105 protein-coding genes, 3 pseudogenes and 1 other annotated feature (2 of these 109 running past the window's edge) are annotated in these 115,343 nt (G+C 51.2%); of the genes and pseudogenes, 44 read left to right on the top strand and 64 right to left on the bottom strand.

The window, feature by feature from the left end; genetic code table 11:
- From IM303_RS05110 to IM303_RS05080, 7 genes and pseudogenes are all read right to left on the bottom strand, one after another.
- Positions 1-350 carry the start of an efflux RND transporter periplasmic adaptor subunit gene (locus IM303_RS05110; protein ID WP_193359664.1) on the bottom strand. It extends 784 nt beyond the left edge of the window, so only the first 350 of its 1,134 coding nucleotides appear in the window; its start codon is at positions 348-350; the stop codon falls past the left edge of the window.
- A complete protein-coding gene (locus IM303_RS05105; protein WP_227014130.1) occupies positions 347-805 on the bottom strand; it encodes a TolC family protein in 459 nt (152 codons plus the stop codon). Before IM303_RS05105 ends, IM303_RS05110 begins: the two co-directional genes overlap by 4 nt.
- A gap of 62 nt (positions 806-867) precedes the next feature.
- Positions 868-1,458, bottom strand: a complete 591-nt coding sequence (locus tag IM303_RS05100) for a TetR/AcrR family transcriptional regulator (protein WP_193359663.1) — start codon at positions 1,456-1,458, stop codon at positions 868-870.
- Between the two features lie 839 nt (positions 1,459-2,297).
- Complete coding sequence (locus tag IM303_RS05095; RefSeq protein ID WP_193359662.1) at positions 2,298-2,888, bottom strand: TetR/AcrR family transcriptional regulator; 591 nt, start codon at positions 2,886-2,888, stop codon at positions 2,298-2,300.
- A gap of 524 nt (positions 2,889-3,412) precedes the next feature.
- Positions 3,413-3,829, bottom strand: coding sequence for a hypothetical protein (locus tag IM303_RS05090; protein WP_193359661.1), 417 nt, complete (start codon positions 3,827-3,829; stop codon positions 3,413-3,415).
- A 107-nt stretch (positions 3,830-3,936) separates the two neighbouring features.
- Positions 3,937-4,345 (bottom strand): annotated as a pseudogene (locus IM303_RS05085) (hypothetical protein); the annotation flags it as partial.
- 375 nt (positions 4,346-4,720) lie between these two features.
- Positions 4,721-5,251, bottom strand: coding sequence for a reverse transcriptase domain-containing protein (locus IM303_RS05080; protein WP_193359660.1), 531 nt, complete (start codon positions 5,249-5,251; stop codon positions 4,721-4,723).
- Positions 5,252-5,464: 213 nt separating this feature from the next.
- Between IM303_RS05080 and IM303_RS05075 the strand changes: the two genes are divergently transcribed.
- From IM303_RS05075 to IM303_RS04940, 28 genes are all read left to right on the top strand, one after another.
- Complete coding sequence (locus tag IM303_RS05075) at positions 5,465-6,472, top strand: TauD/TfdA family dioxygenase (RefSeq protein ID WP_193359659.1); 1,008 nt, start codon at positions 5,465-5,467, stop codon at positions 6,470-6,472.
- A gap of 26 nt (positions 6,473-6,498) precedes the next feature.
- The gene (locus IM303_RS05070) at positions 6,499-8,082 is read left to right on the top strand and encodes a phenylalanine aminomutase (D-beta-phenylalanine forming) (protein WP_193359658.1); all 1,584 of its coding nucleotides are present in this window, start codon (positions 6,499-6,501) and stop codon (positions 8,080-8,082) included.
- Positions 8,079-9,131 carry a histidinol-phosphate transaminase gene (locus tag IM303_RS05065; protein ID WP_193359657.1) on the top strand — a complete coding sequence of 351 codons (1,053 nt, stop codon included), beginning with the start codon at positions 8,079-8,081 and terminating at the stop codon, positions 9,129-9,131. The genes IM303_RS05070 and IM303_RS05065 overlap by 4 nt, the downstream gene beginning before the upstream one ends.
- Positions 9,132-9,202: 71 nt before the next feature.
- Positions 9,203-9,925, top strand: a complete 723-nt coding sequence (locus IM303_RS05060; RefSeq protein ID WP_193359656.1) for an alanyl-tRNA editing protein — start codon at positions 9,203-9,205, stop codon at positions 9,923-9,925.
- An 8-nt stretch (positions 9,926-9,933) separates the two neighbouring features.
- A complete protein-coding gene (locus tag IM303_RS05055; protein WP_193359655.1) occupies positions 9,934-10,986 on the top strand; it encodes a hypothetical protein in 1,053 nt (350 codons plus the stop codon).
- 45 nt (positions 10,987-11,031) lie between these two features.
- A complete protein-coding gene (locus IM303_RS05050; RefSeq protein WP_193359654.1) occupies positions 11,032-12,387 on the top strand; it encodes an FAD-binding oxidoreductase in 1,356 nt (451 codons plus the stop codon).
- 49 nt (positions 12,388-12,436) lie between these two features.
- The gene (locus tag IM303_RS05045) at positions 12,437-13,672 is read left to right on the top strand and encodes an ATP-grasp domain-containing protein (RefSeq protein ID WP_193359653.1); all 1,236 of its coding nucleotides are present in this window, start codon (positions 12,437-12,439) and stop codon (positions 13,670-13,672) included.
- Positions 13,669-14,853 (top strand): MFS transporter, encoded by a 1,185-nt coding sequence (locus IM303_RS05040; protein ID WP_193359652.1) that lies wholly within the window; start codon positions 13,669-13,671, stop codon positions 14,851-14,853. Before IM303_RS05045 ends, IM303_RS05040 begins: the two co-directional genes overlap by 4 nt.
- Before the next feature lie 259 nt (positions 14,854-15,112).
- Positions 15,113-16,030 (top strand): hypothetical protein, encoded by a 918-nt coding sequence (locus IM303_RS05035; RefSeq protein WP_193359651.1) that lies wholly within the window; start codon positions 15,113-15,115, stop codon positions 16,028-16,030.
- A 351-nt stretch (positions 16,031-16,381) separates the two neighbouring features.
- Positions 16,382-16,576 carry an AlpA family transcriptional regulator gene (locus tag IM303_RS05030; RefSeq protein WP_193359650.1) on the top strand — a complete coding sequence of 65 codons (195 nt, stop codon included), beginning with the start codon at positions 16,382-16,384 and terminating at the stop codon, positions 16,574-16,576.
- A 53-nt stretch (positions 16,577-16,629) separates the two neighbouring features.
- Positions 16,630-17,217, top strand: coding sequence for a DUF2857 domain-containing protein (locus IM303_RS05025; protein ID WP_193359649.1), 588 nt, complete (start codon positions 16,630-16,632; stop codon positions 17,215-17,217).
- The gene (locus tag IM303_RS05020; protein WP_193359648.1) at positions 17,207-17,416 is read left to right on the top strand and encodes a TraR/DksA family transcriptional regulator; all 210 of its coding nucleotides are present in this window, start codon (positions 17,207-17,209) and stop codon (positions 17,414-17,416) included. The genes IM303_RS05025 and IM303_RS05020 overlap by 11 nt, the downstream gene beginning before the upstream one ends.
- 396 nt (positions 17,417-17,812) lie before the next feature.
- Entirely contained in the window at positions 17,813-18,031 is a 219-nt protein-coding gene (locus IM303_RS05015; RefSeq protein ID WP_193359647.1) for a hypothetical protein, read from the top strand.
- 72 nt (positions 18,032-18,103) lie between these two features.
- Positions 18,104-18,748 carry a lytic transglycosylase domain-containing protein gene (locus IM303_RS05010; RefSeq protein ID WP_193359646.1) on the top strand — a complete coding sequence of 215 codons (645 nt, stop codon included), beginning with the start codon at positions 18,104-18,106 and terminating at the stop codon, positions 18,746-18,748.
- Positions 18,745-19,023: a TrbC/VirB2 family protein gene (locus IM303_RS05005; RefSeq protein ID WP_044173380.1), complete on the top strand. Its 279-nt coding sequence runs from the start codon at positions 18,745-18,747 to the stop codon at positions 19,021-19,023. Before IM303_RS05010 ends, IM303_RS05005 begins: the two co-directional genes overlap by 4 nt.
- A gap of 11 nt (positions 19,024-19,034) precedes the next feature.
- Positions 19,035-21,782, top strand: coding sequence for a VirB3 family type IV secretion system protein (locus tag IM303_RS05000; RefSeq protein ID WP_193359645.1), 2,748 nt, complete (start codon positions 19,035-19,037; stop codon positions 21,780-21,782).
- Positions 21,783-21,804: 22 nt separating this feature from the next.
- Positions 21,805-22,533, top strand: a complete 729-nt coding sequence (locus IM303_RS04995; protein ID WP_193359644.1) for a type IV secretion system protein — start codon at positions 21,805-21,807, stop codon at positions 22,531-22,533.
- 11 nt (positions 22,534-22,544) lie between these two features.
- Positions 22,545-22,820 carry an EexN family lipoprotein gene (locus IM303_RS04990; protein WP_090049480.1) on the top strand — a complete coding sequence of 92 codons (276 nt, stop codon included), beginning with the start codon at positions 22,545-22,547 and terminating at the stop codon, positions 22,818-22,820.
- A 71-nt stretch (positions 22,821-22,891) separates the two neighbouring features.
- Positions 22,892-23,923, top strand: a complete 1,032-nt coding sequence (locus tag IM303_RS04985; protein ID WP_193359643.1) for a type IV secretion system protein — start codon at positions 22,892-22,894, stop codon at positions 23,921-23,923.
- Between the two features lie 89 nt (positions 23,924-24,012).
- Positions 24,013-24,153: a hypothetical protein gene (locus IM303_RS04980; protein WP_032936799.1), complete on the top strand. Its 141-nt coding sequence runs from the start codon at positions 24,013-24,015 to the stop codon at positions 24,151-24,153.
- Positions 24,146-24,829: a virB8 family protein gene (locus IM303_RS04975; protein WP_064170457.1), complete on the top strand. Its 684-nt coding sequence runs from the start codon at positions 24,146-24,148 to the stop codon at positions 24,827-24,829. Before IM303_RS04980 ends, IM303_RS04975 begins: the two co-directional genes overlap by 8 nt.
- Positions 24,826-25,716: a P-type conjugative transfer protein VirB9 gene (gene virB9 / locus IM303_RS04970; RefSeq protein WP_193359642.1), complete on the top strand. Its 891-nt coding sequence runs from the start codon at positions 24,826-24,828 to the stop codon at positions 25,714-25,716. The genes IM303_RS04975 and virB9 overlap by 4 nt, the downstream gene beginning before the upstream one ends.
- Positions 25,713-27,020 (top strand): TrbI/VirB10 family protein, encoded by a 1,308-nt coding sequence (locus IM303_RS04965; RefSeq protein WP_193359641.1) that lies wholly within the window; start codon positions 25,713-25,715, stop codon positions 27,018-27,020. The genes virB9 and IM303_RS04965 overlap by 4 nt, the downstream gene beginning before the upstream one ends.
- Positions 27,010-28,029: a P-type DNA transfer ATPase VirB11 gene (virB11, locus tag IM303_RS04960; protein ID WP_047727022.1), complete on the top strand. Its 1,020-nt coding sequence runs from the start codon at positions 27,010-27,012 to the stop codon at positions 28,027-28,029. The genes IM303_RS04965 and virB11 overlap by 11 nt, the downstream gene beginning before the upstream one ends.
- 60 nt (positions 28,030-28,089) lie before the next feature.
- Positions 28,090-28,392 (top strand): TrbM/KikA/MpfK family conjugal transfer protein, encoded by a 303-nt coding sequence (locus tag IM303_RS04955; RefSeq protein WP_193359640.1) that lies wholly within the window; start codon positions 28,090-28,092, stop codon positions 28,390-28,392.
- A gap of 698 nt (positions 28,393-29,090) precedes the next feature.
- Complete coding sequence (locus IM303_RS04950; RefSeq protein ID WP_193359706.1) at positions 29,091-30,938, top strand: type IV secretion system DNA-binding domain-containing protein; 1,848 nt, start codon at positions 29,091-29,093, stop codon at positions 30,936-30,938.
- A 36-nt stretch (positions 30,939-30,974) separates the two neighbouring features.
- Entirely contained in the window at positions 30,975-31,721 is a 747-nt protein-coding gene (gene mobC / locus IM303_RS04945; protein WP_151605683.1) for a MobC family replication-relaxation protein, read from the top strand.
- A 107-nt stretch (positions 31,722-31,828) separates the two neighbouring features.
- Positions 31,829-32,116, top strand: coding sequence for a hypothetical protein (locus tag IM303_RS04940; RefSeq protein WP_085802827.1), 288 nt, complete (start codon positions 31,829-31,831; stop codon positions 32,114-32,116).
- Between the two features lie 162 nt (positions 32,117-32,278).
- Here IM303_RS04940 and IM303_RS04935 read toward each other — a convergent pair whose 3' ends face one another.
- The 6 genes from IM303_RS04935 to IM303_RS04910 form a co-directional block, all read right to left on the bottom strand.
- Positions 32,279-33,223 (bottom strand): ArdC family protein, encoded by a 945-nt coding sequence (locus IM303_RS04935; RefSeq protein WP_085802842.1) that lies wholly within the window; start codon positions 33,221-33,223, stop codon positions 32,279-32,281.
- A 582-nt stretch (positions 33,224-33,805) separates the two neighbouring features.
- Positions 33,806-33,994, bottom strand: a complete 189-nt coding sequence (locus IM303_RS22365) for a transposase (RefSeq protein ID WP_354532089.1) — start codon at positions 33,992-33,994, stop codon at positions 33,806-33,808.
- 491 nt (positions 33,995-34,485) lie between these two features.
- The gene (locus IM303_RS04925) at positions 34,486-36,303 is read right to left on the bottom strand and encodes a hypothetical protein (protein ID WP_227014122.1); all 1,818 of its coding nucleotides are present in this window, start codon (positions 36,301-36,303) and stop codon (positions 34,486-34,488) included.
- 532 nt (positions 36,304-36,835) lie between these two features.
- Positions 36,836-38,779, bottom strand: coding sequence for a DUF3732 domain-containing protein (locus IM303_RS04920; RefSeq protein WP_157738361.1), 1,944 nt, complete (start codon positions 38,777-38,779; stop codon positions 36,836-36,838).
- A complete protein-coding gene (locus tag IM303_RS04915) occupies positions 38,776-39,279 on the bottom strand; it encodes a three component ABC system middle component (protein WP_085802825.1) in 504 nt (167 codons plus the stop codon). Before IM303_RS04915 ends, IM303_RS04920 begins: the two co-directional genes overlap by 4 nt.
- A complete protein-coding gene (locus IM303_RS04910; RefSeq protein WP_064793689.1) occupies positions 39,279-40,466 on the bottom strand; it encodes an ABC-three component system protein in 1,188 nt (395 codons plus the stop codon). The genes IM303_RS04915 and IM303_RS04910 overlap by 1 nt, the downstream gene beginning before the upstream one ends.
- Before the next feature lie 610 nt (positions 40,467-41,076).
- Between IM303_RS04910 and IM303_RS04905 the strand changes: the two genes are divergently transcribed.
- Both IM303_RS04905 and IM303_RS04900 read left to right on the top strand, forming a co-directional pair.
- The gene (locus IM303_RS04905) at positions 41,077-41,850 is read left to right on the top strand and encodes a Hachiman antiphage defense system protein HamA (protein ID WP_085802824.1); all 774 of its coding nucleotides are present in this window, start codon (positions 41,077-41,079) and stop codon (positions 41,848-41,850) included.
- Positions 41,837-45,238, top strand: coding sequence for a DEAD/DEAH box helicase (locus IM303_RS04900; protein ID WP_193359639.1), 3,402 nt, complete (start codon positions 41,837-41,839; stop codon positions 45,236-45,238). Before IM303_RS04905 ends, IM303_RS04900 begins: the two co-directional genes overlap by 14 nt.
- Here the strand turns inward: IM303_RS04900 and IM303_RS04895 are convergent.
- Positions 45,167-45,526, bottom strand: a pseudogene (locus IM303_RS04895) (JAB domain-containing protein); the annotation flags it as partial. The gene IM303_RS04900 and the pseudogene IM303_RS04895 overlap by 72 nt on opposite strands.
- A gap of 394 nt (positions 45,527-45,920) precedes the next feature.
- On the opposite strand from IM303_RS04895, the gene IM303_RS04890 reads away from it, so the two are divergent.
- Positions 45,921-46,802 (top strand): hypothetical protein, encoded by an 882-nt coding sequence (locus IM303_RS04890; protein WP_085802821.1) that lies wholly within the window; start codon positions 45,921-45,923, stop codon positions 46,800-46,802.
- A 158-nt stretch (positions 46,803-46,960) separates the two neighbouring features.
- Here the strand turns inward: IM303_RS04890 and IM303_RS04885 are convergent.
- The 5 genes and pseudogenes from IM303_RS04885 to dacD all read right to left on the bottom strand — a co-directional run.
- Positions 46,961-47,080 (bottom strand): annotated as a pseudogene (locus tag IM303_RS04885) (patatin); the annotation flags it as partial.
- A gap of 448 nt (positions 47,081-47,528) precedes the next feature.
- Complete coding sequence (locus IM303_RS04880) at positions 47,529-47,864, bottom strand: DUF496 family protein (RefSeq protein ID WP_028013754.1); 336 nt, start codon at positions 47,862-47,864, stop codon at positions 47,529-47,531.
- Positions 47,865-48,022: 158 nt separating this feature from the next.
- Entirely contained in the window at positions 48,023-49,081 is a 1,059-nt protein-coding gene (locus IM303_RS04875; RefSeq protein WP_028013755.1) for an FUSC family protein, read from the bottom strand.
- Between the two features lie 92 nt (positions 49,082-49,173).
- Positions 49,174-49,647, bottom strand: coding sequence for a DNA gyrase inhibitor SbmC (sbmC, locus tag IM303_RS04870; RefSeq protein ID WP_028013756.1), 474 nt, complete (start codon positions 49,645-49,647; stop codon positions 49,174-49,176).
- A 119-nt stretch (positions 49,648-49,766) separates the two neighbouring features.
- Positions 49,767-50,933 (bottom strand): serine-type D-Ala-D-Ala carboxypeptidase DacD, encoded by a 1,167-nt coding sequence (gene dacD / locus IM303_RS04865; protein WP_192971370.1) that lies wholly within the window; start codon positions 50,931-50,933, stop codon positions 49,767-49,769.
- Positions 50,934-51,131: 198 nt separating this feature from the next.
- Here dacD and sbcB point away from each other — a divergent pair, with 198 nt between their 5' ends.
- A complete protein-coding gene (gene sbcB, locus IM303_RS04860; RefSeq protein WP_153656654.1) occupies positions 51,132-52,568 on the top strand; it encodes an exodeoxyribonuclease I in 1,437 nt (478 codons plus the stop codon).
- A gap of 58 nt (positions 52,569-52,626) precedes the next feature.
- Here the strand turns inward: sbcB and plaP are convergent, their stop codons facing one another.
- The 4 genes from plaP to IM303_RS04840 all read right to left on the bottom strand — a co-directional run bounded on the left by plaP (position 52,627) and on the right by IM303_RS04840 (position 56,052).
- Positions 52,627-53,985, bottom strand: coding sequence for a putrescine/proton symporter PlaP (gene plaP, locus IM303_RS04855; RefSeq protein WP_028013759.1), 1,359 nt, complete (start codon positions 53,983-53,985; stop codon positions 52,627-52,629).
- Positions 53,975-54,037 carry a membrane protein YoeI gene (gene yoeI / locus IM303_RS04850; protein WP_099458931.1) on the bottom strand — a complete coding sequence of 21 codons (63 nt, stop codon included), beginning with the start codon at positions 54,035-54,037 and terminating at the stop codon, positions 53,975-53,977. Before yoeI ends, plaP begins: the two co-directional genes overlap by 11 nt.
- Positions 54,038-54,256: 219 nt before the next feature.
- Entirely contained in the window at positions 54,257-55,186 is a 930-nt protein-coding gene (locus IM303_RS04845) for a LysR substrate-binding domain-containing protein (protein WP_049137393.1), read from the bottom strand.
- A 41-nt stretch (positions 55,187-55,227) separates the two neighbouring features.
- Positions 55,228-56,052, bottom strand: a complete 825-nt coding sequence (locus IM303_RS04840; protein WP_028013761.1) for an SDR family oxidoreductase — start codon at positions 56,050-56,052, stop codon at positions 55,228-55,230.
- Between the two features lie 175 nt (positions 56,053-56,227).
- On the opposite strand from IM303_RS04840, the gene hisL reads away from it, so the two are divergent.
- From hisL to hisIE, 9 genes are all read left to right on the top strand, one after another.
- Positions 56,228-56,278 carry a his operon leader peptide gene (hisL, locus tag IM303_RS04835; protein ID WP_001364200.1) on the top strand — a complete coding sequence of 17 codons (51 nt, stop codon included), beginning with the start codon at positions 56,228-56,230 and terminating at the stop codon, positions 56,276-56,278.
- Positions 56,254-56,377: a sequence feature (His leader region), on the top strand. It overlaps the preceding gene by 25 nt.
- A gap of 45 nt (positions 56,378-56,422) precedes the next feature.
- Positions 56,423-57,322: an ATP phosphoribosyltransferase gene (gene hisG, locus IM303_RS04830; protein WP_000886595.1), complete on the top strand. Its 900-nt coding sequence runs from the start codon at positions 56,423-56,425 to the stop codon at positions 57,320-57,322.
- A 5-nt stretch (positions 57,323-57,327) separates the two neighbouring features.
- On the top strand, positions 57,328-58,632 hold the full coding sequence (hisD, locus tag IM303_RS04825) for a histidinol dehydrogenase (protein ID WP_193359638.1): 1,305 nt from the start codon (positions 57,328-57,330) through the stop codon (positions 58,630-58,632).
- Positions 58,629-59,690, top strand: a complete 1,062-nt coding sequence (gene hisC, locus IM303_RS04820; RefSeq protein WP_028013763.1) for a histidinol-phosphate transaminase — start codon at positions 58,629-58,631, stop codon at positions 59,688-59,690. The genes hisD and hisC overlap by 4 nt, the downstream gene beginning before the upstream one ends.
- Positions 59,687-60,754 (top strand): bifunctional histidinol-phosphatase/imidazoleglycerol-phosphate dehydratase HisB, encoded by a 1,068-nt coding sequence (gene hisB, locus IM303_RS04815; protein WP_028013764.1) that lies wholly within the window; start codon positions 59,687-59,689, stop codon positions 60,752-60,754. The genes hisC and hisB overlap by 4 nt, the downstream gene beginning before the upstream one ends.
- On the top strand, positions 60,754-61,344 hold the full coding sequence (gene hisH / locus IM303_RS04810) for an imidazole glycerol phosphate synthase subunit HisH (RefSeq protein WP_192987625.1): 591 nt from the start codon (positions 60,754-60,756) through the stop codon (positions 61,342-61,344). Before hisB ends, hisH begins: the two co-directional genes overlap by 1 nt.
- Positions 61,344-62,081 carry a 1-(5-phosphoribosyl)-5-[(5-phosphoribosylamino)methylideneamino]imidazole-4-carboxamide isomerase gene (gene hisA / locus IM303_RS04805; protein ID WP_041909171.1) on the top strand — a complete coding sequence of 246 codons (738 nt, stop codon included), beginning with the start codon at positions 61,344-61,346 and terminating at the stop codon, positions 62,079-62,081. Before hisH ends, hisA begins: the two co-directional genes overlap by 1 nt.
- Complete coding sequence (hisF, locus tag IM303_RS04800) at positions 62,063-62,839, top strand: imidazole glycerol phosphate synthase subunit HisF (protein ID WP_045260395.1); 777 nt, start codon at positions 62,063-62,065, stop codon at positions 62,837-62,839. The genes hisA and hisF overlap by 19 nt, the downstream gene beginning before the upstream one ends.
- Positions 62,833-63,444, top strand: coding sequence for a bifunctional phosphoribosyl-AMP cyclohydrolase/phosphoribosyl-ATP diphosphatase HisIE (gene hisIE, locus IM303_RS04795; RefSeq protein ID WP_045403080.1), 612 nt, complete (start codon positions 62,833-62,835; stop codon positions 63,442-63,444). The genes hisF and hisIE overlap by 7 nt, the downstream gene beginning before the upstream one ends.
- Before the next feature lie 40 nt (positions 63,445-63,484).
- Here the strand turns inward: hisIE and wzzB are convergent, their stop codons facing one another.
- Positions 63,485-64,465 (bottom strand): LPS O-antigen chain length determinant protein WzzB, encoded by a 981-nt coding sequence (gene wzzB / locus IM303_RS04790; protein WP_045629815.1) that lies wholly within the window; start codon positions 64,463-64,465, stop codon positions 63,485-63,487.
- A gap of 192 nt (positions 64,466-64,657) precedes the next feature.
- Between wzzB and IM303_RS04785 the strand changes: the two genes are divergently transcribed.
- Positions 64,658-65,662 carry an NAD-dependent epimerase gene (locus tag IM303_RS04785; protein ID WP_193359637.1) on the top strand — a complete coding sequence of 335 codons (1,005 nt, stop codon included), beginning with the start codon at positions 64,658-64,660 and terminating at the stop codon, positions 65,660-65,662.
- Positions 65,663-65,713: 51 nt separating this feature from the next.
- On the opposite strand, the gene ugd is transcribed toward IM303_RS04785, so the two are convergent.
- The 36 genes from ugd to IM303_RS04605 form a co-directional block, all read right to left on the bottom strand.
- Positions 65,714-66,880 carry a UDP-glucose 6-dehydrogenase gene (ugd, locus tag IM303_RS04780; RefSeq protein ID WP_193359636.1) on the bottom strand — a complete coding sequence of 389 codons (1,167 nt, stop codon included), beginning with the start codon at positions 66,878-66,880 and terminating at the stop codon, positions 65,714-65,716.
- Positions 66,881-67,105: 225 nt separating this feature from the next.
- The gene (gene gndA, locus IM303_RS04775; protein ID WP_028013772.1) at positions 67,106-68,512 is read right to left on the bottom strand and encodes an NADP-dependent phosphogluconate dehydrogenase; all 1,407 of its coding nucleotides are present in this window, start codon (positions 68,510-68,512) and stop codon (positions 67,106-67,108) included.
- Between the two features lie 208 nt (positions 68,513-68,720).
- Positions 68,721-69,833: a glycosyltransferase family 4 protein gene (locus IM303_RS04770; RefSeq protein WP_045629816.1), complete on the bottom strand. Its 1,113-nt coding sequence runs from the start codon at positions 69,831-69,833 to the stop codon at positions 68,721-68,723.
- Positions 69,834-69,907: 74 nt separating this feature from the next.
- Positions 69,908-70,777, bottom strand: coding sequence for a rhamnosyltransferase (locus IM303_RS04765; RefSeq protein WP_048999132.1), 870 nt, complete (start codon positions 70,775-70,777; stop codon positions 69,908-69,910).
- 40 nt (positions 70,778-70,817) lie between these two features.
- Positions 70,818-71,714 carry a glycosyltransferase family 2 protein gene (locus IM303_RS04760; protein WP_048999130.1) on the bottom strand — a complete coding sequence of 299 codons (897 nt, stop codon included), beginning with the start codon at positions 71,712-71,714 and terminating at the stop codon, positions 70,818-70,820.
- Positions 71,680-72,828: an O-antigen polymerase gene (locus IM303_RS04755; protein WP_048999128.1), complete on the bottom strand. Its 1,149-nt coding sequence runs from the start codon at positions 72,826-72,828 to the stop codon at positions 71,680-71,682. Before IM303_RS04755 ends, IM303_RS04760 begins: the two co-directional genes overlap by 35 nt.
- A 1-nt stretch (position 72,829) precedes the next feature.
- On the bottom strand, positions 72,830-74,086 hold the full coding sequence (locus IM303_RS04750) for a flippase (RefSeq protein ID WP_048999125.1): 1,257 nt from the start codon (positions 74,084-74,086) through the stop codon (positions 72,830-72,832).
- Positions 74,083-74,637: a dTDP-4-dehydrorhamnose 3,5-epimerase gene (rfbC, locus tag IM303_RS04745; RefSeq protein WP_048999124.1), complete on the bottom strand. Its 555-nt coding sequence runs from the start codon at positions 74,635-74,637 to the stop codon at positions 74,083-74,085. Before rfbC ends, IM303_RS04750 begins: the two co-directional genes overlap by 4 nt.
- A gap of 3 nt (positions 74,638-74,640) precedes the next feature.
- Complete coding sequence (gene rfbA / locus IM303_RS04740; RefSeq protein WP_047174557.1) at positions 74,641-75,519, bottom strand: glucose-1-phosphate thymidylyltransferase RfbA; 879 nt, start codon at positions 75,517-75,519, stop codon at positions 74,641-74,643.
- 52 nt (positions 75,520-75,571) lie between these two features.
- Positions 75,572-76,471 (bottom strand): dTDP-4-dehydrorhamnose reductase, encoded by a 900-nt coding sequence (rfbD, locus tag IM303_RS04735; protein WP_048999119.1) that lies wholly within the window; start codon positions 76,469-76,471, stop codon positions 75,572-75,574.
- Positions 76,471-77,556 carry a dTDP-glucose 4,6-dehydratase gene (rfbB, locus tag IM303_RS04730; protein WP_045355505.1) on the bottom strand — a complete coding sequence of 362 codons (1,086 nt, stop codon included), beginning with the start codon at positions 77,554-77,556 and terminating at the stop codon, positions 76,471-76,473. Before rfbB ends, rfbD begins: the two co-directional genes overlap by 1 nt.
- A gap of 102 nt (positions 77,557-77,658) precedes the next feature.
- Entirely contained in the window at positions 77,659-79,545 is a 1,887-nt protein-coding gene (locus tag IM303_RS04725) for a nucleoside-diphosphate sugar epimerase/dehydratase (protein ID WP_193359635.1), read from the bottom strand.
- 38 nt (positions 79,546-79,583) lie between these two features.
- Positions 79,584-80,144 carry a sugar O-acyltransferase gene (locus IM303_RS04720; protein WP_193359634.1) on the bottom strand — a complete coding sequence of 187 codons (561 nt, stop codon included), beginning with the start codon at positions 80,142-80,144 and terminating at the stop codon, positions 79,584-79,586.
- Positions 80,137-81,180 carry a glycosyltransferase family 4 protein gene (locus IM303_RS04715; protein WP_193359633.1) on the bottom strand — a complete coding sequence of 348 codons (1,044 nt, stop codon included), beginning with the start codon at positions 81,178-81,180 and terminating at the stop codon, positions 80,137-80,139. The genes IM303_RS04720 and IM303_RS04715 overlap by 8 nt, the downstream gene beginning before the upstream one ends.
- Positions 81,180-82,124 carry an NAD-dependent epimerase/dehydratase family protein gene (locus tag IM303_RS04710; RefSeq protein WP_045260409.1) on the bottom strand — a complete coding sequence of 315 codons (945 nt, stop codon included), beginning with the start codon at positions 82,122-82,124 and terminating at the stop codon, positions 81,180-81,182. The genes IM303_RS04715 and IM303_RS04710 overlap by 1 nt, the downstream gene beginning before the upstream one ends.
- Before the next feature lie 381 nt (positions 82,125-82,505).
- A complete protein-coding gene (gene galF, locus IM303_RS04705; protein WP_041909139.1) occupies positions 82,506-83,402 on the bottom strand; it encodes a GalU regulator GalF in 897 nt (298 codons plus the stop codon).
- A 176-nt stretch (positions 83,403-83,578) separates the two neighbouring features.
- Positions 83,579-84,970, bottom strand: a complete 1,392-nt coding sequence (gene wcaM, locus IM303_RS04700; RefSeq protein ID WP_192986627.1) for a colanic acid biosynthesis protein WcaM — start codon at positions 84,968-84,970, stop codon at positions 83,579-83,581.
- 12 nt (positions 84,971-84,982) lie between these two features.
- Complete coding sequence (wcaL, locus tag IM303_RS04695; protein ID WP_193359632.1) at positions 84,983-86,203, bottom strand: colanic acid biosynthesis glycosyltransferase WcaL; 1,221 nt, start codon at positions 86,201-86,203, stop codon at positions 84,983-84,985.
- Positions 86,200-87,480, bottom strand: coding sequence for a colanic acid biosynthesis pyruvyl transferase WcaK (wcaK, locus tag IM303_RS04690; protein ID WP_063942178.1), 1,281 nt, complete (start codon positions 87,478-87,480; stop codon positions 86,200-86,202). The genes wcaL and wcaK overlap by 4 nt, the downstream gene beginning before the upstream one ends.
- Positions 87,481-87,497: 17 nt before the next feature.
- Entirely contained in the window at positions 87,498-88,976 is a 1,479-nt protein-coding gene (gene wzxC, locus IM303_RS04685; RefSeq protein ID WP_088204822.1) for a colanic acid undecaprenyl disphosphate flippase WzxC, read from the bottom strand.
- A gap of 1 nt (position 88,977) precedes the next feature.
- Entirely contained in the window at positions 88,978-90,372 is a 1,395-nt protein-coding gene (wcaJ, locus tag IM303_RS04680) for an undecaprenyl-phosphate glucose phosphotransferase (protein WP_041909129.1), read from the bottom strand.
- A 46-nt stretch (positions 90,373-90,418) separates the two neighbouring features.
- Positions 90,419-91,789 (bottom strand): colanic acid biosynthesis phosphomannomutase CpsG, encoded by a 1,371-nt coding sequence (cpsG, locus tag IM303_RS04675; protein WP_041909126.1) that lies wholly within the window; start codon positions 91,787-91,789, stop codon positions 90,419-90,421.
- 109 nt (positions 91,790-91,898) lie between these two features.
- Positions 91,899-93,335 carry a mannose-1-phosphate guanyltransferase gene (gene cpsB, locus IM303_RS04670; RefSeq protein ID WP_193359631.1) on the bottom strand — a complete coding sequence of 479 codons (1,437 nt, stop codon included), beginning with the start codon at positions 93,333-93,335 and terminating at the stop codon, positions 91,899-91,901.
- Between the two features lie 3 nt (positions 93,336-93,338).
- A complete protein-coding gene (gene wcaI / locus IM303_RS04665; RefSeq protein ID WP_045260413.1) occupies positions 93,339-94,562 on the bottom strand; it encodes a colanic acid biosynthesis fucosyltransferase WcaI in 1,224 nt (407 codons plus the stop codon).
- Positions 94,559-95,038 (bottom strand): GDP-mannose mannosyl hydrolase, encoded by a 480-nt coding sequence (locus IM303_RS04660; RefSeq protein ID WP_048999739.1) that lies wholly within the window; start codon positions 95,036-95,038, stop codon positions 94,559-94,561. The genes wcaI and IM303_RS04660 overlap by 4 nt, the downstream gene beginning before the upstream one ends.
- Positions 95,039-95,040: 2 nt before the next feature.
- Entirely contained in the window at positions 95,041-96,006 is a 966-nt protein-coding gene (locus tag IM303_RS04655) for a GDP-L-fucose synthase (protein ID WP_024908102.1), read from the bottom strand.
- A 2-nt stretch (positions 96,007-96,008) separates the two neighbouring features.
- The gene (gene gmd / locus IM303_RS04650; RefSeq protein ID WP_003863514.1) at positions 96,009-97,130 is read right to left on the bottom strand and encodes a GDP-mannose 4,6-dehydratase; all 1,122 of its coding nucleotides are present in this window, start codon (positions 97,128-97,130) and stop codon (positions 96,009-96,011) included.
- 24 nt (positions 97,131-97,154) lie between these two features.
- Entirely contained in the window at positions 97,155-97,703 is a 549-nt protein-coding gene (gene wcaF, locus IM303_RS04645) for a colanic acid biosynthesis acetyltransferase WcaF (protein WP_045260414.1), read from the bottom strand.
- Positions 97,704-97,718: 15 nt separating this feature from the next.
- On the bottom strand, positions 97,719-98,465 hold the full coding sequence (gene wcaE, locus IM303_RS04640; protein ID WP_041909116.1) for a colanic acid biosynthesis glycosyltransferase WcaE: 747 nt from the start codon (positions 98,463-98,465) through the stop codon (positions 97,719-97,721).
- Between the two features lie 16 nt (positions 98,466-98,481).
- A complete protein-coding gene (gene wcaD / locus IM303_RS04635; protein ID WP_014884505.1) occupies positions 98,482-99,702 on the bottom strand; it encodes a colanic acid polymerase WcaD in 1,221 nt (406 codons plus the stop codon).
- Positions 99,677-100,894: a colanic acid biosynthesis glycosyltransferase WcaC gene (wcaC, locus tag IM303_RS04630; RefSeq protein ID WP_045629829.1), complete on the bottom strand. Its 1,218-nt coding sequence runs from the start codon at positions 100,892-100,894 to the stop codon at positions 99,677-99,679. The genes wcaD and wcaC overlap by 26 nt, the downstream gene beginning before the upstream one ends.
- Positions 100,891-101,382 carry a colanic acid biosynthesis acetyltransferase WcaB gene (wcaB, locus tag IM303_RS04625; RefSeq protein WP_045260418.1) on the bottom strand — a complete coding sequence of 164 codons (492 nt, stop codon included), beginning with the start codon at positions 101,380-101,382 and terminating at the stop codon, positions 100,891-100,893. The genes wcaC and wcaB overlap by 4 nt, the downstream gene beginning before the upstream one ends.
- Positions 101,382-102,224 carry a colanic acid biosynthesis glycosyltransferase WcaA gene (gene wcaA / locus IM303_RS04620; RefSeq protein WP_028013800.1) on the bottom strand — a complete coding sequence of 281 codons (843 nt, stop codon included), beginning with the start codon at positions 102,222-102,224 and terminating at the stop codon, positions 101,382-101,384. Before wcaA ends, wcaB begins: the two co-directional genes overlap by 1 nt.
- Positions 102,225-102,340: 116 nt before the next feature.
- Positions 102,341-104,503, bottom strand: a complete 2,163-nt coding sequence (gene wzc / locus IM303_RS04615; protein ID WP_041909110.1) for a tyrosine-protein kinase Wzc — start codon at positions 104,501-104,503, stop codon at positions 102,341-102,343.
- Between the two features lie 2 nt (positions 104,504-104,505).
- Positions 104,506-104,949, bottom strand: coding sequence for a low molecular weight protein-tyrosine-phosphatase Wzb (wzb, locus tag IM303_RS04610; RefSeq protein WP_045629833.1), 444 nt, complete (start codon positions 104,947-104,949; stop codon positions 104,506-104,508).
- A 6-nt stretch (positions 104,950-104,955) separates the two neighbouring features.
- Positions 104,956-106,095, bottom strand: coding sequence for a polysaccharide export protein (locus tag IM303_RS04605; RefSeq protein ID WP_014170829.1), 1,140 nt, complete (start codon positions 106,093-106,095; stop codon positions 104,956-104,958).
- 692 nt (positions 106,096-106,787) lie between these two features.
- On the opposite strand from IM303_RS04605, the gene IM303_RS04600 reads away from it, so the two are divergent.
- Positions 106,788-108,371: a TerC family protein gene (locus IM303_RS04600; RefSeq protein ID WP_047363153.1), complete on the top strand. Its 1,584-nt coding sequence runs from the start codon at positions 106,788-106,790 to the stop codon at positions 108,369-108,371.
- Between the two features lie 92 nt (positions 108,372-108,463).
- Here the strand turns inward: IM303_RS04600 and asmA are convergent, their stop codons facing one another.
- The 3 genes from asmA to udk all read right to left on the bottom strand — a co-directional run bounded on the left by asmA (position 108,464) and on the right by udk (position 111,651).
- On the bottom strand, positions 108,464-110,314 hold the full coding sequence (gene asmA, locus IM303_RS04595; protein WP_049000309.1) for an outer membrane assembly protein AsmA: 1,851 nt from the start codon (positions 110,312-110,314) through the stop codon (positions 108,464-108,466).
- Positions 110,315-110,336: 22 nt separating this feature from the next.
- Positions 110,337-110,918: a dCTP deaminase gene (gene dcd, locus IM303_RS04590; RefSeq protein ID WP_028013805.1), complete on the bottom strand. Its 582-nt coding sequence runs from the start codon at positions 110,916-110,918 to the stop codon at positions 110,337-110,339.
- Between the two features lie 91 nt (positions 110,919-111,009).
- Entirely contained in the window at positions 111,010-111,651 is a 642-nt protein-coding gene (gene udk, locus IM303_RS04585) for a uridine kinase (protein ID WP_008500855.1), read from the bottom strand.
- 343 nt (positions 111,652-111,994) lie between these two features.
- Here udk and IM303_RS04580 point away from each other — a divergent pair, with 343 nt between their 5' ends.
- A complete protein-coding gene (locus tag IM303_RS04580; RefSeq protein WP_193359630.1) occupies positions 111,995-115,324 on the top strand; it encodes a diguanylate cyclase in 3,330 nt (1,109 codons plus the stop codon).
- On the opposite strand, the gene alkA is transcribed toward IM303_RS04580, so the two are convergent.
- On the bottom strand, positions 115,289-115,343 hold the end of the coding sequence (gene alkA / locus IM303_RS04575) for a DNA-3-methyladenine glycosylase 2 (protein WP_041909100.1). 818 nt of this gene lie beyond the right edge of the window; 55 of the gene's 873 nt are visible here — the last part of the coding sequence; the start codon falls outside the window, past its right edge — the gene reads right to left on this strand; its stop codon occupies positions 115,289-115,291. The two genes, IM303_RS04580 and alkA, sit on opposite strands and share 36 nt — an antisense overlap.

The following is a 115,343-nucleotide window of genomic DNA, read 5'->3' as shown; positions in this document are numbered from 1 at the left end:
AAACGGGCGATCACCTGGCCCTTTTTCACAACGTCCCCGACGTTGACGCTAACGTCGATGAGTTGGTAGCCGCCGATCTGCGAGCCGATGCTGGCTTCTTCCCATGCGGCGATCGCGCCGGTGGCTTTGATTTGCAGCGGCCAAGACACCTCGCGTGGCGCGGCGCTCGTCACGGTGAGCGCTGGCGTGGCGGCGGGAGTAACTTCGGCCGGGCTCCGATCGCGCTGCACGAAGACGAGCGCCATCGCCGCCGCAACGACGGCGATGGTCCCGATGGCATACGCGACCCGGTTCCTGCGCAGGTGACCAGGAGTGGGCGAATTGCGGGGGTGCACTTGTTCTGAGCTCATCTGCGATTACTTTCGTTGCGGGCGATAGGGGTGTCGGCCATGTTTTGTGTCGCCGGCGGCTCCGGTGCCGCCGCAGACAGCGGCGGATTCCCTGCGGCACGCACGAGGGAACCCCAGGATCGAGCGCGATCAGAAGCAGCCGAAATGGCGCTATCCTGCACACTGTTTAACTGCAGACACGAGCACTCCAGCTCGAACAGGCTGATGGCACCGGCGCGATACCGAGCTTCATTGGCTTGCAAGGCGATGCGAGCTACATCGGTATCCTGTAGGGGCATGTCCACACGCTGCTGCGCCGACGACAAAGCAGTCAGAGCGTCCTCGACGTCACGGGTCACGTCTTCCGTCGCACGAGCACGGCCCCAAAGATCAAGCTTCCAGGCGGGGCTGGCACCTAGGGAACACTTGGTAGCGTTGATTGTCTCAGTGCTACCGACGCAAAGTACTGCGGCCATCACACACGCCTCAAGCTGCGGTCCGCGGCCCCCGAGACGCGTCAGATCGTGCATCGTTGCCATCACAGCTCGTGCACCAGTGAGAACGCTTTTGCCATGATCGGGCACATGTTTGCCTGCCCACCGCCGGCGTACCATTCATCCAAGGCTGCCGTCCATGATGACGTCGCCGCACCAACGATGATGCGCGCCTCCAACAGGCTCAGGCCACGCTCACTGCATCGCTCAGCTAGTACAGTAGCAAGCGCCACCTCCCGCTTTATTCGTTTCTCGCACTCCTTGGCGAGTAAGGACGGATCTTCCTTAAGGAGTCGCACTTGAGCGAAAGCCATGTCAGGTTTGGCGTCATAGAGTTTGAGCACCGTCCCAAGCGTTTCGCAGACCGTATTCAAGGGGCTCTCCTCGGCTGGCCTGCCCCTCAACTCGTCGGCTAACTGAACGTTCTTTTCTTCATGCCCGGCAAAGACCAGATTCTCTTTAGTTTTGAAGTAGCGAAAGAAGGTGCGCCGCGCAATGCTTAGGGGCTCCACGATCTGCTCGATGGTGGTGTGGGTGAAGCCTTGCTTCAGAAAAATCACGAGCCCGAGCTTGGACAACTCCCTGCGGGTGCTCTCCTTGTGTTTTTCGCGTAGGCCTGAGTTTTCCTGTGTCATGGATGAATCCCGCCCAATATGGCACCGAGTGACAATAATGCATTATGAGACAATTGTCACTCAGTGTCAAAATAAAAGGAGTTTTGGCTGAATCGGCCCTGTTGCCGTTTCATTGGCTTCAGAGGAGAGAAGCTCTATGGAAGACGTATCCTAAGCCACGGTTGAGCCGTGCGAACCTATTCGCGTGCCTCATGCGAAATGGTGCGAGTCAGCCAAAGCGTAAGGCCGTACTGTGGAGATTTTTGGTATCTGATCCAGGTCAGACGATGAGGCCCCTGTTGCCCTCGGGAACGAAAACAGGGATGGCCTCGTACCCGTAATGCCAGCATGATCTGACTGAATATGCTAAGTTTCGACCGATACCGCAACTCACACGTGCCGTCTTCACTGCAGCTCCGTACTGCGGCACATCCCGAACAGCATTAGCAACCTGACCGATCGTGACCCATTCGTGCATGCGGCTGCGCAATTGCAGATCAGCACGAGGGCAAGCTACCATTCGATCATGAGCAACGAACACCCTAAAAATGTACTGGCGCAGTCCAAAGACGGCGTGGTGCCTTATGCCAGTGCACACCTCGAAGGCGCGTTGTTCGGGAGGGTCTTTAAGTCATGGCACAAGCGTGCAGGGAACATCTGAGGCGATATTGAATGTACGACGCATCCTGTTGGATGCTTCTCTTGTCGGCCACAAGCCATCTCTGCTGCGAGGGCTGTTGATAGGAAATGCAAGGCCTTCTGTACGATGCGAAACAGCCGGCATGGAAAGCCCCCGGAACATGCTCCAGGGCAATGGTACACCGGTCAAAGGCAATGCTGCGCGCCAGCTATGGTGGTGATCACAGCTCATGTACCAAGGCGAACGCACTTGTCATGATGGGCCTGAGGTTTGCCTGCCCACCATCTGCATACCACTCATCCAGCGCTGCCATCCATGCTGACATTACCGAGCCAACGATAATGCGCGCTTTGAGGGGACTCAACCCCTGCTTACTTTCTCGCTCCACCAATGCAGCAGTAAGCGCCAACTCCCGCTCCATCCGCTTTTCGCATTCTTTGGCGAGCAAGGCCGGAGTTTCTTTCAGGAGGCGTACCAACGCAAAGGCGAGGTCTGGATTCGCGTCGTAGCGTATGAGGGTTGTCGCTATGGTTTCGCTGACCGCGTCCAAGGGGCTCTCCTTCGCGGGTCTGCCCTTCAATACCTCGATCAACTCAATCGTCTTCTCTGCGTGCCACGTAAAAACCAATTCCTCCTTCGTCTTGAAGTAGCGAAAGAAGGTGCGACGCGCGATGCCCAGCGGCTCGACGATCTGCTCGATCGTGGTGTTTTCAAACCCTTGTTTCAGAAACAATTCCAGTCCGATGTTGGACAAGTCCGTTCGGGTACTTTGTTTTCGCCTTTCACGAAGGTTGGGGGTCTTCGCTTTCATTCAAATTGCCCTGCCTTCATGGTATTGAGAAGCACTTATGCACAATGAAAAATGGACCTCTGCGCCAGAATAAAGTGAAAATGGACTGAACACCGCGTCTTCGACGTGCGATACACTTCTTGGTAAACCATAACACAAAAGAAAGGACCTCTGGAAAAACACTGGAAGTTGAGGCTGAGCGGTGTAAGCATCGGCCGGGCAAATTTATGCCAGTTATAGCTCGAAACCGCTGCGAGGGAAAGGCCGACTGCATCAGCGCCTGTTCAAAAGAAGTGTTCGTGCTTGAAATCCTCCCTAAATCCGAATGGGGAGACCCACCTGAATTGGCATGGTGAGGGGATATCCTATGGCAAGAAAACCTCCATGCCAAATATACCGCTTAGCAAAGCCGTCGCCTGAGTGTCATCGGTAACACCGACCGAGGTGCTACACCGAGCGCAAAATGCCCTGGATGAAGCCGCAGATGAGCGGAACATGGATGAAGTGCCCCCTTCGGCAGCCTATTCAACATCGCGGAGTCAAATTTAAGCCATACTGCAGTAAGACAGCCAGTATGTTTCTGGCATATATCGCAAGAGCAGGAATGAGGGGCTGAAGGATTCACCGCTGTGAATCTGATAAATCCACATAAACACCCACCAGATAATTTCATATCCATCGGGCCCTGTTAAAACGTTCAGAGAGACAAAGATAGCATCGACCTCCCCTCGCTCAAAGCAGTCTGTCAACGAGATTAAGCTCCTCACCGCGGCTCCGGGATATACGGATCTCTGGATGATAAGCAGATACCATTGCTCCTGCATCACTGAAGCGAAGCCGGTTTTCAAGTGCGATAACGCAGCAGTTGATGGAGTCTTTAAATACTTTGAACCGGTGGTGATACCGGGCCGTCTGACTGAACAACTTAACAAAAGCTTTTTCGTGGTAATCAAGCCAGACATACTTTTCTCCATAAAAAAAGAAGATACGCAACCTGACCAGGTGAAGTGTCCCATGAGGGTAAAAAGCCACGGCAGTGCCGTGGTTGGGTAAACGGAGGTGCAGGCTTTTAATCCCGGACTTCACGATATGATGCAGCGTCCTGAGCCGGTGAATCGAGCTCATCGCTGACCAGATAAAACCAGGCCGGGCTGAAGCGCGACGGGCGCACCTTTGTGCCCGTCGACATGTTCACCGCCGTCATAGCAGTCGTAACCACTGAGACCGCTTACGGGCTCGCCATAGCTGTGACGCACCTCGCAGTCAAACACCGCTGGGATTTCCCCGACCACTTCACCTGACGGCGGGAGCCAGAGCGTATCCATCTGCTGCTTAAGACTGTTTGGCGTATGCCGCTGCCAGTTGACATTGTGCCCAGCCGGCCACTCCATGCCGTACTGTCGGCAGTACAGGCTGGTTGTGGTCGACACACAGGACTTCAGTCCGCCGGCGCCATTCAACTCTGCCGCCAGCAACGTGGAACCGAGGAAGCTCGTACCGTCTGTCGCCTTACTGATTTTGCACTTTTCTGGTGACACCTCAAGATGGCGGTTTTCGGAAAGAAACACTGTGACTTCACACATTATGTCTCTGGCTTCATCTTTGGAACCAACGACGCCAAACAGAAAATCACCAGCATAACCACAGAACCCTAAACGTTTATAATTGGGATCCATTCATCTTTTGACGGTATAGAAACCCGCATTCTCTCCATTTCCCGGACTTTTTTTAATACTGCCTTCGCGGTCGTGTTGTTGCCTTCACTCCGCAACTTTTTGGCCCGGACTCTCTGTCGGTACATTCTTCTGGTCAGCTTTCCATACTGTGGATTTTCATCCCGATATTTACCGTTGTTAAACTGTGCCTTTTTCTGCTCCAGAAACTGGTCCATTTCTTGCAGGTAAATATTGGCAAGAATTTGAGAAACAACACCGCCTTGTGGTGTTCCACTGTAAATGACATTGAACTTCCAGTCTTCCATATAAACCGCTTTCAGCATATTTCCAATCAGCCGGAGAAAACGTTTGTCCTCGTTCTTCCTGCCCAGCAGTTTCAATAAACACGGTAATCAATGTTGTCAAAAAAAAGACCACATCGATATCTATTAACCACTTAACACCGATCCAGTGGTGCTTAATATCAAGAAGTGCTTCATGGCACGAACATCCCCGCCTGAAACCATATGATTTCGGCGAAAATACATGCTCATAAATGCGCTCCTGAATAAGTTTCATTACCGAATGCACCTGTTTGTCACTCGCCGTTGGTATACCTAAAGGGCGGGTCTTACCATCAGCTTTGGGAATTAGTATCCGTCTGACAGGGGAGAACTTGTAGGTGCTGTTACTGAACTGACCGATAATTTTGGTTAACCATGCAAACAACTACTGAATAAACAAACTAATGAAAAATATTTCCAATAGTTTTGTGTGTTTATATGTTATTGATTTTAAATCAATTAAATATTAATAAATGATGTTTGAGCACTATTTATTTCTTTTAAAAGAAAAAATAATCTTTTTGTTGACTTTGATGACCCGTAACGATTAATTAGTAGACAGACATATCAACCTTTCTTAAGACTCAAGGAGACTAAGATGGTGATGTTGAAAAAATGTAATGAGAGTGGACTGTATGGATTCACCATTGATGGGTTATCGGTCACTGATACGCAAAACTTCTTTATTCAAGCTGCTCCAGATATTCGGTTAGCACTGCTCAACAACGGAGCGCTGCTCCTACAAGGCGTTGCGCAAAGTGCAGAACCCGCTGTGTTTGAAGTGATAATGAATGCGCTAGGTTTTCGCACCAGAGATTACATTGGTGGTTCATCTCCCCGTTCAACCATAAAAGGTAAAGTGATGGAGGCAACCCGAACGCCTCCGGCATGGTCAATCATCCTTCATCAGGAAATGACCTATGTAAAACACCCACCGGAAATCATTGCCTTCTCTTGCGTCAAACCCGCCACAGAGGGTGGAGAATCTACCATTGGCGATATGCGCCGAATAACAAAACTGGTCGAGCCTTCAACATTACAACTTCTGACAGAACGCGGCCTCAGACTGCGCAGAACACTGCCGGATGAAAACCGAGTTCATCTGAAACCCGGAATAAAAAAAAGCTGGCAGGAAGCGCTTTCTGCAAAAACAAAAGAAGAGGCAGAGTTTGCCTGCCGCTCCAGGGGTTGGGAATTTGAATGGTGGAACGATGATTTAATCCTTTGGCAGGACTGTATTTCGCCGGTGCGTCAGCATCCTCGTAAAAATGAGGTGATCTGGTGCAATCAGGCACATTTCTGGGGTGCTGCTGCGATGATTGAATGGGCGCGGTTCGATTCCAGAAACGAAGACGAAGAAGAGTTAAAAGAAGCTGCTCAGAATTGTCCTGAACTTCTCGAATCCATGTGTTTCGGCGATGGAGAACCGCTGCCGGAAGAACTGACACTTGACTTATTTCATCTGGTCAAGGGGTTAGAACAGGATGTGAATCTGAACACCGGCGATATTTTGCTGCTCGATAACCTGCAGTTTGCTCATGGCAGGCATGCATTTTCAGGAAACAGAGAGATTAACGTCATTATTGCCGACTGGACTGAACATTAATTCAAACAAACAGAAGGAAAATGGTCATGAATATTACACAGCATAATATCTCATCCACAGGCGATACCTTCATTCTCGGCCCAGGCCGTAACGTCAGTCTGAAAGACTTTATTGAATTCTCTCAGTTTAGTAAAAAAATAGTTGCTTCAGAAGAAACCAGAGAAAGAATTGCCGCATCAAGACGAGCCCTTGAAAAATTAGTTAAAGAAGGCTCGGTTATATACGGGGTCAACACTGGGATGGGTGGGTTTGTCGATCATCTCGTTCCGCTCGAAAGGGCTGAAGAATTACAAAAAAACCTTATCCGTGGTGTTGCGACAAATGTTGGTGAAAGATTTTCAGATATAATTTGCCGGGCAACTATGTTCGCCCGAATTATCTCACTTTCTCGCGGCAACTCAGCATTATCTCTGGAAAATTTCGATCGATTTATCGCAATCTACAACGCTGGTCTGATTCCTGAGATACCACGTAAAGGGTCATTGGGCACCAGCGGAGATCTGGGGCCACTGGCAGCCATGGCCCGTATGCTCACTGGCGAGGGCAATGCCTGGTTCAATGGTGAACGCTTGGCTGCAGAAGATATTCTGCACCAGCTGGGGCTCGCACCGCTTGAGCTAAGTTATAAGGAAGGGCTGGCACTCATCAACGGCACCTCTTGCATGGTTGCGCTTGCCGCCCTTAATGTCATCGAAACCAGGTCACTTCTTGAACAATATGCGTCAATCTCCGCCTTTGCCTCAGAAACGCTTCTTGCCAGGATTCGGCCATTTCATCCCGACGTTCATCAACTAAAACCGCATACAGGCCAGCAAAAAATTGCAGAGATGATATGGAATAACCTCCAGGGAACAAGGCTGGCGATTGATGATATACAGCTTTCATCAGAACTCGGAAGCAGGCTTACGAATAGCATCAAACAAGAAGATATGCCGATTGAAGATGCCTATTCAATTCGCTGCACACCGCAGATACTTGGCCCGGTTTTGGAGACAATAGAATTTGTGGAACGAATAGTGAGTAATGAATTAAATTCGTCAAATGATAACCCCCTTATCACACCCGAAAACGGTCAGGTTTTTCATAACGGTCATTTTCACGGACAGTATATATCCGCCGCGATGGACTATTTGACGATAGCAATCATTACCATGTGTAATTTATCTGACCGGCGAATAGACAGATTACTGACCAGTGCGAACAGCAACGGGCTCCCCTCTTTTCTATGTGCAGAAAATGGCGGGCTGCGGTTTGGTTTAATGGGGGGACAGTTTATGTCATCTTCAGTCACAGCGGAAAATCGTTCTCTGGCTACACCGGTTTCAATACAGACACTAACAACAACAGGTGATTTTCAGGACGTAGTCTCTTTCGGTCTGGTTGCTGCTCGCAGAACGGCGGAGGTACTCCAGAATACCCGCTATGTTATTGCTTTTGAGTTGATCTGCGCCGCTCAGGCAGCTGATATCAGGGATGCCACAAAATTAGGAAATTCAGGTCGCCTGTGGTACGCAAAAGTAAGGGAGTCAGTCCCTTATCTGGACCATGACGAGTCAATAACACCTTATCTGGAAGAACTCGTATCCCGGATACTTGGAGGCCACTCATGATGTTCTCTAAAAAAATCCGGGAATGTGTTGAGGGAGCAAATAATAATGCTTCCATCCGCCTGCACGCCAATGAAAATCCGTTGGGTTCACCAGACCTAATACAAACGGGACGATATGATCTGTCTTTGCTGAGCCAGTATCCCGATCCCACCTACAATGCACTGAGAACAGCAATTGGAGAACGCTGGAATATTAATCCGGAACAGATCATCACGGGTAATGGCTCTGACGAACTGATTGATATCACGCTGCGTAGTCTGCTGAAACCGGGTGCACGGCTTACCGCTCCTCGTCACAGTTTTATGATGTACAAAAAGAGAACTGATATTCTCGGAGCCTTATACAGTGAGATCCCAGTGAATAGTGGGCGCATCCTTCCTGAGGATTTAAAAGAGGCGGTCAGTCATAAACCTGACATTCTGGTCCTGGTGAATCCTTCTAATCCTTTGGGTCACTATATTGCACCTTCAGAAATGATATCTTTAGTTGAAACCATACCGCCAGAAACGACCATTATCATTGATGAAGCCTACGCAGAATTTACACCTGATATCGAAAATACGGCAGGCATTCAAATCGTTCATAGACGCGTTAACTCAATATGCTTACGAACATTTTCAAAAGCGTATGGACTTGCCGGATTGCGTCTAGGCTGGGCTTACGTCAGCACAGATCTGTATCCACAACTGGAAGCTCGCCGGGCGCCTTACAATGTCAGTGCTTTATCTGCTCTTGCTGGTGAACATGCACTACAGGATCGTGAGCATCTTTTCAAAACAACAGAATATTGTCTTAGCTGGGGAAAAAAACTGGTAGATTTATTTGAAGATTACGGAGTCAAAGCCAGTGCCCAATATGTCAATTTCGTTTTTGTTGAATTTGACAGTGAAGAACGCAGCCGGGAGATCCAAAACAGTCTTAACAGTGAAGGTTTCCTTATAGCCAGGCTGACCGATTATTCTTTGGATCATTGCCTGAGAATTTCATTCGGACCCCGGGAACAAATGGAAAAGTTATTCTCTGTTTTAGAGAAAGAACTAAAAGCATAGATTCTGCCAAGGTTATTTACATTCATTTAAATAAATAATTAAAAGTATCTATTCAATCGAGGTTTAAGAATATGAATAAAGTACCTGGGCTATACCATACAGCCCCCTATCTAAGTCAAACCCAAACGCGACTCCTTCATGTTAACCTTGATGAGTCAAATTCTCCCTATTGTGTCCTCAGTCCGACCATTTTTTACCCACAGGGTGGTGGGCAATTAGGTGACAGAGGTTATCTTGTTTTACCGGATATGCTGACATCACAACAAAAAATCGGTGTTCTCACAACAAAACGAAAAGATGAAGAGATCAGACACTATCTTGATATTAATGAGATCGGTTTTGACTTGCTGAAAAAGCAGGCAGGTCAGCAAGTGACTGCTATTCTTGATTGGGATCTGCGATATCACCAGATGCGTATACACTCGGCGGTACATCTGATCCATTGTATACTCGAGCAGGTAACAGGCCATTCAATCCCTTACCCTGTTCGTTCACCACTCAATGATGAAAGCGGAGAAAATCATTATCAACTTCTTGACTATATTGATAAAGATATTCTTGAAAAGGCAACAACAGAACTAAATGAATTTTGTTTATCGGGACATGAGATACAAACTGTAAATGTTCCCGAACAGGGAAATAACTTTCGGATATGGAAATGTGGACGATGGTCAATTCCTTGTGGAGGTACACATGTAAAAGACACAAAAGAGATCGGGATGATATTTTCCACGTTGAAAATCAAAAAAAACATGACGCGTATAGCACTCAGGCTCTCTGATAATTCAGGTTAACCTGGTAGATGTTTATAGAGTCAATATCTAATCAACAAATAATGATGGTAGCCTCTGGTATGAGAACAGATAAAAACAAAACAAAACACGCAGATAGTCTCCCTAGTAAATCGTCTAACAAGACAGATGAAAAACATGCTCTTGGTTCATTCCTGACACAACTTCGTGTTGAAAGGGGACATCTTAAAGTTTCGACGTTTCTGGAAGGGATAGATATTCCTTTTTCTGCTAATTATTATCGTGATATCGAAGCAGGCAGGAAGTATCTCAGTATAGACTCGGCTGTAGAACTCCACAACTCTCTTGGCATAGAAACATCAAGCAAATCAAGCTTTGATTATTTCTGGCATTATTTTAAAGATTTATTACCTTCTGATATGCATGAAATGTTATTTGGGAAAGGAATAGAAACAAGAGATCTGTCTTCAAGACTGGAATTGAGAGACCATGATTCCAAAATATTACGCCGCGCACTCAGCCTAAGTCGATATGAACGCGAATTTATTATTTCTGATGAAATAATTAGAGGATTTAAGAACAATTTTGATTTATGGCCTCTTATGACATATTTATATATGGTTGACACTGCATCCGTGGCTGAAATTAAACAAGTTTGCCATCAACTTGACATTGCATTCGATTCTCGTGTGGTCGAATTTTTGAGTCTTGTAGCAAAAGAACGAAACCATGAGGAAGCCCCTTTCATTCGCCTTGCACCAACGCTCAGAATGCCCAGAAACCCAGAATCTATTAATCTTAAAGACAAATTTATGTGTTATGAAACTGAGAAATCCCTGTCCAAACCCGAAAAAAGTGAATATTTTGACATAGATGGGACATTTAAATTTAGTGCGATGGTTACGCTTAAATCGCCGGAAATTGAACAAATACAGGACAGACTTGTTGATCTCTTTTCCGCTATTGAGGTACACACTAAATCCGGACGACAGCTTGAAGATGAAAATGCACATCCTTATTTTTTGGAATTGATCATTTCAGGCAGACCAGAATATGACGGTCGAACTGCCAGAAAACCTTCAGGGTTTAAAAAGCCAGAATAGTTCCACCATAAAGCCCTGATTTTATATTTACAATGGAGGCAATGAATGAACATGTCAGTTATCGAAAAATTACAGGAAAAATTTGGCGATCATTTTCATACGGAGCCGACATTCAGAGAACAGTTCTGCCAAGCTCCGACGGGAATTACTCTTAGTCCTCCCGATGGGGTTGTGATCGTCCGAAATGAGCAGGATATCGTGGATATCGTGACGTTCTGTTCTGTTGAAGGACTGCCCATGATACCAAGTGGTGCCCGGACCTCGATCGAGGGACAGATCAATGCCCCGCAAGGAGGTATATGCATTGATTGCTCTGAAATGAATGCTATTACGGACATCAGCATTGAAGATATGACCGCGACAATCCAGCCCGGTGTCACGCGCGAACAATTGAATGAAGCTCTCCGGGGAACAGGGTTGTTTTTTTCAGTTGACCCAGGTGCAAATGCCTCAATTGGCGGTATGGCCGCAACCCGTGCCTCAGGAACAAACTCAGTGCGTTATGGCACGATGGCAACGAATGTCCGGGCTGCCCGTCTTGTCATGGTTGACGGGTCTATAGCAAACATCGGATCCAGAGCGGTGAAATCAGCTATGGGGCTTGACCTGCTTTCACTTGCCGTTGGTTCGGAAGGCACACTTGGCATTTTCAGTGAGTTAACCGTTAAGCTTCATCCACTCCCTGAAGTTATTCTTTCCGGTGTTTGTGCGTTTGACTCAGTAGAGAATGCCGTCAGGGCTGTAACAGACACCCTGAAATCTGCACTACCTATTGCACGTATTGAACTCCTTAATGTTTCCGCAGTTCGGGCATGTAATGCTTATTCAAAACTGGGATTATCAGAAAAACCGCATTTGTTTGTGGAGTTACACGTTAATAGCCTGTCAATGCCAGGTAATATTGCGTTATTTGAAGAACATGTGCACAGGTACGGGGGGGAAGTAAAGCTTTCTTCTCATCCAGAAGAAAGAGAAGCACTGTGGGTAGCACGTCATGATGCGTGGTGGGCATTCCATGCCTTTTATGAAGGTTGCCAGGGGATCCCTACGGATATCTGTGTCCCTCTGTCATGCCTGAGCGCTTGTATTTCTGCAACAGAAACGGATATCGCGAATACAGGGCTCAAGGCTCCCTTAATAGGGCATGTTGGAGACGGTAATTTCCATCTTTTACTTATGCTCCGTGAAGGAGAAGAAGAAACTCCTGTTATACAGGGATTTCTGAGTCGTCTGGCTGAACGAGCTTTGTCATATGGTGGAACCATCAGTGGCGAGCACGGTGTCGGACAGGGAAAAATAAAATGGATGTCAGTGCAGCATGGTGCAGCCCTGCATTTGATGAAAGCCATTAAGTCTGCTTTGGATCCGCATAATATCATGAATCCAGCAAAAATGTATTGAGCGGATTCAGCAGAACTATTCTGGTTACACTAAAACGGGAATATTTAGTATGCAATACATTTTAATCGTAGGAATAAACAAGATATCGGTGAAATATATTAGTGACGCTATTCGCAATGCAGGTCACGACCTTATTCTTTCTATTGATAAATCTGCACTTTGTGGCGATGCCCTACAAGCAATTAGTGATGTTCAATGTATTCCTCTTTTTTCTGACCATAATGTTCTGTCTGACTTTTTGAATGCCCACCCGGATGTCACTCAGAATATCCACAGCATTACGACTTTTTTTGATGAATTATTCCCGATGGTCAACAAAATCGCGGAGGAGTTTAACTTTAGAGGACCACCTTCCGTCTTTGCTGAGCTGGCGTCAAAATATGCGGTCGGTAAGATAGTCCCTGAGCATGTTCCGGAAGAGGTACAAATCTCATTTTCCGAAGATAAATTCGTTCTACCTTGGCTTAAGGTACGTGAAAACAATACGATCATATTGAAACCAGCGATCGGTTCCGGCGCGCTTGCTACATCCACACTGCTTATTGAAGCAGACCGGGACCCGACGCATACGATCAAGTCAGCGATAATAGCAAGCGGTGCTAAATCCTGTGAAACCCTTCCCTGGATTATCCAAGAATATTGTTCAGGAACGCTAGTGAGCATGGAAGGATTTGTGCAGGGAGGTAAAACTATTTACCTGGGGTTGTCCAGACGTGAAAGAGTTCGGTTTACTGAGGTGGCAAACCATTTTCCAAACGACTGCGGTATTGAGCCCATCGTACATGCAAAAATTCAGGCGGCTATTCACGATCTTGTCTTACGTTCAGGATTTGATAACGGATTCTTCCACTGTGAATTTATCGCCACAGATACGACAGCATATCTTATTGATGCCAATATGGGACGTCTAGGTGGGGCAACTATCGTAGAACAGGTTGCTCTGGCCTATGGATATTCTCCTTCATCTGTTTTGCAGCATGCAGCATTACTCCCTTTAGGTCTGGCAGAATCCGTCCCCGCATATGACCAAGCAGTGCAGATCAATAATACCTTGAGCTACTGGTATGGTCTGGCAGAAGAATCGGTTATCCGTGGATGGGACTTTCCGGCGATTTCATCCATTCATACCCCGATAGCCAGTCCAGGCAGCCGCATCCAGCCTGTGGGGGTATCGGATTATTCATGGGTCGGGATGCTTACCGGGTACACCGACATTGTTCAGCAGGAAATCAACCTGATACGCGTAAAAACTGACCATGGGGACAGGGTACCTGTATTCAAATGATATACATTATTCGCTTTTTCTCAGCAGCGGCCTGGAGCTTTTTTTATCCCTTCATGGCTGTCTGGCTTAATAGCGTTGTGGGACTCAGCACTAGCGCTGCCGGTATCGTCGTCGGGTTTGCTATTGTGGCGAACCGTACAGGCGCGCTCGCTTTCCATCGCCTGCTGGACAAAACAGAACGAAAGGCAGAGATCGCACTGACGCTGTTGGGTGTTGCCATATCAGCATTCGTGATGCTCGTCGCAGCAGCAATGGGCGTTTCTGATATCTTTGTCTGGATTGTTCTTGCAACGTTATTTGGCCTGACTAACTCTGTATCAGTCATATCGCAAATTTCATACATCGTGCATGTTTTCCATGACGGCGAGCATGAGCGTGTGCTTTCATATGAAAACGTTGCAGCCAATGCTGGCGCTGGTATATCACCATTTCTGGCGTCCTTCATGCTTTCAGGGACAGGTTACTGGTTTGTTGCCTTTCCCTTGTTACTTGGGACACTGGGCGCAATAGCCACCCGTCCTCTACCCTCTGCAACCCATCCTGAGGTGGCTGACACAAAAAGTGAAACAGCGAATTCATCAGAGGATACTGGTAATCACCAAATTATCGCTTTTATGGTGATTAATTTCCTGACGATGATTGGCTATGCCCAGTTTTATTATGTATTGCCGACCTATGCGGTAGAAAAGTTTTCCAGTGAACTGGTGGGCACTCTATTTCTTCTATCAAGTATTATCATCATTATCGGACAGGTTTATATCACTTCATTCTCACAGAGGATAAGCCGACTATGGAGGGTTGTCATCTCAAACTTATGTATCGGTTCAGGATGTGCATTATTAATATTCTCATCTGAGCAGCAAGCCGTTCTGTATATTGTTGTCGTCCTGATCGTAACCGGAGAAATGATTTGTGGTCCGTTGTATCAGGCGCAGGCAGTTAGAATCTGGCGAGGACGTAGATCTGTTGTAATGGCAATACAGACCTGTGTCTGGGGCGCTGCTGAAGCCACTGCTACAGTAGCAGGGCTGTTACTTATTGCAGGAAAGCTGAGTGTCATTTCCTTCCTGTTGGGAGTTTTGACCTGTTTTATTGCAGCAGTTGGAGCATGGTTATCAATACTCCAGAAACGACCTTTAATCGGTATTGAGACGGATAAAAATTTTGCAGACTCGTCATAATCAGACGAGGCCAACACTATAACATAATGATTGTGGTAACAGTTGTTACCGCAACGTATGTGAATGCTGCGAAAAACAACATCATTAGCTTTACGAACATTATGCATGACAATTTTAAAACTTTCTGAGTATATAATCTGATTTATCCGTAGGCGGTGGCACACGATTTTTTAAGATATATCAAAGATTATAAGAATAAAATTATTAAGCATAGCAATTAATATCATGTTTACTCTGTGACATTCAAGGAGTTTAGCTTATGCAAAATGATGTTAGTAAAGCCAATACCTTTTTTCCTAAGCCAGCCTGGGTTACCATCCGTGAAGCAGTAAAAATAACCAATAAACTTAGGGATATAAAAATAGCAGAATATGATATTTATCGACATGCCTTATATGGTAACATTTCACTTTCGATATACTTTCAGTCACCTGTTATACTGAGAAAAATTCGTTCCTCAGTGAACAAAATAAAACTACGCCCAGTAGGCGATTCTCTACCATATCGGCTTTGCATGCTTGAACGAAATGTATTTTTAAATGGTAAAGGTTTAATTCTCAGTACAGAGGGGGAATATATATCTCCTGCTCAATTAGTCATGAACATAGGTATGCTGGGACATGAATTCGTTCTCATTCAGCGACTACTTGCACATTCTCTAAATATGCCGTTACCTATTACAGGTGCAAATAATGCCAATTATGGTATTACAATTACTTTGGCAGGCCAATCATATCAGATTTTTGAAAAAAAGACATGGCAGGACAGAATTAATCAGCAAATCACGCGATTACCGGCGCATATCATTGCAGATATTTACGAGGATGAATCAGTAAACAGATTCATGAACTTTTCCGGTAAAGGATATTTTCCTGTTTATGAACTCCCGGAAGATGCCTGCTTTGTGATACGACAAGAGGAACTTGATAAATTACTCGGTACACATGCAGATCGCTTTACCCACACTTCATCCAGTAGGCTTTCTACACCTCTCTCACGCTTATTCTGGTTAGCATGCAAACATAATGATTCGATCAGCCCACTGCTCAGGCATCCCTATAAACTTCTTCCCATTTTTGAAGAATGGGCATCAGTCGATGGTATTACCGATCATCTGAGCGCGGACACGCTGAAAAGAGCGCTTGAACGCGGTTCCCCGAATCAGCGTTCAAAATAATATGGCATACCCGAATTAAGATCCGTATCAATAGTAAAACCATTCATAATACGGACTAACACTCTCACTAACTTTTTTCCTTCCCTGTCGAATCCCATTCTTTTTCATATCAAACCTGCCTTATCTCTCTCCTAATAGAATAGCCAAAACATCAAATAGATTGTCTACCAAAAAGAAAAGACCACTACTCTGGCAATTCAACACAAAAGTTAAGACATTTTCATTCACCCTAAAAACCTTTATTAAGGATATTGCAACCCTTAATAAGGGTTCAGAAACTTTTCCTCCGCTCTTCCCTGTGTTTTTTATGATTGCCGGACACCTCGGTTAATTGTGATGCAGGAGCAGACGATGACAACACATCAGTTATTACGTTTAAAACAGGTCGAAGAAAAAACTGGCCTGAAACGCTCGCAGATCTATCTGTATATGAAAAATGGCGACTTTCCTCGTTCCATTAAAATAGGCCCTGCCAGTGTGGCATGGCTCGAATCGGAACTTGATGAATGGATCAACCAAAAATTATCCAGACGTGAGAGCAGTTAAAACATCCGTTTATGTACTCAACTTTCCCTCCAACAAATTGAGGAGATAACAGAATGATCCCATCAATTAATTACGCCATCATGACCGATGCATTGCATGCACTTAAACAAGGCAATATTCGCCACTGTGAAGCTCTGGGTTTTACTTTCGACGAAATAAATGCTCTCGATCAGTTATCTCTTGATGAACTGTTTACTGTCAGCCGGGCGGTGGCACCCTTCATTTCGATTACTGTCAGCCATGATGTTCTGTCTCATTTACTGACACAGGCACGCCGGGAATACCGGCGGCAACAGCAGATTAAACGCGCTATCCGCCTGGGTGGTTCTATCGCTTTGCTCAACCGCTATTTCGGCCTGACATCAAATGAGGTCTGCCTTCGCCGACGGTTACTGGGTATCAGCGTTCCATATGGGCGTACACCTGAGCCGGATGAAGAGACGGATACGGAGATCTGGCGGCAATGGCAACGATGCCGGGTGGATAACCTGGAATCGCCCGACGCGCTGATAGCAATGATGAAGGTGACTGAATCCCTGCTGCCAAGAACCGAAGGACTGTCACTCACCACGGTCTGGAAGCGTATTGCGTTGTGTGAACAGGAGGTCGTCGCTAACAGGAGGGAGCCCCATGCCCGATGAGATCGATCGCGATCAGGAATTTAATGAGCAGCGCCTGGAGGAAATGATTGAACAGAGTCGTTTTAAGCCGGGGTCAGCACCATCATTATTTCACTGTCGTGTATGTGGTAAACCCATTCCTGAAAAGCGACGACAGACATTGCCGGGTATAACTACCTGTACAGAATGTCAGGGAAAACTTGAACGCCACAGCCGCTGACAGGATAATTAAGACGTGGAGAGATGTTATATCTCTGCACGTCTTTATTATTCGCGGTGAATATTGATACCGCTCTGGCGTGTTTTTTCTGCCCCCATTTTTCTCGCTACATCTTAAATACTTCGTTTATTTTTCTCTCTTCTTGTTGTTTTGAGTTTCTCATTTATATCCCGCGCCAGATATCCGAATCTGAAAGCGCCATTACCGCATGGTTGCCCTGATGGACGTTAATTCGTCCGGGCCGGGTATTGCTCTTTAAAAAAAATGGTTCGGGCTGTCACGTAACCACAATTCAGGGTGCCGCTGAATGTTCTCGCTGACCCGTTAAAACCGGAATGCAGAACCGGAATGTGATTCATTTATTTCATCCATTGCTGTTTTATTAAAGGAAATTCCATGAGAAAACCCGTTTATCACGTCTTTGTTACCCAGGAAAGCCAGCCCGATGTGCAGGGCGAAAAAAACACGTACTGGACAAAAGTTGGCGTGGCCTTCGCACATAACGGCAAGCCCGGTCTGAATATCGTTTTGATACCCGGTATTGCCGTCTCCGGCAGACTGGTGCTACTTGAACCCAGGGAAGATAGTGACATTTCACAGAATGCGGCCGCTTAATCCATTTTCGCTTCTTCTCCCCCGGCGGCGTACTTTTCTGTAAGCCGCCGGTCTCTCTGTTACGAGGCCAGCATGCTTTCCACCACTGCCTTTCTGGCACTGGCGGTGCAGTGCGCCGCCAGTATTCACCCGTCCACGTCACTTGATGTCGCACGGGTCGAATCCGGTTTCCACCCTTACGCCATTGCTGAAATTCTGCCAGACAGCCGGGGCGTGATTTCACATTTCCCCATGAGCCTGCCGGAGGCGATCCGCCTCACCGGACGGCTGGCAGCACAGGGCCGACGCTATTCGGTCGGCCTGATGCAAATCACCAGCACCAATTTCCGCCATTACGGCGTCACGGCCAGCGACCTGCTTAACCCTTGCATCAATCTGTCGGTATTTGAGCGCATTCTCGCCGACTGTTACCGGCGCGGCAGAACGCTGAAACGGGCGCTCAGTTGTTACTACTCCGGCAACTTTGAAACCGGCCAGCGACCGGAATCCGCCTTTAACCAGACCAGCTACGTACAGCGCATTGGCTATGTCGTCCCGTCCACCCGGGAAGACCGGCAGCGTGCCCCTGACCCGAGCACACAACCGTCTGTCCGTTATCCCGCCGTTGTGCTGCGTGGCGAGCCTGCCGGTGCCACTGAGCCGGTCCTGACTTCCCTGCATTATCCCGGTGCCGTCATTCGCGGCGCTATCCCTGTTATCCCTGATGAGGAGAAATGATCATGCGTAAACGCCGTTACTCTGGTGTCGCTCCCGTCCTGCTGTCTGCCCCGGTGCTGGCCGCGGACAGCGGATTTAACAAGGCCAATGAAACACTGAGCAATACCTCGACCGGCCTGCTGGGACTGGCCGCCGTCACCATCACGCTTGCGACTATGTGGGTGGGCTACAAGGTGCTCTTCGATGGCAAGAGCCTGCATGACATGCGTAACGTCATCATCGGCGCGATCCTGATTGTCGGCGCGTCCGGCTTCGGTGCCTACTGGGCGTCATAAGGGAGGCAACGATGGCTACGCTGAATAAAGCGCTTACGCGGCCTGCTGCCATTATGGGTATTCCTCTGGTGCCGTTCGTTCTCGTCAGCGGGGCCATCGTCCTGCTGGCGGTCTATGTCAGCTATTACCTGGCACTGTTGCTGATCCCGGCCTGGGCGGAAATGAAAAATAAAGCCCGAAAGGACATTCATTATTTCAGTCTGCTCTGGCTGGCGTTTAAAACCCGTGGACGACTTTTCACCAATACCCATTTTGGCGCGAATGCCCTTCTGGCGAATCAGTACGATAATGTTGATGTCTCGGAGTTTATTCAGAAAATGAAATTAAACGAGCGTATTACGCTGGATAAATATATTCCGTATTCCTCCCATATTCACCCTCACATCATCAGAAACCGTCACCGTGATTTTGTTGCCACCTGGGAGCTGAGTGGCACAGTCTTTGAATGTGAAGACGAACATCACCTGACACTGATGGCTACGCACCTGAATAACGTTATTCGTTCGTATGAGGGGCTGCCGGTAACATTCTATATTCACCGGCTCCGTGAAAAATACCATGATGCTTTTGAAGCCTGTTCGGGTATTCCCTTTTCCGATGACGTGACCCGGCGGTATTACCAGCCGGTAAAAGAAAAACCGTTCTGGCGGCACCGGCTGTTTTTCACCGTCTGCTACGCACCGTTCTCTCAGATTGAGAAGAAAACAATGAAAGCGCAGTCGCACGGTAAACGCCAGCCAGCTCTGGATGACGCGCTCAAAATCATGCAGGAATATCGTGAAGCACTGGAATCTTCATTATCCCGCTATATGGCAACGCCGCTGGGGATATATGGAGAAAACGGGCGGGTATATTCCTCGCAACTGGCGTTCTTCCACCGCCTGATCACCGGCCAGTGGCAGAAAGTGGCCGTAACGCGCTCGCCGTTTTATGAAACGTTAAGCACGCCAGACGTCTTTTTCACCACCGACACCGGTGAATGCCAGACGGTCAGCGGTTCCCGCTTCTTTCGCAGTCTGGAGATTAAGGATTATTCCCCGGAAACCCATACCGGTATGCTGGATGCGCTGCTGTACTCCGAAAGCGAGTATGTTCTGACGCAGTCCTTTACCTGCATGGCGCGGGATGAAGCGCAGCATCATATCCGGCTGGCGGAAAAACGGCTGAACTCAGCGGACGACGACGCGATTTCCCAGCGCGAAGAGCTGATTGTCCTGCGCGACCTGCTCCAGTCCGGGCATGTGTCATACGGTAAATTCCACTTTTCCCTGCTGATCTCCTCAGACAGTGCCGGACAGGTGGTGAAGGACACTAATGTTCTGGCACAGCCCTTCGCCGATCTTGGTATTATGACGACGCTTTCCACCCTGTCACTGCCCGCCGCATATCTGGCGCAACTGCCGGGCGTCTATACGCTGCGCCCCCGACAAGTGGCCGTCAGCAGCCAGAATTTCGCCGATATGGCCTGCCTGCATAACTTCCATCCCCACAAACGCAGCGGTAATCCGTGGGGGGAAGCCATCGCTCTCCTCACATCTCCCGGCGGTGGCGGGTATTACCTCAACCTGCATGACAGCCAGGCCGGGCGGGATGACACTGGTGAGAAAACGCCGGGGAATACGGCGATTATCGGGAAAACCGGCTCCGGCAAAACCCTGCTGATGACCGTCATGCAACAACTGATGCAGAAATACCGTAACCCGGCGTCGTTTGCGCCTTCTGCCACCCTCAAACGGCTGACCACGGTGTATTTCGATAAGGACCGGGCGGCGGAGATGGCGATCCGCCAGGCGGGCGGGCGTTATTTCCGTATCCGTACCGGCGAGCCCACCGGCTTCAACCCGTTTGCGCTGGAGCCAACCCGCCGGAACATCAGTTTCATCAAACGGCTTGTACGGATGCTGTGCCGCCGCAACGGTAAGCCGCTCGATCCGCGCGATGAGGAGCGGATCAGTGCCGCCGTTGACACCATCATGCTGGACTATCCGCCGGAGTACCGCCGGTTCGGGATCACCCGGCTACTGGAAGTGCTGCCGGAGCCGCCGACCACAGACGCCCGCACCAACGGGCTGCGTATTCGCCTGAAACAGTGGGCGCAGGGGGGCGAGTTCGGCTGGGTGTTTGATAACGAGGCCGATACATTCACCATCAGCGATGTCGATAACTTTGGTATCGACGGCACCGAATTTCTGGATGATGACGATATTCGCGGCCCCGTGACCTTTTACCTGCTGTATCGCGTGACCAGCCTGCTGGACGGTCGCCGCCTGGTGATGTTTATGGATGAGTTCTGGCGCTGGCTGGCCGATGTCGAATTTTCCCGCTTCTCGCTCAATATGCTGAAAGTCATCCGCAAGCTGAACGGTATCTTCGTTCCGGCAACACAGTCACCGGATGAAATCGTCAGACACCCCATCGCCCCGGCGATTATTGAGCAGTGCGGTACCCAGATTTTCCTCGCCAATCCGAAAGCCAGCTATGCGGATTACGTGGAGAAAATGAAAGTACCGGAAAGTGTTTATGACACGGTCAGAAACCTGGATCCGGGCGAGCATTATATGGTCATCCTGAAAACACCGTTGCAGGCCGGAGAAACCCGCCCGTTTGTGGCAATGGCGAAAATGGATCTGTCCGGACTGGGTAAATTCACCCGGCTTCTCAGCGGCAGTGAGGACAACCTGAAAATATTCGATGCCATTTATCAGGACGGTATGCGACCTGATGAATGGAAAGATACGTTTCTTGACCGGGCAATCTGAAAGCCAACCGGAGGTAATATCAATGCGTTCCAGGAATCACCTTATGGCATTATCGTTATTTTTCTCAGCACAGGCGTTCAGCGCCGGAATACCGGTTTTCGACGCCGTGCAGAATACCGAATCAATTAACCAGTGGATGCAGAAACTACAGCAATGGGAAGATACGGTTACCCATTATAAAAGTGAACTTGATGCGTATAAGAAACAACTGGCTACCGCAACCGGAGTGCGGGATATTCAGGGTTTTCTCAGTGATGCCAGAAGCCTGAAAACCGATATTGATAATCTCCGTAAGAACGGTATTTCACTGGATGATCTGCTGACCACGCAGAACAGTTCATATTCTGCTGAACTGCAAAACCTTTACAGTAAATACAAATCGTTCAGCGTATGCAGCCCGGAACAGGAAGGAATAAAATCTCAGTCTCTGGCCGACAGTTGTAAACAGATGATCCTCAATCAGGCAATGGCGATTGAGAATACCACCGACGTTGAAAACAGGATCAACAGCACACTCAGCGACATATCAGACTTATCTGACCGTATATCGAATGCGCAGGACTCGAAAGAGTCTCAGGATCTGGCTAACGCCATTGCGGCGAAAAGCGTACAGTTAAATGCGCTGACGAATCAGTGGGAGATGTCTGTCAGACAGGCTGAACAGCGAACGACATTGCTGGAACAGCAAAGACAGAAAGCCTTTGAACAGCAGCAGCTAACGGCACCTGTTGCTGACCTTAATAATTTATAAGGAGGTTATCCGTGCTCAGATCCTTATTCACCTTATGCATACTCTCAGGCGTTATCGTGCTCTCCGGCTGCAAGGAAACCAAATCCGAAGCCTGGTATAAACAGCATCCTGACGAAACTTATGCGGTTTATACGCAATGCCTGAAGGATGGCGAGGCAAGCGATAACTGCGAATTTGCCCACCGGGCAGCACTTATGTTTGCACAGGAAGGCCAGCCCGGGGTTAAGGAGAAATTTGAGGCGATATTTCAGCAGGAAGCTGAAAAACGAAATGCAGTGACACAGTAATTACTCCTCCAGCAAAACAGGGAATTCTCCCTGTTTTTTATTTCCTTTCTTTATATATCAGGTGAGGCACCATGTCCGGTGGTATTTTTGTTGGTATGGACAAAAACATCATGAATGGACTGAATGCCGTACTGGAAGGCCAGTCTTCCACTTACGGCACGATGATCAGCGTCATCATTGTCAGCTCTTTTACCTTATTTATACTGTTTCGCGGTTATCAGACGCTGGCTGGCAAACTCCGGACCCCGGTTGAAGATATCGCCTGGGATGTGGGGCGAATGCTGCTTATCACCACCTTTGTGTTAAACCTTGATGGCTGGCTGGATATGGCGGTAGCGGCTATCCAGGGACTTAAAGACGGTATCAGCGGCGATGATAACGTCTGGGCGCTGCTCGATACTGTCTGGGAAAAGGCACAGGCGCTTGGGCAAAAGTTATTTAATATGGACACCTCAACTTACGTCAAACTGAATGGCGGCCTTGCCGAAGTTCTGGTATGGGGCGGCTCTGTTGTCCTGCTGATGGCAGCCACCTTTGTCAACCTGCTCGCCGAAATCACCCTCCTGTTAATGACGACCACCGCGCCGCTCTTTATTTTCTGCCTGCTGTACGGTTTTCTTAAGCCGATGTTTGATAACTGGCTGAAAACGATTTTCGCGGCAATATTAACGATCATGTTTTCCGCCTTATCCATCCGTATCGCCATTAATTACCTGAATAAAATACTGGATGCCGCAGCAAAAACATCCGCTGAAACCAATATGGTCACGCTGGCAGCACAGTGCCTGCTGGCCGGGATAGCGGCGGGTGTGGTGGTCTGGTTCTCCGCGAAGCTCGCCAGCGCACTCAGCGGGGCCGCCGTACAGGCGGTGCTGCAGGGTGCAGCCATGAGTGGCCTGAGCGGACTGGCGAATAAATCCGCCAGTCTTGCCGGGCCGGGTGTAAAGGGAGGTGCCCGCCTTGCTGCGAAAGGCGGCATGGCCGTCGCCGCGGCGACAGGCAGGCTCACCGGCGCAGGCGTGGGTAAAACCGTGAGCGCCTGGCAGAAACGCGCCGCCGCCATCGAAAGTATGAAACGCCTGAACCGGCAGCGTTACCGTTAATCCTCCCGGCTGTTAATTTCCTTTCCCCGTCACGCCGTGCCCAGCGCCACCGGTGCGGCATTCCTGCATCCATACGATAAGAGGCTTCCATGAAATTCAGCATCTTCCTTCTGATGCTGTGCGCGCTCACGGGCTGCGCACGGCATCAGGGCGACCTCCCGCCGGTATCCGGCGAACCCGAGCCGGTGAATTCCCCCGCCATCATTCAGGAGTTGACTCACCATGTCTGATATTCAGAACATTGTTAATGTTTCCCGCTCTTTTGAATCCATCCTGCTGGAAAAGGAAGAGCGTTCCCGAAGAACCGCCTGGCGGGTGGCCGCTGCCGGACTGATTCTGGCTGCAATGGCGATTGCGGCCATTATTATTCTGCTGCCGCTGAAAACTACCGACACTGAATTATGGTCAGTGGATAAACAGACCGGGCGCTATGAATATATGACCCGTGTGAAGGAGCGGGATATCTCGTCTGAAAAAGCACTGGCGCACTCTCTGGCAGCACACTATGTCAGACTCCGCGAGGGGTATAATTATTTCTCCCTCCAGCGTGATTATGACGACGTGCAGTTATTTAACAGCGACAGCGTGAACCGGGACTATCTGGACGGGTTTAACGGCGACCAGGCACCGGACGTTATTTTTAACAAGGCGGAATATGTTGTCTATATCGACATTATTTCCAATGTTCATGCGCCTGCCACCGGGCCGGATAATCTGGCAACCCTGCGTATCAAGCGCACTATCCGCCGTATTGCTGATAATTCCGTGAAAACGGATGTGTGGAATATCCGTCTCACATACCGCTACGTCCCGCACCGGCAACTGACCGACAGCCAGCGCGAAGTGAACCCGCTGGGCTTTATCGTCACCAGCTACCAGCGCGACAAAGAGCTGAGGGGGGAATGATGCTGAAATACATTCTGCTCCTCACGGGTTTACTGGCGTCATGCGTGGCATGGAGCGCGGCGACACCGCGCGGCAGCGCGTATGACAGCCGGATGCAGAACGTCACGTACAACAGCCAGAACGCCACGGTCGTCAGTACCCGCCCCGGCTACGTCACCATGCTGGTGTTTGACGATGATGAAACCGTTATCGATGCGCAGCCGGGTTTTCCCAGAGGCTGGACCGTGACGAAAAGCGACAACCGGGTGGGCGTCAGCCCGAACCCGATTACCCAGCCGGTCACGGATGCCAGCGGCAATAACATCAGCCAGGTGTTTCTGCCGACAGAGAAAGACTGGAAAACCAACCTGTTCGTGGTGACCTCGAAGCGCGATTACAGCCTGGAGCTGAACGTGCTGGACCGCGACTCGCCCGCTCAGGCGTTCGTTATCCGTTACCACTATCCCGATGCGCAGCGGAAAAAGTCAGCCGCCGCCAGCACCGCCCGTCAGCAACATCAGCAGGAAGCACTGGACCGGCAGCGGATAGCGGCGGCATTCGGGCAGGCCACCACGCCACGCAACTGGCGCTATATAAAACGGGTGGCCACCGGATCAACCTCTATCGCCCCGGTCTTTACCTGGGATGACGGCCGTTTTGCGTATATCGGTTTTTCTCCCTCGAAAACCCTGCCTTCCGTTTTCCGGGTGGTTAATGGTCAGGAGCAGGCGGTCACGCCCCGGACCATTAAACAGGGCAACTACACCGTGATGGCGGTTCCGGCATCGCCGCGGTTGGTTCTGCGTTACGGCACCTCGGTGGTGGGGATCGAAAACGACGGGTCCGGGCGTATCCCGCTGACCAACAGTGACACTGTTTCACCCTCCGTTATGCTGGAGGCAAAATGACCGACAAATCTTTCCCGGACGAACCGGAAAAAACCACCGCAGAACGGGAAGCGGAAGCCCGTGAACGCGCCCGCGCGGCAATGGCATATCACGAGCCGGAGCAGAAAACGCCGCCCGGTCAGCCGGAAGTGACCCGTTTCCGTAAAGCTTCAGGTCGCCGCACGCTGATCGTCAGCCTGCTGAGTCTGGTTCTGGTCATTGCACTGGCATCCGGTGGCGATCGTCTTCTCAACGCCCTGAAAAGGGGTGATGAGAAAGAATCCGACACCGCGCCGCCCTCTTCCTCCGGGGCGGTGCAGCAGGAGCGTAAGAATCTGGGTCTGGACAGTAATCCGTTTGGCCTGTTCGGGCCCGGGAGGAAGGAAAGTGCAGACCCTGCCAGTCAGAGCGCCCCGGCCACTCCAGCTCTGCCGCCCGGGCCGCCCGCCCTGAACAAGGCGGCAGCACTGGCAGACGGGCTGAACAGCGGCAGCACAGGGTCAGGCGACAATACACGCACGTCCCGAAGCGGAGTGCGCAGCAACGCGGAAACGTCGGGCAGCCCGTCAGCCTCCACGGTGTACACATCCTGTCAGTCTGCACTGGTCAGTGGCGAAGATGGACGCCTGCGCTGCCCGGATACGACAACACCGGCAGGCAGCAATAATAACGACAATCCGGGCGTTGCCCGTGTCACCGGTGTCAGACGACTGGGCCTCGATCCCGATCTCTATATTCCGGTAGACCGCTATATTCCGTGTTCGATGATGCGGCGCTTCGTATCCGATGTTGGCGGTCATATATCCTGCCTGATTGGGGAGGATATCTGGAGCGCCAGCAACCATGTGAAGCTGATCCCGGCCGGAACAGTCGCCCGTGGCGTCTACCGCACCGGCGCACTGCAACACGGGCGCAGCCGGATGTTTGTGCTGTGGACGGAGCTGCGCACGCCGGAGCCCGGCAGCCTGCAAATCCCGCTCACCGATACGCAGGCCACCGGCCCGCTAGGCGAGGCAGGGATCGCGGGCTGGATCGACAGCCATTTCTGGGAGCGTTTCGGCAACGCCCTGCTGCTGAGTACCGTGCAGGACGTGGCGGCAGCGGCATCGGATGCCGCGCCGGGGAAAGACCGTAATACCGATTATACCGAAAACACCCGCGCCGCTACGGCGGAAATGGCGAAAACGACGCTGGAAAACAGCATCAGTATCCCGCCTACGATGTATCTGAACCAGGGCGACGTGATCGGCATCATGACCGGTACGGATATTGATTTTTCCTCTGTTTATCAACTGCGACTGAAAAAGAAATGGTATGAGCACTGAAAACCTGTCACTGGATTTTATGAAAAATCAGCTGTTCGGTGATTATCTGCCAGTCGAAGGGCTGACCGAAATCGTGATTAACCGTCCAGGGGAACTGCATACAAAAATAAAGGGTGCATGGCAGCGGCGTGAATCCCCGGTCACGCTGCGTCAGTGTTACGCCTTTGCCAGAGCACTGGCGTCCTGGCAGGACGATAATATTGACGATACGTCACCGATACTGTCGGCCACGCTCGAATCCGGCGAGCGTATTCAGACGATTATTCCCCCGGCCTGTGAGCGTAAGACGGTGTCCATTACGCTGCGCAAGCCCTCGTTTGAACAGAAAACACATCAGTCATGGATTGATGCGGGATTTTACCAGCGCGTGGCCGGACAGGAAAAAACGGAAAGCCAGGATAATGCACTGATCCGGTTATATCACAGCGGGGATATTCCCCGCTTTATGGAAAAGGCGGTGGAATACGGCAAAACGATTTTTATTGTGGGTGAAACCGGCTCCGGCAAAACCACCTATATGAAAACGCTGCTGCAATATATTCCGCTGCATCTCCGTCTGGTAACGATTGAGGATAATCCCGAAATCCGTTTTTATCACCACGGCAATTATGTTCATCTTTTTTACCCGGCGGATGCCGGGGATAACGCTATTGTCACACCTGGCAGGCTGATCCGTGCTAATTATCGTATGAACCCTGACCGGATATTACTGGCGGAAATTCGTGGGCGGGAAGCGTGGGACGCGCTGAAAATTATTGGTTCCGGGCATGAGGGATTAATCACCTCCATGCATGCGGGCAGCCCGGAAGAATGCATTGAAGGTATCATTGACCGCTGCTATGAAAACCCCGACTGCCGGAATATTCCTTTTGATGTGCTGTTACGCAAGGTACTTAAAAGCATTGATGTCATCGTCAGTATTGATATACACGGCGATGTTCGCCGGATGCATAATGTTTACTTTAAACCAGTTCATTTAAATAGCATGAAAGAGACATTCAGAAAATAACTCCGGCAAATAACATTATCCAGAATACGTAACCTTTCATTAATCATAACGGTAACTGAAATGAAAAAAACAATATCCTCCGTATTATTGCTCTGCGTTATTGCGTCATGTTCAACAACTGTACTGGCTGCTGATGCCTGCGAAGTGGTGTTATGTATGTACGGTAAAGCAACCGGAAATGGCGGCGGCAGTGAATGTCATTCCGCTGAACTTGCATTCTTTAATATCGTGAAAAAGAATAAACACGGCTTTCTTCCTGACCATACGGCCGATGCCAGACAATTATTTTTAAGTGAATGTGATTTGGCAGACCCGGCGGCTATCGGTCAAATCATCAGTAAATATGGCCGCGTTCGTGGTTAATACTGGCGAGACGGCACAGAGCATGACGGTTTTCAGGTTTTTACGGCGTCTGTTTTTCGCGGATTAAGAAGCGAAGAAACAGGGGCCGTAAAAATGAGGCAGCGGACAGAAATATTTTCGCGGGTTAAGGAGCGAAAATAATTCAGGCACCGCGCCTCACCTGCAAACAGCCGCGCCCACGCGGATTTTGCAGGCCGGGGGGAGCCGGATAAATTTCGCCGCCCCAGCGAGCGAAAAGCTGTCGCCCACGACAGCGGTTTACCCGGGGGGCACAGCCCCGCACACCGTCGCGGCTAAGTCTCCGGCCCAAAGCCGGTAGCGTGGCGCGACCACCCCCTTTAAAGGTCAGCTTCCCTTTTATTCCCGCTGTGAGGAACGAGCAAAGGGAAGAAAAAGGCGAAAGCGACCGTCTTAAAGGGGGTGGTCGCGCGTAGCGGGCGACGGTGTGCCGCCGTTGACGTCGGGGGTTTTGGCGCGGCGTCCAGCCGCGACATTACCCCCATGCGACAGGTAATAAGGGCGTCCAGCCCGCATGAACTGGCGCACGCCGTGACGTGCAGGGAAGCATGCTTTCCTGCATATGGCCGCACAGCGGCCACCATCTTTACCCCATACGCTCGCCCCGCCTTTTCGCCCTACACCGTGGGGCGAACTGATAGGGTGATGTCATGGGGCGAACCGCTGATGAAGGAGGCAACGTGATTTTGAATAAGCTGGCCGTTTCACTGTCGCCGATAGTGAATGGCGCGCTTAGCTTCATTGCTTTTATGCAACAGCATCAGCTGATGCTGGCGCTGTTATCAGGGCTGACGATGCCATTTTTCGCGTCGATGAAAAGCGATGAACGGCAAAAAGCCCCGCTGTGGCAAAAGCTGATGATTGCTTTTTCCCTGCTGTGTTTTCTTTGCGGTACGATGGCCCCGGTTGTTATCTGGATTTTCCAGTGGCTTTATAAAGGCCGTGTAGTCGCCAGCATTCCCGTTCCGGCATGGCCGGTGCTGATTGCCTTTACCGTAACGGGTTTTATTTTGCATATTCTGTTGCGCAGGGTATTAACCCCTGAATTAGACAAAATAAAGAAACGCCTCGTCAGAAAAACCACGCTTGAACGGGAATTACGCACCGATGTCCGTACGGTGAAATCACTGCTGCCGGAAACACTGCATTATGACCCGCTGGATTATATCGACCTGAACAAAGGGTTATTTATCGGCATGGACCGCGATGTTCAGCCGATGTATCTGCCGTTAAAAGACTGGCAAAAACAACACGCAGATATTATCGGCACCACCGGAGCGGGCAAAGGCGTTGCCACCGGAATATTACTCTATCAAAGTATTCTGGCCGGTGAAGGCGTATTTGTGATGGACCCCAAGGATGATGAATGGGCACCCCACCTTTACCGCAAAGCCTGCGAGGATGCAGGAAAACCTTTTGCCCTGATTGACCTGCGGAAACAACAATACCAGTTAAATCTGATTGAAGGCATCACGCCAGATGAACTGGAAGAATTGTTTGTTGCCGGTTTCAGCCTGGCGGAAAAAGGGCAGGAATCTGACTTTTATCGGATTGACGACCGGAAGGCGGCGCGGATAGCCGCGCAGTTTGTCACCCGTAATACGGCCTCAACCATTCGGGATGTGTATAACGGAGACTACGTTCAGGGTACTGCAGATAAGATAAAAGCCTTTTTCGGGAAAATTGAAGAGCTGGCTTTACTCAATGCCATTAATGCCCCCACTGGATTTTCGCTTAATACGATATTTAAGGAAGGCGGTTGCTGTTATGTGATTGGTTCAATGCGCAACAGCAAAATCATTACCACTCAGCGCATGATGTTGGTACGCCTGTACCAGCTGGCAGAGAGGCGCGAGCGGGTGAAAGACGTGCCCCGCCCCATTGCTATTTATCTTTCCGAACTGAAATACCATTTATCCAGGCCCGCGCTGGAAGGTTTAGGCGCGGCACGCGATAAAGGCGTGCATATTATTATGGACCACCAGTCGATTGCCGATTTAAAAGACTGTCCGGCAGATTTGAAGGGTGACGCCGTTGTCGGCGCGGTCGTTGAGAACGCCAAATTCAAACTGGTTTACCGTGTCATGGACCCGGACACCGCGGAATGGGTGGCCAGGATGTCAGGCACCATATTAGTGGATGACGAGGTCCGCAAAGCGAAAACCGATGCCGTGCTGACAGAGACTATCGACGACGAACGCACCATCAGGCAGGCCGAGCGTTTCTTTACCGACAGCAATATGATCCTGAACCTACCCGATTTTGTCAGCTTCATCTTCACGACAAAAACTCTCCCCTCTGCTTCTCTGATTTCGCCCATCAGGGTGAAAAAACGCGAACTGGAGATCTGTGCCGTGTCGCCCGCGATTGCCGCCACCGCCACAACGGTAAACATCACCCTGGATTTTAGCGAGGAGGAAATCGCCCCCGGACCGGCATCAACGCCGGATATCACCACAACGCGGCCCGATCTTTTTTTTGATACGGACGAAAAAGACACAACAACACCGAATGCCGATAAAGAGTAAAACCCGTCATTGCTGGATTTTTAAAAGGGGGGAATGATGCTTATCACCGCATACCGCGAACGCCAGACGCGGCACCGCGAAAAAATACAACGACTGCTGAATTTCCTGAAAGAAGAAACGTACAGTGACTTTAAAACGCTGATGCTGCTGTTCGGCTTCAGAGACCATAAATCGCTATATTCCCTTCTTTCAAAAGTCGAGGGTATGGGCTTAATACAAAAACATGTCCTGGTATCGCGCACGATGAAAATTTCATTGTGGGGCATAACCAGTGACGGACTGGCCGTAGTGTTAACCCCCGACGATACACTTTTTCCGGCACGGTTTGAGCCGTCAAAAATCACCGGCTGGACACTGGAGCACCACCTTGATAATCAAACCGCCCGTATCATCCTTGAGCAAAAAGGCGCATCCGGATGGATAAACGGCGATCGCACAACCTTCCTCAGTCGTTATCAGACCAGCCACCGCCCGGACGGACTGATTACCCTGCCCGGCGGAACCGTGATCGCCATTGAGACCGAGCGCCGTCTGAAAACCAAAGCCCGTTACCAGTCGATCATCGCCAGCCATTTGCTGGCGCGGACCCATAAAAACTGGATTTACGTTTTTTATATCGTGCCGGACCCGCAGAAAAAACGCGGTCTTGAACGGCTGTTTGACAGCATCAGGCACGTGATCGTTAACCATCAGCACATCCCGCTGGAAACCCGCCACCGGAATGTCTTCCGCATCTATACACTCGACGAGTTGCAACGGCTCGATGTAAGTCACTGCATATAGTTGTTCTTTATCACCAACTGCCCCAACCCGCCCGCCAGCAGCGCAATGACCGGAAGTAATGCCCTACCTAAATACTCCCCCACCATCAGAACTGACAGGACTCCAGTATGAACAGAGAAACTGACCGACTTTCGGACGTACTAACTGAAATGAGCGCAAAAGCGTTGGTGACGTGGATGACACATTCTGCGTTACATGGCTTTCCGCGTGAAGCATTACTGGAACGCGGCAACGATTTTGTATATGCCTTACAAGCAAATTTTGTGCTGCTGCGTGATGTACTGTCAGAAACGCTGGAAGATATTGAGCAGCAGAGCCATGACCTCGAAGAAAGACTGAATAACCTGGAACAGCGGCTACTTGCGCTTCAGGTAGTTGCTGATAACCGGGAATAGCTGCCCATTCAGCCCTGTCCGCGTGATTTGCGTTATTCCACTGTAGAGACATGACTGTTCGGTGCTCGCCTGGCTGCGCTCCGCCTCACTCGTGTCTCTACAGCGTTACTGTTTTAAGCGGCCCTACACGCAAAGCCGCATTCCGTTGCGACTCCTTCCTGCTCAGATTTTATCCATCAAATAACGATGCGCTTTGGATGCCGCGCTGGCGGCCTTGAAAATATAGCGTTTGTCGTTCCTCAGTGCTTTCAGCCAGGAAGCAATATAACTTTCATGCTGAACCTCTCCGACAATCCCTAGGTCCGCCATTAGGAACGCGCTTCCAAGCTCGGCGATCAACTCCTCAAAAGCATAATCCTCACTGCCAAACTTCCCTTTCATTTCACGATTCAGCCGACTTTTGGCTCCACTCCAGTGAACCAGCTCATGCATACCCGTAGCGTAGAAATTGGCAGCATCGCTAAAAAGACGACGTTCCGGTAAATGGATTTCGTCGGTTGATGGTGCGAAAAAGGCGTTCTGCCCCTTCGCAATGATGGTTGCACCACTGTTACGGAAAAGCGCTTCCGCCTGCGGTAACGGCTCAAAGGTCTCTGCCGGGAAAACGGCTTCATCACTCAGAGTCAAACCGTCAATTTGCTCAACATTAAACACGGTGAAAGTCTTAAGCATCGGAATATATTCAGTTTCTCCTTCGTTATTTTCCCTTTCCAACATGGTATAGAAAATAGCTGTTGTGCCGTGTTCTCCCTTACGTACCTGCCCGCCTTCCGCTTTTGCCTGTTTGTAGGTCATCCAACGCGAATCATTGAATCCCTGTTCTGACGCACTGCACCACAACAACATGATATTCATTCCACTGTAACCCATACCAGTTGCGTAATTGGACGGTAAACCCGACATACCAGGGGTACGCTGCCACGGACACGCCCAGGGTTTAACACCAGTTTCCAGTGCCGCAATGATGCTGTCAGTGACGGTCTGATAAATATCAGTTTTGGTTCTGGTAAATTTCGTTTTTGAGGAGCCTGACGGGTCCAGCGGGGATACGCTGGTCGCCGCTGCGGTGTTAGGGGCGCTAGCCTGGGTATGCAGGGAAATAGTCATGATTTTTTCTCCGTCAGTGGTGTGATTTTCGTCTTCGAATCGCCTGACGGTTCGCTTTCCCGACATCGTTCCGGCCCGCAAGGGCGCAGAATGCGTGCTATTTACCCTTGCGGGACGGGTTGTGTTGGGAAACGATTAGCCGGAAGCTGATACGGGAACGAAAAGCACACGGAAGGAAAAGATATGATCTACATAGCCGGGCGTAGCGCCCCTTGGTTCGCAGCGGTGAAATGGGTTGAAGGTTGTGATTTAGAAATTGAATTTCACTGTATAACTTCAGACCTGATGTAGCAGTGTTCTGAGGTAGAACACACTCAAGTCTGACACTCATCTTTAACGAAAGCGGACATTAGAGAGTACACACTAGGCATAAAGCTACGCCAAAAGGGTATATCTCTTGAAGAAAATGGAATGACTATATCGATAAGCGTTAAGTGAACGCCGTATTGACGGTTATTTATCGGTGAGAACCACGTTCCATGGCAGCAATTCGGCCACTTTATTTGTAGACGCCTTCGGCAGTACGCCAGGATATGGTGCAGATAAGCCTCAGGGTCAATACATTGAGTTTGCATGTGCCTATCAGCCCATAAAGCAGTGCGCCGCGCTTACCGCCATTGTCACTACCGAAGAATATATAATTCTTTTCCCCAGACAGACCTCTCTCAGCGCCCGCTCCGCATCATCATTATCAGGTTCCACCGGCCCGTCATCGCAGTAATAACACAGAGCACCCCACTGATTGAGCGCATAAGCGAACGCCACCCCCAACCGGGATTTCTACGACAGTGTCGCGCTTTTCTCTATCAACCACTTATGCAGCGAAGCCAATTGCGGTTTGCTCGGGGATTGCCTAGAAGCTAGGCGCTCTGATGCCGGGAGCCCGCGTATTTCTGGCCTCAGCCTTATTTGAGGTCATGATAAAATCCCACATATTCAAGTGCTGACTTTTCAAGGGATTATCTTATAGGATCAGTTGCCTTCCTGTTGGCGCGTAACTTAAAGCTCATCAATTCAGCTTATGAGTTTTTTATTATTTACTCTTATAGCTCTGCGATTGATACCTGATCAAAAGAGTAGTATCAATTGTCTCCTTCTAAATAAAGCATGCTATATAGAGTTTGAACTTTAATCTATTGAGATTGGATACATAGAGTTTGATGCACCTTTCAAATAAACTCCAAACTTCCAATCGATAGTATAAATTAGGAATATTCATCGGTATTGTTTTGAGAGGTTTATTACCCCTCTCAAAATGTTTTCTAGTTATCGCAATAAATAATTGGAACAGCATTAGCCTCTTTTACAGCATGAGAAAAAGAAGACAAGATCCATAGCAGTTGAATCACATGAGGCTTAACCGGTTTTTTTCTTCGCAAATTAATGAACTCGCGCTCTATCTCTTTTTTGGATAAAAATGAACAGCTAAGAATGCATTTTCTATGCAATTTAACATCCTTAAAAAGGTCGTCAAGGTATTTTTTAATGTTTTTAGTGTCACCTTTTCTTACCTTTTTTATCTTGGTTGATACTGACTTTTTATTGTAAACTCCAGTATAATTTTTATTAAATTTTGTTTTTAATTTAACAGTAAAATCAGCAGTATTAAAATACATATATCCAAGATTTTTTATACCCTGACCAACAACGTCATGAAGTTTACTTGCTGATGTGCTTTTGTCACCATGCTTTGAATGAATGAAACAAATGCATGAATCCGCTTTATTAAATGTGATATGGTCTGCCCACTCATTCCCTAAGTCATCGCAAAAGATGTAATCATCCCCACTATGAATGTTTTCCACCACATCAAACATGGAATCATTAGAGAACTTATCCATTCCTTTTAAAAGCAAACCTTTCTCACTTAAGACGTTTTTTATATTAGCTTTAGGGACAAGCATTTCTAATATGTTATTGATTTCCGATATGCCTGAAGAGTCTTCGAAACAATTACCCATAAAATACATATAGCATGGGTCAGTAAACGTAATGCTGTAGAAACCATTTTTAAAGATATAACTTTGCAAAGTTATATCTTTAGAGTTGTACGAAACTTTTATTTTTTTTAGAACAGTAGAGTCAATCGTTAGTGTTTTGTTGTTTTTTCGTATCTTAGCCTTACCAAGCGGCACTTGAATAGTCAAGTCGGATTTTATTTCATAAACTTTTTCAAGTTTACGAAGCAACCGATTTACTTGTATTTCATTTAGAATGCAATCGGATCCATCAGGCAATTTGTATTTCAGTATGGCGCCTTCCGATTGTAACTTTTCATATAATGAAGTACTTTCTATTAATAAGGCACTTGGCACAGTAGATCTTAAAACCTCACTTAAATCTTTTTGTTTTGCAAAAGAATTGAGGAAGTCCTTAACCCCTCCACCTTGCCTTATCAGACAAAGTTGATTATAAGACCATGTCGCAATTTCATCGAAATTAACTCTCTGTGATGCCTCTACCAATCGTCCTGAACCAGAGATTGTCTTAATTATTGCACCTTGCCTAAGTTTTAAGTAGTAAGGTATTGACCTACCAGCAGCATGAGTAGAGTAAGAACCTTTAAGATCTGCTGATTCTGCAGATCTATTTCTGATTGCCTTATCTGAATTAGTTATTGTTCTTGTGGATATTTTTTGGAATAAAACATCAGAATCATTAAAGGTGCTAGCCAATAAATTACTCGATACTAAATTAAAACTTCTTTCAATATCATCTGAAATATTTGCACAGCTTTTCTTTATTATTGCCACACTATTATCAAACTCAAGAATTAATATAAAAGCATAAATTTTATCTTGGTAGTTCTCTCCGCCCTCGATCTCCCCAATAAAATACACTGGCTTGAGTGTTGGGAAGATTCGCAATGAATATTTATAAGGGATATCATTTTCAATTAATCTTTTGTCAATTCTAAACTCCTCTAATAGGTAATCACTACCAGGTTCAATATTGTCATCTGCAGCATCCAAAATATTAGTTATTTCAACGTCTGTTATTGTTCTGTTTCGATTGTCTTCTGGTATTATTAAGTTATAGAATTGAATGTTTTTTGTAAGCTCTAATCTATCAATCATCATAAAACTCCTGTTAGTATTTGGCACATTTTTATGATTGTACATTCCCTTATAAATCACACCATTAATATCTATCTATCATAAGGTTGAACAGGCGAATCGCTAATGGAAGATTGCTCTTACCGACGAGGTTCTCGCCCAACAAGACTATGTTGCCCGTCAGAGGGATATTAACTGTCTCAAAATCACGAAAGTTGAGTATCTTTAAATTTGCAAAACACATAACAACCCCTATAAATCAACCTATCAAATCTAGCCATCATATTTTTACTAAATTTATTGCATTGGCACAGCACTGCAGCAAGTTATAGTTAATGCCTCAATTGGATTTATGTTCCAGCGTTCACATTCTCATGCAGAGCCAAACCTTATCTTCTCCAGACCTACTTACAAATCTTTCGCCTGCCTAGACGTCGTTGTTCCAGTTAAACCTTCATTACTTCAGTCACCGGATAGTAGCTATCCCCGCCAACATAGCACAGTGTTCTTACGCTCAGAAATAAGTGCGCTGTAGGCTCAAATTTGCGTCTTGCCATTATTTCTGGGGTGTTATCCAGCTTGTTGGAATAAGTTTTACGCCATTACGCCAGCGATCAGAGACTGCAGCCTGAAACCAGTCATCTTTAAGGTCTGCATGGTCCATAACTATTATCTGTAAATCAGGGGCGAGCGTTTTAGCAGCGTGGTTGATTAGGCTGAACAGCCGATTTACAGCGTTCTGATCTTCATTCTTCAGAGCGTCAATAGACCCATCATTATCTTTTTCAGGTGGATAATGCGCCTGCGATGGCTGGTCGAGAATTAGAAATCCTGGCACGGGGCGTTTTTTTTGACGGAACCAGCGATGAAGGGCCAGATGAGCCAAAATATGGTAGCCGACCCAATTTTCCCCGCTGCCCATACGGAAAAGTGGTACCGGTCCGTCCAAGGTATCTGCCACAACGGTGAGTTTGCGGATATCTAGACGCAGGTTGCTTCCCTGATGTTCTAGATCGAGAAGTTCCGAATATTCAGTCATATAACGGCCGATTATATTGAGGAAGGCCGCAAGTTTCTCTCGTACAGCAGTCGGATCCAATTTTTTTTCAAGGAAACTTACAGTTAATTGCTGATTTTCTAACCGGGTGCGAAGACCCGAATACTGCTCTGCATCGCTGACAGTTTCAAGATACTGTGCGATTTTCCCCAGAGTCCGCGCCTGCAGCATAAAGTTTTCCTGCTGTACTCGCAGATATTCAGCTTGTTGGATGCAATCACTGATTTTTTTCTGATTCTCTCGAAGATTATTGAGGAGAGTATTTTCCTGTATTTGGAGGGCTGCTAAGCGCTTCTGGAGCCTTGGATTTTCTGCTTCTACCGCCTCAAGTTGTCGGCTCAATTCATTGAGTGAATGGTTGAGTTGAGCAACAGAAGGAGGAATGTTTTCGAGGTGACTTTCGCAAAGAGGACAAAGCTGCGATACCTCTGAGGACTTTATCAAATTCACTACGCTGAGTCTTGCACGCTGCTCCCGCGCCTCTCGCTCATAGCCGGTTGATTCTGAGGTAAACGCCCGCGTTTCACGAATCTCGCTATTCAGTCTCTCAAGCTCAGTACGCATCCCTTGACGTTCTGAGCGCAGTCGCATCAATATGTCATCATGATCACTTACTACAACTGCATCTGAAAATACTCCTCGCTCGCTCAAGCTTTGGAGCAGAGTCATGCAGGCCTCATAGTTTACAACTACGGTTCGATCGTCGGTAAGCCCTGCCATTTTAGCTTCTTCAAGAAGAGCTTTTGCACGCGGAAATGTGGCGTCATCCAGCGATTCAGCTTCCCGTACCAACCTTTCAAGCTGACGCAGTAGTTTTCGCGCATCGTCCAATTGGGCTTGCTGTAAGAGCCGCTCTTCATCCATTGCGCCAAGAAAATAAGGAAAGGTGTCCCGGATAGCCTGCGCTATAAAACCATCATCTTGGCGATGAAACAGACGCTGTTTGTTATCAATGTCGTTCTGATCCTGGAAACAAAAAAGAAGCGAGTGGCGGAAATTTGCCTCCAGAGAGGGTCGCGTAGGACTCGGGGGACGGTGTTCGTTTTCATTAATGCCGATTGCCGTTCCCAGAAATTTCTCCACAGCGTTGACTGTAGTGTTTTTGTGGAGAGTTGCGCCATCGGGAATCGACAGGGAGCTCCCTCGGGCAATATAGATGTCGCCGTGAGACTGTGTACCGGCATCTGGATTGCGTCGCGCGATAAAGATTTGGCTATCATTCAGTTGAAAAAGGATCCCATACCATTGCGTACATTTGCGGATAACGCCATCGGCTACGTAACATTCGCTTCGCCCGGTAACGTAATCAATAATATCAATTATTGCTGATTTACCCGTTTTGGATGCGCCGGTCAAGATGTTCAGTTGACCGGGATGAAGGGTGATTTCACGACGTTCTCCCCCGTGGTTGTAAATCACAAGGCTGGCTATCTGAAGACTCATGGCGCTATCCCCCATGCAGCATAAATAGTCGCTGTTGTACCAGCTGCTGCGAGCCAACGCCCCAGAAATGCCGCACGCTCAATGCATTCTCCGGCTTCCTGAGTAAGCAGCGGCGTTCGTTTTTCTGTAGGTGGGAGCAGTTTAGCTCCTTTCTTTAAGTCACCATTTTCATCCAAGCAAAGAGCGCTTTGCCTTGTGCCAAATAATATGCTCTCACGGGTAATACCGTTTAGCCGCCTGACTCTGTCGGGGAAATTAATCATCGTATCTCGGTTGTCCTGGCACCATGCCATTAGTGACGTTACGGTTGTAGCAGGCAGAGCCTTGCGTGTTTTCTGATGAAGAATTATCGGAAGGATTATAAAGGCTAGTGCAAAGGGTAAAGAGCAACCGGTCTTTTTATTGAATTCTGACGATGTATTGGCTATAAGCAATACGCAGAAAGCTGGGTTGAAGAGGTAGCTCTCCTCTATGGGACGGGAAGACCAAGGCTCCATCATCAATCCTCTCCTTTCTGTTCATCACTATTATTCTGCATGAAGTCAGGGTGCCACCCCACTGCGTATCGGTTAGCCAAAATATGGTAGCTTCCGTGGGTAAGAAACCGCTCTCGTAGGCTGCGGAGAGGAAAACATGCCTGCTGTTCTGCCCATGTGAACAGGTCCTTTCCAGAACGTATACGATCGGACTCATCACTATCAGGTAATAAATCGTCTTTCTGTGCGGCGAATCGTGGTTGCCAAGCCTCTATCAGGTCTTGCTCGAACGTTTTAAGCTCATCATTAAGCAATAATTCTTCTCTTACCCATTTTGAGCGTTGCTCTGAAGCTCGGTAATAATCACGGATGGCATACTCAATACGAGCCGAACCGAGATTTATCTTTCGCAATTGATTGACAAAGGGTCGACTATCTAGCTGAGCGATCACTTCTTGAGGAGGAGAAAATGACCGAAAATCTACAGGTAATGAGGAACGTCGAAACTCCTCTCGCAGTTCATCAATGCGGGATTCAATAGCCAGCACTGGGATGCTGCCCACCTCATTGCCGCTGAGCATACGTATCACTTGGTCGAACCACCAGCCTTCTAAACGCTCGGTGAAAATTTCGATATGCTGTCTTCCTACAGCACGGTGCAACTGCCGGTAAATATCTTCTTTAACATCAGTAATCGAAGGAGATCTATCAAGTACATATATTGATCTTAACAGAGCAAATCGAGCCTCCTCCGGTAAGAGCTTATAGGCGTTGAAAGCTTCTTGTAGCGCGCGGTTATTTGAACTGTTTGCAGTCGTGAGTAACAAAAAATCGGCTTGAGCCTCGTTACGACTTTCTGTTCGTAATAGAAAAGACGCCGAATTCGAAGGTGCCAAACCAGTTGTTATTAGGAAGTGACGAGTTCTTGAGAAACCGCCACTATCGGTGGCTACACTTTTTATCCAGATGAGTAGCGTTTTCCAAAGGTCAGCGCTGCTGTCAGTCAGCTTTCCAGTTTTGGCTTTATGATGTTTGGTCTGGATAAGATGAATCGGTAAGCCGTTTGCCTCAAAAGCTATATCATCAAACTTTTCAATTGAAATCCTGAACTCTGGTGAATCCAGAGTAGCTTCCAGTCCTTTTAGCAATGCGTAGCGACACTGATACAGATAGCCAGTGGCCGACGCGCTGGCCTCATGCGCGTTACTCATCCCGTCACTCCGTTAATTTATCGATAATATTTTCTAACTGAAATCCAATCAATTTACTACTGTCAACACCCAGGATTCTGAAAAATATTTTATGAGGGGAACCCTAGATAGCCTAATCAGTCCAAGTACAACATCCGCCCCTTATGTAAGCAACTTCCACTCTTAGTATGTGCAGACTGTTAGACCTCTTTGCTCTCTTAGGATAGATTCCTCGATGCTCTCGTTAGTTATGCTAACGTTTAGGGTTAAACCATAGTAACGATCACCACATTCCGAGGATTGCTCAACCTGATTTATTCAATCCGCAACTATTGGTGGTCATTTTGGTGGTCTTGACAGGATGAATGACCTGCTCCCCGTTGATTAGTACACCCGATGTTAGTAATGTCTTCATAAGCCACATGAGGACATCCCCATGAAGAAGCGTTTTTCCAACCAACAGATCATTAGTATTCTCCGCGAGGCTGAAGCCGGAGTAACGTCGAAGAACTTAAAGTGATGACGTGAGGCAACTTTTGGGTTGGAAGAAAATTGCAGCTTGCGGCCGTCGCACAGAGGGTTTAATCCACCTCTCTCAGAAAGACCTGGCATAAGAATACGGAGCTTTTGAATGCTATATCCACGTTGGTGCGACATAACTATCCAAGAGCAAGACAACAAGCAGCTATGGCGCTTGTCCGAACGCGATGGAGGAAGGGCTGCTATCGAAGCTACCCTAACTACTCGGATCCGAGCTCACTACGACAATTTGGACGAAATAGCTGAAGACGTCCGTGAGTTGGGATACCCAGGCGCGGCTGCAATTTTGGCTGAGCGCATGCCGCGCTCCACCCGAGCACGTTCGGGAGAGCTTGGCGAGATCCTCGCGACCGAGTTGGTCGAAGAACATCTTGAATTCGAGGTTCCGATCCGTCGCCTGCGATACAAAGATGGTCGAGAGATGGCGCTGCGCGGCGACGATTTCGTCGGTCTAAAGCTCGATGACCAACAAAAATTGCACTACTTAAAAGGCGAGTCTAAGAGTCGTGTAAACCTTGCCAACGCCACCATCTCTGAGGCACGAAAAGCACTGTCCAGAGACGATGGCAGACCTACGGCAACGTCCCTTCTCTTCGTCGCGGATCGACTCATGGAGGGTGAAGGCGAACGACGGCAGATGGGTAGACGGATTCGTAATGAAGTCGCCAGTCGATCTGCGCCCCAAGGGCGAACCAGTCACATGCTGTTCACCTTGTCGGGCAACGCCACGCCTCAGGCACTGTACGACGATCTCGCAGCGGCGGATCTGGTTCGTCCCCATCTTTCTGCAAATTTGCGCATAGAAGACCATCAGGCCTTCATTCTGGCCTGCTACGAGAGGGCTCTGGCACTTGGAAACGACTGAAGAACTGACTGCATTCCTGCTCGACATCACACAAGACGGATATCGAGGTCGCTTGCAGGCCCGGGGTCAAGCAAGGGCTCTTATTCGCCATGAAGGAAACTTGCCACCAGACGCTCCAGCCTTCAGCGAAGGGATCGACTCCGATCTTGCGGACTATGGCTTCTCAGTACTACGTGCTTCCTTGGCGCTACGCGAGCTTGAAGGTGATGCAGTGACTTGGCGAAAAGGCTTCGTACAGGCAGGTGGGGCCTTTGAGGCATTGGTTCAGAACGGGTCACAGGCCGACGCATCTCGAGGGTTCTATCGAACAGTGGGGGCTGCTTCCTTTCACTTGGCCAACTACTCTGCGCTGGCATTTTCGCTTCTGTCGCAATTACAGGCCGATCAGAATCGTTCGCCTGCCGAGGATGCTCTCGCGCTCCTAATCGTGCGTGATCTTCAAGGCTTGGTTCAACGTGCGAGGGAGTGGCTTAGCAGCCCAGCGAACCGAGATGAGGGAATCGCCAGAGCTGCGGCCGAGGGAGCGCTTGACCCCGACGATATCGTTTCGCGTGTAGCGACGTCGACAATGTTCAGAGCATTGGTGTTCTTTGAGTTTGCCCTGCAAACCGGCCAAGAGTCCCTCGTTGTAGAAGCTCGCAACCTGCTGAAACGGGCGATTTCATTGACCAAAGCGGCCAGCGCGGTGTCACTCTGGTGGATTCTTCGAATCACCGTGAACCTGATAGATGATCTTTGGGCAAGCAGTCTGCACAAGGTTCTGCCCTCCGAAGGGCCACTAGGCTCGCAAGACTACGCACAACTTCGGAAGCTTTTTGTCTCTGAGTTGTACTGCAGGAGGTCATCTGAGGTCGAATTGTGGCCTTCTCAACTTCTGGCGGCACAGCGAGCCGTCGATGTCTCCGACGACCTAGTGGTCGCGCTCCCCACGAGCGCGGGCAAGACGCGGATTGCAGAGATCGCTGCGTTGATGGCTCTGGCGTGTGGTAAACGCGTTTTGATAGTCACGCCACTCAGGGCTCTGTCCGCTCAGACCGAGCGCTCCTTCCGCAAGACATTCACACCTCTTGGATTTTCCGTCTCGTCGCTGTATGGAAGCAGCGGTGTAGCAGGAAATGACGAGGATGCGCTCCGGGAACAGAACATCGTCATAGCCACCCCAGAAAAGTTGGATTTTGCTTTGCGGAACGACCCCGACATCATCAATGATGTCGGCTTGATCGTCCTAGACGAAGGACATCTGATTGGTCCAAGTGAACGCGAGATCCGCTATGAGAATCTGGTGCAACGGTTGCTGCGGCGCACTGACCATGGCGACCGGCGGATCGTTTGTCTTTCGGCAATTCTGCCGGCAGGCGATCAGCTCAACGATCTGACTGCATGGATTCGCAGTGATGCGCCTGGCGATCCGATCCAGTCCAGTTGGCGCCCTACGCGTCAGCGCTTTGGCACTCTGTCTTGGCTCGGAAATTCTGCGCGGCTGAGCTTCGACCTTGAGCCAAATGGCCCTTTCATTCGACACTTTGTGCCAGAGGTCCCACCCATTCGCCCTCGTCGTACGGCATTTCCAAAGGACAACAAGGAGCTAACTCTCGCAGCGGCATGGAAGTTCTCTGAGCAAGGAAAGAGAGCTCTCGTATTTTGCACCCAACGAGATCATGTTGAAGGATTTGCCGAGACGGCCCTGGACCTGCAGCGACGAGGCTTTCTGCCATCTCTGCTTGCCAACGCCCAAGAGGTTGAACGTGCCATGGCCGTAGGTAGGGAGTGGCTAGGCGCGGAACATCCTGCAGTACGCTGTCTGGCCATCGGCGTTGCGATTCATCATGGTCGTCTTCCCGGCCCCTTCCTGCGGGAAGTGGAGACACTACTTGCCGCAGGCGTTCTACGCGTTACCGTGGCGTCACCCACCTTGGCGCAGGGACTGAACCTCAATGCAGCGGTACTCCTGATCCCAAATCTGTACAGGGCGGGCACTCTGATCACGGGTGAGGAGTTTGCCAACGTTGCTGGCCGCGCCGGGCGCGCATTCGTGGATCTCGAAGGACTCGTGATCCACGTAATGCATCAGCCAGAAAATTGGCGCCACCAGCGATGGAGAGAGTTGGTCACGTCGGCCAAGGCTCGGTCACTCTCAAGCGGCATCATTGTCGTGGTCAACGAGGTCATACGGCGCCTCGCGACGTCGGGTGTTTTTGCGCGTGGGGATGCCATGGATTACCTGTCTAGCACGCAAGATGCTTGGTTCCCGGATGCTGTAGATGGTGAGATGGAGTCAGACTCAATGGAGAGCCTCATCGAGCGGTTGGATACAACCGTCCTTGGGCTCGTCGAAGCGCTTGACGCGCAAAGTGCGGATCTACCAAGGCTGCTCGATGAAGCCCTTGCGGGTTCACTTTGGGCAAGGCAAATCGCTCACCTTGACGGCGCCGAAAAGCAGAAGCAAGTGTGGATTCTCCTCAGTAGAGCACAGCTCATTTGGAACAAAACAACGGTCGAGCAACGCAAAGGTCAGTTCGCGATGGGAGTGGGCCTAGAATCGGGCCTTGCCATCGACGCGTTGGCTGTCGTGCTGACTGAGCTTCTTGACCGTGCCGATGCAGCCGCCCTCGCCAGTGACGCAGATGCCCTGATCGCTGCTCTCATTGGAATGGGAGAGCGGCTTCTTGCGATCCGTCCCTTCGTTCCAGATGACCCACTGCCGGCGAACTGGAGAGACTTGCTGGGAGCTTGGGTGCGAGGGCAAGACGTAGCAGCCATCGGCCAAGAGGGAATGCGCTTCGTGGACGACGCATTTGTCTATCGCCTGGTTTGGGCGATTGAAGCCATCCGGATGAATCGGCGCATCAATGGAGGCGAATCAGAACTACCCGTCGAAGGAGCTGCTGCCGCCTGCCTGGAAGCTGGACTACCGTCCAACGCCATGGCCATGCTTGTTCGGGCCGGACTGCCCTCGCGGGTGGCCGCCAAGATAGCCGTGGAGCAACTCGCGCCCGCCTTCACGAATCGCGCGGAAATGAAAACCTGGTTACGATCGGAAGAAGTAGCAGGCTTCGACCATGTTCCTGGATGGCCCACGCTTGAGACTCATGCAATCTGGCAGCAGTTTCGGCACGACGTTGTGTCAAGCGTAGATGGCAGGTGGGCGTCGCAGGAGTGGACGATGCAATGGGCAACAGACTCAACAGTGCCTCTGCGTATTGAAGTTGATCCGCAAGATGGACAAGTGTCGATAGCGACGCCAGATTTTTCACAGCTCACAACAATCAGACAGAGGCTTCAGGCGGAACTACCGAGCCTGCTTGAAGTTGAATCTCTACAGAGCGGAACGAGTGTCACCATCCGCCGTATTGGAAAAGGCGAGGCGCGTTGGGTGGATAAGGACTGATAGCTTTTTTGTGTAGATGGTACGTAAAATCAGCCACTGCTCCGAAAACGACACGGAGCCTGCTCCGGCCACAATGACCTGATCCAGCATACGCACCTCAACTAGCCCCAGGGCTTCCTTGACCACTTCACGCGGATACACCGATGCACTGTCGATGGTGCCGTGGAACATCTCCCGGTGCTCGATCAGCCGGTGGCGCGTATCCAGAAACAGCACCGCAAAGACTTCATGCTCAAAGCCTGCCAACTTGCTGCGCAGGTATTCCTTGACCAGCGCCGTGGAACTAAAACGGGTGCACTTAAACTCTGACTAACAAAAGATTTGTATGCTCAAGATAGATTGCATGTACAGCATAAGTGGTCAGTTTGGGGGGGCTTGACAGAAAGGGATTTGCGATTTAGCTTAATTATCAGCCAATTAATGGCAAAGGCGATCCCAGTCAAAGGAGCCGTATTTAAGAAGAGTCCGCTTAAGGATACTTAAGCAGGATTTTTTGCTGTTCTGCGTTCTGTATACCCGTTAACAAGACGATACCCCTATCACACTCTTAGTAAAATGGCGGCCATCAGTGACCAATCATTGCTTTTGTCTCAACACCACAATGTTAGGATCATTGGCGCAAATTTAAGTATTCCCCTCTTATCTAAGGTTTTATTATGTTTTACAGACATGGAGTCACAGTATGATGCAAAAACATTTTGACATTGTTCAGGCTATTATCGGTAACTGCTTTATGAACAATATGGCAAACAATAGATTTTTATACAGCAAGACGAATGGTAGCTCAACTACAAAATACCCATTAAACTGCATAGGTTTTTTCTCATGGAATAGCAGCTTGCAAAATAATTACACAAAATTTGTCCTATTTCCTATTTTCTTTGATTATCTGGATAGCTATGTTGATCTTCGTTTTGACTGTGTCAACGAAAGCTTCAACAAAAAAATCCTCATTCTCGAATCCAATATTGATAAAGATTCAATTGATGATTTGTTCCTTCATACGCTGTACAAAATGTGTTCTCAGATTAGAAATAAAATGCTTCACCATCGGCTCAACTATAACGGTGCCGAAGTGACAGCCAGCGAGACCACTGTCACCATTCCGCAGTTCAGAGTTATCAATGAACTGATTTACCAATATGTAAAATTCTCAAAGACCGGTAATTCACTCTTTGAAAAAAACGCTCTCTATTCCGGGTTAGTTGATATTCTTAAAAAAAATAACGATAGTGAACATGAGTTTGTTCAACGAGTAGAGTTGATGTCCGACTACTTGTTCATAACCCCCTATGAAGCTCGCGATTTGCACACTATCAACGCCCCCATGACTTCCACTGACCTCATTATCGATCGAGTCTCTTATCCTGCAAAATGTTTCTACGATGACAATGAAATATTTAAGGAAAAATATCCAGATCCTGAAGAAAAAATCATCATTGGAAATCGTTATTATTTTTTCCAAATGGAAGACAAATTATACTTAGTACCTTCGGAAGCGGTAAACCATCGCAAAAAGATCACTTTCGGTGAGATTGATGCCTGGGAGTTTCAAACACAGTAACCTTTCTACAGGTCCGATGCACGTGTGTATCGGGTACTTCAGCGTGAGCCAGTGCATCCGGGTTATGCTCGCAGGAAGAGATACAAAGAGTGCAGTCGGTGAAAATGTGGAAACAAAGCATCACCTATTACGATACATACACTGACTTTATGAGTAACATCAGGAAAATCAAACTTCATGTCCCTGAAAACTTCCAGCAGACCGATATAGCTGGGGTTGTTAGCGACCAAACCACCATCCGCAAAATAAGTGCGGAGATCTTCACAATAGGTTGGTGATTTGTTTTGATTTGGTGATTGATCTGATCGCACAATCCGGGCTGGGTTCCCTCAAAGTGATCTACTATTCCGCGCAGCTATTTAGTCGATGTTGAGCAGGTCATTAATATGCGGCGTTCATGGTCAGAGAAACCAACTCGATAGCCGACTGGCGAGAGGCCATTTTATGGTCTGTTGCACTTCAGCACTTGGTGGTCATTCTGGTGGTCTTGACAACAAGAGCTTTCAGGTTTAGCTTATTTATTAGCCAGCTACTGGCAAAGGCGATCCCAGTCAGAGGAGCCAAATTTAAAAAGCCTGCTTTGTAGCAGGCTTTTTGCTTTTCTGCGTCGGGTAGAATTGTCGGCTGGTGGCTGCGCCTGACCCGACCTACAAATCAGCGGACCGTTGATCGTCAAATAAAAAAGGCTCCCTGTCACCAGAGAGCCTTTTTCACAATTCGCTGCGATTATTCGCTTTTAGCTTCGGCGTTTTTGATTTCGCCCATCACTTTCAGCTTTTTAGAGATGTCGCGACGCTCTTTGGACAGCTCGGCATTTTTGATGATGTAATCATCAACGCGGTCTTCATAGTCGCTCTTCATGCTGGCGATGATGCCCTGAATAGCTTCAACGCTCATGCCCGGCTTGATGTAGTCGCTAAGGTTGTCGAGCAGCAGAACACGTTTCTGGTTGTCACGGATCTTCTTCTCAACGTCCTGGATTTCACGCTGCAGTTTGTTTTTGCGGCGGAACAGGCGGACGAATTCCAGAACATCCTGGAACGAAGGCTTGATAGTTTCCATTTTTACACCCCTGATAATGTGAGATTCGGATTCGTTAAAGCAACCGTTGTAACAATAACCTTACTGACAGCGGCTGCGAATGACAATGGCTATATCGTTTAAAGCTATCATAACCCCAATTGCTGCTGAATCGAAGCAGCAGGCGTCACATCCGCGTTTTATTTGCGCAGCGCCCGACAAATCAGGTGCGATAGCAGCTCAAGCTGTCGCGCTAGCTCCAGGCTCAGCCAGACATAGCCGTGAATGGGCGTTTCCGCCACGTTATCGCCCTGCCGCTCGTTGATTAACTGCTTCAGTTCCGCCACGATTTCATTGAGCCGCTCGCTGTTCGCCAGCACGGGCTGCGGGTTGCCTTCATAGAGCGCATGGGCGATGGTCAGCAGGGTCTGCTGCGTCATCATCTGCGTCTCTTTGAGGGTCTGGGCGTTAAGCATCAACAGATGGCTGGGACGCGTGGCCCAGTGCGCATTGATTTGCAGTTCAAGCATGCACACCAGATTGCGGCTGACCGTCTGGATAGCTTCGAAAATCGCTTTCTGAATATGGGTCTCTTTACTGGCTGGTACTATCAGGCCGCGCATTTTGACCACGTCGTTGAGGATGGTTTGCAGATGCTTTTCCAGCCGGGGACGCTCAACCAGATTCGGTGAAAACCCCGCCTGGTAAACGCGGTTAAACGCCGTGACGTAGTTAGCCATCTGGATACGCCAGTGCAGAAAAGCCCGCTGCGGCCAGATGCCGGTAAACAGCATGGCGAGCAGCGAGCCCAGAATAACATCCCCGCTTCGCCACATCGCCGTGGTCATATCCCCTGCTGGCGCGCCGACCACGACCGCGAGAGTGATACCAATCAGCAGCGCCTGATAAGGCCGTTTGCCCAGCGCCAGCCAGCCGCACAGGAACATGGCGGCACCGCACCATGCCAGCATCACTGGAAATGAGATGAGCTCAAGCTTCAGGGCAATCAGCCCCAGAGCAGAGCCAAGCACGGTACCACCTATCCGCTCGAAGGCGCGCGGGACAACGTTTCCCCAAAATGAGATTGGCCCCATCACCACCACCAACGTGATCAGCGGCCACGTTCCTTCCGGTATATCCAGCAACCTGACCAGTACAAAGGTCAACACGAACGCCAGCGCGATGCGACACCCGTGCACCACGCGGTAATGTTTATATAAGCGAATTTCAAAAGGGGTTAATGATTTGTCGGGACGCACACCCGCTCTCCAGCAACACGGCAAATCACAATTGTACTGTGTTTTCAGCCGGGCGGATCGCTCCCGGCTGAAAAACCCTTCATTGAGCAGGCTTAAACCGTTTTGTGCTCTACCGCGATAAACATTTCAATATCCCAGTAGCCGTCCGCGTTGCCATCATTGAGATAGCGCTCAAAGCAGGGCTTAAGCGCCATCTGATATTTATTATCCTGCAGCAGGGAATTAAAGAACTGATACCACGGGGTTGCAAAGTCGTAGTTTTCCACGCGCGCCGTCGCCACGGCATAATCACCGGCCGCGATTTCCGTCATCATCACCCCTTCGCTGTTTTCCGGGATGACGAAATCATCCGGTACGGTAACGGCCGTATCGCAGCGCAGTTTTTCTGCCGGAACCTCATCGGGGTTATCGTAGTAGACCGCCACCCACTCCAGCGGCTCAATGTGACGCCCGTCTACCCACATGACCAGCTGTTCAAAACCCTGCTTGACCGTTTTTTCCCACGGCCCAACAAGATGAAAACCCGCAATCTTACGTTTCTGTTGCTGCTTGATGCTGTAGTCCATGCTGCCTCCGATTAGTACTGTATATTTATACACTATAAAGCAGGATTTCTATTATCGGCAAACGAGGAGTGTTTATTATGTGAGCAGACTCGCAACCCTGCCAGTCTGCCCATCAGCGGTTAAAGCGTGTGGTGAAGATAATCGCTCAGGCGTGAGAATACGCCTCCCTTATCAACGGCTTCCAGAGTGACCAGAGGCCAGTGCGCCACGACCTTGTCGCGGTCATAGAGCTGGATCTCCCCGACCCGCTGATGCGCGGTAATCGGTGCTTCCAGCTCTTTTTTATCCAGCACGTATTTGGCTTTGATGTTCGGTACTTCCGCTTTCGGCAGGGCCAGCCAGAAGTCCTGGTCGGTGCCCAGTTTCACCTGTTCTTTATCGCCGTACCAGATACGCTCTGTTCCGACTTTTTTACCGTTATGCAGGATCTGCACCGTATCGAAATTCTGCTGCCCCCAGTGCAGCAGTTTGCGGGCCTGGTCCTCGCGCCCTTTCGGGCTGTCTGCGCCCATCACCACCGCAATCAAACGACGCTGACCGTCCACCGCGGAGGCAATAAGGTTAAAGCCTGCTCCTGAGGTATGCCCCGTTTTCAGGCCGTCCACGTTCATGGTTTTATCCCATAGCAGGCCGTTACGGTTTTGCTGGGTGATGCCGTTCCAGGTGAGACTCTTTTCGCTGTACATATGATAAAACTCTGGCTCACCGTGAATGATGGCCCGGGAGAGCACGGCCAGGTCATAGGCCGAGCTGTGCTGGCCCGGCGCGTCCAGACCGTGGACGGTTTCAAAGTGCGTATCACGCAGGTTCAGCTTCTGCACGTAGTCGTTCATCATCTTCACAAACTGCGGCTGCCCGCCCGCCACGTGATCGGCCAGCGCCACGCAGGCATCGTTGCCGGAATCGACAATCAGACCGCGGCTTAAGTCACGCACGGTGACGCGATCGCCCTCTTTCAGAAACATCAGCGACGAACCGTCAAAAACCGGGTTGCCCTTTGCCCACGCGTCACGCCCTACGGTGACAATGTCATCCGGGGTAATGCGGTGGCTATCAATAGCCCGGTCGACCACATAGCCCGTCATCAGTTTGGTGAGGCTCGCCGGGTTACGTTGCTGATGTTCGTTGCCCGCCGTTAAAATTTGACCAGTCGTGTAATCCATCAGCACCCAGGAGCCAGCCTGAATGGCCGGAGGCTGCGGCGAAAAATCCAGTGGTTCGGCCGCAAAAGCAGATGAGACACTCGAAGCGAGTAAAGAAACAGCAATAAACAGACGGCGTTTCAACGGTATATCCTCAGGTCATTAAAAATCGATGACCTTTTTACGGGACTTCTGATGTCGTTACCTGGCTTAATTGCAAAAAAATGTGACAGAACGCAGGTTTTACGCGGAAGCGGTCTCGCAAATTTGCGACGCGGCGGCGCTTTTTATTCGGTCTGACCCGCACGATCGTTTACCATAGTGACGTCATTTTTTAACAGGATGGTATTACTGGTGTCTGACTCTGCCGCACGCCCGACTTTTTTATTCCACGACTACGAAACCTTTGGCACGCATCCGGCGCTGGACCGACCGGCGCAGTTTGCCGCCATCCGCACCGATGACGAATTCAACATCATTGGCGAGCCTGAGGTCTTTTACTGTAAACCGGCTGATGACTACCTGCCGCAGCCCGGCGCGGTAATGGTCACCGGGATCACGCCGCAGGAAGCACGAGAAAAAGGCGTTAACGAAGCAGAGTTCGCCCGCCGTATCCACGATCTGTTTACCGTGCCTAATACCTGCGTGGTCGGTTACAACAACATCCGCTTCGATGATGAAGTGACGCGCAATATCTTCTATCGCAACTTCTACGATCCGTACGCCTGGAGCTGGCAGAACCGCAATTCACGCTGGGATCTGCTCGACATCATGCGCGCCTGTTATGCCCTGCGCCCTGAAGGCATTAACTGGCCGGAAAATGAGGAAGGGCTAACCAGCTTCCGGCTGGAACACCTGACGCGCGCCAACGGCATCGAGCACAGCAATGCCCACGATGCGATGGCAGACGTTTATGCCACCATTGCCATGGCGAAGCTGGTGAAAACCGCACAGCCCCGGCTGTTTGAATATCTGCTGAGCCACCGAAGCAAGCAGAAGCTCATGACCCTTATCGACGTACCGCAGATGAAGCCCCTGGTGCATATCTCCGGCATGTTTGGCGCCTGGCGCGGCAATACCAGCTGGGTTGCGCCGCTGGCGTGGCACCCGGATAACCGTAATGCGGTTATCATGGTGGACCTGGCGGGCGATATTTCGCCGCTGCTGGAGCTTGACAGCGATACCCTGCGCGAACGGCTTTACACCCCGAAAAATGAACTCGGCGATCTGCCTGCGGTGCCGGTTAAGCTGGTGCACATCAATAAATGTCCGGTGCTGGCGCAGGCGAACACGCTGCGTCCGGAAGATGCCGACAGGCTGGGCATTAACCGTCAGCACTGCCTGGATAACCTGAAAGTGCTTCGCGATAACCCGCAGGTGCGCGAGAAAGTGGTCGCCATCTTCGCCGAGGCGGAGCCGTTCGTGCCGTCCGAAAACGTGGATGCCCAGCTCTACAACGGCTTCTTCAGCGATGCCGACCGCGCAGCCATGAATATTGTTCTGCAAACCGAGCCGCGTAACTTACCTGCGCTGGACATCACCTTCGCCGATAAGCGCATCGAAAAGCTGATGTTTAACTACCGGGCGCGCAATTATCCCGGCACGCTGGATGAAGCAGAACAGGCGCGCTGGCTGCAGCACCGTCGAAACGTGTTTACGCCAGAGTATCTGCAGCATTACGCGCAGGAGCTTGAGTCGTTATACAACCAGTATGAAGGCAATGCAGAAAAACAGATCCTGTTAAAAGCCCTGTTCCAGTACGCGCAAGAGATAGTCTGAAGTGAGATATAAAAAAACCGGAGACAAGGTCTCCGGTTTTTTTTTGATACGTTAAGACTTAAGCAACGTCTTCGTACTGAGGAACCGGGTTACGGAAGCTCTTCGTAACGCAGGCCAGGTACACCAGACCGATACCTGCCCAAATCAGGCCAAGCACCATCGAGCTCTCTTCCAGGTTAACCCACAGCGCGCCCACGGTCAGGGCACCGCACATCGGCAGGAACAGATACTGGAAGTGATCTTTCAGCGTCTTGTTACGCTTTTCACGGATCCAGAACTGAGAGATAACCGACAGGTTAACAAAGGTGAACGCCACCAGCGCACCGAAGTTAATCAGCGCCGTTGCCATCACCAGGTCAAAGTTAATCGCCAGAAGCGCGATCGCACCGACCAGGATAATGTTCATCGCCGGGGTACGCCAGGTTGGATGCACGTAGCCGAAGAAGCTTTTCGGGAATACGCCATCACGACCCATTACGTACATCAGACGCGCAACGCCTGCATGCGCGGCCATACCGGACGCCAGTACGGTGATGGTGGAGAAGATCAGCGCGCCGACCTGGAACGCTTTACCCGCCACATAGAGCATGATTTCCGGCTGAGACGCATCCGGATCCTTGAAGCGCGAGATATCCGGGAAGTACAGCTGCAGGAAATAGGTCGAGAAAATAAAGATCAGACCGCCAATCAGCGCCGTCAGGAAGATGGCACGCGGGATCACGCGCTCTGCATCCTTCGTTTCCTCAGACAGGTTGCTAATCCCGTCGAAACCGGTAAAGGAGAAGCACAGAATCGTCGCCCCGGTAATCATCGGGATCACATGCGCATCACCAGACCAGAACGGTTTGCTGCTCGCCAGGGTGCCCGCGCCTTCGCCGTGGAATACGCCATAGATCACCATGCCAAGAATCACGGCAATCAGGACAACCTGAAGCACAACGATAACGGAGTTAAAGTTGGCAACAGACTTGATGCTTCGCAGGTTAAAGGCCGTCATAAAGGCTACCAGCGCCACGACGAAGATCCACGAGGGAATCGATGGCACCAGCGCTTCAAAATAGATTTTTGCCAGCAGAATGTTGATCATCGGCGCGAACAGGTAGTCGAGCAGCGAAGACCAGCCCACCATAAAGCCAACCGTCGGGCTGATGGATTTCTGGGCATAGGTGTAGGCGGAACCTGCAGACGGATAGCGACGCACCAGTTTACCGTAGCTCAGCGCGGTAAAGAGGATCGCAATCAGCGCAAAGCCGTAAGCCGTCGGCACATGACCGTCAGTGAGGCCCGATACGATACCGAATGTATCGAACAGCGTCATCGGTTGCATATAGGCAAGGCCCATCATAACAACCGGAATCAACGTAAGCGTTTTACGTAATTCCACGCGAGAGGTGTTTGGAGTTGCGTTATGCGACATAGTTATTCTCCTTTACGGTGATAACCGCCACGTAAGCGAAAAATTGCCCCATTTCTTTCTTCCTCAGCGACAACAACTGTCGGATTTTAGTAAATATCTATCCGGTACGAAGCCCGGCCTCTTGGTTTTTAGTTTCGTTTCGTACATGCAAAAAAAAATAACCGACGCCTTTTATATCGTCGATTATTCATTTGGTTGCAGCGGCGGCATTTTGCCCCACATCGGATACAAAAGGCAATACTTTGCAACGCACCGGGTCATTTTCTTTTTTCTAACTGGCTGATTTCTCGGCGCTCCCCTGAGAGTAAACTGCGGCGATAGCACTATTTGCTAAAATTTCGTCCCGCCACCAGGCGCTGGCCAGCCCGGCGGTTTGTTCATTCCAGCCGACCCACACCGATTCGTTACTGCTTTGCGCAAGCACCTGTTTTTCAACAAGCGCACCGCTATCAATAAAGCGCTGCGCCAGGTAGCGCGGTAAATAGCCGCAGCCCAGGCCGCTAATTTGCAGCTCCAGCTTGGTTTTAAAGTCAAAAACGGTAATGGCCTCCTGCTCATCCAGCAGCTGCGAGGAAACCGCACATTCGGGGCGAGAGCTGTCCCCGACTACTATTGCGCGGTACCCCTTAATAACGCGGCGGTTAAGAGGATCAGGCTCCTGAGCCAGCGGATGATGGGGCGCCACGGCAAATACCTGCTCCAGCACGCCCAGGCGGGCAAAGCCAAAGTCACTCAACTGGGGAGGCTCATGCAGGGCACCGACAAAGATGTCCGCCCTGCCCTGGGTTAAAGCCTCCCAGGAGCCGCCCAGCACCCCGTTGATGAAGATCAGCCGGGTGACGCTGTGATGCTGGTAAAACGCTTCAATGAGCGGCGTCAGTAGAGAAAACGGAAAGGTATCATCCACGCCAATCACCAGCTCATTCTCCCATCCCTGATGGAGCTTGACGGCCTGCTTTTCCAGCTCGCGAACGGTATGAAGAACGTCACGGCCTTTTTCCAGCAGCATCTGCCCGGTGCGGGTAAACCGCGCGCGGTGCCCGGAGCGATCGAGGATCTGTATGTTAAGATCGCTTTCCAGTTTTTGAACGGTGTAGCTCAGGGCCGAAGGGGTTTTGTAAAGCTTTGCCGAGGCAGCCGCAAAGCTCCCCTCTTTTTCCAGTGCATCCAGAATAATAAGAACATCCAGCAGCGGTTTCATGCTCGCCCCCTTTCGGTGTGCGACGGTCTCCGCTGCGGGGCTTATTCCATGGGCATCACCAGCGGATCGGGATACTGATACTCAAACCCCAGCTCATGGCAAATGCGATTGCCATCAACAATTTTGCCTTTACTTTCGTTCTTTGCCTCACCAAAAACCGGCGGAGCCAACCCAAGCTGGCGTGCCATGAGCGGGTAAAACGTGCTGCGCGCCGGATGAGACGGTGCACATATATTATAGATGTGTCCGCCTTTTGGAGCCTGTAAGAGTAGCTCAATCGCGCCAATAACATCTTCAAGATGCACAAGATTCACGCCATGCTGACCGTCTGGTGCCGTCTTACCGGCAAAGAAGCGCCCCGGATGACGCCCCGGGCCAACCAGCCCCGCCAGACGAACGATATCGACCTGCGTGCCGGGAAGGTTATGCAGCCAGTCTTCCAGCTCTTTCAGGACCTGACCGCTCGCGGTTACGGGACGGCGCTCGGAACTCTCTTTCACCACGCCCTCAGCATCGCCATAAACCGACGTCGAGCTGGTAAAAATAATGCGCGGGACGTGATGCGCCAGCGCGCTGTCGACAATCTCCTGCATCGCCTGCAGGTAGAATGATTCGCCCGGGCCACTGCGCCGTGCGGGTAGCGTAATCACCAGCGCATCTACGTTCATCAGCGTGTCCAGATCGTCCGCATCACACACCAGCTCCGGCTCCAGACGCAGTTCAACGCCATCAATACCGCACATGCGTGCCGCTTCGACCCCATCCCGGGTGGTCTTGCTCCCGGTCACCTGCCAGCCTTTCGCGGCTAATGACATCGCCAGCGGCATTCCCAGCCATCCTAAACCGACAATCGCGACCTTTTTCATGCGAATTCTCCTGACTCTCACTCGTCTTTCATAAGGCTACGCCAGCCCGGCAGAACACACAATTCATAGCATCAATATGAAATGAATTAATGATCAAAAAAAGCCCTTGCAATATGTCGTACAACTGGTTTAGGTTAAAAGACATCAAATGAATAAGCATTCATCGAGAATTTATATGACACGCGTTCAATTTAAACACCACCATCATCACCATCATCCTGACTAGTCTTTCAGGCGATGTGTGCTGGAAGACGTTTGGATCTTCCAGTGGTGCATGAACGCATGAAAAAGCCCCCGGAAGATCTTCTTCCGGGGGCTTTTTTTTGGACCAAATTCAGACAGGTTAAAACAGGTTAACGAGGAATAAAGAATGTTAGATAACTCACGTTTACGCATAGCTATTCAAAAATCAGGCCGTTTAAGTGACGATTCACGCGAACTGTTGGCCCGCTGCGGGATCAAAATCAACCTGCACACCCAGCGCCTGATTGCTCTGGCTGAAAACATGCCGATCGACATTCTGCGCGTGCGTGATGACGATATTCCCGGCCTTGTGATGGACGGCGTCGTTGACCTCGGTATCATCGGTGAAAACGTGCTGGAAGAAGAGCTGCTGACCCGCCGCGCGCAGGGTGAAGACCCGCGTTACTTCACCCTGCGTCGTCTGGACTTCGGCGGCTGCCGCCTGTCGCTGGCCACGCCGGTTGATGAAGCGTGGGACGGCCCGGCCGCGCTGAACGGCAAACGTATCGCCACCTCTTACCCTCACCTGTTGAAGCGTTATCTCGACCAGAAAGGCGTGCAGTTTAAATCCTGCCTGCTGAACGGCTCCGTTGAAGTTGCACCGCGTGCGGGTCTGGCGGACGCCATCTGTGACCTCGTCTCGACCGGCGCGACGCTGGAAGCGAACGGTCTGCGCGAAGTGGAAGTGATTTACCGCTCTAAAGCGTGCCTGATTCAGCGCGACGGCGAGATGGCCGACGCCAAACAGCAGCTGATCGACAAGCTGCTGACCCGTATTCAGGGCGTGATTCAGGCGCGTGAGTCCAAATACATCATGATGCACGCCCCAACCGAGCGTCTGGATGAAGTGATTGCCCTGCTGCCGGGCGCTGAGCGCCCAACCATCCTGCCGCTGGCGGGCGATCAGCAGCGCGTGGCGATGCACATGGTGAGCAGCGAAACCCTGTTCTGGGAAACCATGGAAAAACTGAAGGCGCTGGGCGCAAGCTCCATCCTGGTGCTGCCAATTGAGAAGATGATGGAGTAATGGCCATGAGCTTTAACACAATCATCGACTGGAATAATTGTAGCGACGAGCAACAGCGCGAGCTGCTGATGCGCCCGGCGATTTCCGCCTCTGAAAGCATCTCCCGCACCGTGGCGGAGATCCTGGATAACGTCAAAGCCCGTGGCGATGACGCCCTGCGTGAATACAGTGCAAAGTTTGATAAGACGGAAGTCGGCGCATTAAAGGTTACTGAGCAGGAAATCATTGATGCCAGTAATCGTCTCGGTGACGATATCAAGCAGGCGATGGCCGTCGCGGTGAAAAATATTGATACCTTCCACACCGCGCAGAAGCTGCAGACCGTGGATGTCGAAACCCTGCCCGGCGTGCGTTGCCAGCAGGTGACGCGCCCGGTTGCGTCAGTGGGACTTTATATCCCTGGTGGTTCAGCGCCGCTGTTTTCGACCGTATTAATGCTCGCCACGCCGGCGCGTATCGCCGGATGCCAGAAAGTAGTGCTGTGCTCTCCGCCACCGATCGCCGATGAGATCCTCTACGCGGCAAAACTCTGCGGCGTGCAGGCGGTGTATAAAGTGGGCGGCGCGCAGGCGATTTCCGCCCTGGCGTTCGGGACGGAGTCCATTCCTAAAGTCGACAAAATCTTTGGCCCGGGAAATGCGTATGTGACCGAAGCCAAGCGCCAGGTCAGCCAGCGTCTCGACGGTGCGGCCATCGATATGCCTGCCGGTCCGTCTGAAGTGTTGGTCATTGCCGACAGCGGCGCAACGCCGGACTTCGTGGCCTCCGACCTGCTTTCACAGGCAGAACACGGCCCGGACTCGCAGGTCATCCTGCTGACGCCGGATGCCGATATGGCGAAACGCGTGGGCGAAGCCGTTGAACGCCAGCTTGCCGACCTGCCCCGCGCCGACACGGCACGTCAGGCGTTAGCGGCCAGCCGCCTGATTGTGGCGCGCGATCTCGAGCAGTGCATCGCCATCTCCAACCAGTACGGCCCGGAGCACCTGATTATTCAGACCCGCAAAGCGCGCGATCTGGTCGACAGCATCACCAGCGCGGGCTCGGTGTTCCTCGGCGACTGGTCACCGGAGTCCGCAGGGGATTACGCCTCCGGCACCAACCACGTGCTGCCAACGTATGGCTACACCTCTACCTGTTCCAGCCTCGGCCTGGCGGATTTCCAGAAACGCATGACCGTGCAGGAGCTGTCCCGCGAGGGGTTTGCTTCACTGGCTTCTACTATTGAAACCCTGGCCGCCGCCGAGCGTCTGACCGCCCACAAAAACGCCGTGACGCTGCGCGTTGCCGCCCTGAAGGAGCAAGCATGAACATTGAAGAATTAGCCCGCGAAAATGTCCGCCGCCTGACGCCTTACCAGTCTGCGCGTCGTCTGGGTGGAAACGGGGACGTCTGGCTGAACGCCAACGAATTCCCGACTGCGGTGCAATTTGAGCTGTCGCAGCAAACGCTGAACCGCTATCCGGAGTGTCAGCCAAAAGCGGTGATTGAAAACTACGCCCAGTACGCGGGTGTGAAGCCGGAGCAGGTACTGGTAAGCCGCGGCGCGGATGAGGGCATTGAGCTACTGATCCGCGCGTTCTGCGAGCCGGGCAAAGACGCGGTGATGTACTGCCAGCCCACGTACGGCATGTACAGCGTCAGCGCCGAAACCTTCGGCGTGGCGTGCCGCAACGTCCAGGCGCTGGAGAACTGGCAGCTCGATTTACAGGGCATTGCCGACAATCTCGACGGCGTGAAGGTCGTCTTCGTCTGCAGCCCAAATAACCCCACCGGGCAGATTATTAACCCGCAGGATATCCGCACCCTGCTAGAGATGACCCGTGGTAAAGCGCTGGTGGTGGCCGACGAGGCCTACATCGAGTTCTGCCCGCAGGCGACGCTGACGGGCTGGCTGGAAGAGTATCCGCATCTCGTTGTGCTGCGCACGTTGTCAAAAGCCTTCGCCCTCGCGGGCCTGCGCTGCGGGTTTACGCTGGCGAATAAAGAGGTTATCGACCTGCTGCTGAAAGTGATCGCCCCGTACCCGCTCTCAACGCCGGTTGCCGATATTGCGGCACAGGCGCTGACGCCTCAGGGTATCAACGCGATGCGCGAACGCGTGGCGCAGATCCTGGAGGAACGTCAGTACCTTGTCACCGCGCTGAAAGACATCCCTTGCGTCGAGCAGGTGTTCGACTCGGAAACCAACTACATCCTGGCGCGCTTCACCGCCTCCAGTGCCGTATTTAAATCTTTATGGGATCAGGGCATTATCTTACGAGACCAGAATAAACAACCTTCCCTGAGTGGCTGTTTACGTATCACCGTAGGCACCCGCGCAGAGAGCCAGCGCGTCATTGACGCCCTGAAAGCGGAGAAAGTATGACCCAGAAGATCCTTTTCATCGATCGTGACGGCACCCTTATTTCGGAGCCACCAGCCGATTTCCAGGTCGATCGTTTCGACAAGCTGGCTTTTGAACCGGACGTGATCCCGGTGCTGCTTAAGCTTCAGAAAGCGGGCTATAAGCTGGTAATGATTACCAACCAGGACGGTCTGGGTACGGACAGTTTCCCGCAGGCGGACTTTGACGGCCCGCATAACCTGATGATGCAGGTGCTGACCTCTCAGGGCGTGGTATTTGATGAAGTGCTGATTTGCCCGCACATGCCAGCCGACGAGTGCGACTGCCGTAAGCCAAAGGTGAAGCTGGTTGAGCGCTATCTGGCCGAAGATATGCTGGATAAAACCAACAGCTACGTCATCGGCGATCGCATCACCGATATTACGCTGGCGGAAAACATGGGCATCGCGGGGCTGCGCTACGATCGTAACGACCTTAACTGGGCAAAGATTGGCGAGCAACTGACAAAACGCGACCGCTATTCCCACGTTGAGCGTAACACCAAAGAGACGCAGATTGATGTAAAGGTATGGCTGGACCGTGAAGGCGGCAGCAAGATCCACACCGGCGTCGGTTTCTTTGACCACATGCTGGACCAGATTGCCACCCACGGCGGTTTCCGCATGGAGATCGCGGTAAAAGGCGACCTTTATATTGACGATCACCACACCGTGGAAGATACCGGCCTGGCGCTGGGTGAAGCCCTGAAGCTGGCGCTCGGCGACAAGCGCGGCATCAACCGTTTCGGCTTCGTCCTGCCGATGGACGAGTGCCTGGCGCGCTGCGCCATGGACATCTCGGGTCGTCCGCACCTGGAATACAAAGCTGATTTCACCTACCAGCGCGTCGGCGATCTCAGCACCGAAATGGTGGAGCACTTCTTCCGTTCCCTGTCCTATACCATGGGACTGACGCTGCACCTGAAAACCAAAGGCAAAAACGATCACCACCGCGTGGAGAGCCTGTTTAAAGCCTTTGGCCGTACGCTTCGCCAGGCGATCCGCGTGGAAGGCGATGCCCTGCCCTCGTCGAAAGGAGTGTTGTAATGAACGTGGTGATTCTGGATACCGGATGCGCCAACCTCAACTCCGTGAAATCGGCCATCGCGCGCCACGGCTATGAGCCGGTGGTGAGCCGCGATCCGGACATTGTATTGCGCGCGGACAAGCTTTTCCTGCCGGGCGTTGGCACCGCGCAGGCGGCGATGGATCAGATTCGCGAACGCGATCTGGTCGATTTGATCAAAGCCTGTACCCAGCCGGTGCTGGGGATTTGCCTGGGCATGCAGCTTCTTGGCCGCCGCAGCGAAGAGAGCAACGGCGTTGACCTGCTGGGCATTATCGACGAAGACGTACCGAAAATGACCGACCACGGCCTGCCTCTGCCGCATATGGGCTGGAACCGCGTTTACGCCAAAGCGGGTGACCGGCTGTTTCGCGGCATCGAAGACGGCGCGTACTTTTACTTCGTGCACAGTTACGCCATGCCGGTGAACGTCAATACCATCGCCCAGTGCAATTATGGCGAGGCGTTTACCGCGGCGGTGCAGAAAGACAATTTCTTCGGCGTGCAGTTTCACCCGGAACGCTCTGGCGCCGCGGGCGCGCAGCTGCTGAAAAACTTCCTGGAGATGTGATGATTATTCCCGCGTTAGATTTAATTGACGGCACGGTTGTCCGTCTTCATCAGGGCGATTACGGTCAACAGCGCGACTACGGAAAGGACCCGCTGCCGCGCCTGCAGGATTATGCCGCCCAGGGTGCACAGGTGCTGCATCTGGTGGATTTAACGGGCGCGAAAGATCCGGCGAAGCGCCAGATCCCGCTGCTGAAAAAACTGGTTGCTGGTGTTGACGTGCCCGTGCAGGTCGGCGGCGGCGTGCGCACCGAAGACGACGTGGCGGCTCTGCTGGATGCGGGCGTGGCGCGCGTGGTGGTCGGTTCAACCGCCGTGAAAGAGCCTGAGACGGTGAAGGGCTGGTTCCGCCGCTTTGGCGCCGACGCCCTGGTACTGGCGCTGGACGTGCGCATTGACGAACAGGGTAATAAACAGGTGGCGGTCAGCGGCTGGCAGGAAAATTCCGGCGTAACGCTGGAAGCGCTGGTCGAGACGTATCTCCCTGTGGGCCTGAAGCACGTGCTGTGCACGGACATCTCGCGCGACGGCACGCTGGCGGGTTCCAACGTTTCTTTATATGAAGAAGTTTGCGCCCGTTATCCGCAGGTGGCATTCCAGTCATCTGGCGGCATCGGTGACTTAGCCGATATCGCCGCGCTGCGCGGAACGGGGGTACAGGGCGTGATTGTGGGCCGGGCCCTGCTGGAAGGTAAATTTACGGTGACGGAGGCGATTCAATGCTGGCAAAACGGATAATTCCTTGTCTTGACGTGCGCGATGGTCAGGTTGTGAAAGGCGTGCAGTTCCGCAACCACGAGATCATTGGCGATATCGTCCCGCTGGCAAAACGCTATGCTGATGAAGGCGCTGACGAACTGGTCTTCTATGATATCACCGCCTCCAGCGATGGCCGCGTGGTCGATAAAAGCTGGGTCGCGCGCGTGGCGGAAGTGATTGATATTCCGTTCTGCGTGGCGGGCGGGATTAAGTCTGCTGATGACGCCGCCAAAATTCTCTCTTTTGGCGCCGACAAGATTTCCATCAACTCCCCTGCTCTGGCCGAGCCGGAACTGATTACCCGCCTGGCCGATCGCTTTGGCGTGCAGTGCATAGTGGTAGGGATTGATACCTGGTTCGACGCCGCGACCGGCAAATATCACGTTAACCAATATACCGGCGATGAAAGCCGGACGCGCGTGACGCAGTGGGAAACGCTCGACTGGGTGCAGGAAGTGCAGAAGCGCGGCGCAGGTGAGATTGTGCTGAACATGATGAACCAGGACGGCGTGCGTAACGGTTACGATCTCGAGCAGCTGAAGAAAGTTCGCGCGGTGTGCCACGTTCCGCTGATTGCCTCCGGCGGCGCGGGCACCATGGAACACTTCCTGGAAGCCTTCCGCGATGCGAACGTGGACGGCGCGCTGGCCGCGTCCGTGTTCCACAAACAGATTATCAATATTGGCGAGTTAAAAACGTACCTGGCCGACCAGGGCGTGGAGATCAGGGTATGTTAACAGAGCAACAACAGGCGCAGCTGGACTGGGAAAAAACTGACGGATTACTGCCGGTGGTTGTACAGCATGCCGTCTCAGGCGAAGTGCTGATGCTGGGATACATGAACCAGGACGCGCTGGCAAAAACAATCGACAGCGGCAAAGTGACGTTTTTCTCGCGCACGAAGCAGCGCCTGTGGACCAAAGGGGAAACCTCGGGGCACTTCCTGAACGTGGTCAGCATGACGCCTGACTGCGATAACGACACCCTGCTGGTGCTGGCAAACCCAATCGGCCCAACCTGCCATAAAGGCACCAGCAGCTGTTTCGGCGAGGCGAGTCACCAGTGGCTGTTCCTTTATCAGCTTGAGCAACTCCTGGCGGAGCGTAAATCTGCGGATCCTGAGAGCTCCTATACCGCGAAGCTGTATGCCAGCGGGACTAAGCGTATTGCGCAGAAGGTGGGTGAAGAAGGCGTTGAGACGGCGCTGGCCGCGACCGTACACGACCGGGAAGAGTTGACGAATGAAGCGTCGGATTTGATGTATCACCTGCTGGTGCTGCTGCAGGATCAGGAACTGGATTTGACGGCGGTGATAGAGAATCTTCGTAAACGGCATAAATAAAAAAACCGGGGAATTTCCCCGGTTTTTTTAAATCTGCAAATCAGGCTTTTGGCTTATAGTTGCGTAATGCGTTACGCCCTAATACCACACCGGAACCAATCATTCCGCCCAGCAGCACGGCAAGAATCAGCACAATGGCTTTTTTCGGGCTATCGCGACGAACGGGCAGATCCGGCTTCATGACGTAACGGTAGACGTGTATTGTGTCCGGCTTAACGTTCAGGTTTTGGATGTCCAGCAGGTTTTGCCTGGTCTGATAGTATGCAGCAGAAAAGACCAGGGGACGAGAGGCTTCGTTTTCAATCATCGATTTCAGCCCTACGCTTCCCAGGAGGAACATTGTTTCCTGGGTCACATCCTGAGTTTGTTGAATCTGTGGCGAGGAGATTTTCGCCGCCTCAGCGTTTTTCAGCGCTTCGGTAATTTGTTTAATACGCAGGTCTTTCTGCTCCTGAGCGACCTTTTCCTGGTTTACCAGAGAATCGTTCAGGGTTTTAATCTGCTCTTTGATGCTGTTTTGCAGGTCAACCGTGAGCTCTTTGGAAGTTTGCTCATCAACCTGCTGGATATATTGCGCAAGCTGCTTCTGCGCCGCTTCTGCGGAAGTACTGGTATAGGAAACACTCAACGGGAGCGATTCCCCTTTAACAGCAGGCTCGATTGTCAGTTTTTCAGGTTCGTCCTGATTTTCCAGTGCCTGTGCCAATGCAGAGAAGGAAGAATTGAAACGACCAATAGCGCGTGTTTGAACATCAAGCATTGAGGGTGCAGCGCTACCGTAGAGGATATTCAACGCATTAGAATATGTTGCAATTTGAGCGACATCAGGTTGCGCAATAATTGCGCTTGAGGTCCACTTTTCTTTCGCGAAAGTAAGATAACCGACAGCAAGTGCAATAAAAACAACAACAAACGTTGCTATCATCCACTTCCCACGCCACAGCTGCAGCACTAAATCAAGTAAATCAATTTGCTCAGGGTCATTGCTTCGGATGACCTGGCTATTGTTGTTGTGCGTCATACATTCCCTAACAGATGAAAAAGGGCAAACATAATTGTGTTTTCATAGTTTATCTATTGCTGGGGATTTTTCTATAAGAATCCGATGAGTTATATCGGAAAGATGCGTTATGTAACTCGCCCCCTTCGCGCTATCATAGTCACCATGTGATGCGTTATCGCATCTGTAAGCGTTGGGTATTTGAGGAAAGATATGAAATTTCTGGTAACGGGTGCAGCGGGTTTTATCGGTTCGAATGTCAGCAAACGCCTCATTGAGGGCGGTCATGAGGTTGTCGGTATTGATAACCTGAACGACTATTACGATGTTAATTTAAAGCTGGCACGTCTGGAACGGCTACAATCTGAGCTATTCACCTTCCACAAGATGGAATTAGCTGACCGGGAAGGTATGGCTGCGCTTTTCGCTGACGAGAAGTTCGATCGCGTTATTCACCTGGCCGCACAGGCAGGCGTACGCTACTCCCTGGAAAACCCGCATGCGTACGCCGATGCCAACCTTATTGGCCATCTCAACGTGCTGGAAGGCTGCCGCCATAACCACGTTCAGCATTTGCTGTATGCCTCATCCAGCTCCGTATATGGCCTCAACCGTAAGATGCCCTTCTCCACTGACGATTCCGTCGATCACCCGGTTTCACTCTATGCCGCGACCAAAAAAGCCAATGAGCTGATGTCGCACACCTATTCGCACTTGTACAACCTGCCGACCACCGGACTGCGCTTCTTTACCGTATACGGTCCGTGGGGACGCCCGGACATGGCGCTGTTTAAGTTTACTAAGGCGATGATTGAAGGCAAAAGCATCGATGTCTATAACTACGGCAAGATGAAGCGCGACTTCACCTACATCGATGATATCGCTGAAGCAATTATCCGCCTGCAGGATGTTATTCCCCATCCTGACGCAAACTGGACCGTCGAGACCGGCTCACCGGCAACCAGTTCAGCACCTTACCGGGTTTACAACATCGGTAACAGTTCGCCCGTAGAGCTGATGGACTACATCACCGCGCTGGAAGAGGCGCTGGGTAAGAAAGCCGAGAAAAATATGTTGCCACTCCAGCCGGGCGACGTCCTGGAAACCAGCGCCGACACGAAAGCGCTCTATGACGTGATCGGTTTCAAACCGCAAACCTCGGTTAAAGACGGCGTGAAGAACTTCGTTGACTGGTACCGCGAGTTTTACAAGGTCTGAAGATAAAAAACCCGGCAAATCAGCCGGGTTTTTTATTTTAACGTAATAGAATTAGTCGCTACCGAACAGATCGCGGGTATAGACTTTGTCAGCGACGTCAGCCAGCTCTTCGGCCATACGGTTCGAGATGATGACATCCGCTTCCTTCTTAAAAGCATCCAGATCGCGGATCACGCGGGAATTGAAGAACTGCTCTTCCGGCATGGCCGGTTCATAAATAATAACCTCAACGCCTTTCGCCTTGATGCGCTTCATGATCCCCTGAATGGAAGAGGCGCGGAAGTTATCAGAACCGCTCTTCATGATCAGACGATACACGCCGACCACTTTCGGCTGACGCGCAAGAATAGAATCGGAGATGAAATCTTTACGCGTACGGTTAGCGTCAACAATCGCCGATATCAGGTTATTCGGCACAGCCTGGTAGTTTGCCAGCAGCTGCTTGGTATCTTTTGGCAGGCAATAGCCACCGTAGCCAAATGACGGGTTGTTGTAGTGGTTACCAATACGCGGGTCGAGGCAAACCCCTTCAATAATCTGGCGGGTATTCAATCCAAGACTTTCTGCGTAGCTGTCGAGCTCATTGAAGTACGCGACTCGCATTGCCAGATAGGTATTTGCGAAAAGCTTAATTGCCTCCGCTTCGGTGGAGTCTGTGAACAGCACCGGAATATCTTTCTTCACCGCACCTTCCTGAAGCAGCGCAGCGAAACGTTCAGCGCGCTCAGAGCGTTCGCCAATAACGATACGGGAAGGATGCAGGTTATCGTAAAGCGCTCTCCCCTCACGCAGGAACTCAGGCGAGAAGAAAATATTATCGATACCAAACTTTTCTTTGATGGATTTGGTAAAGCCGACAGGAATGGTTGATTTAATAACCATCACCGCATCAGGATTGACCGCAATAACATCTTTGATAACCGCTTCTACGGTTGAGGTGTTGAAGTAGTTGGTTTTTGGATCGTAGTCAGTAGGCGTCGCAATGATGACGTAATCCGCATCGCGGTATGCATCTTCTTTATCTGTCGTGGCGCGGAAATTCAGCGGTTTGTTGCTGAGATAGTCCTGGATTTCTTTGTCGACAATCGGCGATTTCTTCTGATTGAGCATATCCACTTTGGCCTGCACGATATCCAGCGCAACCACTTCATGGTTCTGAGCAATCAGAATGCCGTTAGAAAGACCGACATACCCTGTTCCGGAAATTGTTATTTTCATTCGCTAATGACTTCTTTTAGTTAACTGTACTGATGGCCGGCAGACCATCGCGATAAACATAACTGTTGGGCTTTGTACCTCCTGGCAAACAGCACTGTCAAGGCAAACCAGGAGTAATCACAACGAGGGGGATGAGATTCAGACTACTTCGAATAATGCGCGGCATTTTTTGCATAAAAAAACCCGGAGACAGGCTCCGGGTTTGATGATAGCGAGTAAGTTAACTTATTCCATCCATTCGGTGTGGAACACGCCTTCTTTATCCGTGCGCTTGTAAGTATGCGCGCCGAAATAGTCACGCTGTGCCTGAATCAGGTTGGCAGGCAGAACGGCAGCGCGGTAGCTATCGTAATACGCCACCGCAGCGGAGAAGGTTGGAACCGGGATACCGTTCTGTACAGCGTAGGCAACCACGTCACGCAGCGCCTGCTGGTACTCGTCTGCAATCTTCTTAAAGTACGGTGCCAGCAGAAGGTTAGCGATACCTGCGTTTTCAGCATAGGCATCGGTGATTTTCTGCAGGAACTGCGCACGAATGATGCAACCCGCGCGGAAGATCTTCGCGATCTCGCCGTAGTTCAGGTCCCAGTTATTCTCGTCTGACGCCGCACGCAGCTGAGAGAAGCCCTGCGCGTAGGAGACGATTTTACCCAGGTACAGGGCGCGACGAACTTTCTCGACGAACTCAGCTTTGTCACCGGCTGGTTTAGCCTGTGGGCCTGACAGCACTTTAGAAGCCGCAACGCGCTGCTCTTTCAGAGAAGAGATATAACGCGCAAAGACGGATTCGGTGATCAGAGACAGCGGCTCGCCCAGATCCAGAGAGCTCTGGCTGGTCCATTTACCGGTACCTTTGTTCGCTGCTTCATCCAGAATCACATCAACCAGGTATTTACCCTCTTCATCTTTTTTCGTGAAGATATCTTTGGTGATGTCGATCAGGTAGCTGTTCAGCTCGCCTTTGTTCCACTCGGTAAAGGTTTCAGCCAGCTCTTCATTAGAGAGATTCAGGCCGCCTTTCAGCAGGGAGTATGCTTCTGCGATCAGCTGCATATCGCCGTATTCGATGCCGTTGTGCACCATTTTGACATAGTGACCCGCACCGTCCGGACCGATATAAGTCACACACGGCTCGCCATCTTCCGCAACAGCAGCGATTTTAGTCAGAATAGGCGCAACCAGTTCGTACGCTTCTTTCTGGCCACCAGGCATAATAGATGGACCTTTCAGCGCGCCCTCTTCACCACCGGAAACACCGGTACCGATGAAGTTGAAGCCTTCAGCGGACAATTCACGGTTACGACGAATGGTGTCCTGGAAGAAGGTGTTACCGCCATCAATGATGATGTCGCCTTTTTCGAGGTAAGGTTTCAGGGAGTCGATAGCTGCATCGGTACCTGCGCCCGCTTTCACCATTAGCAGGATTCGACGAGGCGTTTCCAGAGACTCAACAAATTCTTTTACCGTATAGAAAGGAACGAGTTTCTTGCCTGGGTTTTCGGCAATCACTTCTTCAGTCTTATCACGGGAGCGGTTGAAAACGGAGACGGTATAACCACGGCTTTCGATGTTGAGCGCCAGGTTGCGCCCCATCACTGCCATACCGACAACGCCGATCTGTTGCTTGGACATTACATACTCCTGTCAGGTGTGGTCACTGTCGGGTAACCCCGACAGATATAATTTGCAAGAATCTTAACTCATAAATCAGGGACAGAGGTAGGCATTTGTGGCCTTGATCACGCAAGACGACACAAAACGGGAGATATTAAATCCCTATAAAGCATGTAGGTATATTTTATTTATAAATGAACTAAGTCACAATATATAATAAACTCTATTACGTATTATGTTTTTTATTAATTGCTTTTTGATAAAGTTCAACCGTTTTATTATACATTGCGTTGAATGAGAAGTTTTCAAGGAAAAATTCATTCCCTGACTTGCCTAATTCAACACGTAAAGCACTATCATTAATTAAGTCAGCGAGTCTGTTTTTGATAGCATCAATATCTGCACGAGGAACGAGATATCCCGTTTTGCCATCAATGACAGATTCAGAAACGCCACCAACGTCTGATGCTAAAACAGGCAAGCCTGCACGCATAGCCTCGAGAATACTGATAGGGAAACCTTCCCAGTTAGAAATTAACAGGAAAATATCACTGTCTGCCAGCAAGGCATCAACGTCTAAACGTTCGCCTGTAAACAGTACATTTTCGCTAATTCCAAGATCCTGTGAAAGCTGTTTCATCTCATCTAACCTGGGGCCTTTTCCTACCAGCGTCAACGCCCAGTTTCTTGTTTCTAATCGACTCAACGCTTTCAATAGGCTTTCATGATCTTTTTGTTCTGAAAAACGAGCTACCGAAATCAACTTCACTACGTCATGAGTATGGTAAACATGAGGAGCAGCACTTTTTAACGGCACGCCATTATGGATCACCGTTTGCTGACTGGCAGACGCAACGTTATGTTCGATTGCAAGTTGTTTATCTTGAGCAGAGACTGTGATTATTTCATCAGTAATTTTACTGAATAATCGTTCAATAACAATGTACAAGCGACGTTTCTTATCATGAACACCATTTGCGAATGACCAACCGTGTACGGTGAAAACAACAGGAATTTTCAGAAAAAGAGCTGCCAACCTCCCTACAATTCCAGCTTTAGAAGAATGAAGTGCAATAACATCCGGAGAAAATTCTTTTATAATCTTGCGTATAATTAAAGCGCATTTAATATCTTTATAAGGCGATATTTCCCTTACCAGCTCAGGGATAATGTGAACTTTCACATTTAATGCGCGAACATCATCAACCAGAGCGCCTTGCTCTCCAACGATTAACTCAACTTGATGACCATCCTTTACTAAACCAGATGTCATATCACGCAAATGAGTCTGAGCCCCACCGATTTCATTCGCGCGTGTAATTATATAAAGAATTTTCATAGTTTTTGAAACAGTCCGATAAGTATATCGTTACTAACGCTCATTAACTTGCAACGAGACAGCTACACCTGGTATTAATGTCTTTTGAATGGTCCAAATCTTCCAGAAAGACCATCAGAAATACCGTAAAAGATCATCATCAACGTTTTCTTTTTTTCTTTATTAAGAATTAAAGATATTGCAGCACGAGCAAAATTAAGGAAAACCTCACGAACTTTATAACCCACTGGAATATATGACTTTCTGATCATAAAGAAGCTATTTCTGACCAAAAAGTAACGTCGCATCGGGCTATGAACAGATATTTTACGTCCTAACAGATTCAGCCTTGAATCACCAATCGTGTGAGCCATTGACGCCTGATTAGTCATTGCAACGCGATACCCTAATTTTTTAGCACGCAGGGCCCACTCCACATCAATATAATCCACGAACAATGCTTCTTCCATTTTACCAACTTTCTCGTAAACTTCAGAAGAAAAAAAAGAGCCAGATGCAATAACGTAGGTGACATCTGTTATTTCTTCTATTGGCGTTCGTTTAATAAATGGACCGATGTAGTTTGTGCCCCAATAAAATTCGTTTGTGTGCGGATCATAAAAAGAAGGACCCAGGATACCAACGTTGTACTGAGTGTACATCTTACTCATGGCGCTGATGAAATTTGCACCTAATACACTGTCTTGATCAAGAAGTAATAAATATTCGGCACCGCGAGATATAGCATTTTCGATACCAATGTTTTGCGCGTAAGAGAGCCCTCGATTAGTATCTAATTTAATCAGATCATATTTAAACTGCTGGCAGAGATCTTCAATGTCAGCTACATTCTTTGAACCATTATCAACAACTACACAGTGATCTAATTGCTGTTGAAGAGATTGAAGTTGCGCCTTAAAACAATCAAGGTCTGGATTATATGTAACAGTGACCGAGCTAATCAATTAAAACTCCTTAAATAAAATCTTATACCGTTGCTTATACTTAACCAGCATACTTCCCGTATTTTTTCTGAATGCCATCTTTCCATCCGCGGAATATATATTTTATATATGTAAGTTTTTTATCCACACAGGCGACAAACATTAAAGTACGAATTGTAGAGAAAATGATCTCTCTAAATTTATAACCAACAGGTACATATGATAATCTCATCATATAAATAGAATTTCTTGCAAGATAATAGCGTCTTAACGGACTATGTATACTAACCTCTCTTCCCAGAAAAACCTTTCGAGCATCTCCAATTGTATGACTCATTTGGGCATTTGGTACAGCATAAAAAGAATACCCCTCTTTTGCGGCCCTCAAACACCACTCAATATCAATATAATCTATAAATAATTCATCTCGCATTAGACCTACATCTTTTAATGTTTGAACAGGTACCAACATACCGGAATTAATAAGGAAAGAAACTTTAAGTGGGTCGCTGGACTCTGGATGGATACTCCTGATACGGCATCCCTGAATCAACGAAAACGGTGTTTTTGTTCCCGTTCTTGGATCATAAAATACAGGCCCAACGGCACCAACTTTATTGCCTTTTGATTTGAGATTAAGTAAGCCTTGAGTAAGGGAAGTAATAAACTCATCAGTCGGTTCTGAATCTTGATCAAAAAAGAGCACTGCATCTGAGTCAGAATTCATAATTTTTTGAAGTAAGATGTTTTGTGCTCCAGCTAACCCTAAATTCTCCGACAAAAAAATATAATTATGTTCAGGTAAGTACGTATCCTTCAGGACTTTTGCATTATTGCTAGCATTGTCCACTAAATGAATGTCTAAAAGTAATTGGGATGTTTTTAAACGGTCAACAAGCTTAGCAAGAACTTTGGTATCTGGGTTAAATGTGACTATTAACGCCGCTATCTTTAACATTTTTTCTTCCACACGTCATTAAATACCCAACAAAAATAAGCAAAATCCAATTTGCTAACCATGTAAAATATTGATCATCTATTAATTGCATCAATATTGCATAAAGAGTAATGGGGTATACGATATAATAAGCCCGGACGTTTTTGTATTTCCATGTATATATACGGCCAGAAATGAAACCCAAAAACGCCGGAAAAATAATTGAAAAATATCCAAAATCCATAAAATAAGGGCGCAAGTATGTATATATATTTGTAGGAAACGGAACAAATACCCACTCTTGGACAATATTTGCGATTTTAAAAGGATACAGGAAGCCCAGCCACAAATAAATATTTCTAAAAGAGTAGAACCCGAAGGTATCTGAGGGAGTATCAGTTAATTGTGAAAAAGCTAATATTCCACCTGACATATAATTGTAGAGATAATAAAACATCAGACTCGGGGGAGCATCTGGATATCGCAAACTCATAACTCCCAAGAAGCATAATATAAAGCCGCCGCCAAAAAGAATAACTTTCGATAATTTTAATCGTTTCGGAGTTAAAATAAGTATTGTTGACAAATAGAGTAAAACAAGTACTTTGGCACCAAGTAAAAGTAACATAGGAACAGCAAGTACAAAACTCAATAAAAATAGTTTGCGTGATGTTATAAGTAAAAAACATGAAGAGAAAAGTGATAGTAATGCTAGTCTCCCCAACAGGCCAAAATTGGCACCATCATCAGCTACAAGATATTCACGAAAAGCTGAAATATTCCAGATTGTGCTAACACTAAACTTCAGAAAAAATACCATATAAAATGACAAGATGAACGTAAAAGGTATTATATCAGGCCAGAGGCCTTTTCGCTTTACCTCCATCTTACGCATTACTTTTGGTAAGATTGTTTCACCACCAATAATAGCAGCGAGAAAAAAAGCTAAGTTGGCATAGAGAATAAAATAAACTTTAGGTAAATATTTCTCTTCAGAAAAAAAGAATGCTAAAACTGAAGAAAATAACCATAACAGAGCATGTACAACAGCTGGATGAATCCACTCAAGCTTGAGATAAAAACATAGCATAAGACCACATGCATAAACTATAATCATCGCGATTATAACATCCATTTCAGCCACCTGCTTTCATACGAATTCCAACTTTCTCAACATAAAATAAGATTAAAAAATCAACAAAAGATCTTATTAAAAATGCTGCTGCAGCCCCAAAGATCGAATAGGTAGTAGTCAAATAATATAAAATCAGTAGATAAGGGAAAAACTCAACAATATGAACAATCCCCGTCCATTTTGCATGTCCTGCGGACTGTATCTTTGCAAAGCAGATCTGGGCCACTGAATTAAATACAAAACCAACCAATAAAATCCGAAATATTTGTGCTGCATCTCCCATATATTCTTTACCTAACCATAAGCCTAAAATCTCGCTGGAAAAGATAAAAAAAGGAGTAGCAAGAATTATCGAAAAAAAGAACACCGACCACAACGTGCGACTATAGACTGAATGGGAGTCTTTTGATTTCGAATAACTCAATTTTGGAAATAATGCTCTAGCGACAGCACCTGGGAACAATGCTAATCTTGCGACCATATCTGATGGCCCAGAATAATGAGCTACAATACTTGCACCTGAAAAATGAGAAACGGCAAATCGGTCAACAAACCCCATGAGTGGACCAATTATATTACTTAGGGTAACCCATCCACCGAAACTCATCAGTTCTGAAAAAATATCCTTCCTAAAAATCCGTCGAAATTCTTTAAGGTGGCTTGCACACACTTTCCAACTTATCAGTGCCACAATCCATCTTCCTGCCACTAATCCACATACAGCAGAGGTTAGTGTCGGAGAATAAAGTACTGCAAAAAGAGGGAGTAAGATAATAAATGGACTTGTTGTGACTTGCTGGATATTAAGACTTGAGAATTTCTCGACGCCCTCAAGATAAGCTCTCCAAACTTGAGTAAGCAACAAAGCCGGCACACATAATACTAACAAACGTAGCGCTAGCGTCAATTCATTGAAAAGATCGGGGGATACATTCAAAAAGTGTGCTAACGAAGGAGCAAAAATATATGCAAGCAGAACGATAATAATACTAAGCCCGGTCACAGCATAAAGTGATGTTCCAAGAATAGCATTAACTCTTTTTTCATCGTTTCTATGTGTAGAAACAAATCGTATTACAGCTCTTGATAGACCGCCATCAAAAACACTCGCATAGCCCATAAGGGCATATGCGATAGTAAAAAGACCGAAGCGTTCCACTCCGAGTAATCGAGCTAAAATCCCCATAACGGGGATAGCCATTAATAATGGGAGCGCAAGTCCAAATATATTCCAACTGCTGTTCTTAATTAAACTCATATAATTTTACTTTTAATCAAAAAACTCATCAGTGGAGCATCTTTATCCTTTTTAGATAAAATCACATCGTCTTCTTTAGGCCAATTTATACCAATATCTTCATCATTCCAGAGAATGGAGCCCTCGGCTTCTGGATGATAATAATCCGTTGTTTTATATAAAAATTCAGTATTATCCTCCAACGTTAGAAAACCATGAGCGAATCCCTCAGGGATCCACAATTGACGTTTATTTTCAGCAGATAAAATAACACCAACCCATTTCCCAAAAGTCGGAGAATTCTTACGAATGTCGACTGCGACATCAAAGACAGCTCCAGCCACACAGCGGACTAATTTTCCTTGTGCATAGGGTTCTTTCTGGTAATGCAAACCACGAAGCACACCTTTAGATGATTTTGAGTGGTTATCTTGAACAAAATCTATTTTTTGCCCTACCGCATCTTCAAATTTTTTTTGATTGAAACTCTCCATGAAAAAACCACGCTCATCCCCAAATACTGTTGGTTCAAAGATTAATACTTCTGGGATTTCTGTTTTAATAAAATTCATCAGTTAATAACCTTTGATCATTTTCAGTAAATATTGTCCATATTGGTTTTTTGACAACGGAGCAGCGAGTTTTTTAACCTGCTCATCATCAATAAAACCTTTGCGGTATGCAATTTCTTCAGGACAAGCCACTTTCAGCCCCTGGCGCTCTTCAATGGTTGCAATGAAGTTACTCGCTTCAATCAGGCTCTGGTGAGTCCCTGTATCAAGCCAGGCAAAGCCACGGCCCATCATAGCCACGGAAAGCTTTCCTTGCTCCATGTAAATACGGTTAATATCCGTGATTTCCAGTTCACCACGTGCTGACGGTTTTAAATTCTTCGCCATCTCAACGACACTGTTATCGTAGAAATAGAGTCCCGTCACTGCATAATTACTCTTCGGTTCCAGCGGTTTTTCTTCGAGGCTGATGGCGGTACCATTTTTATCAAACTCGACAACACCGTAACGCTCAGGATCGTTCACGTGATAGGCAAAAACCGTTGCACCATTTTCTTTATTAACCGCTGCATCCATCAATTTAGGAAGGTCGTGACCATAGAAAATGTTATCCCCCAACACCAGGGCGCAATCATCGTTACCAATGAATTCTTCGCCAATAATGAAAGCCTGCGCCAGACCATCCGGGCTTGGCTGGATTTTATATTGCAGATTCAGCCCCCACTGGCTTCCATCACCCAGAAGTTGTTCAAAACGCGGTGTATCCTGCGGAGTACTAATAATTAAAATATCTCGAATACCAGCCAGCATCAGCGTTGAAAGCGGATAGTAAATCATCGGCTTATCATAAATAGGCAATAATTGTTTACTAACAGCCATTGTCACTGGATACAGACGAGTACCAGAGCCACCCGCCAGAATAATACCTTTACGCGTTTTCATTTCATCATCTCTATAGTCATAAGATGCCCACTCCCAGGCATCCCGATCATTATTAAATCGCTGTCGCTGTAAACCACTCAGTCAGCATACGCTTAACCCCCACGTCCCACTGAGGCAGTGCGAGGTTGAAATTCTGCTGGAACTTTAACGTATTGAGGCGCGAGTTTGCCGGACGTTTTGCAGGCGTAGGGTACGCACTGGTCGGCACGCCATGAAGTTGCTTTAATGCCAGTTCAATTCCTGCTTTGCGCGCTTCATCAAATACCAGAGAGGCATAGTCGTACCAGGTTGTTGTACCACTTGCAACCAGATGATAAGTCCCTGCCACTTCAGGTTTATTCAGGGCAACCCGAATAGCATGAGCCGTACAGTCTGCTAATAATTCAGCACCCGTAGGGGCCCCGAATTGGTCGTTAATAACAGACAGCTCAGAACGCTCTTTTGCCAGTCGCAGCATGGTACGCGCAAAATTATTCCCTTTACCGGCATAAACCCAGCTAGTCCGGAAGATCAAATGGCGTGAACAATTTTCACTTAACGCTTTTTCACCAGCAAGTTTGGTCTCGCCATACACATTAAGCGGCGCTGTGGCGTCCGTTTCAAGCCACGGCGTATCGCCATTACCCGGGAATACGTAATCAGTAGAGTAGTGAACAACCCAGGCCCCCAATTTTTGGGCCTCTTTGGCAATCGCCTCGACACTCGTGGCATTCAGCAGCTGAGCAAATTCGGGTTCTGACTCGGCCTTATCGACGGCGGTATGTGCAGCCGCGTTGACGATGACATCAGGCTTAATGCGGCGCACCGTTTCTGCAATGCCTTCAGGGTTGCTGAAATCACCGCAATACTCCTGCGAATGGACGTCAACCGCAATCAAATTGCCCAGCGGTGCCAGAGCACGCTGTAGCTCCCAACCCACCTGACCGGTTTTACCGAACAGAAGAATATTCATCAGGCACGATCTCCATAGTTTTCTTCAATCCAGGACTTGTAGCTGCCGCTTTTCACGTTCTCTACCCATTTTGTGTTCGCCAGGTACCATTCTACGGTTTTACGAATGCCACTTTCGAAAGTTTCCTGAGGCTTCCAGCCCAACTCCTGACCAATTTTCTCTGCATCAATCGCGTAGCGGCGATCGTGCCCCGGGCGGTCAGCCACATACGTTATCTGGTCACGATAGGAACCTTCCTTCGGCACGATTTCATCCAGCAATGAGCAGATGGTATTTACCACATCAAGGTTCTGCTTCTCATTGTGGCCGCCGATGTTATAGGTTTCGCCAATCTTGCCCTGGGTTACCACGGTGTATAACGCACGGGCGTGATCCTCTACGTACAGCCAGTCGCGGATTTGGTCTCCTTTACCGTAAACAGGCAGGGCTTTACCCTCCAACGCATTGAGAATGACCAGCGGGATAAGTTTTTCCGGGAAGTGATATGGACCGTAATTGTTAGAACAGTTAGTCACAATGGTAGGGAAACCATAGGTACGCAGCCAGGCACGGACCAAATGATCGCTGGACGCTTTAGAAGCAGAATAGGGACTGCTTGGGGCATAGGCCGTTTTTTCAGTAAACAGCGGCAGTTCAGCTCCCTTGGCCATTTCATCTGGATGCGGAAGATCGCCATAGACTTCATCTGTTGAGATATGGTGGAAACGGAAAGACGCTTTTTTATCAGCATCTAACGCTGACCAGTATTGGCGGCTTGCTTCCAGCAGTACATAGGTACCAACAATGTTAGTCTCAATAAAGGCTGCCGGACCGGTGATCGAGCGATCAACGTGGCTTTCGGCGGCCAGGTGCATCACCGCATCCGGCTGGTGCTCTGCAAAAATACGCGCCATGGCATTGCTGTCGCAGATATCGGCATGTTCAAAATGATAGCGTTCGCTGTGCGAGACTTCGGCCAGCGATTCAAGATTCCCTGCATAAGTCAGTTTATCGACGTTAATAACAGAATCTTGCGTATCATTAATAATGTGTCGTACCACCGCAGACCCAATAAAGCCTGCTCCACCAGTGACCAGAATTTTCACGTTTATTTCGCTCTTAATGTTATCAGAAACAATTAATTAGTTGCTGTCGCCCAGGTAACTATTGATAAGCTTCCAGGGCGGAGAAACTGACAATCTGCTATTTTAACTTACCTTTACATTCCAAAGTAAATCGCAGATACCGTCGGTTGGATTAAATGCTGCAGGTGCCTGTAAAAGTATCTCTCGCACGCGTTCGTAGTCGAACTGACAGCAGGCGTTGTCGAGGTCACCGAGAATAATGCTCATCTCACTCCACGGCAACATCACCTCGTTAGCAGTCCTGATACGCGGGTGCTGCGTAACGGATACATTGTCGCCGATAAGCAACTCTTCATACAGTTTCTCACCAGGCCGCAGACCCGTTGTTTTTATCGCGATATCACCATAAGGGTTTTTATCATCGCGAACGGTAAGCCCTTGCAACGTAATCATGCGGTGCGCAAGGTCGATGATCTTGACGGGTTCCCCCATATCCAGAACAAAAACATCGCCGCCCGTGCCCATGGCTCCCGCCTGGATAACCAATTGAGCCGCTTCAGGAATAGTCATAAAGTAACGCGTGATATCTTCGTGAGTCAGCGTCACCGGTCCACCTGCAGCAATCTGTTTTTCAAATAACGGCACAACTGAGCCTGATGAGCCTAACACGTTGCCGAAACGAACCATACTGAAGCAGGTTTTACTGGATTCCTTCGCCAGCGCTTGCAGCACCAGCTCCGCCATGCGCTTGGTCGCCCCCATGGTGTTGGTGGGACGAACGGCTTTATCAGTCGAAATCAGAACAAAGTTTTCAACACCGCAACTTGCCGCGGCCTGAGCGCAACTCAACGTACCAAAGATATTATTGCGCACGCCATCAAGTACGTTGAACTCGACAAGCGGTACATGCTTGTACGCCGCAGCATGATAAATTGTGTCGACGTTGAATGCTCTGATTAACCTTTCGAGATGCTCTTTATCCTGAACGTTTCCGAGGATTGGATAGATTTTAACTTTAAAATCCTGATCCAGATTCAGGTTACGCAGTTCGGAATCAATGGAATAGAGGGAGAATTCGGACAGTTCGAACAGAATAAGCTGGTTTGGCTTATTTTTAATTATCTGTCGGCATAGTTCAGACCCTATAGACCCCCCTGCCCCGGTAACCATCACTGTTTTCCCGTTGATATTACGGGATATCAGTTCCGGAATGGGTGAGACAGGATCGCGGCCCAGCAGGTCTGTAATAACGACTTTCCGCAAGGAATCAATACTTGCCTTCCCCTCCACCAGATCGACCATTCCCGGGATCGAGAGCACTTCGCACGGCAGACCTTCCAGGGTTTTAATGACTTCGTTTTTTCTGGCCCGGTTTGCGCTTGGCATGGCCAGCAGAATTTTCTTCGCTTCGTATTTCTCAACCAGCCAGGGCAGTTTTTCTGGTGCGAAGACGCTTACTCCGTGAATCACCTGACCTTGCAGGGCGCGATTATCGTCGACAAAAGCAACGGGGTAATATTCGTCCATCTGGCTCAGCGCAGGCAGTAATTGACGACCCGAAGCACCTGCACCATAAATAACTACCCGAGTGCCCAGATTCAACCCACGATTCACCAACATCCTCATTCCAAGCCGTGATCCGGCAATAAGCAGCAGACCGAATGAGAAATAGATAAAAGGAATCGTTCTCGGCAAATAGAGGTTGGTATAGAACGCTGCGATAATAAGCAAAATGGACGATATGACCATCCCCATCGTTACTACTAATAATATCTTGGCAGTAATGTAACGGATTACGGCCCGATACAGCCCTAATTTAACAAATATTGCCAGAGTAACTAAAATTATTGAGAAAATAAAAAGCCAATGCTCCGTACTATATATCGGAGTCATTGAATCAATACGCACCCAAAATGCAAACCAAAAAGCGCATAAGAGCAGTATAACATCTATGAAGAGAGTAATAATTCGCTTAATTGGTCTGGGTAAAGATATTAAATAATTTAGCATACTAAAAACTGGTCGCCTCACTAAAGCTTGCATTCAGTTTATAAAATAGTACCAGCAGGACACACTGAGTAATCGTCTACTTTAGTATTATAACCGCCCACTGTCCCCGCCTGGAGAAACGCTGCTTTCCCAATCACAGCGCTGCCCGCAAGATGGACACCAACACCTAAATGAGCGAAATCACCAAGAATGGCATCGTGATCTATTGTCGAGTGGCTATTCACAATAGTCGCCAAACCTAATTTTGCGTTGGCACCCACTATAGCTCCCGCTAACACAACAGTTCCCTCAGCAAGGGTCGCCGATGGACTGACAAATGCAAAGGGATGTATAAGCGTTACAGGATGAATACTTAAGCCGAGCAGTTGCTGATAGAGCTGCTCTCTGACTTTATTGTTTCCGATGCCAATAGCGACATGACTGACCTTACCAATATGTAACTGTAGTTCGGAAATTTTTCCAATAATCAGCTGATTAATTTCCTGGCAGGCAGAGGTATTATCGTCGAGGAAAACGATATCCTTATATCCCAGCAGTCTCGCTGTCTCGTACAGCGTACGGCCATGACCACCCGCGCCCAAAATCAATAAGTCATGCATTGACGTTGCTCTCTTTGTCTTTAACTCCTGCACCACATTTCAGTGCAACAACGAGAAGCGGGAACCAGGCGATGAGCAGCCCCACAACACCATCAATTTTGCCTGAGGCAATAAAAAAGGCGAAGGGGAAAAGCCACAGCAGATTGACGGCAATTGCCAATGATGTCACCGGAATGTGGCTGCCATATTTTCTTGCGAGGATTTGGTAGCCATGGCTGGCATGTGCTTCATAGACCTTTTTACCTGCTACGAGCCTCCTCAATAGCGTTGTCGTGGCATCGACAATAAATATGCCCAGCAAGCATAATTCTGCAATAAAGAAGTGCGAGTCAACTTTCGCAATATGCAGGATCATCAGTCCGATTGTTATCCCAAGAAAACCACTTCCGGCATCGCCCATGAAGATTTTCGCGACCGGGAAGTTCCAGACAAGAAAGCCGGCTCCGGCACCAATAAGGGCAAGCGTGAGAGGATAAAGAGTGCCTGGCGCGTCTGTATTCGGGTTGATAGCCATCAATACCGCACTACATGCAGCAAAGGTGATGGCCTCCGAGCTAGCTAAGCCATTAATCCCATCCATAAAATTATATAAGTTAAGCATCCAGACCAGATAAACGCAGCCCAGAATCATACCAACCCAGGATAAGGAAACGTCATAACCAAACAGCGTAATGACAGGGAAAGAACCTAAGAAATAGATGCCGATTGCTGCCGCAAGGAAATGCATCAACAGACGCCAGCGTGCCGCGATATGGCCGTGATCGTCAAGGAAACCGATGATGGCAACAATCAATCCTGGAATAAATAAACCCAGGAAGCTATCCAGCGTCAGCGCGCGGCTGAAATAAAACCAGACTAACGCCGCCAGGAGCGTCAGAACGATAGCCACTCCGCCCCCTCGTGGGGTTGGTACCGAATGCGAACTTCGCTGGTTTGGACGGTCAATAACGTTATGCTTAATGGCATAACCACGTAGCCCCCAGGTCAGCGCGCATGATACTAAAAAAGCGAATATCACAATCCCAAAACTCATCATTATTTATTACCTTCGATATAATATTTCGCCGTTTTTTTCATCGTTTCAAAAAGGGTTATCGGGGGCGTCCAGTTTAAATGTTTCCGGGATTTAGAGGCATCGACTTCCAGATCGCCAAACAGCTGATCGTAAATACCTCGTTTACCAACTGAAGAAAGCAATAACCTGAAGATACCCGTTGGAAATGAGACCAGTTTCGCTTTAATGCCCATTCCTGAGGCAAAGGCATTAATCATATCTTCGGTTGAAGGACGTTCTGCATCGGCGAGTAAATAGAGTTGATTTTTGGATTTCTCATTTACCACGCATTCGCTGATGAAACTGACGACATTATCCAGAGACACCAGCGCTCGCTTGTTCCTGACATTTTTAAATGGCAACGGTAGGTTTTTAGAAACCAGTTTTAAAAGGCGCTGTATATTACCCGGTGCATTTTCACCACAAATCAATGCCGGGCGAACAATGGTGATCGCCATATCGCTTTCTGCAAATTGATTAAGCAGACTCTGCTCGGCTTCTCGCTTGGAAATGGCGTAATCAGAGGTGGGTTGTGGCTCCGAGGCCTCAGTAAATGGGATCCCTGAGGTGGCATTACCGTTAACGCCGATTGAGCTTACAAAGATAAAATGTTTAACTCCGCTGGTCGCAGCATCGCTCGCTAATTTCATCGTTGCGTCGTGATTGACACGGCGAAATTCCGCTAAAGCGTCCTGAGCATCATCATTAAGGATATGCGCCCTTCCTGCGGTATGAATGACAGTGTCGCATCCTTGCAGGAGATTTAACCAGTTGGTATTGGCTGAGATATCACCCAGGTTGTAAATGCCCTGTTCAGGGTTCTCCTGCTTGCGCGTTGTTAATATCACCTCGTGTCCTGATGACTTCAACGCCTGGACTAAAGCAGTTCCAAGAAACCCGGTCCCGCCCGTCACCATTACTTTCATTGACATCCCCTATCGGCTCAATCTGATATTTACGCCCGCACGTAGTGCAGATTTGCGTGAAACTGTCTCGTTCACAACTGTTCGTTTAAAATTCAATTGTAAATGCCAGGCACGCTACCGCCCCTGGCTTAACAGCTACCAGTGCACTGAGCGATGTTTGATTAATGATTTTGCTTGTCTGGTTACAGACAAAAACTGGCGTTAATTGTCGTCCTAAACGACCTTAGAAACAAGCACAAATCGCTACAAAGCTGCTGAGATTTGAATCAGATAACCCTATGTAATCATTAAAATTAATAACAAAAAACGGCAGTTATCATTTTGGTTATGTCTCAACACCAAAAATGATAACTGCCGTTTGTTCTGGACGCGGAAGGAATATCAGTCGTTAGCCAACAGCTTCTCAATTCGGCTTCTGAACTTCGCCCCTTCCTTCAGGTTGCGAAGCCCATAGTTCACAAACGCCTGCATGTATCCCAGCTTCTTACCGCAGTCGTAGCTGTCACCTGTCATCAGCATTGCGTCAACGGACTGTTTTTTCGCCAGTGCTGCAATTGCATCGGTCAACTGGATACGATCCCAGGCGCCTGGCTCAGTTTTTTCCAGCTCCGCCCAGATATCGGCATTCAGAACATAACGGCCAACCGCCATCAGATCCGAATCCAGCGTCTGCGGCTGATCGGGTTTTTCGATGAACTCAACGATGCGGCTCACCTGCCCTTCCGTCTCCAGCGCTTCTTTTGTCTGGATAACGGAGTACTCGGAGAGATCGCCCTTCATGCGTTTCGCCAGTACCTGGCTACGGCCGGTTTCATTGAAACGTGCCACCATTGCCGCCAGGTTGTAACGCAGCGGATCGGCTGAAGCGGTATCGATGATGATGTCAGGAAGAACAACGATGAATGGGTTATCACCCACTACCGGACGGGCACACAAAATCGAGTGACCCAGACCCAGCGGCTGTGCCTGACGCACGTTCATAATGGTTACGCCTGGCGGACAGATAGACTGCACTTCTGCCAGCAGCTGGCGTTTGACGCGCTGCTCAAGCAGCGCTTCGAGTTCGTAAGAGGTGTCGAAGTGGTTCTCAACCGCATTCTTGGACGAATGGGTAACCAGGACGATTTCTTTGATCCCTGCAGCAACAATCTCGTCGACGATATATTGAATCATCGGTTTGTCGACGATCGGCAGCATCTCTTTAGGGATGGCTTTAGTGGCTGGCAGCATATGCATGCCCAGGCCTGCTACCGGAATGACTGCTTTCAAATTAATCATTATTTCTTCCACCTTAAAATGGTTGACGAATTATAGCTCTTAAACCTGTTTTCGCCAGCATGATTTGCCGTAATCCTCTGGCAATGTTACGCCTTAGCCCCACAAATTTCTGTAGTTGCAATCTGAATAGATCACACTTCTGTGCCAGGAATAGTCTCAAAAAAGAAAATTGTCGATTATCTGTGCGGAAGCGCAAAATTCAGCCTTTCCACATTCACTACCTGCTGATCCACCCGGTCAATATCCACCGAACTCTGCCCTTTCTCATTCACCGCTTTGATGTTCGCCAGCGACAGCAAGGTTCCGTCTTTGGCCATAAATTTACCCCGCACATCTTTACGCAGGTCGAAGTTGATCTTCAGCGCGGGGCCAATAGCTGCCTCCTGCATCACGTTGATATTACGTAAGAAAAGATGCTGCGGCTTATTGTGCAGCTCAAGCGTCGCCCGCTTCATCTCCACGTTGGTGATCGCTACAAAGGAGGTCGCATTACCGGATGAAATTTGAATTCCGCGCAGCTTATACGCAAGCTGGCGATTATCCAGGTGAATATTGTTGAGCTTGAAGTTCTGCGGGATGGACAAATAATCACCTTTAATTACCCCATAGCCGATTAACATTCCGGCACTATTGACCATGTCGACATTATCAATAATGAAATTATCACAGCCATAAATGGCGACCGTTGCGTTGTCTATACCCGCCTTTTTACTGAAATCGGGGGTAATATTTTTGGCCTTTATATTGCGGATAACAAAGTGTTTCCCGTTCTCAACGTGCACCAGCTGGCGACAGTTGCTGCCGGTGATATTTGCCACCACGAAGTTCTTCACGGTTTGCTTTTCCGGGTAGTCGTTATCGTAGGTGCTGCCGGCGAGGCCGATGCCGATGCCCCAGTTGATCTTACCGTTGGTGCAGTTGATGTTATCGATCACATGATCGGAGATGAGGATATTGCGGTCATTGATGGCAACGTTCCACTCGATCGCATCGCCCTGCAGATGGCTGAATTTGCTGTTGGTGATCCGGGCACCATCAACCTGATTGTGAAAGCCCTGGCGCAGGATGGCGTAGTTAGCCTGGCTCACACTGATGTTATCAATCAGCAGATTGCGCATCACGCGAGGTTTCTTGCCGCCAATGTAAATCTGCGTCACCGGCCCAAATCCGCTCATTGCCAGCCCTTTGATCGCGCAGTCCGAGCCGCGAATGTCGAGCGTGATGTTCTCCATGCGCCCGCCACCTTCACCGATCACTTTGCAGCCTTCCTGCAGCACAAAACGCCCACGTCCGTTGCCGGTCAACGCTCCGCGGATCAGCAGCGTTTTACCGTCGGGAATGAAAATGCCCGTATTGATGTTTTCGCAGGTAAGTCCGGCCGGGACAACGACGGTGTCACCGTCCTTAAACGCCTGCTTAAAAGCGGCGATCCAGTCGTTGTTATTGTACTGATTAATGGAGACCGTCTTTCCGCTTGCCGCCCGCGCCATGCGGGACGACAGCAGCGGCGAGGCCGCCAGAACAGACAGAGAAGAGACAAAGGTGCGTCGGGTAATCTTTTTCAGCATACAACCTCGGCGTTACAGCGTTTGCAGCAGGCTCGCTAACTGGCGATTGATTACCTGCTGGTTAAAATCGGTTTCAACTTTTTGTCGGGCATTCTGGAGCACAGGCTCCAGCGCCTGCTGGTCGATGTCGCTAAAGGCAGCCAATCGATCTGCAAGAGCCATCGCGTTATTCTCCGGCACCAGCCAGCCGGAATGATCAGATTTGATCAGCTCCGGGATCCCGCTGTGCTGCGTCGATACCACCGGGATCCCAACGGCCATCGCCTCCATCAGCGCCACCGGAATGCCTTCCATATCGCCATCGGTGCCCGTTACCGAAGGCAGCAGGAACACGTCCGCCTCATCGAGCATGGCTTTAACCTCATGGCTCGGCTTGAAGCCCGGCATCTCCACGACATCGTCCAGCTGATACTGTTCGATAAGCGTGCGCAGACGACGTTCCCACGGGCCAATGCCGAGAATGCGATAGTGGAACGCCACCCCACGCGCCTTCAGCTGTCGGCAGGCTTCGATGGCCACGTGCAGACCTTTCTTCTCGGTCAGACGGGCTACGGAGATGATCTGCAGCGGTTTTCCCGGCACCTTAACCGGGCGGCGAGTGAAGCGCGTTAAATCCACGCCCATACGCGACACGGCAATTTTCTCCCCCGGACAGCCCATGCTTTTCAGTCGTCCGGCCCACAGGTCGCTGATGGGCAGCATCATGTCGCCGCGGCGGAAAAGCTCCTGATACTCCGGCGTGTAGTGGTTCAGCACCTCGCGGCTGGAAATGTCGATACCGTGGAAGATGGTCGCAATTTTTCCGTCAATTACACCAAGCTCACGCAGTTTCGCGGCAGTGACCCCCGCCGGGCCAAAGTGGGCGATAAACACGTCGGCACGATACGGCTGCGCCGTTTGCCCGCAGATGGCCGACAGAATTAAATTGCGAGATTCCGATCCATAGCGGGAAACGTTCAGCGCGCGCCACGTCGACGCGCGGTGGATCCCGCGTAACGTCTGGCTGGCCCGGTAACGTAGCTTGCTCAGCTTCCCGGCCGGTTCGTCCTGCAGCCAGCGGGTCTTGGCCTCCAGCCCATACTGGGCATACGCCGCATGGGTATTTTTGGTGTCGCCCTTTTGCAGGGCGACGATCTCCACGTCATATCCCATATCGATAAACGCGGTAATTTGGTTCAGTACAAAGGTCTCAGACGACAGCGGAAATTTCAGTAAGAAGAAACCAACCTTCATTTCCCCTCCCGCACGCGGTCAAGTACCGACTTCACCATGTCAATGCCCTTCTCGCGCTCGGCTTTCACCGCCACCGCCAGGCGTTCATTGATCGCGGGCAGTTGACCCAGGGTGTCCCCCACCATTGCACCGAGCGATCCGTCCAGCAGATGACGAATATCCACGGCCATCTCCGGCATACCAAGCTGCTGCATTATCCCGGCGGACTTGTGCTCATAGTTAATGGCGATGGCCGGCGTGCCAAAGTTCATGGAGATAATTGCCGAGTGCAGACGGGTACCCACGGTCAGGTCGCAGGCTGCGAGCAGTTTGCCCATCTCCAGGTCGTTCAGCTCGTCCATCACCACGTGGTAGCGGGACGGGTCGTTCACCAGGTTGCGCAGGTTCAGCGCTACCATGCGGTCATCTTTGTTGTAGCTGTCGATGCCGGTACAGGTTGAGAGCGCCAGCACCTGGTAACCGCTGTCCAGTACGCGGTTCACCACGTCGGCGAACGCTTTCTCATAGGCTGCCTGGGTGGTGCCAAGACGCTTATCGAACGGGGCGAGTTCACGCAGGGTAATCGCAACGGTCTTCTGTTTCGCCGTCACGTCGAGCCAGTGCTGCACCGCGTAGCTCGGCTGGAAGTTATCGTCCTGGTGATCCACCAGCCAGGCGGTATCCACGCCGTGTTCTACTTTAGAGGTGTCAATTTCGCTACGCTTCATCATGTCGAGGCTGACCGATTCACGCAGGATCAGCGCGTCGCAGTGGCCAAACACATAATTTGCCAGTTGGTTAAACTGCGGATCCTGGAACGGCCCGACGCTGTGGCCGATCATAAACAGCGGCTTTTTCGCCATGAAGGTGCACAGCGCATGCTCAAACTGCGGCACGCCGTAGAGATCGACGAAGAACGAGCCGCCGACCTGAATAATGGCGTCATAGCCGGAAAGCAGACGCACGAAGTCCGTAAAGCCCTGCGCGATCGCGATGTTGCGCAGCCTGCCGGTGTCGGTGACGCGGGAAAGCAGCACCTGATGCTGGTAGCGACGGCGCAGCACTTTCTTCACGCGCCCCATCACGCCCGCGGCGTTGTTGTGCTGTTTCATCTGGCTGTAAAGCGGGTCGCCCATCACCGGGCGGTTCAGTAACCAGGATGAGCTGACCGGATAACGGCTCATCACGTCCACTTCAGTCTCAGGCTTAAGGGTGTTAATTGCATCCAGTAAACCGCGCAGGATGGCGCTGTCGCCACGGTTGCCGCAGGTATGGTTGCCAAGAATTAATAATTTCATAATGGCCTCTTAAAGAACTAGCCTGCGCGAAGCAGCGTTTTCATTTTTTCGTTACGGCAAAACTGGCGCTTCAGCTCTACCACCAGCGCGTTGCGCGAAAGCACAATCATCACGCCAAACGCCAGCGCGCCCGCGGCAACCTGCACCGCCAGCAGCGCGGCCAGCGGCAGATGCCCGCTGAGGATAATGCCCAGACCGTAGCTCACCGCCAGGGTCGGCAATGAGAGATAGAACGGCAGCCACAGGCTCAGGATGTACTGACGGTAGCTGGAGCCCAGCACCGGTTTGATCATGATGAAGTAGCTCAGAACGGTATTGACGATCTGCACCAGCAAGAAGCCCAGCGTGACGCCGATGGCGCCCGCCATATGCCCGCCGACGATAATCGCCGGAATAAACAGGAAAGTTTTGAACACATTGAACTTAAAGCTGATATCCACGCGCGCCTTCGCCATCAGCAGAGAACCAATCGGATTGCCCACGGAGCGCAGCAGCCCCACCACGCACAGCAGCTGCAGGATCGGGATAATGCCGTTCCACTTCTCGCCAAACACCAGCGGCACGAAGTTGCTGGAAACCACCATCAGTCCCAGCAGCACCGGGAAGTTGATAATCCCCACCACGGAAAGCAGCTTGTAAAAGTTGACGCGCAGCTTCTCGGTGTCGTCCTGAATCTTGGCGAACGCCGGGAACAGCACGCGAGTGATAATGGGGTTCAGCTTCATAGGAGGAACAACCGCAACGTTATAGGCCAGGTTGTAGCCCCCCGCCACGCTCGCGCCCAGGATGCGCGCCAGCACCAGCGTCGAGAGGTTGGTATTCACATAGTTAATAATGCTGTCCGCCGTCAGCCACGCACCAAAGCGCAGGTTGGACGAGACGGACGCGAGAGAGAAGTGCAGCCCCGGACGATAAATCTTGCGGCCAAAGTAGCCGAACAGCAGCGTACGCACGGCAGAGTTAACCAGGTAACCGAGGATGGCGGTCATCGCCAGCGGCCAGAAATGGGCGCTCACCACGGTAAAGGTAAAGCCCGCCAGCACCGCGCTGGTCTCGATCATGCCGATTTTATTGAACTCCAGCTCTTTTTGCATCAGCGCGCGGAACTGCTGCCCGTGCGGGATCACCACAAAGGCAAACGACAGCGTGCGCATCAGCGGGGCGAGATCCGGGTTGTGCAGCACGCTGGCGATGGTGTCGCTCAGCAGGAACACCAGCACAAAGACGAAAATCCCCAGCCCCACGTTCAGCCAGTAGAGCGTGGTCAGCTCAAGATGGCTGATCTCTTTGCGCTGGATAATCGAGTTGGCGATACCAAAGTCAGACAGCGTGTCGGCCAGCGCGATAATCACCAGCGAGACGGTCAGCAGGCCGAACTGGTGATTATCGATAATGCGCGCCAGCACCGTCATCTGCACCAGGCCGAGGCCAATGATGACGATGGTCGCCATCGCTGACCACTTGGCGCCGCTGATGGTTTTTTCACGTAAGCTCATCTTAGTACGCCGCTTTGTTCACGAAACCTTTGAAGATGGTCAGAAAAACAATCTTGATATCGAACCAGAGGCTCCACTCGCGGATGTACTCCAGATCGAACTCGATGCGTTTTTCCATTTTTTCCAGCGTGTCGGTCTCGCCGCGCCAGCCGTTGATCTGCGCCCAGCCGGTGATGCCCGGCTTCACCTTATGGCGCAGCATGTAGCCTTCAATCAGCGAACGGTACTGCTCGTTATGCGCCACCGCGTGCGGACGCGGGCCAACAATCGACATGCCGCCGGTAAAGACGTTGATGAACTGCGGCAGCTCGTCAAGCGAAGTGCGACGCAGGAAGTTACCCACGCGGGTGACGCGCGGATCATTCTGCGTCGCCTGGGTCACCACCTTGTCGTTCTCCATCACCTTCATGGAGCGGAATTTCCACACCATGATCGGCTTACCGTCCATGCCGTAGCGGGTCTGACGGAAGATAACCGGGCCGGGAGAGCTCAGCTTCACCGCCAGGGCAATGCAGCACAGCACCGGGGAGATGAGCAGTAAAATCAGGGAAGAGAGTACGATATCTTCCACGCGCTTGAGCACGCGGTTGATACCCGACAGCGGCGTGTCGTACAGCGGTACCACCGGTACGCCGTTCACCTCTTCAATGCGGGAGTGCAGAATGTTGAAGGTAAACACGTCCGGGATCAGGATCACCGAACAGGTGGTGTCCGCCAGCTCGCGCATCAGCTGCTTGATGCGGGTTTCGTCTTTCATCTGCATGGCGATATAGACGTTATGAATTTTTCCGGCCTTCGCGTCTTCAATAAGCTGCGCGTAATTGCCCGCCCAGTCCGCAGGCACGCCGCCCGGCTTCGCGTCGTGATAAATCCCCACCACTTCAAAGCCTAACCACGGCTCTTTGCGGAAGCTGTCGAGCAGCACTCTCCCGACCGGTAAATCACCCGCCACGGCGACGAAACGACGGTTATAGCCGCGGTTACGCAGCCAGCCCGCGCCAAATCGGATCAGGGAACGGCACACGACCATGCCGACGCTGGTTAACAGGTACCAGCAGAGATAGGTCACGAAGCGGTTGTCAAAATCATGGCTGAACGCCACCAGACCGGCGCTGAAGATCAGGCTCAGGGTCCAGTTCTGCAGCAGCAGCATCAGTTCGGTGGTCATTTTCACGCCGCGCCACGAGCGGTAGAAATCGGTCATCCCGCCGATCATCTGAAACACAACCAGCGCAATCAGGGCCATCAGAAGATGCATATATAAGAACGGCAGCCCGCTGATCCGACACACCGCCCACAATCCACCGACCATGATGGTGATATCAGAAAAACGCTGCACCATAGAGATTAACGATGCATTCGTTCTCGCTCGTTCGCGTTTTTTTAGATTCGTCATCGTTGTTCCTGTATTCGGTTCCCCCTCCCGCCGGGAGGGGCAATTGTTACTGATTCAACAGCGCCAGAATGTCCTTCGTTCGGGCTTCCATCAGCGCCGTATCAGCGCGGGATTCCACGTTCAGGCGCACCACCGGCTCGGTGTTGGACGAACGCAGGTTAAAGCGCCACTGCGGGAACGCCATGCTGATGCCGTCCGTACGGTCAATCTCCAGCGCATGAATGGCAAAGTGCTGTTCAACGCGGGCAATCGCCTCGGCCGGCTGCGCCAGCTTGCTGTTGATCTCCCCGCTCGCCGGGAAGGCCGCCATACGGTCGCGCACCAGCTCGCCCAGGCTCTGCCCCTTCAGGCACAGGAGTTCGGTCACCAGCAGCCACGGGATCATCCCGCTGTCGCAGTAGGCAAAATCACGGAAATAGTGGTGGGCGCTCATCTCGCCGCCGTAGATAGCGTCTTCTTCGCGCATGCGCTCTTTGATGAAGGCATGGCCGGTTTTAGACATCACCGGCTCGCCGCCCGCGGCCTTCACCACGTCCACGGTGTTCCAGGAAAGACGCGGATCGTGAATGATCTTCGCGCCCGGGTTTTTCTCGAGGAACGCTTCCGCCAGCAGGCCAACGATGTAGTAGCCTTCGATAAACTGCCCTTTCTCGTCGAACAGGAAGCAGCGATCGAAGTCGCCGTCGAAGGCGATGCCCATATCGGCACCGTGCTCGATCACCGCGTTACGGGTGTCGTCGCGGCACTCCGGCAGCAGCGGGTTAGGAATACCGTTCGGGAAGTTACCGTCCGGCGTGTTGTGTACCTTGACGAAGGTCACCGGCACGTTCAGCGCCTTAAAGCGGGCTTCCAGCGCATCGACAACCGGGCCGGCCGCGCCGTTACCGGAGTTGATGACCAGCTTCAGCGGCTTGAGGTTCGCCACGTTGATGTAGCCCAGCAGGTGGTCGATGTACTCTTTCTGCAGGTTAATCTGCTTGTAGCTGCCGCGCTTCGCGTCGTTCACTGGCGGGAAGTCGTTGGCTTCCGCGAGGCGCTGCACGTCGCGCAGACCGGTGTCGCCGCTAATCGGGCGCGCGCCCTTGCGCACCAGCTTCATGCCGTTGTAGTCCATCGGGTTGTGGCTGGCCGTCACTTCGATACCGCCGTCCACGCCGAGGTGGAAGGTGGCAAAATAGATCTCTTCGGTACCGGACAGGCCGATGTCCAGCACGTCCACGCCCGCGTCCTGCAGCCCTTTTGCCAGCGCCAGCTTCAGGGATTCACTGGTCAGACGCACGTCGCCGCCCAACACGATGGTCTTAGGTTTTAAATATTCGCCGTACGCGCGACCGATGCGCCACGCGATGTCTTCGTTCAGCTCTTCGCCCAGCTTGCCGCGAATATCGTAGGCTTTAAAACAGGTTAATTTTTCCATGATGACCCCTTTTTCAGGCAACAGTTGGCCCTGACCACTTAATGGCCAAATTTATTTTTGTCATTCGTAGGCCCGGCAGGCGCAGCGCCGCCGGGCATGATGCTGCGTGCTACACGCGGCCGTAGCGATCCTGGAAGCGCACAATATCGTCCTCTTCCAGATACGAGCCGGAGCGCACCTCAATTAAATCGAGAGGAATTTTTCCCGGGTTTTCCAGACAGTGCGTGGCGCCCAGCGGAATATAAATGGACTCGTTTTCACCCAGCAGCTTCACTTCGCCGTCGATAGTGACTTTGGCGGTACCCGCGACCACCACCCAGTGCTCGGCGCGGTGGTGGTGCATCTGCACCGACAGCCCCTCGCCAGGCTTCACGGTGATGCGCTTCACCTGATAGCGGTCACCCGCGTCGATGGAGTCATATTTGCCCCACGGACGGTACACTTCACGGTGAATGTGGTGTTCGTGACGGCCATCGGCCTTGATCTTCTCAACCACTTTTTTAACGTCCTGCACGGCGTTACGGTCGGCAATCAGCACCGCGTCTTTGGTCTGGACAACCACCAGATCCTTCACCCCGACGGTGGTGACGAGGCCAGACTCGGCGTAAACGTAGCTGTTTTCGGTTTTGTGGCTAATCACATCGCCGTGATGGACGTTACCCTCCGGGGTATGGGCGCTGATCTCCCACAGGGAGGACCAGGAGCCAACGTCGCTCCAGCCTGCATCCATCGGTACCACCACCGCGTCAGCCGTGCGTTCCATCACGGCGTAGTCGATAGATTCTTCCGGGCAGGCGAGGAACGCCTCTTCATCCACGCGGATAAAGTCGAGATCCGGGTCTACCACCGCCATCGCTTTTTCGCAGGCGTTCAGAATATCCGGGCGGTATTTGCGCAGCTCTTCGAGATAGCGTCCGGCGCGGAACAGGAACATCCCGCTGTTCCAGTAATATTCACCGCTGGCGACATAGGCCTGGGCGGTTTCGAGATTCGGTTTTTCGACAAACTGCGCCACGTCAAACGCTACGCTGTCGCTTTCACCCGGCGTTACGCTGCCGCGACGGATGTAACCGTAGCCGGTTTCCGGCAGATCCGGCACGATGCCGAAGGTCACCAGCTTGCCGCTCTCGGCGTAAGGGATCGCGGCACGCACCGCGTCGCGGAATGCGTCTTCCTGCTGGATAACGTGATCTGCCGCCAGGACCAGCATCAGCGGGTCACAGTCAGGGCTGCTGCGTTTTGCCGCCAGCGCCGCCAGGGCGATCGCGGGCGCGGTATTACGTCCGGCAGGCTCCAGGATGATGTTTTCCGTGAGCTTGTTCAGCTGGCGCAGCTGCTCGGCAACGATAAAGCGGTGCTGTTCGTTACAAATCACCACCGGGCTTTCACACTCCACGCCGTGCAGACGGTTTACCGTCGTCTGCAGCATGGTGAGATCCCCTTTCAGGCAGAGGAACTGTTTTGGATAGAGCACGCGGGACAGCGGCCACAACCGGCTACCAGAGCCACCAGCCATCACAACCGGATACAAAGTGGTTTGACTCATGATTTATCCCCGTATATCTGCAATAAATTGGCTCAGCACGTTCTCTTTCTCGAGCGTGCGTTCGGCATATTCACGTGCCACCGTATTCACTTTTGGCATGGCGAGTGCCTGTTCAATGCCGGTGACCAGCGCCGGGACCGATTCCGGCTCCACGCACACGGCAATCCCCGGATAGCTGCCACACAGCTGGCCTAATTCAGTTTCGGCTTCGGCCGTAATCACCGCGTTACCGCCCACTGCCAGAATGTTGGTCAGCTTGGACGGCAGCACCGCATCCGCCGCGCCGCGTTTTTGCACGACCAGATGGCAATCCGCCATTTTCAGCAGCGCGGGCAGCGCGTCGTACGATTGCAGCGGGAAAAACTTCACGTTGGTCAGGCCGCGTTCACTGGCCATCTTCTCCAGCCGCGCTTTTCCCCCGCCCTGTCCGACAATCACAAACGTCCACGGCTGTTCGATCAGCAGCTGGGCCGCTTCAATAACGCTCTCCAGCCCCTGCTTTTCGCCGATGTTGCCTGAGTAAAGAATGATTTTTTGGTCTTCAGGCAAACCGAGCCGGGCGCGCAGCGCCTGAGCCTCTTGCTCCGTCACGTCGCGAAAACGCGCCACTTCGGACCAGTTCGGGAAGAAGATCACCTTCTCCGCCGGGACGCCCTTCTCCTGCGCTTTGTTCATCATCGAGCGCGAGATCGTCGAAACGTAATCCACGTTATGCAGGCCGCTGCGCTCAAAGGCGCTGGCGAGCTTCGCCACCTTGCCGCCCTTGCCTTTCCCGGCCATACCCAGACCGAGCATGGCGTCCACTTCATAATCCTGAATGTGCAGCAGGGTGCGCGCGCCGGAGAGTTTTCCCAGCAGGCGCATGCCCGGCGTGCAGAACAGTGTCGGCACCACGCCGATAATGCGATCCGGCTTCCAGCGACGCTGCGCCATCAGCGGGAAGAAACTGCTGAGGGCAAAGCTGCCCAGATGAATTAAACGTTTCAGCGTCGAGGGCTGCTTCGGCACGTAGAGCGGGCAGCGCCAGACGGTCGCGGCCCCCTCTTCGCGGCGATAGCGCCAGCTGGAATAGCGTTCGCCTACCTTCCACTCCGGGTAGTATGGCGGGGCAGTAATCACCCGCACGTCATGTCCCTGGCTCGCCATCCACTCCACCATCTCGCCGGTGTATTTCCCGATACCGGTTAATTCCGGCGAGTAGTTAATTCCGTAGACGAGGATTTTCATAGTCCTGGCACCTCGGCCTGACGTTCCGCGAGGAAGTACGCCCGACTGTTGTCATGGACGTTGTCGCTTGCCAGCAGCGCCTCTGGCGCTAACCAGCGGTAATCGTCATGCTGAGAATCAGGCAGACGCAGGTCTGCCTCACTCACCTTCAGGCGGAACCCCAGCACGATGTAGTGCGTGGAGAACCCGGTGCCCGAAAAGTTATCGTCATAGAAGTGCTGCCAGACCCCGTAAAACTGGCCCGCTGCCATCGGCAGCTGCAGGCCCAGCTCCGCCAGAGTGAGACGCTCAAACGCATCAACCAGCGTCTCATCCTTCTGCACGCGCCCGCCGGGCACGAACCAGAAGCCCTGTGCAGGACGATTGGTTCGTTTCCCCAGCAAGAACTCGCCGCGTTCGTTCTCCACGATCAAATCAATCGAAATGAGCGGAGTGGAACGCACTACCGTGGCAAAATCTTCCTGACTTAAAAACATCATTACCCCCGGAAGCGGTGCTGGTTTTCCAGGAACCACTGGTAGGTGCTGGCCAGCCCCTGCTCCAGTGAGACCTCGTGATACCAGCCCAGCTGATGCAGACGGGTCACGTCCAGCAGCTTGCGCGGCGTGCCGTCCGGTTTGGTCGCGTCAAACACCACGCGGCCCTTGTAGCCCACCACCTGCGCGATGGTCTGCGCCAGCTCGCGAATGGTGCAGTCCACGCCGGTACCCACGTTAATGTGCGACAGCATCGGCTCGGTGTTTTCCTGCCACACCTCGCGATCCAGCTCCATCACGTGAATGCTGGCAGCCGCCATGTCGTCCACGTGCAGGAACTCGCGCATTGGCGTTCCGCTGCCCCACACCACCACGTCCGGGGCGTTTTCGGCAGTCGCCTCGTGGAAGCGACGCAGCAGCGCCGGGATCACGTGCGAGTTGCTCGGGTGGAAGTTGTCGTGCGGTCCGTACAGGTTAGTCGGCATCACCGAGCGATAGTCGCGGTTGTACTGACGGTTGTAGGACTCGCACAGCTTGATCCCGGCAATTTTGGCAATCGCGTAGGGCTCGTTAGTCGCTTCCAGCGTGCCCTGCAGCAGCTCGCTTTCGGCGATCGGCTGCTTCGCCATCTTCGGGTAGATACAGGATGAACCGAGGAACAGCAGCTTGTTCACGTTGTGCAGATGCGCCGCGTGAATGATGTTGCTCTCAATCATCATGTTCTCGTAGATGAAATCCGCCGGATAGGTGTTGTTAGCGACAATGCCGCCCACCTTCGCCGCCGCCAGATACACCTGGTCAATGCGTTCGTTGGCAAAGAAGTCCTGTACCGCACGGCTGTCGAGCAGGTTCAGCTCGTCACGGGTGCGGACAATCACCTCTACGTCACCGCGCTGTTCCAGCTGGCGGACAATCGCGGAACCCACCATTCCGCGATGACCGGCGACAAAAATACGTTGTTTTGTCATTCTCAGGACTCCAGCGCGATGGCAACCTCGTAGCCATGAGACTTGAGCAGGGAGTGTTTTTTCGCTGCTTCAAGATCTTTGGCCACCATCTCGGAAACCATCTCCTGCAGAGTGGTTTCTGGTTTCCAGCCCAGCTTCTCGTGCGCTTTGGTTGGGTCGCCCAGCAGGGTTTCTACTTCAGCAGGACGGAAGTAACGCGGGTCAACCTGCACAATCACGTCGCCTGGCTTCACGCCCGGCGCGTCGTGGCCGGTCACGGATACAACGATACCCTTCTCTTCCACGCCGGTGCCTTCGAAGCGCAGTTTGATGCCCAGCTGCGCCGCAGCCATCTCAACGAACTGACGCACGGAGTACTGCACGCCGGTCGCGATAACGAAGTCTTCTGGCTGTTCCTGCTGCAGCATCATCCACTGCATTTTCACGTAGTCTTTGGCATGGCCCCAGTCACGCAGGGAGTCCATGTTGCCGAGGTGCAGGCAAGATTCCAGACCCTGAGCAATGTTGGCGATCGCGCGGGTGATTTTACGGGTCACGAAGGTTTCGCCGCGGCGCGGGGATTCGTGGTTGAACAGAATGCCGTTACAGGCGTACATGCCGTAGGATTCACGGTAGTTCACGGTGATCCAGTAGGCGTACAGTTTTGCTACCGCATACGGAGAGCGCGGGTAGAACGGCGTGGTCTCTTTCTGTGGAATTTCCTGCACCAGGCCGTACAGCTCGGAGGTAGATGCCTGGTAGAAGCGAGTTTTCTTCTCAAGACCGAGGAAGCGAATCGCCTCCAGCAGACGCAGGGTACCCATGGCGTCAACGTCAGCGGTGTATTCCGGGGACTCGAAGGAGACCGCTACGTGGCTCATCGCCCCCAGGTTGTACACTTCATCCGGCTGTACTTCCTGCAGGATACGGGTCAGGTTGGAGGTATCGGTCAGGTCGCCGTAGTGCAGGTGGAATTTCGGGTTTGCCGCGTGAGGATCCTGATAGATGTGATCCACACGTTCGGTGTTGAAAGAAGACGCACGACGTTTAATACCGTGCACTTCATACCCTTTCTCCAGCAGCAGTTCTGCCAGGTAAGAACCATCCTGCCCGGTAACGCCGGTGATGAGAGCGACTTTAGACATGTTTATATTCCTCTACTTATGAATTTAATCAGTTTCAACGCGTTCGCGTATCACCACTGCGGGGTTGCCACGGCAAACTTTATTTGCCGGTAGCGATTTAAAAACGCTGCTGCGGGCACCGACTACCGTGCCATCGCCAACAGAAATACCTGGTGCAACAAAAACATCCGTTGCCAGCCAGCACTTTTCACCGATCACAATAGGCGAAGCGGTAATATCAAAATGCGGGCTCATAAAGTCGTGGCTGCCGGTGCACAAATAACACTTCTGTGAAACCACCGAATTTGCGCCAATCGTAATCTCGCCCAGGGTATATAACACCGCGTCATCCCCTACCCAGGCGTAATCCCCGAGGGTTAATTTCCAGGGGTAGGTAATCTTTACCGAAGGTCGAATAACTACGTTTTTTCCGATTTTTGCGCCAAACAGGCGCAATAAAAAGGCTCGCCAGCGGTACAGTATTTGCGGCGACCAGGCAAATAAGGTTGCCTGAACCGCCCACCATAGCTGTACCTTAATACCGTTCCCGCCCCGAAAACCTTTCGGCACGGAGAAACCTTTTAAATCCTGCATTGCGTTTCCTTATATTCAGGCTTTGTTATATAAGGTTTTCGTTTTACCTGTCGTACGCAGGCGTAATAAATAAGACAATTCCGCCCAGAATCCCGGCACGCGTAATATTTGACGCTGCACCTTTTTTGCATCCTGGCATAATTCCAGATTATTAGACGTTGACACGCCGCCCATCGAAAATTCAGACACCAGCCCTTTAATTCGACGGAATGGGTAACCTGATTTATACAGGCTGGCGGCCAGCGCATAATCGGATGACACCTTGTACTGCAAATCGTAAGGCTGTTTTTTCAGACCGTTTACCGGGAAGAAAATGGCCTGATGGCTGGCTGGCAGGCTGTGGTAGATATACCAGCCTGGCTTGGCGCTGCGGCAGACTTTATGCCCGTCGCCAAAATCGAGCAGCGCATCGCCAATATACATGGCATCCTCTTTCTGGCGCGCCAGCTGACGAGCAAACAACGCCACGTCGTCGTGGAAAATATCGCCGGAGTTGAGGAAGATGGCATAACGGCCCTGGGCCATAGAAATGCCCTTGTTCATCGCATCGTAGATGCCTTTATCTTTCTCGCTGATGTAGCGTAAGTTGAACTCACCGTTGAGTTTTTCCAGAAACTCCGCCGTGCCATCGTTCGAGCCGCCGTCGACCACGATCCACTCAAAGGTGAGGCTTGGATCGCGCGCCAGGTTGCGCAGCGAGCGCCAGGTTTTTACCACCCCTTCGTAATTACGAAAAGCGACAGTAATGACGCTAAGAAACATAAATCACCTCATTTCGTCATACGTTCGTAATATTAAGCGCCTTACGCAAAATAAACGGACAGACAATCAAGAAAGCATATTCCGGGCTAAATATTGACCCGGTAAAAAACAGCGACACCGGCGTAAAAAGATAAAGCTGCACGCGAAAGTTCTGGTTATCACCAAACGCGTTGATCATCATTTTGAAAACTTTAAACAGATACCACAGCGTCAACAGTACGGCGAACCATGAAAAATAAATAATTAACAGATACAGACCATTGTCTATGGTTTTACCGACATCCGCACCGTTAAAGATTCCGAATGATGCAACATATTCGTAAAGTGAGCCGAATCTTACTACACCATCGATATGGGTTAAGGAATAACCAACCATCACCAGCGGACCAATGATGCGATAATAGGACGATGACCCTTCCGTTCCCAAATCACCCAGACGTTCTGAAATGTACGGAAACGCGAATATGACGCCCACTAAAAATACCGTCAGAGAGATTATCGCCAGCGGCAGTTTTTTCTTAATCGCATCTTTGTTCAGGTACTGGAACGCCCACTCCAGCAGGTAAAACAGGATAAATGTCATTACCCCTGAGAACGATCCAGACAGAACGATTCCTGCAAGAATCATAGCATCGGTCTTAGGCGTTTTGATACCAAACTGTTTGATGCTGAGCCAAATTGAGATTAACGCCAGAGCGAAAAACGCCGGTTCAAAATAGAGCGCCGTTGTACGCTTACCACCAAACTTAATGAAGTTCAGTACATAGCTGTTACTGTAAATGAGATATTTCGAAATTATCTCCATCAGGCTGCTGCCACCGGTCAAAATAATCTGCGCCATTTCCAGTGCGGCAAGCATAACAATTAACGCAACGGCAATATAAAAGAACCTGAGGATTTTCCGATAATTGTGCGGTGAAATAGTTTTGAAGCGAATACTCCAGACCATGCCAATAATAATAACGATATAAACAAACAGCATGGTTGAAGTGACGTATTTACTGGCATCCAGCGACTGGCCAAAGATGTAGTTAAACAGCGTCAGGCCCGTGCCCAGCCCCAGGGCAATCATCAGCTTCTTCAGGTTGATTTTATCGACATACAGCAGAAGCAGAACGGGCAAAAAAGTCACGATGGTTATCGGGAAGCTTTCGCCGAGCTGGGCAATTTTAACGTTGACCAGCAGGTAGATCAGCGGCAGCAGCAGATAACTACAGATTCTGATAGAACGAGACATACTCCTCCAGCATCTGTTGTCCACTGTAGGCCTTGCGGCTGCGGTTGCGGAACGATTCCAGGTCAGTGCCAAAAACGGCCTCGGCGATCTGCGCCTTCGGCAGCTGTACCAGAGGCAGGACCTCGTGCCCAGCGAAGGTTTTTCCGCCGGATTTTTCCAGCACTTCGCGCGCTGCATCGCTGTGGGTGGCAATCACCGGCACGCCGATGGAGAGCGCCTCGCAGAGGATCAGCGGGTAATTATCCACGCGGGAGCTGAACACCAGCGCGTCCATACCATTCAGGGCGCTCATCAGCTTGCGCTTGTCGGTTTCAAACCCGTGATTCACCACGTTAGCGCCTTCGAACGGCGAGAATTTGCCAAAGGTATGCAGTTCAATTTTGTCGCCGAGCGCCATCATGTCGCGCACCAGCTGCTGGTTGGTTTTGCCGTCGTAGCGCAGATCGTGCGCAACGATGGCAATTTTCGGTTTGCCCGCGGTTTCCGCCACCGGCGTCAGCTCGGCCAGGATGGCTTCCGTCGCCACGTCGATACCGTTGTTGATAATCTGACAGCGCCCTGCCCCATACAGGCTGTTGAAGGCGTCGGCCACGTGCTGGCTCGGGGAGATAAACGTGCAGCCGAGCGAAAGCATGTCGCGGAACAACTGACGCTTTCCGTCTACCAGCTGATGCGCGCGATCCACCTTCACCGGCGGATAGTTGCTCAACGTCGGGCATTTCTGGCAGCTATCTTTCCAGCCTTCGCAGCCGTCGGTAAACGCGCAGCGTCCGGTTACGCTCCAGTGATCGTGCAGCGTCCAGACGAAGCGGGTGTCGGGCTTGTGGGCCTGCACCTTCTGACAAAACGCCACCACCTCTTCCAGATTCAGCCAGTAGCTGTGCAGCACGTGAAAATGCAGCACAACCGGGCCGGTAGTGCGGGTCACGGTGCGATAAAGACTGTTCAGGTTGCCAAACAGATCGCGGTTAAACAGGCGGAACAGCGCAATGTTGGCAACAGAGGTCAGACGCGGCGTGTGCTTGTGCACCTGCGGGAAGTTATCATGGCTGACGCTTTTCTTGCCGCCTTTGCCGTAGCCGTAAATAAACCGGGACTGAAGTCCTTTTTGCAGGGCACGCTGGTGCAGATCCAGCGCCACGCCTGCCGCTCCGCCTTCTGCGAGGCGTACGTTAAATTGCAGAATGTTCATTTAATCACCTTCACGCGGGCTTTCTCTCCCACCACCAGCGCGTTATCCGGAATGCTGTCCAGCACCACGCTGCCCGCCCCGATCGTCACGTTGTTACCAATCGTAATGTCGCCAATCATCACCACGTTCGCCCCCAGCTCGACGTTATTGCCGATCACCGGGCAGGCCAGGCTGTCCGGCCCGCGGTTGCCGATCGTCACCCCGTGGCGAATGGTGAAATCATCGCCCGCAACCACGAACTTGTTAATGACGACCGCATAGCCGTGGTGGATGGTAAAGCGGCGGCCAATGGTGGCAGCGGCCTGGATTTCATAGCCAAAAAAGCATTCGGTGATGATGCGGTACAGCACCAGAATCGGTGCCGCCCAGATATTGTTCAGTACGTTTTTCTTGCGCCACACCGAGCAAAAGTGCGCGATGCGGTACGCCAGAACCATGCAGCACGGGCGCAGGCTCCAGCTGTTTGCGCGGCAATCTTCCAGAAACATTATTTCCCCCGAAGCCCGTCAGCCAGACGCTTGCCGTTACGCACCGACAGCAGCGTCAGCAGGGTGCGCCAGTTCATGCGCTTATTGCGGATCTGATACAGGGTAAAGAGCTGATACTTGCGGCTGGCACGGTCAAACTTGTCCTTGTGCTTGCGGTAAAAATGGAAGTAGCCTGAAAACTTCTTCGGTGAGGAGGTGATCTGCATCTCCCCGTGGTTGATGTGCAGGATCTGCGTGGCCTCTTCCACTTTCCACGGCTCGCCGTACTCCACCACCATCCGCAAGAAGATGTCGTAATCCTGCGCGGCCTTCAGTTCGGTATCGAACAGGCACTCTTTAAAGCGCCACGCCCAGGTAAAGACCTGATTACCGATAATGTTGCGCTTGTAGAACAGGCGACGAGAGTACGGTGATTTCGGATACAGCGGCAGGCTCGCGGGCTGCGAGTAAACCTCGCCCTGGCAAACATAGTCGTTGGCATACAGAAAAGCGTGCGTGACCAGCTGCTCTTTATGCGAAAGGAAGACGGACAGGCGGTTCGGCGTCCATTCGTCGTCATCGTCGATGCCGGTCAGATACTGCCCTTTGGCCTGCATAATCGCCTGATTACGCACCGCGCACGCCCCGGAGTTAATCGGGTTATGGGTATACATCACGCGCGGATCGTTGAGTTCGGTGACAAATTTTTGCAGCTGTTCATACGAGGAAGAACAGTCATCCACGATGATCAGTTCCCAGTTATCGTAATCCTGACGCAAGACCGACTTAATAGCGCGGATCGCCAGCTGCTGACGGTTCCATGTCGGCATATAGATAGAAACTAAAGGGCGTTGTGTGGTCATCTTTTCCTCCTACCCCTCACCCCGGCCCTCTCTCCTGAGGGGAGAGGGTGAAAGGCGGCACCGGACAGTTCCCTCTCCCCTCAGGAGAGAGGGTTAGGGTGAGGGGGGGTGTTTTGTTATTTGCTGTCAGACTTGTATTCGTACTCGTAATAACCGTAATCCTGGTACCCGGTCGCACGACGGAAGATGGAGTTCAGGATGACCCCTTTCACCTCAATGCCGTTCTGCTCGAAGCGGCTCAGGCTGGTTTCCACTTCCTTCAGGGTATTCACCGCATAGCGCGCCACCATCAGCGTGGTACCCGCATGACGGCCAACCACGGCGGCATCGGTCACGGCCAGAATTGGCGGCGTATCGATCAGCACCAGGTCATAGTTTTTGCTCGCCCACTCAATCAGCTGGGTGAAGCGTTCGCTCATCAGCAGTTCAGACGGGTTCGGCGGCACCTGACCACGCGGGATCAGGTCGAATCTCGGAATCGAGGTCGGCTTGGCGCTCTGGCTAATCTCTCCCTGACCCAGCAGGATTTCCGACAGACCGTTCACGTTGTTGGTGCCCAGCAGTTCGTGGGTATAACCCTTACGCATATCGCAGTCGATCAGCAGCACGCGCTTGTTGGTCTGGCTCACCACGGCCGCCAGGTTGGCACAGACAAAGGTCTTACCGATTGACGGGCTGACGCCGGTTAACATCAGGACGTTGTTTTTAGCCTGCATCATGGCGAAGTGCAGACTGGTACGCAGGCTGCGGATCGCTTCAATCGCCAGGTCGGTTGGGTTACCCACGGCCAGCAGCTGGCTCTGTTTGTAACGCTTAACGCCCTTGATGGTCTTGACGCTGTCACGGGATTTTTGCCACTCAGACAGCGGAATGCTGGCATAGACGTTGATACCACTCTCTTCCAGCACCTGCGGGCTTTCGATGCCGCGGTTGAACAGCGAGCGCAACAGCACGCCAACGATAGAGAGCATCAGGCCAAGAATGATGCTGCCGAGAATAATCAGCGCTTTCTTCGGCTTCAGTACGCCAGGCTGGGTAATGGCCGGGTCGACGATACGCACGTCACCCACGGTGCTGGCCTCGGTGATTTTCAGCTCCTGCTGTTTGTTCAGCAGCTGCATGTAAACCTGCTGTCCGGACTCCACGTCGCGGGTCAGGCGGACGATCTCCTGCTGCGTTTTCGGCATCGCGGTCACGCGGTCGTTCAGCTTCGCCTTCTCCTCTTCGAGAGTGCGGCGCTTCTCCAGCAGCGTGCGGTAGGCCGGGTGGCGTTTGGTGTAAAGCTTGGAAATCTCTGCCTCTTTGAAGGTCAGCTCGTTGAGCTGCGCATCAATATTCACCATCGAGTCGAGAACCGATTTTGCCTCCAGCGGCAGGTCGACGGAGTCTTTATCCTGACGGTAGGCGTTCAGCTTGTTCTCGGCATCATCCAGACGGGCACGCACTTCCGGGAGCTGTTTAGCGAGGAACGCCAGGCTTTTCGCCGCTTCCGCCGACTTGCGCTCGACGTTCTGCTCAAGGTAGTTGCGGGTAATGCTGTTCAGGATGTCGCGGATTTGATCCTTATCTTCACCGGTAAAGGTCATGCTCAGCACGCCGGTGTCCTTACCGTTTTCCGTGACGGTCAGGTTGTTCTGCAGATTGTTGATCATCCCCAGCGTGGAGAATTTGGTGACGGTGAATTCACCGCCCTCCTGGGCGTGGATCGCGCTAACCATCATGCTAACGCCGTCTTTGTTCAGCATCTGCCCCACTTCGCCGCGTGCGCTAAAGCCCGCATCGCTGGTCAGCTGATACTGTTTCGGGCCCAGCACCGTCAGGGTAAAGGTTTGATCCCCCGCCCCTTTCGGCAGCACAAAGTCAGTGACCTTTACGGTGTCATTGCTGCGCCCCATCAGACGGTCCCAGCCGGCACCGAAGATCGGGAACGTATTTTTGGTAACGGAGATGTCGAGTCCGAGGTCGTGAACCGTTTTACCCAACACCAGACGCGACTGGATCAGCTGAATTTCAGCGTCGGATGCTGGCGGTTTGTTCGCCAGCGCGGAGCCGATATCCTGCACCAGCGAGTTGCCGGTATTCTGCTCGATCTGCACCAGCGCGTCGGCGCTGTAGATAGGTGTGGCGAACAGCGTATACACGACGGCCGCTGCGGCAAACACGGCAGTAATGCCAAGCACCCACCACTTTGCCTCGATAACCGTGCCGACCAGGCGACCAATATCAATTTCATCACTGCCCGAAGTCGGGGCGGCAGAAGGTCTTGTTTTTTCTGTCATTGTTATCCCTGCTGAGCTTTCAGTGCCTGCGCCCACTGTTGGGCAGACTGGTCAAGTAAGGTGTAAACCGCCTCGAAGGCTTCATGGCTCTTGCGATACGGATCGGGGATTTCGCGTTCGTTGTCCCAGTGACCAAACAGCATCACCTTGCCGCGCATCTCCGGAGCGATATCGCACAGCGCATGAATATGGCGTTTTTCCATTGCCAGAATCAGGTCATACTCCCGGCACATGCGGCCGGTGACCTGGCGGGCGATATGCCCGTCAAGAGAGAGGTTGTGATCGCGGGCCACGCTCGTGGCGCGCTCGTCGGCACCTTTGCCCACCAGCGCGCCCAGCCCTGCGGACTCGACCGTTAACTCGGGCTGGTACTGTTTCAACAGCCGTTCAGCCGTGGGGGAACGGCAAATGTTCCCCACGCATACCACCAGAATTTTGTTAAACATCGCGGATTACCAGGTATGAATGTCGCGCGCCGTATCCGTCATGTAGCGAACGCCACTGATGGTTGGCAGCAACTGGTTGATCAGACGGTTCCAGCGGGCAACCGGCGCGGTGGTGACGTAAACCACATCGTATGGCTGGAGACGGAACTCCGTCGCCATCACCAGAGACGTCGCATCGGACATATCCAGCTGGTAGATGTTGGCAATCTTGCCCTTCGCGCTGCCTTCACCCTTCAGCGGACGGATGACGAAGATACCGGTCGCGTTAGAGGTGGTCAGATCGATACCTTCAGCATTGCCCAGCGCTTCGGTCAGGGTCATGCCGCTGAAGTCCATTTTGAGGGTGCTCTGTTTCTTCACTTCACCCATCACGAAGACTTTCAGATCGTCGTTGCGCGGTACGTAGAGAATATCGCCCGGATAGAGCAGGCGGTTTTGGGTCAGGTCGCCGTTTTGCATCAGCGCCTGCAGCGAAATGCGCTGCTCTTTGCCGTTGTGGGTCAGCACCACGTTGCGCCAGTCGGCGCCGTCGGTTAAACCGCCCGCGGCGTTAATGGCGTCCAGAACGGTGAGCGGTACGTTGGTGATGGCCTGCTGGCCGGATTTATTCACCTGACCGGAGATATAGGCTTTTTGCGAGCGGAATGCGGCGATATTAACGTCCACCTGCGGGTCGGCGATGTACTGCGCTAAGCGGCCGGTAATATCACTACGGATCTCGGCAAGCGTTTTCCCGGCGACATGTACTTTACCAATGTACGGATAGAACATGGTGCCATCTGACTGTACCCAGTTCCCGGTGTCGCTTGAGCTACGGTACTGGCCCGCTGGCGTGGTCAGTTCAGGGTGGTCCCAGACGGTCACGTTGATCACGTCGCCCGGCCCCACGCGATACTGATAGGAGGCAATTTCCTGGTCCAGAGACATATTCGGCTGGGCAACATTCGGACGTGGACGTAATTGTTCGACCAGACGTGGCGTAAGTGGATAAACATTCACCATTTTGTCGAGATCAAAATCGGCATCCTGTTGCTTGATCACATCCTTACCCATTGTTGACATATTGCTGCCGGGAAAGACCGTGCAACCACTCATCAAGGTCACAGACACCAATAATGGCATCAATTTCATTTTGGATTTCATCATTGATTATTTATCACTTTGGCAGAGTAATTATCCTGTGCAATTTAAATAAGCCTGAGACGTATTGGGTTTCAGCATGCAGTTAATCAAATAGAAATATAACTGGCATCAGTCCTAAAAAAAGCTTATTCATCCATTGGCTATTGACAGAATAATCGAGGCTGATTTACACGCTTTCAGGCACGCTACCGCCCTTGGCTTTCAGTTACCAATCCACTGACTAAACAATGTGTTATGGATAGACACCCTCTTGAGTAAGGTCTTCTGGAAATATATCAGCCGCTTGAAATACACAACGGATAATGAATGACCATTCCGAAGACCAAAACAATAATAGCAACAACAAGATTTAACATTTGATGCTGGGAGAATTGTTGCAGCTAACCTAATAGCAGGCAAGGAGACAACTGTCCTAATATCTGTTTTTAAGATTAATATTAAGAGCAAAGTTTTGACCTTTTAGGATTTTCTTTATATTGACAAAAAGAGAGTAAAAACCATTATCTGCGATATATCCTAAAAAGCACTCAGAATAATAAAATATACGTATTTTGCTTATTTACACTCACCTGAGACTGCTCTCTTTTTTACGCATCGTATTAAGAGAAATCTCAGCCCGACATTGCATTTTCCCCCAGCTTTATCCATGATCGAAGTGTGACATTCGTCATATAACAGAAGGTATTGCTATTACTATGGAATGGATTGCCGATCCATCAATCTGGGCCGGGCTGGTGACGCTGGTCGTCATCGAATTAGTGCTCGGTATTGATAATCTGGTGTTTATCGCCATCCTCGCTGAAAAACTGCCCCCTTCCCAGCGCGACCGCGCGCGCGTGACGGGTCTGCTGCTGGCGATGGTGATGCGTTTACTGCTGCTGGCCTCTATCTCCTGGATGGTCACGCTCACTCAGCCTCTGTTCTCCGTTCGCGGCCTGAGCTTTAGCGCGCGCGACCTGATCATGCTCTTCGGCGGGCTGTTCCTGCTGTTCAAAGCCACGGTGGAGCTTAACGAACGGCTCGAAGGCAAGGACAGCGAGAACCCGACCCAGCGACGCGGGGCGAGATTCTGGCCGGTGGTGGCGCAAATTGTGGTGCTCGATGCAGTCTTCTCCCTGGATTCGGTGATTACCGCCGTCGGGATGGTGGACCATCTCGCCGTCATGATGGCCGCGGTAATTATCGCCATCACGCTGATGGTGATGGCGAGCAAAGCACTGACCCGCTTTGTGAACAGCCACCCGACAATCGTGATCCTCTGTCTCAGCTTCCTGCTGATGATTGGCTTTAGCCTGGTTGCCGACGGTTTCGGCTTCCACATTCCGAAAGGCTACCTGTACGCCGCCATTGGCTTCTCCGTCATGATTGAAGCGCTCAACCAGCTGGCGATATTTAACCGCCGCCGGTTTCTCTCCGCGAATCAGACCCTGCGCCAGCGCACGGCCGACACCGTGATGCGCCTGTTGAGCGGCAGGAAAGAGGATGCCGAGCTGGACGCCGAATCCTCTGCCCTGCTGGCCGATCACAGCGACGGGCAAATCTTTAACCCGCAGGAGCGGCTGATGATCGAGCGCGTGCTCAACCTGAATCAGCGCACGGTCAGCAGCATCATGACCTCCCGGCATGACATTGAGCATATTGACCTCACGGCACCGGAAGAGCAGATCCGCGCCCTGCTGGATAAAAACCAGCACACCCGGGTGGTGGTCACCGGCGGTGAAGAGGAAGAGGAGCTGCTGGGGGTGGTACACGTGATTGACCTGCTCCAGCAGCAGCTGCACGGCGAGCCGCTCAACCTGCGCGCGCTGGTACGCCAGCCGCTGGTCTTCCCGGAAGCGCTTCCGCTGCTCTCCGCGCTTGAGCAGTTCCGCAACGCGCGCACCCACTTCGCGTTTGTGGTGGATGAATTTGGTTCGGTGGAAGGGCTGGTCACGCTCAGCGACGTAATGGAAACCATCGCCGGTAATCTGCCAAACGAGGTGGATGAGATTGATGCCCGCCACGACATTCAGAAAAACGCTGACGGCTCGTGGACGGCCAACGGCCACATGCCGCTGGAAGACCTTGTGCAGTACGTGCCGCTACCGCTGGATGAAAAACGGGAATACCACACCATTGCCGGTCTGCTGATGGAGTATTTGCAGCGCATCCCGCAGCCGGGAGAAGAGGTTCAGGTGGGCGACTATCTGCTTAAAACCCTGCAGATTGAAAACCATCGCGTGCAGAAAGTGCAGCTTATTCCACTGCGGGATGAGGAAGAGCTGGATTTTGAGGTTTAGGTAAACCAAAACGGCAATCCCGTTGCCGTTTTAGTGTTTGCTCCCTCTCCCGTGGGAGAGGGTCTGGGTGAGGGCATCAGGCCGCACCGCCGTCAAAGCTTATCCAGAAGCTTCTTCACATCCTTGCCGTTCTGGGAATCTTTATTACGATCCGCCCAGCTGTTGAGCCGACGCTTCGCTTCATCCTGCAGATGCTTACGCAGGATCTGATCTACCTGAAGGCTGTAGTTCAGCGCCTGCCATTTGCCGTATACGCTAAGCGGAACCGGCGTCTCTTTGAGGAAGTCAATCAGCTTGCTCTCGCCCTGCCAGCCGGAAAGCACCCGGACGTTAAAGCGCGTGTCCGCCGTCTCTTTGACCAGATCCAGCGAGCCTTCTCCGGTTAACGACAGCATAGATGAAGTTCCCTGCATCCCGGCCAGCGTCAGCACCCCGTTATCCAGCGTCAGGTCAGTGGCGAAGCTGTCGAGGCGAGTTGCGCTGTCGTAGTTTTCCTGGGCTTTAACATCGCTGCTGCGCTCCACCGCCTGCTGAACCAGCTGCTGGAAGTTGAGCCCTTCCATTCGCGAATCTTTCAGGTCAACATGCGCCTCGCCCTGCCACTCACGGCGGAAGGCATTGGCATCAATTTTGGTGCCTGAGAAATCGCCCGCCAGCGTCAGCTGACCCGTCAGGGATATCGGATAGTTAAAGGCTTTGAGGATGCTGCCAATCTCAACGTTGTCGAGACGCGGCTGGAATTCAGCGCTGGCAACGTCCTTACGCACGTCCAGCGTACCCGGAAGTGACAGGTGACCCGCCCCCATTTTGCCGCTCAGTTCTGAAATTACCAGCAACCCGTTGTGGTTGAACATCTGGCCGCTCACGTCGGTAAAATCAATACCGCGCCAGCGCACGCTGTTGGCTTTCAGCAGAATATCTGCCGTGAAGCCGCGCAGCACGTTATAGTCAGGCTGTTCAAGGTTGGATGAGATAACCGGACGCGACACCGGTGACTGGCTTTGCCCCGTCTGCACGGCATCGCTGTCCGTTGCGCTTGCCGGCACCGGTGGCAGGATGTTCTCCAGGTTGAGCTTGTCAAACTGCAGGTTCAGCACCCACTTCGGCTTATCGTCGAGCGTGACGCTCGCCTGCCCTTTCAGGCTGCTGTCGTTGGCCTGCAGGTTAAGGTTATCCAGCGCCAGCTGTTTTTGCTCTTCGCGCCATACGGCCCGCAGCGTCCCCTGCCCGGCGATCCCCTGGGTCGGGAGATCCGCTCCCGTCAGCTGCCAGCTAAGCTGCTGGATGTCGGCCGTCAGCTGATGCGGGTAGTCCGACGCATTCACGTTTGCATTCAACGAGAGGGACAGATCGCGCTGGTCGCGGTTTATCCGTCCGCTAAATTCCAGCGACGCAAGATGGTGTTCATCCTGTTCCATCTGCAGGTTGATGTTGCGAACGGTGACCTGCTCCTGATCCTCATGCTGGAACACCAGCACGCTATCGGCCACTTTCAGTTTGCCTATATCAAAGGACCAGCCCGTATCGGACGGTTCATCCGGTAAGGTATTCTCGCGCGGCGCAACCGGCGCATTCGCGTCGCGCACGGCTTCGGTCTGCGGGGTAAGCTGAATGACCGCGCCCTTCAGCATCACCTGATTAACCTGCAGCTGATGGGAGATGAGCGGGATCAGCGCCACATCGAGACGCATGTTGTCCGCAGAGACCAGCGGCTGTGCCGCGCCCGGCGCGGTTAACGACATGCGGCCAGAGAGAATGCTGAGCTGCGGCCAGACGTGCCAGCGCAGCGGCCCGTCAAGCTTCAGTTGGTAACCACTGCGTGCCTCGACCTGCCGCACCATGTAAGCGCGGAAATCATTCGGGTTAACCAGCAGAACCAACGCCGAAAGGCCAGCAACCAGCACTACCAGCAAAATCATCAGCGTTGTCAGAACTCTTCTCATGGCATCCTCAATGGACTAACGATCAGTCTTTATCAATACGGCTGGCAACCGCACCCTGCTGGTCGCGGTATTTTGCGTCCTGGCGGCGGTTATAAGGCCTGTCTGCCGGGCCTGTGAGCGGTTCAAAGCTTAATGCACCGATCATCATTCCGGGGCGCAGCGCCAGCGGCAGTTTACCGGCGTTGAAGAACTCCAGCACGATACGGCCGGACCAGCCTGGGTCGATACGGTGCGCGGTTACGTGAACCATCAGCCCCAGGCGGGCCAGAGAAGAACGGCCATCAAGCCAGCCGACGAGATCCGCAGGCAGGGTCACGGATTCATACGTCACCGCCAGCGCCAGTTCACCCGGGTGCAGATAAAAAGCTTCACCTTCGTCAATGATGATTTCATCACTCATGACGCGATCGAGCGCGGCGCTGACTTCATCCTTCGGCCCGCTGAGGTCGATGAACGGCGCAGTATGGCCGCTAAAGGTGCGGAATTTATTCCCCAACCGTACATCAACGGTCACCCCATTGATGCGCTCCACGGGGGGACGTGGGGTAATAGACAAGCGGCCTTCATCCAGCCAGGCTTCAATATCACGATCGCAAAGACGCATGGTACTTTCTCCTTTCATGCATCGTACCCTGAGCCGTTGAACGCTCAGGGTAAAACCAGGTTATCTCTGAACGGTACACAATTCGCGCGGCTTATTCAAAAAACTGGCTGATTTTCGCTTTTAAGATATCAATAGCAATGCGGTTTTTGCCCCCGCGAGGCACGATGATATCGGCGTATTGTTTGGATGGTTCAATAAACTGCAGGAACATCGGACGGACCGTTTTCTGGTATTGCGCCATGACGGAGTCCATCGAACGGCCGCGCTCGTTAACGTCACGCTTGATGCGGCGCATCAGGCAGATATCCAGCGGGGTATCGACGAAGATGGAGAAGTTCATGGATTCACGCAGGCGGGCGTCGGTCAGGAGCAGGATGCCTTCAAGGATAATGACCTTCTTCGGCTCGATGCGGATCGTTTCCTGGGTACGGGTGTGTTCTACGTAACTGTAAACGGGCAGTTCGATCGCCTGGCCGCTCTTAAGCGCTTCTAAATGCTGGAACAGTAAACTGTGATCCATCGCATTCGGGTGGTCGTAGTTGGTTTTTACACGTTCTTCCATCGACAGATGGGATTGATCTTTATAGTAGCTGTCTTCGGGAATGACGCCGATATGCTCATCACCTACCTGTTCACGCAGTTCGCGATAAAGCGTACTGGCAATTAGACTTTTACCTGAAGCCGATGCGCCGGCGATGCCTATAATGACGCACTGATGAGACTTATCAGTCATAAATTTAGCGACCTGAATAACCTGGATGTTAAGGAAGGACGACGCCGGAGCGTCAAACGCGGCAATTATAGGGATTTCGCGGGCGTGATACCAGTCGAATGCGCAGGTTCTGCGAGACAGGCTGAAAAGTGGCGCATTGATCCTTGAGAGAAATTTTAATGGCCGTTTTTTCAGCGTTTAACAGGAATTTTTTAGCGAGTAACTATTTAATAAGTCTATGATGTCAAATTATGAGCAGTCGCCATATGAATTGTAAATTGTTTGTACTAGCATAAACCAAATTATCAAATTCACTCGTGCGTACTTCTCTCCTGACGGCATGGCGTCTCTGGATAAAGCGGTAATGAATAAACAATACCAGCGGGTTTTGGTTACCACCCCACATCCTTTATTACGACTTGTCTGTCTGGGCCTGGTCACCTTTATCTTTACCTTATTTTCGCTGGAGCTTACCCGCTTCGGTACCCTGCTGGCGCCACTCTGGTTTCCTACCGCCATTATGATGGTGGCGTTTTACCGCCATGCAGGAAAAATGTGGCCCGGGATAGCCCTGGCCTGTTCATTTGGCAATATTCTGGCCTCGTGGATGCTGTTCTCCTGGGCGTCGATAACCCCCACCTACACCGCAATAAACGTTATTGAGGCCCTCATCGGTGCCGTGTTACTGCGCAAGCTGCTTCCGTGGTACAACCCGCTGCAAAATTTAAACGACTGGATCCGCCTGGCAATAGGCAGCGCGCTGGTGCCGCCGCTGGTGGGCGGTATTCTGATGACGCTTCTGATCCCCGGCCCTGAGCCGCTGCGTAATTTCATCGTCTGGGTGCTATCTGAATCCATTGGCGCGCTGGCACTGGTGCCGCTGGGGCTGCTGTTTAAATCCCATTACCTGCTCCGCCACCGTGATCCGAGATTGCTGCTGGAAACCCTGGTTACCATGGCCGTAACGCTGGCCCTCAGTTGGGCATCCATCACCTGGCTGCCGTGGCCCTTTACCTGCGTGATTGTCCTGCTGATGTGGAGCGCCGTGCGCTTGCCGCGGATGGAAGCGTTCATGGTGTTTCTGGTTACCGTGATGGTCGTTTCACTGATGATTGCCCATAACCCTTCGGCGCTGACCACCCAACATGCCGGGCCGATGATGAACGCGCCGTGGCTGCCGTTCCTGATGCTCCTCCTCCCCGCTAACGTGATGACCATGGTGATGTATGCCTTCCGTGCCGAACGCAAACACATCACCGAGAGCGAAGAGCGCTTTCGTAATGCGATGGAGTATTCCGCCATCGGTATGGCGTTAGTCAGCATGGAGGGCCAGTGGCTTCAGGCCAACAAGGCGCTGTGCAATTTCCTCGGTTACAGCCAGACCGAGCTACAGTCGCTCACCTTCCAGCAGCTCACCTGGCCGGAAGATTTGCATACCGACCTGGAACAGCTGGAACAGCTGGTCAACGGCGAGATCAACACCTACACCCTTGAAAAGCGCTATTACACGCGCAACGGAGAGGTCGTCTGGGCGCTTCTGGCCGTCTCCGTCGTGCGCCATGCCGATGGCTCGCCGCTCTATTTCATCGCCCAGATTGAAGACATTAACGATCTGAAGCAGACCGAGTGGGTCAATAAGCGCCTGATGGAGCGCATTACGCTGGCCAACGAAGCGGGCGGCATCGGCATCTGGGAGTGGGATCTGGAGCCAGACATCATCAGCTGGGATAAGCGGATGTTTGAGCTGTATGAAATTCCGCCGCACATCAAGCCCACCTGGCAGCTCTGGCACGAAAGAATATTGCCGGAGGATCGCGCCCATGCGGAGCAGGTGCTGCGGGATTCACTGGTTTCTCGTCTGCCGTTTAAGCTTGAATTCCGTATCCGCGTGAAGGAAGGCGTGCGCCATATACGCTCCCTGGCAAACCGGGTGCTGAATAAAGAGGGTGAAGTCGAACGTTTGCTCGGCATCAATATGGACATGACCGAGGTGAAGGAGCTTAACGAAGCGCTGTTTCAGGAAAAAGAGCGTCTGCACATCACGCTCGACTCCATCGGCGAAGCGGTGCTCTGTACCGATATCGACATGAACGTCACCTTTATGAACCCGGTCGCCGAGAAGATGAGCGGCTGGCTGCAGACCGAGGCCATCGGCCAGCCGATCCTGAAGGTGTTACACATCACCTTTGGGGAACGGGGCCAGCTGATGGAGAATATTCACAGCGGCGATATGTCACGCTCCGATATCGACCAGGATGTAGTGCTGAACTGCCGCACCGGCGGATCGTTTGATATCCATTACAGCATTACGCCACTCAGTACCCTTGATGGGCACAGTATTGGCTCGGTGATCGTTATTCAGGACGTCACCGAGTCGCGCAAAATGCTGCGTCAGCTAAGCTACAGCGCGTCGCACGATGCCCTCACCCACCTGGCAAATCGGGTCAGCTTCGAAAACCATCTCAAACGGCTTCTGCAAACCGTTCGCGAGACGCGTCAGCGTCATGCGCTGGTCTTTATCGATCTGGACCGCTTCAAAGCCGTCAATGATAGCGCAGGCCATGCGGCGGGAGATGCCCTGCTGCGGGAACTCTCTTCCATGATGCTAACCATGCTTCGCTCCAGCGACGTGCTGGCGCGCCTGGGCGGCGACGAGTTTGGGCTGCTGCTGCCGGACTGCAATATTGAGAGCGCGCGCTATATCACCGGGCGTTTGATCCATACCATCAATGACTATCACTTTATGTGGGAAGGTCGCCTGCACCGGATTGGCGCCAGCGCAGGGATCACGCTGATTGATGAGCATAATAACCAGGCGTCAGAAGTGATGTCGCAGGCGGATATTGCCTGTTATGCCTCGAAAAACAGCGGCCGCGGCATCGTGACGGTGTACGAACCGCAGCAGGAGCGGGATCGGAGCGCGCGCAGCATGATGTCGCTGGACGAACAGTGGCATATGATCAAAGACAATCATCTGATGATGATAGCCCGCAGCGTCGCCTCCCCGCGCATACCGGAAAGCTGTAACTTCTGGCTGATTTCGCTACGCCTGTGGACCAGCCAGGGTGAAGTCCAGGAGGAGCACGCCTTCCGTTCTGGTCTGGCGGAGCCCGAACTGCTGCACGCCCTCGACAGACGTATCTTTGGTGAGTTTTTCCGCACCTCTGCCGCACAGGTCGCCCGTAAAGGGATGGGGGTAGCACTGCCGCTTTCTGCCGCCGGTTTAGCCAGCGTAACGCTGGTCGATGAACTCCTCGACCTGCTCGATAGCAGCCCCATGCCGGGCCGTCTGCTGCATCTGGTTATCGCGAGCGACGTGGTGTGTAATCCGGATGAGAACCTGCAGCGAGGGCTGCAAAAGCTTCGCCAGGCGGGCTGCCGGGTGATCTTCAGCCAGATAGGGCGCGACATGAACGTCTTCAGCCACCTGAGCCCGAACATGGCCGATTATCTGATGCTCGACGCCGAGGTGGTGAGCAACGTATATGGTAATCTGATGGATGAGATGATGGTGACCATCGTTCAGGGCCACGCCCAGCGTCTGGGGATGAAAACCATCGCGGGCCCCTGCAACCAGCCCATCATGATGGATACGCTTTCCGGCATCGGCATTGATTTTATCTATGGCGACACCATCGCCGAGCCGCAGCCGCTGGATCTACTGCTCAACACCAGTTATTTCGCCATCAACTGACGGCGTCCAGCCGTCGGTA

It is taken from the genome of Enterobacter cloacae complex sp. P38RS (assembly GCF_014930775.1).
Classification (GTDB): Bacteria; Pseudomonadota; Gammaproteobacteria; order Enterobacterales; family Enterobacteriaceae; genus Enterobacter; species Enterobacter bugandensis.
Note: the sequence above shows the minus strand (reverse complement) of the source record. Positions and strands in the feature narration are given on the sequence as shown.

Bases quoted from the DNA above. Each gene is read 5' to 3' on its own strand.
- IM303_RS05105 (WP_227014130.1), bottom strand. From the start codon at position 805: ATGGCCGCAGTACTTTGCGTCGGTAGCACTGAGACAATCAACGCTACC.
- IM303_RS05100 (WP_193359663.1), bottom strand. From the start codon at position 1,458: ATGACACAGGAAAACTCAGGCCTACGCGAAAAACACAAGGAGAGCACC.
- IM303_RS05095 (WP_193359662.1), bottom strand. From the start codon at position 2,888: ATGAAAGCGAAGACCCCCAACCTTCGTGAAAGGCGAAAACAAAGTACC.
- IM303_RS05090 (WP_193359661.1), bottom strand. From the start codon at position 3,829: ATGTCTGGCTTGATTACCACGAAAAAGCTTTTGTTAAGTTGTTCAGTC.
- IM303_RS05075 (WP_193359659.1), top strand. From the start codon at position 5,465: ATGGTGATGTTGAAAAAATGTAATGAGAGTGGACTGTATGGATTCACC.
- IM303_RS05070 (WP_193359658.1), top strand. From the start codon at position 6,499: ATGAATATTACACAGCATAATATCTCATCCACAGGCGATACCTTCATT.
- IM303_RS05065 (WP_193359657.1), top strand. From the start codon at position 8,079: ATGATGTTCTCTAAAAAAATCCGGGAATGTGTTGAGGGAGCAAATAAT.
- IM303_RS05060 (WP_193359656.1), top strand. From the start codon at position 9,203: ATGAATAAAGTACCTGGGCTATACCATACAGCCCCCTATCTAAGTCAA.
- IM303_RS05055 (WP_193359655.1), top strand. From the start codon at position 9,934: ATGTTTATAGAGTCAATATCTAATCAACAAATAATGATGGTAGCCTCT.
- IM303_RS05050 (WP_193359654.1), top strand. From the start codon at position 11,032: ATGAACATGTCAGTTATCGAAAAATTACAGGAAAAATTTGGCGATCAT.
- IM303_RS05045 (WP_193359653.1), top strand. From the start codon at position 12,437: ATGCAATACATTTTAATCGTAGGAATAAACAAGATATCGGTGAAATAT.
- IM303_RS05040 (WP_193359652.1), top strand. From the start codon at position 13,669: ATGATATACATTATTCGCTTTTTCTCAGCAGCGGCCTGGAGCTTTTTT.
- IM303_RS05035 (WP_193359651.1), top strand. From the start codon at position 15,113: ATGCAAAATGATGTTAGTAAAGCCAATACCTTTTTTCCTAAGCCAGCC.
- IM303_RS05030 (WP_193359650.1), top strand. From the start codon at position 16,382: ATGACAACACATCAGTTATTACGTTTAAAACAGGTCGAAGAAAAAACT.
- IM303_RS05025 (WP_193359649.1), top strand. From the start codon at position 16,630: ATGATCCCATCAATTAATTACGCCATCATGACCGATGCATTGCATGCA.
- IM303_RS05020 (WP_193359648.1), top strand. From the start codon at position 17,207: ATGCCCGATGAGATCGATCGCGATCAGGAATTTAATGAGCAGCGCCTG.
- IM303_RS05015 (WP_193359647.1), top strand. From the start codon at position 17,813: ATGAGAAAACCCGTTTATCACGTCTTTGTTACCCAGGAAAGCCAGCCC.
- IM303_RS05010 (WP_193359646.1), top strand. From the start codon at position 18,104: ATGCTTTCCACCACTGCCTTTCTGGCACTGGCGGTGCAGTGCGCCGCC.
- IM303_RS05005 (WP_044173380.1), top strand. From the start codon at position 18,745: ATGATCATGCGTAAACGCCGTTACTCTGGTGTCGCTCCCGTCCTGCTG.
- IM303_RS05000 (WP_193359645.1), top strand. From the start codon at position 19,035: ATGGCTACGCTGAATAAAGCGCTTACGCGGCCTGCTGCCATTATGGGT.
- IM303_RS04995 (WP_193359644.1), top strand. From the start codon at position 21,805: ATGCGTTCCAGGAATCACCTTATGGCATTATCGTTATTTTTCTCAGCA.
- IM303_RS04985 (WP_193359643.1), top strand. From the start codon at position 22,892: ATGTCCGGTGGTATTTTTGTTGGTATGGACAAAAACATCATGAATGGA.
- IM303_RS04980 (WP_032936799.1), top strand. From the start codon at position 24,013: ATGAAATTCAGCATCTTCCTTCTGATGCTGTGCGCGCTCACGGGCTGC.
- IM303_RS04975 (WP_064170457.1), top strand. From the start codon at position 24,146: ATGTCTGATATTCAGAACATTGTTAATGTTTCCCGCTCTTTTGAATCC.
- virB9 (WP_193359642.1), top strand. From the start codon at position 24,826: ATGATGCTGAAATACATTCTGCTCCTCACGGGTTTACTGGCGTCATGC.
- IM303_RS04965 (WP_193359641.1), top strand. From the start codon at position 25,713: ATGACCGACAAATCTTTCCCGGACGAACCGGAAAAAACCACCGCAGAA.
- virB11 (WP_047727022.1), top strand. From the start codon at position 27,010: ATGAGCACTGAAAACCTGTCACTGGATTTTATGAAAAATCAGCTGTTC.
- IM303_RS04955 (WP_193359640.1), top strand. From the start codon at position 28,090: ATGAAAAAAACAATATCCTCCGTATTATTGCTCTGCGTTATTGCGTCA.
- mobC (WP_151605683.1), top strand. From the start codon at position 30,975: ATGCTTATCACCGCATACCGCGAACGCCAGACGCGGCACCGCGAAAAA.
- IM303_RS04940 (WP_085802827.1), top strand. From the start codon at position 31,829: ATGAACAGAGAAACTGACCGACTTTCGGACGTACTAACTGAAATGAGC.
- IM303_RS04935 (WP_085802842.1), bottom strand. From the start codon at position 33,223: ATGACTATTTCCCTGCATACCCAGGCTAGCGCCCCTAACACCGCAGCG.
- IM303_RS04925 (WP_227014122.1), bottom strand. From the start codon at position 36,303: ATGATGATTGATAGATTAGAGCTTACAAAAAACATTCAATTCTATAAC.
- IM303_RS04920 (WP_157738361.1), bottom strand. From the start codon at position 38,779: ATGAGTCTTCAGATAGCCAGCCTTGTGATTTACAACCACGGGGGAGAA.
- IM303_RS04915 (WP_085802825.1), bottom strand. From the start codon at position 39,279: ATGATGGAGCCTTGGTCTTCCCGTCCCATAGAGGAGAGCTACCTCTTC.
- IM303_RS04910 (WP_064793689.1), bottom strand. From the start codon at position 40,466: ATGAGTAACGCGCATGAGGCCAGCGCGTCGGCCACTGGCTATCTGTAT.
- IM303_RS04905 (WP_085802824.1), top strand. From the start codon at position 41,077: ATGCTATATCCACGTTGGTGCGACATAACTATCCAAGAGCAAGACAAC.
- IM303_RS04890 (WP_085802821.1), top strand. From the start codon at position 45,921: ATGATGCAAAAACATTTTGACATTGTTCAGGCTATTATCGGTAACTGC.
- IM303_RS04880 (WP_028013754.1), bottom strand. From the start codon at position 47,864: ATGGAAACTATCAAGCCTTCGTTCCAGGATGTTCTGGAATTCGTCCGC.
- sbmC (WP_028013756.1), bottom strand. From the start codon at position 49,647: ATGGACTACAGCATCAAGCAGCAACAGAAACGTAAGATTGCGGGTTTT.
- sbcB (WP_153656654.1), top strand. From the start codon at position 51,132: ATGGTATTACTGGTGTCTGACTCTGCCGCACGCCCGACTTTTTTATTC.
- plaP (WP_028013759.1), bottom strand. From the start codon at position 53,985: ATGTCGCATAACGCAACTCCAAACACCTCTCGCGTGGAATTACGTAAA.
- IM303_RS04845 (WP_049137393.1), bottom strand. From the start codon at position 55,186: ATGAAACCGCTGCTGGATGTTCTTATTATTCTGGATGCACTGGAAAAA.
- IM303_RS04840 (WP_028013761.1), bottom strand. From the start codon at position 56,052: ATGAAAAAGGTCGCGATTGTCGGTTTAGGATGGCTGGGAATGCCGCTG.
- hisG (WP_000886595.1), top strand. From the start codon at position 56,423: ATGTTAGATAACTCACGTTTACGCATAGCTATTCAAAAATCAGGCCGT.
- hisD (WP_193359638.1), top strand. From the start codon at position 57,328: ATGAGCTTTAACACAATCATCGACTGGAATAATTGTAGCGACGAGCAA.
- hisC (WP_028013763.1), top strand. From the start codon at position 58,629: ATGAACATTGAAGAATTAGCCCGCGAAAATGTCCGCCGCCTGACGCCT.
- hisB (WP_028013764.1), top strand. From the start codon at position 59,687: ATGACCCAGAAGATCCTTTTCATCGATCGTGACGGCACCCTTATTTCG.
- hisH (WP_192987625.1), top strand. From the start codon at position 60,754: ATGAACGTGGTGATTCTGGATACCGGATGCGCCAACCTCAACTCCGTG.
- hisA (WP_041909171.1), top strand. From the start codon at position 61,344: ATGATTATTCCCGCGTTAGATTTAATTGACGGCACGGTTGTCCGTCTT.
- hisF (WP_045260395.1), top strand. From the start codon at position 62,063: ATGCTGGCAAAACGGATAATTCCTTGTCTTGACGTGCGCGATGGTCAG.
- hisIE (WP_045403080.1), top strand. From the start codon at position 62,833: ATGTTAACAGAGCAACAACAGGCGCAGCTGGACTGGGAAAAAACTGAC.
- wzzB (WP_045629815.1), bottom strand. From the start codon at position 64,465: ATGACGCACAACAACAATAGCCAGGTCATCCGAAGCAATGACCCTGAG.
- IM303_RS04785 (WP_193359637.1), top strand. From the start codon at position 64,658: ATGAAATTTCTGGTAACGGGTGCAGCGGGTTTTATCGGTTCGAATGTC.
- ugd (WP_193359636.1), bottom strand. From the start codon at position 66,880: ATGAAAATAACAATTTCCGGAACAGGGTATGTCGGTCTTTCTAACGGC.
- gndA (WP_028013772.1), bottom strand. From the start codon at position 68,512: ATGTCCAAGCAACAGATCGGCGTTGTCGGTATGGCAGTGATGGGGCGC.
- IM303_RS04770 (WP_045629816.1), bottom strand. From the start codon at position 69,833: ATGAAAATTCTTTATATAATTACACGCGCGAATGAAATCGGTGGGGCT.
- IM303_RS04760 (WP_048999130.1), bottom strand. From the start codon at position 71,714: ATGTTAAAGATAGCGGCGTTAATAGTCACATTTAACCCAGATACCAAA.
- IM303_RS04755 (WP_048999128.1), bottom strand. From the start codon at position 72,828: ATGGATGTTATAATCGCGATGATTATAGTTTATGCATGTGGTCTTATG.
- IM303_RS04750 (WP_048999125.1), bottom strand. From the start codon at position 74,086: ATGAGTTTAATTAAGAACAGCAGTTGGAATATATTTGGACTTGCGCTC.
- rfbC (WP_048999124.1), bottom strand. From the start codon at position 74,637: ATGAATTTTATTAAAACAGAAATCCCAGAAGTATTAATCTTTGAACCA.
- rfbA (WP_047174557.1), bottom strand. From the start codon at position 75,519: ATGAAAACGCGTAAAGGTATTATTCTGGCGGGTGGCTCTGGTACTCGT.
- rfbD (WP_048999119.1), bottom strand. From the start codon at position 76,471: ATGAATATTCTTCTGTTCGGTAAAACCGGTCAGGTGGGTTGGGAGCTA.
- IM303_RS04725 (WP_193359635.1), bottom strand. From the start codon at position 79,545: ATGCTAAATTATTTAATATCTTTACCCAGACCAATTAAGCGAATTATT.
- IM303_RS04720 (WP_193359634.1), bottom strand. From the start codon at position 80,144: ATGCATGACTTATTGATTTTGGGCGCGGGTGGTCATGGCCGTACGCTG.
- IM303_RS04715 (WP_193359633.1), bottom strand. From the start codon at position 81,180: ATGATGAGTTTTGGGATTGTGATATTCGCTTTTTTAGTATCATGCGCG.
- IM303_RS04710 (WP_045260409.1), bottom strand. From the start codon at position 82,124: ATGAAAGTAATGGTGACGGGCGGGACCGGGTTTCTTGGAACTGCTTTA.
- galF (WP_041909139.1), bottom strand. From the start codon at position 83,402: ATGATTAATTTGAAAGCAGTCATTCCGGTAGCAGGCCTGGGCATGCAT.
- wcaM (WP_192986627.1), bottom strand. From the start codon at position 84,970: ATGCTGAAAAAGATTACCCGACGCACCTTTGTCTCTTCTCTGTCTGTT.
- wcaL (WP_193359632.1), bottom strand. From the start codon at position 86,203: ATGAAGGTTGGTTTCTTCTTACTGAAATTTCCGCTGTCGTCTGAGACC.
- wcaK (WP_063942178.1), bottom strand. From the start codon at position 87,480: ATGAAATTATTAATTCTTGGCAACCATACCTGCGGCAACCGTGGCGAC.
- wzxC (WP_088204822.1), bottom strand. From the start codon at position 88,976: ATGAGCTTACGTGAAAAAACCATCAGCGGCGCCAAGTGGTCAGCGATG.
- wcaJ (WP_041909129.1), bottom strand. From the start codon at position 90,372: ATGACGAATCTAAAAAAACGCGAACGAGCGAGAACGAATGCATCGTTA.
- cpsG (WP_041909126.1), bottom strand. From the start codon at position 91,789: ATGGAAAAATTAACCTGTTTTAAAGCCTACGATATTCGCGGCAAGCTG.
- cpsB (WP_193359631.1), bottom strand. From the start codon at position 93,335: ATGAGTCAAACCACTTTGTATCCGGTTGTGATGGCTGGTGGCTCTGGT.
- wcaI (WP_045260413.1), bottom strand. From the start codon at position 94,562: ATGAAAATCCTCGTCTACGGAATTAACTACTCGCCGGAATTAACCGGT.
- IM303_RS04660 (WP_048999739.1), bottom strand. From the start codon at position 95,038: ATGTTTTTAAGTCAGGAAGATTTTGCCACGGTAGTGCGTTCCACTCCG.
- IM303_RS04655 (WP_024908102.1), bottom strand. From the start codon at position 96,006: ATGACAAAACAACGTATTTTTGTCGCCGGTCATCGCGGAATGGTGGGT.
- gmd (WP_003863514.1), bottom strand. From the start codon at position 97,130: ATGTCTAAAGTCGCTCTCATCACCGGCGTTACCGGGCAGGATGGTTCT.
- wcaF (WP_045260414.1), bottom strand. From the start codon at position 97,703: ATGCAGGATTTAAAAGGTTTCTCCGTGCCGAAAGGTTTTCGGGGCGGG.
- wcaE (WP_041909116.1), bottom strand. From the start codon at position 98,465: ATGTTTCTTAGCGTCATTACTGTCGCTTTTCGTAATTACGAAGGGGTG.
- wcaD (WP_014884505.1), bottom strand. From the start codon at position 99,702: ATGTCTCGTTCTATCAGAATCTGTAGTTATCTGCTGCTGCCGCTGATC.
- wcaC (WP_045629829.1), bottom strand. From the start codon at position 100,894: ATGAACATTCTGCAATTTAACGTACGCCTCGCAGAAGGCGGAGCGGCA.
- wcaB (WP_045260418.1), bottom strand. From the start codon at position 101,382: ATGTTTCTGGAAGATTGCCGCGCAAACAGCTGGAGCCTGCGCCCGTGC.
- wcaA (WP_028013800.1), bottom strand. From the start codon at position 102,224: ATGACCACACAACGCCCTTTAGTTTCTATCTATATGCCGACATGGAAC.
- wzc (WP_041909110.1), bottom strand. From the start codon at position 104,503: ATGACAGAAAAAACAAGACCTTCTGCCGCCCCGACTTCGGGCAGTGAT.
- wzb (WP_045629833.1), bottom strand. From the start codon at position 104,949: ATGTTTAACAAAATTCTGGTGGTATGCGTGGGGAACATTTGCCGTTCC.
- IM303_RS04605 (WP_014170829.1), bottom strand. From the start codon at position 106,095: ATGATGAAATCCAAAATGAAATTGATGCCATTATTGGTGTCTGTGACC.
- IM303_RS04600 (WP_047363153.1), top strand. From the start codon at position 106,788: ATGGAATGGATTGCCGATCCATCAATCTGGGCCGGGCTGGTGACGCTG.
- asmA (WP_049000309.1), bottom strand. From the start codon at position 110,314: ATGAGAAGAGTTCTGACAACGCTGATGATTTTGCTGGTAGTGCTGGTT.
- dcd (WP_028013805.1), bottom strand. From the start codon at position 110,918: ATGCGTCTTTGCGATCGTGATATTGAAGCCTGGCTGGATGAAGGCCGC.
- udk (WP_008500855.1), bottom strand. From the start codon at position 111,651: ATGACTGATAAGTCTCATCAGTGCGTCATTATAGGCATCGCCGGCGCA.
- IM303_RS04580 (WP_193359630.1), top strand. From the start codon at position 111,995: ATGAATAAACAATACCAGCGGGTTTTGGTTACCACCCCACATCCTTTA.